General features: G+C 61.2%; 127 protein-coding genes and 2 tRNA genes (1 of these 129 cut by a window edge). 75 read left to right on the top strand and 54 right to left on the bottom strand.

The window, feature by feature from the left end:
• Positions 1 to 688: the 5' portion of a radical SAM protein gene (locus FKB36_RS08665; RefSeq protein ID WP_261597663.1), read on the bottom strand. The gene continues 239 nt to the left of window position 1, outside the view; only the first 688 of its 927 coding nucleotides appear in the window; its start codon is at positions 686 to 688; the stop codon falls past the left edge of the window.
• A 56-nt stretch (positions 689 to 744) separates the two neighbouring features.
• Positions 745 to 1920, bottom strand: coding sequence for a hypothetical protein (locus FKB36_RS08660; protein ID WP_261597662.1), 1176 nt, complete (start codon positions 1918 to 1920; stop codon positions 745 to 747).
• A gap of 144 nt (positions 1921 to 2064) precedes the next feature.
• On the opposite strand from FKB36_RS08660, the gene FKB36_RS08655 reads away from it, so the two are divergent.
• Both FKB36_RS08655 and FKB36_RS08650 read left to right on the top strand, forming a co-directional pair.
• On the top strand, positions 2065 to 2796 hold the full coding sequence (locus FKB36_RS08655; protein ID WP_261597661.1) for a sugar phosphate isomerase/epimerase family protein: 732 nt from the start codon (positions 2065 to 2067) through the stop codon (positions 2794 to 2796).
• Between the two features lie 79 nt (positions 2797 to 2875).
• Positions 2876 to 2948 (top strand) — tRNA-Thr (locus tag FKB36_RS08650).
• Positions 2949 to 3136: 188 nt separating this feature from the next.
• On the opposite strand, the gene FKB36_RS08645 is transcribed toward FKB36_RS08650, so the two are convergent.
• Positions 3137 to 3310, bottom strand: coding sequence for a restriction endonuclease subunit S (locus FKB36_RS08645; RefSeq protein WP_261597660.1), 174 nt, complete (start codon positions 3308 to 3310; stop codon positions 3137 to 3139).
• Between the two features lie 502 nt (positions 3311 to 3812).
• Between FKB36_RS08645 and FKB36_RS08640 the strand changes: the two genes are divergently transcribed.
• Entirely contained in the window at positions 3813 to 4250 is a 438-nt protein-coding gene (locus FKB36_RS08640; RefSeq protein WP_261597659.1) for an FKBP-type peptidyl-prolyl cis-trans isomerase, read from the top strand.
• 75 nt (positions 4251 to 4325) lie between these two features.
• A complete protein-coding gene (locus tag FKB36_RS08635; RefSeq protein WP_261597658.1) occupies positions 4326 to 4994 on the top strand; it encodes a flavodoxin family protein in 669 nt (222 codons plus the stop codon).
• A gap of 110 nt (positions 4995 to 5104) precedes the next feature.
• Here the strand turns inward: FKB36_RS08635 and FKB36_RS08630 are convergent, their stop codons facing one another.
• Complete coding sequence (locus FKB36_RS08630) at positions 5105 to 5821, bottom strand: P-II family nitrogen regulator (protein WP_261597657.1); 717 nt, start codon at positions 5819 to 5821, stop codon at positions 5105 to 5107.
• 12 nt (positions 5822 to 5833) lie between these two features.
• Positions 5834 to 7357: a DUF1538 domain-containing protein gene (locus FKB36_RS08625; protein WP_261597656.1), complete on the bottom strand. Its 1524-nt coding sequence runs from the start codon at positions 7355 to 7357 to the stop codon at positions 5834 to 5836.
• 171 nt (positions 7358 to 7528) lie between these two features.
• On the opposite strand from FKB36_RS08625, the gene FKB36_RS08620 reads away from it, so the two are divergent.
• The 4 genes from FKB36_RS08620 (at position 7529) to FKB36_RS08605 (ending at position 10663) form a co-directional block, all read left to right on the top strand.
• On the top strand, positions 7529 to 9217 hold the full coding sequence (locus FKB36_RS08620; RefSeq protein WP_261597655.1) for a bifunctional metallophosphatase/5'-nucleotidase: 1689 nt from the start codon (positions 7529 to 7531) through the stop codon (positions 9215 to 9217).
• Positions 9218 to 9446: 229 nt separating this feature from the next.
• Positions 9447 to 9761: a ferritin family protein gene (locus FKB36_RS08615; RefSeq protein WP_261597654.1), complete on the top strand. Its 315-nt coding sequence runs from the start codon at positions 9447 to 9449 to the stop codon at positions 9759 to 9761.
• Positions 9762 to 9869: 108 nt separating this feature from the next.
• The gene (hepT, locus tag FKB36_RS08610) at positions 9870 to 10292 is read left to right on the top strand and encodes a type VII toxin-antitoxin system HepT family RNase toxin (protein WP_261597653.1); all 423 of its coding nucleotides are present in this window, start codon (positions 9870 to 9872) and stop codon (positions 10290 to 10292) included.
• On the top strand, positions 10277 to 10663 hold the full coding sequence (locus tag FKB36_RS08605) for a nucleotidyltransferase domain-containing protein (RefSeq protein WP_261597652.1): 387 nt from the start codon (positions 10277 to 10279) through the stop codon (positions 10661 to 10663). Before hepT ends, FKB36_RS08605 begins: the two co-directional genes overlap by 16 nt.
• A 15-nt stretch (positions 10664 to 10678) precedes the next feature.
• Here FKB36_RS08605 and FKB36_RS08600 read toward each other — a convergent pair whose 3' ends face one another.
• Both FKB36_RS08600 and FKB36_RS08595 read right to left on the bottom strand, forming a co-directional pair.
• Positions 10679 to 10855: a hypothetical protein gene (locus tag FKB36_RS08600; RefSeq protein WP_261597651.1), complete on the bottom strand. Its 177-nt coding sequence runs from the start codon at positions 10853 to 10855 to the stop codon at positions 10679 to 10681.
• Positions 10856 to 10888: 33 nt separating this feature from the next.
• On the bottom strand, positions 10889 to 11737 hold the full coding sequence (locus FKB36_RS08595; protein ID WP_261597650.1) for an SDR family NAD(P)-dependent oxidoreductase: 849 nt from the start codon (positions 11735 to 11737) through the stop codon (positions 10889 to 10891).
• Between the two features lie 163 nt (positions 11738 to 11900).
• On the opposite strand from FKB36_RS08595, the gene FKB36_RS08590 reads away from it, so the two are divergent.
• Positions 11901 to 13739 (top strand): AMP-binding protein, encoded by a 1839-nt coding sequence (locus FKB36_RS08590; protein WP_261597649.1) that lies wholly within the window; start codon positions 11901 to 11903, stop codon positions 13737 to 13739.
• 678 nt (positions 13740 to 14417) lie between these two features.
• Here the strand turns inward: FKB36_RS08590 and hisH are convergent.
• Together hisH and FKB36_RS08580 are read right to left on the bottom strand one after the other, a co-directional pair.
• Entirely contained in the window at positions 14418 to 15026 is a 609-nt protein-coding gene (gene hisH, locus FKB36_RS08585; protein ID WP_261597648.1) for an imidazole glycerol phosphate synthase subunit HisH, read from the bottom strand.
• The gene (locus tag FKB36_RS08580; RefSeq protein ID WP_261597647.1) at positions 15001 to 16410 is read right to left on the bottom strand and encodes a phosphoadenosine phosphosulfate reductase domain-containing protein; all 1410 of its coding nucleotides are present in this window, start codon (positions 16408 to 16410) and stop codon (positions 15001 to 15003) included. Before FKB36_RS08580 ends, hisH begins: the two co-directional genes overlap by 26 nt.
• Before the next feature lie 391 nt (positions 16411 to 16801).
• Between FKB36_RS08580 and FKB36_RS08575 the strand changes: the two genes are divergently transcribed.
• On the top strand, positions 16802 to 17110 hold the full coding sequence (locus FKB36_RS08575; protein WP_261597646.1) for a hypothetical protein: 309 nt from the start codon (positions 16802 to 16804) through the stop codon (positions 17108 to 17110).
• 334 nt (positions 17111 to 17444) lie between these two features.
• Here FKB36_RS08575 and FKB36_RS08570 read toward each other — a convergent pair whose 3' ends face one another.
• Positions 17445 to 18962: a TrkH family potassium uptake protein gene (locus FKB36_RS08570; protein WP_261597645.1), complete on the bottom strand. Its 1518-nt coding sequence runs from the start codon at positions 18960 to 18962 to the stop codon at positions 17445 to 17447.
• A gap of 293 nt (positions 18963 to 19255) precedes the next feature.
• Here FKB36_RS08570 and FKB36_RS08565 point away from each other — a divergent pair, with 293 nt between their 5' ends.
• The 10 genes from FKB36_RS08565 to FKB36_RS08520 all read left to right on the top strand — a co-directional run bounded on the left by FKB36_RS08565 (position 19256) and on the right by FKB36_RS08520 (position 29139).
• The gene (locus FKB36_RS08565) at positions 19256 to 21517 is read left to right on the top strand and encodes a PAS domain S-box protein (RefSeq protein ID WP_261597644.1); all 2262 of its coding nucleotides are present in this window, start codon (positions 19256 to 19258) and stop codon (positions 21515 to 21517) included.
• Positions 21518 to 21653: 136 nt separating this feature from the next.
• The gene (locus FKB36_RS08560; RefSeq protein ID WP_261597643.1) at positions 21654 to 22328 is read left to right on the top strand and encodes a cobalamin B12-binding domain-containing protein; all 675 of its coding nucleotides are present in this window, start codon (positions 21654 to 21656) and stop codon (positions 22326 to 22328) included.
• Positions 22325 to 23362 carry a uroporphyrinogen decarboxylase family protein gene (locus tag FKB36_RS08555; RefSeq protein WP_261597642.1) on the top strand — a complete coding sequence of 346 codons (1038 nt, stop codon included), beginning with the start codon at positions 22325 to 22327 and terminating at the stop codon, positions 23360 to 23362. The genes FKB36_RS08560 and FKB36_RS08555 overlap by 4 nt, the downstream gene beginning before the upstream one ends.
• Positions 23359 to 25122 carry a sensor histidine kinase gene (locus FKB36_RS08550; RefSeq protein ID WP_261597641.1) on the top strand — a complete coding sequence of 588 codons (1764 nt, stop codon included), beginning with the start codon at positions 23359 to 23361 and terminating at the stop codon, positions 25120 to 25122. The genes FKB36_RS08555 and FKB36_RS08550 overlap by 4 nt, the downstream gene beginning before the upstream one ends.
• 60 nt (positions 25123 to 25182) lie before the next feature.
• The gene (locus tag FKB36_RS08545; protein ID WP_261597640.1) at positions 25183 to 25644 is read left to right on the top strand and encodes an OsmC family protein; all 462 of its coding nucleotides are present in this window, start codon (positions 25183 to 25185) and stop codon (positions 25642 to 25644) included.
• Between the two features lie 318 nt (positions 25645 to 25962).
• A complete protein-coding gene (locus FKB36_RS08540) occupies positions 25963 to 26988 on the top strand; it encodes a Panacea domain-containing protein (RefSeq protein WP_261597639.1) in 1026 nt (341 codons plus the stop codon).
• Positions 26989 to 27202: 214 nt separating this feature from the next.
• Positions 27203 to 27649, top strand: a complete 447-nt coding sequence (locus tag FKB36_RS08535) for a hypothetical protein (RefSeq protein ID WP_261597638.1) — start codon at positions 27203 to 27205, stop codon at positions 27647 to 27649.
• Positions 27650 to 28005: 356 nt separating this feature from the next.
• Positions 28006 to 28284 carry a hypothetical protein gene (locus FKB36_RS08530; protein ID WP_261597637.1) on the top strand — a complete coding sequence of 93 codons (279 nt, stop codon included), beginning with the start codon at positions 28006 to 28008 and terminating at the stop codon, positions 28282 to 28284.
• Between the two features lie 160 nt (positions 28285 to 28444).
• Positions 28445 to 28630 carry a hypothetical protein gene (locus tag FKB36_RS08525; RefSeq protein WP_261597636.1) on the top strand — a complete coding sequence of 62 codons (186 nt, stop codon included), beginning with the start codon at positions 28445 to 28447 and terminating at the stop codon, positions 28628 to 28630.
• Entirely contained in the window at positions 28630 to 29139 is a 510-nt protein-coding gene (locus tag FKB36_RS08520) for a type II toxin-antitoxin system VapC family toxin (RefSeq protein ID WP_261597635.1), read from the top strand. Before FKB36_RS08525 ends, FKB36_RS08520 begins: the two co-directional genes overlap by 1 nt.
• Before the next feature lie 155 nt (positions 29140 to 29294).
• Here the strand turns inward: FKB36_RS08520 and FKB36_RS08515 are convergent, their stop codons facing one another.
• Positions 29295 to 30155, bottom strand: a complete 861-nt coding sequence (locus FKB36_RS08515) for an HFX_2341 family transcriptional regulator domain-containing protein (protein WP_261597634.1) — start codon at positions 30153 to 30155, stop codon at positions 29295 to 29297.
• A gap of 101 nt (positions 30156 to 30256) precedes the next feature.
• On the opposite strand from FKB36_RS08515, the gene FKB36_RS08510 reads away from it, so the two are divergent.
• Positions 30257 to 30985, top strand: a complete 729-nt coding sequence (locus FKB36_RS08510; protein ID WP_261597633.1) for a hypothetical protein — start codon at positions 30257 to 30259, stop codon at positions 30983 to 30985.
• Position 30986: 1 nt separating this feature from the next.
• Positions 30987 to 32297 (top strand): DUF7017 domain-containing protein, encoded by a 1311-nt coding sequence (locus tag FKB36_RS08505; protein WP_261597632.1) that lies wholly within the window; start codon positions 30987 to 30989, stop codon positions 32295 to 32297.
• Positions 32298 to 32403: 106 nt separating this feature from the next.
• Here the strand turns inward: FKB36_RS08505 and FKB36_RS08500 are convergent.
• A tRNA-Leu gene (locus FKB36_RS08500) sits at positions 32404 to 32488 on the bottom strand.
• Positions 32489 to 32832: 344 nt separating this feature from the next.
• On the opposite strand from FKB36_RS08500, the gene FKB36_RS08495 reads away from it, so the two are divergent.
• From FKB36_RS08495 to FKB36_RS08410, 18 genes are read left to right on the top strand one after another with little or no spacing between them, the layout of a single operon-like run.
• Positions 32833 to 33318 carry a hypothetical protein gene (locus tag FKB36_RS08495; protein WP_261597631.1) on the top strand — a complete coding sequence of 162 codons (486 nt, stop codon included), beginning with the start codon at positions 32833 to 32835 and terminating at the stop codon, positions 33316 to 33318.
• Positions 33315 to 33557 carry a DUF2109 domain-containing protein gene (locus FKB36_RS08490; protein ID WP_261597630.1) on the top strand — a complete coding sequence of 81 codons (243 nt, stop codon included), beginning with the start codon at positions 33315 to 33317 and terminating at the stop codon, positions 33555 to 33557. Before FKB36_RS08495 ends, FKB36_RS08490 begins: the two co-directional genes overlap by 4 nt.
• Positions 33550 to 33786, top strand: a complete 237-nt coding sequence (locus FKB36_RS08485; protein ID WP_261597629.1) for an EhaD family protein — start codon at positions 33550 to 33552, stop codon at positions 33784 to 33786. The genes FKB36_RS08490 and FKB36_RS08485 overlap by 8 nt, the downstream gene beginning before the upstream one ends.
• The gene (locus FKB36_RS08480) at positions 33776 to 34015 is read left to right on the top strand and encodes an EhaE family protein (RefSeq protein ID WP_261597628.1); all 240 of its coding nucleotides are present in this window, start codon (positions 33776 to 33778) and stop codon (positions 34013 to 34015) included. Before FKB36_RS08485 ends, FKB36_RS08480 begins: the two co-directional genes overlap by 11 nt.
• Positions 34012 to 34476 carry an EhaF family protein gene (locus tag FKB36_RS08475; protein WP_261597627.1) on the top strand — a complete coding sequence of 155 codons (465 nt, stop codon included), beginning with the start codon at positions 34012 to 34014 and terminating at the stop codon, positions 34474 to 34476. The genes FKB36_RS08480 and FKB36_RS08475 overlap by 4 nt, the downstream gene beginning before the upstream one ends.
• Complete coding sequence (locus FKB36_RS08470; protein WP_261597626.1) at positions 34476 to 35078, top strand: EhaG family protein; 603 nt, start codon at positions 34476 to 34478, stop codon at positions 35076 to 35078. Before FKB36_RS08475 ends, FKB36_RS08470 begins: the two co-directional genes overlap by 1 nt.
• Positions 35071 to 35739: a hypothetical protein gene (locus tag FKB36_RS08465; RefSeq protein ID WP_261597625.1), complete on the top strand. Its 669-nt coding sequence runs from the start codon at positions 35071 to 35073 to the stop codon at positions 35737 to 35739. Before FKB36_RS08470 ends, FKB36_RS08465 begins: the two co-directional genes overlap by 8 nt.
• 5 nt (positions 35740 to 35744) lie before the next feature.
• The gene (locus tag FKB36_RS08460; RefSeq protein ID WP_261597624.1) at positions 35745 to 35948 is read left to right on the top strand and encodes a hypothetical protein; all 204 of its coding nucleotides are present in this window, start codon (positions 35745 to 35747) and stop codon (positions 35946 to 35948) included.
• Position 35949: 1 nt separating this feature from the next.
• The gene (locus FKB36_RS08455; protein WP_261597623.1) at positions 35950 to 36795 is read left to right on the top strand and encodes a respiratory chain complex I subunit 1 family protein; all 846 of its coding nucleotides are present in this window, start codon (positions 35950 to 35952) and stop codon (positions 36793 to 36795) included.
• Positions 36792 to 37043, top strand: coding sequence for a hypothetical protein (locus FKB36_RS08450; RefSeq protein WP_261597622.1), 252 nt, complete (start codon positions 36792 to 36794; stop codon positions 37041 to 37043). The genes FKB36_RS08455 and FKB36_RS08450 overlap by 4 nt, the downstream gene beginning before the upstream one ends.
• On the top strand, positions 37040 to 37423 hold the full coding sequence (locus FKB36_RS08445) for a DUF1959 domain-containing protein (protein ID WP_261597621.1): 384 nt from the start codon (positions 37040 to 37042) through the stop codon (positions 37421 to 37423). Before FKB36_RS08450 ends, FKB36_RS08445 begins: the two co-directional genes overlap by 4 nt.
• Positions 37420 to 37875, top strand: coding sequence for an NADH-quinone oxidoreductase subunit B family protein (locus FKB36_RS08440; protein ID WP_261597620.1), 456 nt, complete (start codon positions 37420 to 37422; stop codon positions 37873 to 37875). The genes FKB36_RS08445 and FKB36_RS08440 overlap by 4 nt, the downstream gene beginning before the upstream one ends.
• The gene (locus FKB36_RS08435; protein ID WP_261597619.1) at positions 37872 to 38960 is read left to right on the top strand and encodes a hydrogenase large subunit; all 1089 of its coding nucleotides are present in this window, start codon (positions 37872 to 37874) and stop codon (positions 38958 to 38960) included. The genes FKB36_RS08440 and FKB36_RS08435 overlap by 4 nt, the downstream gene beginning before the upstream one ends.
• Before the next feature lie 4 nt (positions 38961 to 38964).
• The gene (locus tag FKB36_RS08430; RefSeq protein ID WP_261597618.1) at positions 38965 to 39573 is read left to right on the top strand and encodes a 4Fe-4S binding protein; all 609 of its coding nucleotides are present in this window, start codon (positions 38965 to 38967) and stop codon (positions 39571 to 39573) included.
• Complete coding sequence (locus FKB36_RS08425; protein ID WP_261597617.1) at positions 39570 to 39959, top strand: molybdopterin dinucleotide binding domain-containing protein; 390 nt, start codon at positions 39570 to 39572, stop codon at positions 39957 to 39959. Before FKB36_RS08430 ends, FKB36_RS08425 begins: the two co-directional genes overlap by 4 nt.
• Positions 39949 to 41232 carry a formylmethanofuran dehydrogenase subunit B gene (locus tag FKB36_RS08420; protein ID WP_261597616.1) on the top strand — a complete coding sequence of 428 codons (1284 nt, stop codon included), beginning with the start codon at positions 39949 to 39951 and terminating at the stop codon, positions 41230 to 41232. The genes FKB36_RS08425 and FKB36_RS08420 overlap by 11 nt, the downstream gene beginning before the upstream one ends.
• Positions 41233 to 41234: 2 nt before the next feature.
• On the top strand, positions 41235 to 42935 hold the full coding sequence (locus FKB36_RS08415; RefSeq protein ID WP_261597615.1) for a formylmethanofuran dehydrogenase subunit A: 1701 nt from the start codon (positions 41235 to 41237) through the stop codon (positions 42933 to 42935).
• Complete coding sequence (locus tag FKB36_RS08410; RefSeq protein WP_261597614.1) at positions 42932 to 43699, top strand: formylmethanofuran dehydrogenase subunit C; 768 nt, start codon at positions 42932 to 42934, stop codon at positions 43697 to 43699. Before FKB36_RS08415 ends, FKB36_RS08410 begins: the two co-directional genes overlap by 4 nt.
• Before the next feature lie 149 nt (positions 43700 to 43848).
• On the opposite strand, the gene FKB36_RS08405 is transcribed toward FKB36_RS08410, so the two are convergent.
• The 3 genes from FKB36_RS08405 to FKB36_RS08395 all read right to left on the bottom strand — a co-directional run bounded on the left by FKB36_RS08405 (position 43849) and on the right by FKB36_RS08395 (position 47747).
• Positions 43849 to 44115 (bottom strand): DUF1922 domain-containing protein, encoded by a 267-nt coding sequence (locus tag FKB36_RS08405; RefSeq protein WP_261597613.1) that lies wholly within the window; start codon positions 44113 to 44115, stop codon positions 43849 to 43851.
• Between the two features lie 456 nt (positions 44116 to 44571).
• The gene (locus FKB36_RS08400) at positions 44572 to 46113 is read right to left on the bottom strand and encodes an FAD-dependent oxidoreductase (protein ID WP_261597612.1); all 1542 of its coding nucleotides are present in this window, start codon (positions 46111 to 46113) and stop codon (positions 44572 to 44574) included.
• An 86-nt stretch (positions 46114 to 46199) separates the two neighbouring features.
• The gene (locus tag FKB36_RS08395; protein ID WP_261597611.1) at positions 46200 to 47747 is read right to left on the bottom strand and encodes an FAD-dependent oxidoreductase; all 1548 of its coding nucleotides are present in this window, start codon (positions 47745 to 47747) and stop codon (positions 46200 to 46202) included.
• A gap of 81 nt (positions 47748 to 47828) precedes the next feature.
• On the opposite strand from FKB36_RS08395, the gene FKB36_RS08390 reads away from it, so the two are divergent.
• Positions 47829 to 49100: a glycosyltransferase gene (locus FKB36_RS08390; protein WP_261597610.1), complete on the top strand. Its 1272-nt coding sequence runs from the start codon at positions 47829 to 47831 to the stop codon at positions 49098 to 49100.
• Between the two features lie 542 nt (positions 49101 to 49642).
• Complete coding sequence (locus FKB36_RS08385) at positions 49643 to 50392, top strand: coenzyme F420-0:L-glutamate ligase (RefSeq protein ID WP_261597609.1); 750 nt, start codon at positions 49643 to 49645, stop codon at positions 50390 to 50392.
• Here the strand turns inward: FKB36_RS08385 and FKB36_RS08380 are convergent.
• Positions 50389 to 50547 carry a preprotein translocase subunit Sec61beta gene (locus tag FKB36_RS08380; RefSeq protein ID WP_261597608.1) on the bottom strand — a complete coding sequence of 53 codons (159 nt, stop codon included), beginning with the start codon at positions 50545 to 50547 and terminating at the stop codon, positions 50389 to 50391. The genes FKB36_RS08385 and FKB36_RS08380 overlap by 4 nt on opposite strands.
• 44 nt (positions 50548 to 50591) lie before the next feature.
• Between FKB36_RS08380 and FKB36_RS08375 the strand changes: the two genes are divergently transcribed.
• The 9 genes from FKB36_RS08375 (at position 50592) to FKB36_RS08335 (ending at position 61944) form a co-directional block, all read left to right on the top strand.
• Positions 50592 to 51638 carry an amidohydrolase family protein gene (locus tag FKB36_RS08375; RefSeq protein WP_261597607.1) on the top strand — a complete coding sequence of 349 codons (1047 nt, stop codon included), beginning with the start codon at positions 50592 to 50594 and terminating at the stop codon, positions 51636 to 51638.
• 36 nt (positions 51639 to 51674) lie between these two features.
• Positions 51675 to 52103 carry a universal stress protein gene (locus tag FKB36_RS08370; RefSeq protein WP_261597606.1) on the top strand — a complete coding sequence of 143 codons (429 nt, stop codon included), beginning with the start codon at positions 51675 to 51677 and terminating at the stop codon, positions 52101 to 52103.
• 14 nt (positions 52104 to 52117) lie between these two features.
• The gene (locus FKB36_RS08365) at positions 52118 to 52981 is read left to right on the top strand and encodes a CBS domain-containing protein (protein ID WP_261597605.1); all 864 of its coding nucleotides are present in this window, start codon (positions 52118 to 52120) and stop codon (positions 52979 to 52981) included.
• A 145-nt stretch (positions 52982 to 53126) separates the two neighbouring features.
• Positions 53127 to 53771, top strand: coding sequence for an archaeal proteasome endopeptidase complex subunit beta (gene psmB / locus FKB36_RS08360; protein WP_261597604.1), 645 nt, complete (start codon positions 53127 to 53129; stop codon positions 53769 to 53771).
• Positions 53772 to 53792: 21 nt separating this feature from the next.
• Complete coding sequence (locus FKB36_RS08355; RefSeq protein ID WP_261597603.1) at positions 53793 to 55685, top strand: beta-CASP ribonuclease aCPSF1; 1893 nt, start codon at positions 53793 to 53795, stop codon at positions 55683 to 55685.
• Between the two features lie 2 nt (positions 55686 to 55687).
• Positions 55688 to 56755 carry an MFS transporter gene (locus FKB36_RS08350; protein WP_261597602.1) on the top strand — a complete coding sequence of 356 codons (1068 nt, stop codon included), beginning with the start codon at positions 55688 to 55690 and terminating at the stop codon, positions 56753 to 56755.
• A gap of 38 nt (positions 56756 to 56793) precedes the next feature.
• Positions 56794 to 58224, top strand: a complete 1431-nt coding sequence (locus FKB36_RS08345) for an aldehyde dehydrogenase family protein (protein WP_261597601.1) — start codon at positions 56794 to 56796, stop codon at positions 58222 to 58224.
• A 193-nt stretch (positions 58225 to 58417) separates the two neighbouring features.
• Positions 58418 to 59149, top strand: coding sequence for a fasciclin domain-containing protein (locus tag FKB36_RS08340; protein WP_261597600.1), 732 nt, complete (start codon positions 58418 to 58420; stop codon positions 59147 to 59149).
• Positions 59150 to 59781: 632 nt separating this feature from the next.
• The gene (locus tag FKB36_RS08335) at positions 59782 to 61944 is read left to right on the top strand and encodes a fasciclin domain-containing protein (RefSeq protein WP_261597599.1); all 2163 of its coding nucleotides are present in this window, start codon (positions 59782 to 59784) and stop codon (positions 61942 to 61944) included.
• Between the two features lie 87 nt (positions 61945 to 62031).
• Here FKB36_RS08335 and FKB36_RS08330 read toward each other — a convergent pair whose 3' ends face one another.
• Genes FKB36_RS08330 through FKB36_RS08310 form a run of 5 tightly spaced genes read right to left on the bottom strand, consistent with a single transcriptional unit; the run spans position 62032 to position 64621 of the window.
• A complete protein-coding gene (locus FKB36_RS08330) occupies positions 62032 to 62307 on the bottom strand; it encodes an NAC family transcription factor (RefSeq protein WP_261597598.1) in 276 nt (91 codons plus the stop codon).
• A 5-nt stretch (positions 62308 to 62312) separates the two neighbouring features.
• Positions 62313 to 62648: a cupin domain-containing protein gene (locus FKB36_RS08325; RefSeq protein WP_261597597.1), complete on the bottom strand. Its 336-nt coding sequence runs from the start codon at positions 62646 to 62648 to the stop codon at positions 62313 to 62315.
• 50 nt (positions 62649 to 62698) lie between these two features.
• A complete protein-coding gene (locus FKB36_RS08320) occupies positions 62699 to 63472 on the bottom strand; it encodes a 4Fe-4S binding protein (protein WP_261597596.1) in 774 nt (257 codons plus the stop codon).
• Positions 63473 to 63478: 6 nt separating this feature from the next.
• Positions 63479 to 63817, bottom strand: a complete 339-nt coding sequence (locus tag FKB36_RS08315; RefSeq protein ID WP_261597595.1) for a cupin domain-containing protein — start codon at positions 63815 to 63817, stop codon at positions 63479 to 63481.
• Between the two features lie 30 nt (positions 63818 to 63847).
• Positions 63848 to 64621: a DUF2115 domain-containing protein gene (locus FKB36_RS08310; RefSeq protein WP_261597594.1), complete on the bottom strand. Its 774-nt coding sequence runs from the start codon at positions 64619 to 64621 to the stop codon at positions 63848 to 63850.
• 75 nt (positions 64622 to 64696) lie between these two features.
• Between FKB36_RS08310 and FKB36_RS08305 the strand changes: the two genes are divergently transcribed.
• Positions 64697 to 65527: a TrmB family transcriptional regulator gene (locus FKB36_RS08305; protein WP_261597593.1), complete on the top strand. Its 831-nt coding sequence runs from the start codon at positions 64697 to 64699 to the stop codon at positions 65525 to 65527.
• Positions 65528 to 65530: 3 nt separating this feature from the next.
• On the opposite strand, the gene FKB36_RS08300 is transcribed toward FKB36_RS08305, so the two are convergent.
• From FKB36_RS08300 to FKB36_RS08285, 4 genes are all read right to left on the bottom strand, one after another.
• Positions 65531 to 66220 carry an NAD(P)/FAD-dependent oxidoreductase gene (locus tag FKB36_RS08300; RefSeq protein ID WP_261597592.1) on the bottom strand — a complete coding sequence of 230 codons (690 nt, stop codon included), beginning with the start codon at positions 66218 to 66220 and terminating at the stop codon, positions 65531 to 65533.
• A 101-nt stretch (positions 66221 to 66321) separates the two neighbouring features.
• On the bottom strand, positions 66322 to 66828 hold the full coding sequence (locus tag FKB36_RS08295) for a hypothetical protein (RefSeq protein WP_261597591.1): 507 nt from the start codon (positions 66826 to 66828) through the stop codon (positions 66322 to 66324).
• A gap of 195 nt (positions 66829 to 67023) precedes the next feature.
• Positions 67024 to 68934: an anaerobic carbon-monoxide dehydrogenase catalytic subunit gene (gene cooS / locus FKB36_RS08290; RefSeq protein WP_261597590.1), complete on the bottom strand. Its 1911-nt coding sequence runs from the start codon at positions 68932 to 68934 to the stop codon at positions 67024 to 67026.
• 44 nt (positions 68935 to 68978) lie between these two features.
• Positions 68979 to 69323, bottom strand: coding sequence for a DUF488 domain-containing protein (locus FKB36_RS08285; protein ID WP_261597589.1), 345 nt, complete (start codon positions 69321 to 69323; stop codon positions 68979 to 68981).
• Positions 69324 to 69705: 382 nt separating this feature from the next.
• On the opposite strand from FKB36_RS08285, the gene FKB36_RS08280 reads away from it, so the two are divergent.
• Both FKB36_RS08280 and FKB36_RS08275 read left to right on the top strand, forming a co-directional pair.
• Positions 69706 to 70194 (top strand): cupredoxin domain-containing protein, encoded by a 489-nt coding sequence (locus tag FKB36_RS08280; RefSeq protein WP_261597588.1) that lies wholly within the window; start codon positions 69706 to 69708, stop codon positions 70192 to 70194.
• 155 nt (positions 70195 to 70349) lie between these two features.
• On the top strand, positions 70350 to 72524 hold the full coding sequence (locus tag FKB36_RS08275) for a PQQ-dependent sugar dehydrogenase (RefSeq protein ID WP_261597587.1): 2175 nt from the start codon (positions 70350 to 70352) through the stop codon (positions 72522 to 72524).
• A 634-nt stretch (positions 72525 to 73158) separates the two neighbouring features.
• Here the strand turns inward: FKB36_RS08275 and FKB36_RS08270 are convergent.
• Positions 73159 to 76746: an Ig-like domain-containing protein gene (locus tag FKB36_RS08270; protein WP_261597586.1), complete on the bottom strand. Its 3588-nt coding sequence runs from the start codon at positions 76744 to 76746 to the stop codon at positions 73159 to 73161.
• A gap of 537 nt (positions 76747 to 77283) precedes the next feature.
• Complete coding sequence (locus tag FKB36_RS08265; RefSeq protein ID WP_261597585.1) at positions 77284 to 81366, bottom strand: Ig-like domain-containing protein; 4083 nt, start codon at positions 81364 to 81366, stop codon at positions 77284 to 77286.
• Between the two features lie 498 nt (positions 81367 to 81864).
• On the opposite strand from FKB36_RS08265, the gene FKB36_RS08260 reads away from it, so the two are divergent.
• Positions 81865 to 82266: a type IV pilin N-terminal domain-containing protein gene (locus tag FKB36_RS08260; protein ID WP_261597584.1), complete on the top strand. Its 402-nt coding sequence runs from the start codon at positions 81865 to 81867 to the stop codon at positions 82264 to 82266.
• Between the two features lie 497 nt (positions 82267 to 82763).
• Here the strand turns inward: FKB36_RS08260 and FKB36_RS08255 are convergent, their stop codons facing one another.
• From FKB36_RS08255 to FKB36_RS08245, 3 genes are all read right to left on the bottom strand, one after another.
• Positions 82764 to 83015: a hypothetical protein gene (locus tag FKB36_RS08255; RefSeq protein WP_261597583.1), complete on the bottom strand. Its 252-nt coding sequence runs from the start codon at positions 83013 to 83015 to the stop codon at positions 82764 to 82766.
• 115 nt (positions 83016 to 83130) lie between these two features.
• On the bottom strand, positions 83131 to 83328 hold the full coding sequence (locus FKB36_RS08250; RefSeq protein WP_261597582.1) for a hypothetical protein: 198 nt from the start codon (positions 83326 to 83328) through the stop codon (positions 83131 to 83133).
• A 272-nt stretch (positions 83329 to 83600) separates the two neighbouring features.
• Positions 83601 to 83834 carry a hypothetical protein gene (locus tag FKB36_RS08245; RefSeq protein WP_261597581.1) on the bottom strand — a complete coding sequence of 78 codons (234 nt, stop codon included), beginning with the start codon at positions 83832 to 83834 and terminating at the stop codon, positions 83601 to 83603.
• 14 nt (positions 83835 to 83848) lie between these two features.
• Between FKB36_RS08245 and FKB36_RS08240 the strand changes: the two genes are divergently transcribed.
• The 4 genes from FKB36_RS08240 (at position 83849) to FKB36_RS13425 (ending at position 84996) form a co-directional block, all read left to right on the top strand.
• On the top strand, positions 83849 to 84076 hold the full coding sequence (locus FKB36_RS08240) for a hypothetical protein (RefSeq protein ID WP_261597580.1): 228 nt from the start codon (positions 83849 to 83851) through the stop codon (positions 84074 to 84076).
• 55 nt (positions 84077 to 84131) lie between these two features.
• Complete coding sequence (locus tag FKB36_RS08235; RefSeq protein WP_261597579.1) at positions 84132 to 84344, top strand: hypothetical protein; 213 nt, start codon at positions 84132 to 84134, stop codon at positions 84342 to 84344.
• A gap of 216 nt (positions 84345 to 84560) precedes the next feature.
• On the top strand, positions 84561 to 84785 hold the full coding sequence (locus tag FKB36_RS08230; RefSeq protein ID WP_261597578.1) for a type II toxin-antitoxin system HicB family antitoxin: 225 nt from the start codon (positions 84561 to 84563) through the stop codon (positions 84783 to 84785).
• A gap of 88 nt (positions 84786 to 84873) precedes the next feature.
• The gene (locus FKB36_RS13425) at positions 84874 to 84996 is read left to right on the top strand and encodes a type II toxin-antitoxin system HicA family toxin (RefSeq protein WP_390895702.1); all 123 of its coding nucleotides are present in this window, start codon (positions 84874 to 84876) and stop codon (positions 84994 to 84996) included.
• A 201-nt stretch (positions 84997 to 85197) separates the two neighbouring features.
• Here FKB36_RS13425 and FKB36_RS08225 read toward each other — a convergent pair whose 3' ends face one another.
• The 8 genes from FKB36_RS08225 to FKB36_RS08190 all read right to left on the bottom strand — a co-directional run bounded on the left by FKB36_RS08225 (position 85198) and on the right by FKB36_RS08190 (position 92278).
• Positions 85198 to 86625 carry an AlbA family DNA-binding domain-containing protein gene (locus FKB36_RS08225; protein WP_261597577.1) on the bottom strand — a complete coding sequence of 476 codons (1428 nt, stop codon included), beginning with the start codon at positions 86623 to 86625 and terminating at the stop codon, positions 85198 to 85200.
• A gap of 220 nt (positions 86626 to 86845) precedes the next feature.
• Complete coding sequence (locus FKB36_RS08220) at positions 86846 to 86986, bottom strand: hypothetical protein (RefSeq protein ID WP_261597576.1); 141 nt, start codon at positions 86984 to 86986, stop codon at positions 86846 to 86848.
• Positions 86987 to 87037: 51 nt separating this feature from the next.
• Positions 87038 to 87172 carry a hypothetical protein gene (locus tag FKB36_RS08215; RefSeq protein WP_261597575.1) on the bottom strand — a complete coding sequence of 45 codons (135 nt, stop codon included), beginning with the start codon at positions 87170 to 87172 and terminating at the stop codon, positions 87038 to 87040.
• 258 nt (positions 87173 to 87430) lie between these two features.
• A complete protein-coding gene (locus FKB36_RS08210) occupies positions 87431 to 87898 on the bottom strand; it encodes a HEPN domain-containing protein (RefSeq protein ID WP_261597574.1) in 468 nt (155 codons plus the stop codon).
• The gene (locus FKB36_RS08205) at positions 87891 to 88928 is read right to left on the bottom strand and encodes a nucleotidyltransferase domain-containing protein (protein ID WP_261597573.1); all 1038 of its coding nucleotides are present in this window, start codon (positions 88926 to 88928) and stop codon (positions 87891 to 87893) included. The genes FKB36_RS08210 and FKB36_RS08205 overlap by 8 nt, the downstream gene beginning before the upstream one ends.
• 177 nt (positions 88929 to 89105) lie before the next feature.
• Positions 89106 to 90794 carry an RNA-binding domain-containing protein gene (locus FKB36_RS08200; protein WP_074370362.1) on the bottom strand — a complete coding sequence of 563 codons (1689 nt, stop codon included), beginning with the start codon at positions 90792 to 90794 and terminating at the stop codon, positions 89106 to 89108.
• 431 nt (positions 90795 to 91225) lie between these two features.
• Positions 91226 to 91450 (bottom strand): hypothetical protein, encoded by a 225-nt coding sequence (locus tag FKB36_RS08195; protein WP_261597572.1) that lies wholly within the window; start codon positions 91448 to 91450, stop codon positions 91226 to 91228.
• A gap of 624 nt (positions 91451 to 92074) precedes the next feature.
• Positions 92075 to 92278 (bottom strand): hypothetical protein, encoded by a 204-nt coding sequence (locus FKB36_RS08190; RefSeq protein WP_074370363.1) that lies wholly within the window; start codon positions 92276 to 92278, stop codon positions 92075 to 92077.
• Between the two features lie 419 nt (positions 92279 to 92697).
• On the opposite strand from FKB36_RS08190, the gene FKB36_RS08185 reads away from it, so the two are divergent.
• The 3 genes from FKB36_RS08185 to FKB36_RS08175 all read left to right on the top strand — a co-directional run bounded on the left by FKB36_RS08185 (position 92698) and on the right by FKB36_RS08175 (position 94371).
• Positions 92698 to 92964 carry an AbrB/MazE/SpoVT family DNA-binding domain-containing protein gene (locus FKB36_RS08185; RefSeq protein WP_074370364.1) on the top strand — a complete coding sequence of 89 codons (267 nt, stop codon included), beginning with the start codon at positions 92698 to 92700 and terminating at the stop codon, positions 92962 to 92964.
• A complete protein-coding gene (locus tag FKB36_RS08180) occupies positions 92958 to 93161 on the top strand; it encodes a hypothetical protein (protein ID WP_074370365.1) in 204 nt (67 codons plus the stop codon). The genes FKB36_RS08185 and FKB36_RS08180 overlap by 7 nt, the downstream gene beginning before the upstream one ends.
• Before the next feature lie 91 nt (positions 93162 to 93252).
• Entirely contained in the window at positions 93253 to 94371 is a 1119-nt protein-coding gene (locus FKB36_RS08175) for a PDDEXK nuclease domain-containing protein (RefSeq protein ID WP_218600643.1), read from the top strand.
• A 70-nt stretch (positions 94372 to 94441) separates the two neighbouring features.
• Here the strand turns inward: FKB36_RS08175 and FKB36_RS08170 are convergent, their stop codons facing one another.
• The 6 genes from FKB36_RS08170 to FKB36_RS08150 all read right to left on the bottom strand — a co-directional run bounded on the left by FKB36_RS08170 (position 94442) and on the right by FKB36_RS08150 (position 96873).
• Positions 94442 to 94750: a hypothetical protein gene (locus FKB36_RS08170; RefSeq protein ID WP_256713007.1), complete on the bottom strand. Its 309-nt coding sequence runs from the start codon at positions 94748 to 94750 to the stop codon at positions 94442 to 94444.
• Between the two features lie 300 nt (positions 94751 to 95050).
• Positions 95051 to 95359, bottom strand: coding sequence for a hypothetical protein (locus FKB36_RS08165; RefSeq protein WP_261597571.1), 309 nt, complete (start codon positions 95357 to 95359; stop codon positions 95051 to 95053).
• The gene (locus tag FKB36_RS08160; protein ID WP_261597570.1) at positions 95356 to 95901 is read right to left on the bottom strand and encodes a nucleotidyltransferase domain-containing protein; all 546 of its coding nucleotides are present in this window, start codon (positions 95899 to 95901) and stop codon (positions 95356 to 95358) included. Before FKB36_RS08160 ends, FKB36_RS08165 begins: the two co-directional genes overlap by 4 nt.
• Positions 95902 to 96154: 253 nt before the next feature.
• Positions 96155 to 96271 carry a hypothetical protein gene (locus tag FKB36_RS13420; RefSeq protein WP_390895705.1) on the bottom strand — a complete coding sequence of 39 codons (117 nt, stop codon included), beginning with the start codon at positions 96269 to 96271 and terminating at the stop codon, positions 96155 to 96157.
• Positions 96272 to 96373: 102 nt separating this feature from the next.
• The gene (locus tag FKB36_RS08155; RefSeq protein WP_261597569.1) at positions 96374 to 96637 is read right to left on the bottom strand and encodes a type II toxin-antitoxin system RelE family toxin; all 264 of its coding nucleotides are present in this window, start codon (positions 96635 to 96637) and stop codon (positions 96374 to 96376) included.
• The gene (locus tag FKB36_RS08150; protein WP_261597568.1) at positions 96634 to 96873 is read right to left on the bottom strand and encodes a hypothetical protein; all 240 of its coding nucleotides are present in this window, start codon (positions 96871 to 96873) and stop codon (positions 96634 to 96636) included. Before FKB36_RS08150 ends, FKB36_RS08155 begins: the two co-directional genes overlap by 4 nt.
• Before the next feature lie 33 nt (positions 96874 to 96906).
• On the opposite strand from FKB36_RS08150, the gene FKB36_RS08145 reads away from it, so the two are divergent.
• A complete protein-coding gene (locus FKB36_RS08145) occupies positions 96907 to 97077 on the top strand; it encodes a hypothetical protein (RefSeq protein WP_261597567.1) in 171 nt (56 codons plus the stop codon).
• Positions 97078 to 97303: 226 nt separating this feature from the next.
• Here FKB36_RS08145 and FKB36_RS08140 read toward each other — a convergent pair whose 3' ends face one another.
• Positions 97304 to 97504, bottom strand: coding sequence for a hypothetical protein (locus tag FKB36_RS08140; protein WP_261597566.1), 201 nt, complete (start codon positions 97502 to 97504; stop codon positions 97304 to 97306).
• A 179-nt stretch (positions 97505 to 97683) separates the two neighbouring features.
• Between FKB36_RS08140 and FKB36_RS08135 the strand changes: the two genes are divergently transcribed.
• Positions 97684 to 98442 (top strand): DUF3800 domain-containing protein, encoded by a 759-nt coding sequence (locus FKB36_RS08135; protein WP_261597565.1) that lies wholly within the window; start codon positions 97684 to 97686, stop codon positions 98440 to 98442.
• A 200-nt stretch (positions 98443 to 98642) separates the two neighbouring features.
• Here FKB36_RS08135 and FKB36_RS08130 read toward each other — a convergent pair whose 3' ends face one another.
• The 3 genes from FKB36_RS08130 to FKB36_RS08120 all read right to left on the bottom strand — a co-directional run bounded on the left by FKB36_RS08130 (position 98643) and on the right by FKB36_RS08120 (position 100719).
• Positions 98643 to 99140: a hypothetical protein gene (locus FKB36_RS08130; RefSeq protein WP_261597564.1), complete on the bottom strand. Its 498-nt coding sequence runs from the start codon at positions 99138 to 99140 to the stop codon at positions 98643 to 98645.
• Positions 99141 to 99821: 681 nt separating this feature from the next.
• The gene (locus tag FKB36_RS08125) at positions 99822 to 100133 is read right to left on the bottom strand and encodes a hypothetical protein (protein WP_261597563.1); all 312 of its coding nucleotides are present in this window, start codon (positions 100131 to 100133) and stop codon (positions 99822 to 99824) included.
• A gap of 154 nt (positions 100134 to 100287) precedes the next feature.
• Positions 100288 to 100719 (bottom strand): type IV pilin N-terminal domain-containing protein, encoded by a 432-nt coding sequence (locus FKB36_RS08120; protein ID WP_261597562.1) that lies wholly within the window; start codon positions 100717 to 100719, stop codon positions 100288 to 100290.
• Positions 100720 to 101677: 958 nt separating this feature from the next.
• On the opposite strand from FKB36_RS08120, the gene FKB36_RS08115 reads away from it, so the two are divergent.
• Positions 101678 to 101983 (top strand): type II toxin-antitoxin system RelE family toxin, encoded by a 306-nt coding sequence (locus FKB36_RS08115; RefSeq protein ID WP_261597561.1) that lies wholly within the window; start codon positions 101678 to 101680, stop codon positions 101981 to 101983.
• Here FKB36_RS08115 and FKB36_RS08110 read toward each other — a convergent pair whose 3' ends face one another.
• Positions 101984 to 102211, bottom strand: coding sequence for a hypothetical protein (locus FKB36_RS08110; protein ID WP_261597560.1), 228 nt, complete (start codon positions 102209 to 102211; stop codon positions 101984 to 101986).
• Between the two features lie 273 nt (positions 102212 to 102484).
• Between FKB36_RS08110 and FKB36_RS08105 the strand changes: the two genes are divergently transcribed.
• The 5 genes from FKB36_RS08105 to FKB36_RS08085 all read left to right on the top strand — a co-directional run bounded on the left by FKB36_RS08105 (position 102485) and on the right by FKB36_RS08085 (position 104799).
• Positions 102485 to 102697, top strand: coding sequence for a type II toxin-antitoxin system HicB family antitoxin (locus FKB36_RS08105; RefSeq protein WP_261597559.1), 213 nt, complete (start codon positions 102485 to 102487; stop codon positions 102695 to 102697).
• A 550-nt stretch (positions 102698 to 103247) separates the two neighbouring features.
• Complete coding sequence (locus FKB36_RS08100; RefSeq protein WP_261597558.1) at positions 103248 to 103478, top strand: DUF7557 family protein; 231 nt, start codon at positions 103248 to 103250, stop codon at positions 103476 to 103478.
• 168 nt (positions 103479 to 103646) lie between these two features.
• On the top strand, positions 103647 to 103745 hold the full coding sequence (locus tag FKB36_RS13415) for a type II toxin-antitoxin system RelE family toxin (protein WP_390895701.1): 99 nt from the start codon (positions 103647 to 103649) through the stop codon (positions 103743 to 103745).
• Between the two features lie 213 nt (positions 103746 to 103958).
• The gene (locus tag FKB36_RS08090) at positions 103959 to 104171 is read left to right on the top strand and encodes a hypothetical protein (RefSeq protein ID WP_261597557.1); all 213 of its coding nucleotides are present in this window, start codon (positions 103959 to 103961) and stop codon (positions 104169 to 104171) included.
• A 19-nt stretch (positions 104172 to 104190) separates the two neighbouring features.
• Positions 104191 to 104799, top strand: a complete 609-nt coding sequence (locus FKB36_RS08085; RefSeq protein ID WP_261597556.1) for a hypothetical protein — start codon at positions 104191 to 104193, stop codon at positions 104797 to 104799.
• A gap of 82 nt (positions 104800 to 104881) precedes the next feature.
• On the opposite strand, the gene FKB36_RS08080 is transcribed toward FKB36_RS08085, so the two are convergent.
• Positions 104882 to 105079, bottom strand: coding sequence for a nucleotidyltransferase family protein (locus FKB36_RS08080; RefSeq protein ID WP_315901829.1), 198 nt, complete (start codon positions 105077 to 105079; stop codon positions 104882 to 104884).
• A gap of 37 nt (positions 105080 to 105116) precedes the next feature.
• Between FKB36_RS08080 and FKB36_RS08075 the strand changes: the two genes are divergently transcribed.
• The 4 genes from FKB36_RS08075 to FKB36_RS08060 all read left to right on the top strand — a co-directional run bounded on the left by FKB36_RS08075 (position 105117) and on the right by FKB36_RS08060 (position 107220).
• Positions 105117 to 105416, top strand: a complete 300-nt coding sequence (locus FKB36_RS08075; RefSeq protein ID WP_261597763.1) for a hypothetical protein — start codon at positions 105117 to 105119, stop codon at positions 105414 to 105416.
• 602 nt (positions 105417 to 106018) lie between these two features.
• Complete coding sequence (locus FKB36_RS08070) at positions 106019 to 106483, top strand: HEPN domain-containing protein (RefSeq protein ID WP_261597555.1); 465 nt, start codon at positions 106019 to 106021, stop codon at positions 106481 to 106483.
• Between the two features lie 186 nt (positions 106484 to 106669).
• On the top strand, positions 106670 to 106891 hold the full coding sequence (locus FKB36_RS08065) for a hypothetical protein (protein WP_261597554.1): 222 nt from the start codon (positions 106670 to 106672) through the stop codon (positions 106889 to 106891).
• Positions 106888 to 107220 carry a hypothetical protein gene (locus FKB36_RS08060; RefSeq protein WP_261597553.1) on the top strand — a complete coding sequence of 111 codons (333 nt, stop codon included), beginning with the start codon at positions 106888 to 106890 and terminating at the stop codon, positions 107218 to 107220. Before FKB36_RS08065 ends, FKB36_RS08060 begins: the two co-directional genes overlap by 4 nt.
• Positions 107221 to 107462: 242 nt before the next feature.
• Here FKB36_RS08060 and FKB36_RS08055 read toward each other — a convergent pair whose 3' ends face one another.
• Both FKB36_RS08055 and FKB36_RS08050 read right to left on the bottom strand, forming a co-directional pair.
• Positions 107463 to 107663 (bottom strand): type II toxin-antitoxin system HicB family antitoxin, encoded by a 201-nt coding sequence (locus FKB36_RS08055; RefSeq protein WP_261597761.1) that lies wholly within the window; start codon positions 107661 to 107663, stop codon positions 107463 to 107465.
• A 192-nt stretch (positions 107664 to 107855) separates the two neighbouring features.
• Positions 107856 to 108146 carry a nucleotidyltransferase family protein gene (locus tag FKB36_RS08050; RefSeq protein WP_261597552.1) on the bottom strand — a complete coding sequence of 97 codons (291 nt, stop codon included), beginning with the start codon at positions 108144 to 108146 and terminating at the stop codon, positions 107856 to 107858.
• A 567-nt stretch (positions 108147 to 108713) separates the two neighbouring features.
• Between FKB36_RS08050 and FKB36_RS08045 the strand changes: the two genes are divergently transcribed.
• The gene (locus FKB36_RS08045) at positions 108714 to 108941 is read left to right on the top strand and encodes a type II toxin-antitoxin system HicB family antitoxin (RefSeq protein ID WP_067073362.1); all 228 of its coding nucleotides are present in this window, start codon (positions 108714 to 108716) and stop codon (positions 108939 to 108941) included.
• A 174-nt stretch (positions 108942 to 109115) separates the two neighbouring features.
• On the opposite strand, the gene FKB36_RS08040 is transcribed toward FKB36_RS08045, so the two are convergent.
• On the bottom strand, positions 109116 to 109640 hold the full coding sequence (locus FKB36_RS08040; protein WP_261597551.1) for a zinc ribbon domain-containing protein: 525 nt from the start codon (positions 109638 to 109640) through the stop codon (positions 109116 to 109118).
• 117 nt (positions 109641 to 109757) lie between these two features.
• Positions 109758 to 109919 carry a hypothetical protein gene (locus FKB36_RS08035; RefSeq protein WP_261597550.1) on the bottom strand — a complete coding sequence of 54 codons (162 nt, stop codon included), beginning with the start codon at positions 109917 to 109919 and terminating at the stop codon, positions 109758 to 109760.
• Positions 109920 to 110080: the final 161 nt, after the last annotated feature.

Here is a 110080-nt window from a genome sequence, read left to right as displayed (position 1 = left end):
CCGCCGCGATCCGCTCAAGCCTCCCCGGCGCCGCCGGCCTCACCCTGATATCGGTGCCGGGCCGGTCAAGGGTGTTCACCTGGACACGGTGAGGCTTGATCGACGCTATGGCGTCTTTGAGGAGCCCGATCTCCTCGTCTGCATCATTCACGCTCGGGACGATGAAGACCTCGAGCCGGACCTCGCCGGGGAACTCCCGGGCGAAGTCGAGCAGCCCCGCGAGCACCCCCTCTGCGGTGAGCCCCGGGTAGGGGCGGTTGATCCGCAAAAAGACCCCTTCCGAGACGGCGTCGAGCGACGGCACGACGAGGTCCGCCCGCATGAGGGCGCTCCTGACCTCCGGGTCCGCGAGGAGCGCGCTCCCCGTCAGGACCGCGACCCGGTAACTTGGGTAGCGGTCTTTGATGAAGGCGATGATCTCGCCGATCCCGGCGTGAAGCGTCGGTTCCCCCGAACCGGCGAACGTAATATAGTCGAGGTCCGGCCCCTTCGCGAGAAAGTCGTCGAGTTCCGCGATGACCCGATCGGTCGGGACGTACTCCCGCCGTTCGCAGGTGAGATTGGTCGTCCGCCCGCACTCGCAGTAGACGCAGTTATGGGTGCAGGTCTTCTGCGGCACCAGGTCTACCCCGAGCGAGATGCCCAGCCGCCGGGAGGGGACCGGGCCGAAGAGATGACGGTATGCCATGTTGTCCTCACCAGTATCCGGCGCGAGAGACTATCAGGCTGCTTATCGCGGCACCCTCAGGTGTCGCCGATCTTGAGCATCCTCTTGCAGAAATGGTCGACCGAAGTGAAGACCGCCGCGTTGACGCCCTTCTCGGTCGGGGGGATATCGGCGGTGACGAACCGGAGCATGTCGGAGTAGTAGTTCAGCGAGGGGTATTTCCTCTGGAACTCGTCGAGACAGAGGGTCGCCTGCCCCCGTCTTCCCCTGAGGAAGGCATACGCGTAGTCTATGAGATAGAGGACATGGCCCGGCATCTTCAGCCGTTCGGCAGCTTTCCGGTAGGTGTTGAACTCCTCCCCCGGGAGGTAGAGTGTGGTCCGGAGGCCGTAGTAGACCGGTTCGAGGTCCTCGGGGAACCTCTGGACCAGGTCGTGGATGAGGCCCATGGCGTCGGCGAGGTCGCCCTGCTCGAACTTGAGGTGGTAGGCTTCCCGGTAGAAGAAGATCTCGTCGGGGAACCGGATGAGGCCGATCTGGAGCATCTTGACCAGGGCTGCGTCGTTCTTCTCCTTTTTGCTCCGCGCGATCCCGGTCTCCAGGAACCAGCGGTTCTCGGGAATCCACTCGGTCGCAAGGAAGATCATCACCCAGAACGGCTCGGCAAGCCATCTGTCCTGTTCGAGTTCGCCCCGGACCAGCCGCTGCATTCCCGGCCGCAATTGCCCGAGTTCCTCCATGTACTGGCGCGCGGCCTTGAGGTAGTTCCATCGTTCCGCGGCCGAGTAGCCGGGTTCGGTTGATCCCTCTTTGTAGAGGACGTAGTAGCAGTAGGCGTACCAGCACCCGACGGCGGCGTCGTGCTTGCGGTAGGGCTGGAGGAAGAGGGTCGCCGCCAGCGGCATCCCCATCTTCATCAGTTTGACGGCGGCGGCAAGGTGGACGCCCGCTTTGCGCTCTTTTTTGCGCTTCATCCCGCAGGCGATCTCGCAGGCGCGGTTGAGGAACTTCAGGTCCTCGGCGCGTTTGCTGGCCTCAAAGACCCGGTACACGATCGCGTCGATGAACTCGTCGTAGCTCGCGTCGGCGATGGGGACGCCCGCACGGTCGAGGAGCATGACGACGTTCCCGAAGAAGACGGGGAAGTTCTCGTCGATGGCTTCGGCATTGGATTCTATGTAGGAGAAGATCTCGGCCTTGGCTTTATCAAGCCGGTTCGAGACAACAACCTCCGGGACGAAGCCGTCAGCCATACTATTCATTTGTGGTGTCGATAGTATAAACCATGCGGATTGGTCCTTTTTGCCGCGAAAGGCTTTCCCGTGCCAGGCGGGGCGGCACTACACCGGGAGGTGCCCGTTCCGAACCTATTTATCGTTCCCGCCGGAACATTCTGTATGTTCGGCGTCTCCACCTACTGTCTTCATCGCGAGCCGCTCGCCGTAGCGCTCGAGAGACTCGCTCCCATCACCGACTGCGTGGAGGTGATGGACGACGGGCTGCACTACCTTACCGGTGCGGAACCGCTCGAGAGCTATTCGTACCGTTACTTCATCCACGCACCGTCCCGGGGGGTCAACATCGCAAGCCTCCTTGAGCCGATCCGGCGGGCGAGCGTCGAGGTCCTGACGCAGGCCTTCGCCGTTGCCGCTGAGGTCGGGGCGGATGTGGTCATCCACCCGGGCTACTACGCGTGGACTGCGGAGCGGGAGCAGGCGGTGGCGAGGTTCCGGCAGTCGCTCTCCGAACTGACCGGAGCAGCCGAGGAACTCTCGGTCACGTTCTTCGTCGAGAACATGGGGAACTGGGAGTACTTCTTCCTGCGCACCTGCGACGATCTGCCGCTCATCGACGGGATCGGGCTTGCGCTCGATGTCGGCCACGCGAACCAGAACGGGTGCCTGGACTGTTTCCTCACCCACCCGGCGGCGCACTTCCACCTGCACGACAACGACGGCACCGAAGATACGCATTCGCCGGTCGGGGACGGGACGATCGACTTTTCGGCCGTGATGAAGGCTGTGCGGAGGAGCGGGGTGACGCCGATCATCGAGGTGGAGACCTTCGACGGGGTGACCGCAAGCATATCCGCGCTCACTGCGATCGACGCCGCGGATGAGGGGGAGTAGGGAGATCCTGCCCGGTTCTCACCCCGGTTTCAGCCGTAACCTTTTATAAGGTAAACCTCCAATATAATTGGTGCGTCACGCCTCAGTGGCTCAGCCGGTAGAGCGCGTCCTTGGTAAGGACGAGGTCGCGAGTTCGAATCTCGCCTGAGGCTTACAGGAGAGCATGTTCGTAAGCCCTCCACCCGTTTTTCGTCCGAATTTACTGTGTATAGTTAATACGCGCACATTGCTGTATGACCATTGACCCGTATCCGGTGCGGTGCCGCACGGACACGATTTGCTCGTCTTCCGGCGGGGGATGGAGTAGGGAGTCCCGAATGGGACAAATATCCTGCCGAGACTATGCCTGTATGGCCATTTCAGCGATGACGGACTCAAGCAACTTTGTCTGAACTTCCTGTCGCTTTCTGATCCGTGCTTCAAGGTCGTCGCAGAGCGCCATGAGGACGTTGACCTTTGCGACGATGCGATGCTGTTCGGCAAGTGGGGGGAGAGGGATGGGCCAATTTTTCAAAGTTGGAGGCTCCCGACGATAACGGCTATCTGGTATCGGCGCATGACCCGTAATCATCCAGCGTGCGCATAAATCTAACTCCGGTGTTCTCCTGCCCGGGATGCGCTCGCGCCTGACACAACCGGCCCGACATCGTGGAGGTGGAACCCCACTCCACCCGTGCCGTCCGTGACCGGCGAAAAACCCTGCACTTCGCCGGCACCCGCCCTGATCGTCGTGCGTCACCGGCGTCGCACTATTGGTTTTGTGCGACACTGAACTACGATCCGTGTCGCACAAACATTGTTGTGGGTCATGGGCGTCGCACAATCATTTTTGTGGGGCCATATACCCCGGTTTGTGATCCACAAGAATCTCGTCTGCAGGTAAGCCTTCCCAGGCCGGTTCGCCCGTGACGGCCGGGTACACCGCCCTGTCCCGGGCGCGGGCGTGGCCGCGCCTGACCCATCCAGCCCGACATCGTGAGGGTTAAACCCCTGCCCGACAAACCGATCAGCCACTCATGCCACCCGTAACCGACGGCGACACCCTCCTCCTGCACTTCACCAGCACCCGCCCCGACGGCGAGGTCTTCGAGGATACCCGCTCGGGCGAGCCCGTCAGGGTCACCCTTGGGGCGAACCAGATCAACCCTCTCTTCGAGGAGGCGCTGATGGGAAGAGTTCCGGGCGAGACGGTGACCGTGGTGCTCCCCCCGGAGAAGGCCTACGGGAAGTTCAACCGAAAACTCGTGGTCACGGTGAAACGGACGAAACTGACCCTCGACCACGAACCGGTTGTCGGCGAGTTTGTCCGCGTCGAAGTCATGGGCAAACCCTGTCTGGTGACTGTCCTCGACGTGGACGAGAAACGTATCACCGTCGACGCCAACCACCCCCTTGCGGGAGAGACGATCACCTACGCGATCACCGTCGAGGAGATCCTGCCGCGGGACGGCTAGAGCCCGGCGAATCTCCCGGCAACAACCTTCATAACCGGGTACGATCGATAGGCGCCGCTGTCTGGAGCGGTCATCATGAAGGTAATCGGAATTAACGGGAGCCCCCGGGGCGAAAGAAGCGCCACCCTGCGTCTCATCATCGCGGTCCTCGACGGCGCGAAAGAAGAAGGAGCAGATATCGATCTCGTGAACCTCATAGACCTCGATATCAAATTTCGGAACGCTTGCAGCGCCTGTTTCCAGGAGGGCAGATGCGTTGAGGAAGACGATTTTCCGGGGTTGTACGCGAAGATCAAGGCTGCCGACGGGCTTGTGCTCGGGTCGCCCGTGTACATCGACCATGTCACCGGCCAGATGAAACTGTTCATCGACCGTATGGCCGATGGAATCCAGTGTCAGGCATTCTCGGGAAAGTATGGATGCTCGGTCTCCACCTCGGGCGACCATGCCGAGCAGGAGGTTGCTAAATACCTGAACCACTTCCTCCAGATGCTCGGTGCGACACCGGTCGGCAGCGTGGGGGTCGCGATCCGAAAAGACCGGGATACCCTGACCCGGTCGGAAGAGAGTGCACGTGAACTCGGCAAGACACTCGCTGAAGCGATCCGGACCCGACGGCAGTACCCGGAGATCGAAGCGTTCCACGAACGGTATCAGAAAAAGTTCGAAGCGGTCATCACCGGGGAAAAACCCGAATGGCCGGGTGATTACGAGCGCTGGGTCGACCAGGCCTGGGTCTGGTGAACCCGCGGCCTGATCGTTCACAGATCACCCGGATAAGCTCCTTCCGGCCAGATACGAACCTTGAGCCGAAAGAGAAGATCCGGTCTGGGAGTGAAGAGCCGTCGCCGCCTCTACGACGGCTGCGGTTCTCTCCCCGGAGCCGTGGACAACCCGGCAACGCCGTTCACCGGGATGGAGAAGACGATAGCCCGGGCATCGGTCTGGGGGCCTGCCTCGGCGACGATCGCCTCCATGATACTGCATCTCGCCTCCCCCTTCGCGACGATCAGGATCAGGTCCTTCTCGGGCAGGATGGTCACGCCGAAGAACTTCTCCATCTCCTTTGCGCCGGTGCCCCGAGCGTGGACGACGGTTCCTCCCGTAGCTCCCGCACCCTTGGCCGTCTCCATGACGACATCGGCAAACCCCCGGTTTGCAATAACCACGATCAGATCGTGCTCTCCTCTCTCTTCCATAGGTTGTTCTCCCCTCTTTATCTCCGATATGCCGAGCAGGTCTTTCACTGCCTGAGCTCCGCAGACGCTGCGGACGGGCAGCGTGAAAGCGATGCCGCGATTGGGTTTATCCGGGCCCACCACCTCGCCGACCCGCCCGAGCAGGACGTCTGACGCATCTGATGACATCGTGCTGAAGAGTAGCGTCTTCTCCGTCTCCCCGAGCCCCAGGAAACCCAGGATCTGAGAGTTTGCCGTGCCTCTTCCGTGGGTCAGCAGGTTGAACGTCACACCCTCGCGGGTGAACAGGTCCATGACCCGTTCATCCTGCCCGCGGTCGAATATCGTGACCATCAGGACAAGCGGTGTGCCGGGGGATCTCTCGTGCAGCATTCTTCTTCCTCGTTACAGATCAATGATCTCGGTATTCTCCTTCTCAAAGGTTTCCCTGGCCTGCTTCCTATCCGCGGCCTCTGCCCTCCGCATCTTGATCTGGTAAACCAGCCCGATGACCTGCACGGTTATCAGCGGCATCATGGCCACGAGACCGATGATGCCGAACGCATCCAGCAGCAAGGGGCCGCCCACGGCATCGGTGGCTCCGAGAGCGAACGGGAGCAGGAATGCCGCCGCCATGGTGCCCGCGGCCACACCGCCGGAGTCGAACGCGATCGCGGTGAAGATCTGGGGCACACAGAACGTCAGCAGGAGGGCGATAGCGTAGCCCGGCAGGAGGAAGTACCAGATCTCGATGCTCGTAAGGATCCGGATCATGCCAAGAACAAGGGCAATCCCGACACCGATCGAGAGGGCCAGCATCATGACCCGCCGTGAGACGGCGCCGTGCGTGAGGTCCTCGATCTGCTTGTTGAGGATATGCACGGCGGGCTCCGCGGCGACGATGAAGGAACCGATGACCAGACCTAACGGGACCAGGATCCAGTTGTTGGACAGCGACGCGATGGCATGGCCGAGGTAGGTCCCGGCGGGCATGAACCCGATGTACACCCCGGTCAGGAAGATCGTGAGCCCGAGGAGGATGTAGACGAGCCCCACGCCGATCCGGATCAACTGGCCCCGGGGCAGTTTCAGGTTTACGACCTGGAACGCCCCGAAGAAGACGAGGATGGGCACCAGGATGAGGCAGACCTCCAGGAAGAACCCGACCATCCCCCCGGCATACAGAGCCGCAAGTTCCCCGATGCTGTTTGCCGTGGCGGGGGTATCAAAGGCGTAGCCGGTGCTGGTGGGGTCGAAGAAGACCCCCATGATCAGGACCGCCAGGATCGGCCCTATCGAGCAGAGGGCGCACAACCCGAAACTGTCCTCCTCGGTACTCTTCCCTGCACGAACCGCCGAAGCGCCGGCGCCCAGTGCGAGGATGAAGGGCACGGTGATGGGGCCGGTGGTGACGCCGCCCGCATCGAACCCCACGCCCATGTACTCCGGCGCGGTGAACGCGGCGACGATGAAGACCAGGGCGTAGGTGAGGATGAAGATGTGGGAGATCCTGACCTGGAAGAGGATCCGCAGCATGGCGATCACAAGGAAGATACCCACGCCGAAGGCGACCGTGCCTGCGAGAACAAAGTCCGGCACGGCGGGGACCTGCCGGGTCAGCACCTGCAGGTCGGGCTCCGCCAACGTCAACGCCAGGCCCAGCAGAAAACTGACCAGGATCATCAGCCAGAGGTTCCGCGACTCGGTCAGTTTCGCGCCGATCAGTTCGCCCATCGGCATCACGGCCATGTCGGCGCCGAGGGTGATGGCACCCATGCCCAGGATGAGCAGGACGATCGCCGGGAGGAAGAGCACCAGCGTGCCGGACGGCAGGGGGGCTAGAGTGAAGTGAAGCAGAAGGACAATAGCTGCAATTGGCAGAACGGACTGTGCCGACTCTTTAAATTTATCTACCAGCGCTCTCTGCATGCCCTGCGTCCCTCATATAGTTCAATACCTGGCGGATATATTTCTTCGCGATACATCTCGTCGGAACGGCTGAGCGGCCGCAATGAGAGGACGCCATAATCGCCCGGCCCCCTCGTTTTCGCCCGGATCTATTCCAGCGGATATTTATACCGCCCAGAATGACCTCTTCTCATGAAACCCGGTTTGTCCGGAGACGGAAGGCCCCCCTGGCGGCAGGTGATCGCCGGCCTGCTCGCACTCCTGTTCGTCGTTCTCGCCCCCATCGCACTCTCGGGCTACCCCTCCCCGGACACTGAGCCGGTGCACGTCAGGATCCTCGCGGTCAACGACTTCCACGGGCAGCTCCCCGACGGGCAGAAAATCAACGGCGAACCGGCCGGGAGCGCCCCGGTGCTTGCGTCATACCTCAGATCCGCGGCGGCGAACGGCACAACCACGTTCATCGCGCTCCCGGGGGATATCGTCGGGGCGTCGCCGCCCGAGTCCGGGCTGCTGCTGGACGAGCCTGCCCTGCTCTTCTTCAACGGCCTCGCGGACGGCTCGCCGGGGACGATCGCGACCTTCGGCAACCACGAGTTCGACCGGGGCACGGACGAACTGCTACGGCTGGTCCACGGCGGGAACGGGGCGACAGCCCTCACCCGCCCGGTAGACCCCTACCCGGGCGCGGCAGCGGAGTACGTCTCCTCGAACGTGGTCTGGAAGACGAACGGCACCCTCCTTGCTGCTCCCTACACCATCCACGACGCCGGCGGTGCAAAGATAGCGTTCATCGGCGCCACGACCGTCGAGGCGCCCTCGATAGTGAAGGCGGCGAATATCGAGGAGGTCCGCTTCGAAGACGAGGTTGAGTCGATCAACCGCTATGTCCCGGAGATCCAGCAGCAGGGGGTGCACGCAATCGTCGTCCTCCTCCACGAGGGCGGAGAGCAGGAGTCCTACGACGGCCCGACCCGGGAGGGGGAGAACGTCACCGGCAGGGTCGCCGGGATCGTCGCCGGCCTTGACGGGGACGTGGACGTTGTCCTCTCGGGCCACACCCACGCGTTCACCAACGCCTACCTGGAGAACGCCGGTGGAAACCCGGTGCTGGTGACGCAGGCGTACAGTTACGGCAGGGCGTTTGCCGACGTCGATATCGTCATCGATCCCCTCACCGGCGATGTCGTCCATGCGTCGGCACGGGTCGTCCCGGCGCACAAAAACGGCACCAGTCCCGACCCGGAGGCCCTGGCCCTGCTTGAGGCCTGCGAAGCGGCGGTCGAGCCGCTGACGGCCCGTGTCGTAACGACAACATCCGCTGATCTCACGCGGCTGCAGACCGATGCCGGCGAATCCGCGCTCGGCAACCTCGTCGCCGACGGCCAGCGGGCGGCGATGGGCGCCGATATCGCGTTTGCCACCACCGGCTCGCTCCGGGCAGAGATCGCGATGGGGAGCGTCACCTGGGGCGACCTGTATGCGGTGCAGCCGTTCTCGTCGACCGTCCTCTCGATGACGCTCACGGGCGAACAGGTCCGGGAAGTCCTGGAACGGCAGTGGGAGACCCCGCTCCCGCCCCATAACCTTGCCGTATCCGGGCTGACGTATACCTTCGACGAGAGAAAGCCTGCTGGGGATAGGATCGTCGATATCCGGGTGAACGGCACCCCGCTCGACCCGAACGGGAGTTACACGGCGGCGATGGTCGATTTCCTCGCAACCGGCGGCGATAAGTACACCGTCTTCAGGGAAGGGACGGATATCGTCAACGGCCCGTACGACGTCGATGCCCTGGTCGCGTATATGGAGTCCCTCCCGGAGCCGGTGGACGCGAAGCCGGAGGGGAGGATCGCGAAGGCGGGGCAGGGCGTTATTTGACCGATACCGTCCACGTCTCCCTCCGGTCGGGATTCTTCCCTTACCCTTTAGTATCCGTCTTTTGAGATCCAGAATATTTTCTACCATACTTTCGTCGATGAGGTTGGAGCCCATCCGTTCGTGAAATTCGTTTCGGGGTGAGGATATCACCGTTCCATGATCATGGGGCGGCAACTGGCCTAACGTATATATAACGCCGCTTCCCATGAGCCGCCGGAGGTCATCTGATATGCCTGAATTTGCACAACCGTTCTCCGGGAACCGTATGGAGCGCAGACTGGACCGGGGAGAACTCATCAGGACGATCCGGTTCTCGATCGCCGCCGAGTACGAGGCGATCCAGTTCTACAACCAGATCGCCGAGTCGACCGACGATCCGCTGGTCCAGAAGGTGATGCGCGATATCGCGGACGAGGAGAAAGAGCATGCGGGAGAGTTTCTGCGGCTTCTCCGTGAGATTGAGCCCGGCGAAGAGGAGTTCTACCGGCACGGCTACGAAGAAGTCGAGGAGATGATCGAGGAACTCAAGAAAGGCGGGAAGTGATCCCGGCGGGTCTACCGGCGCCGGAGACCCGGCCCGCCGGATCCGGTTGTTACGATGCTTCCCGTAAATGCATACACTCAAATATGACTTCGCGTGAAACATCAGGCAATGGCAACTCACACCCAGACGATCGCGGAGAGGGTGGTGCAGAAATGCGAGATGCTGATCGACCGGGTGGAGTTCATCGATCGGCATCTCTCCGAAGAGATCCTCACCGACAGGATACTCAGGAAGGCGATGTACAAGGAGTTCCAGGAAGCGGTCGAAGCCGCGGCCGACATCTGTGCCCTCACGAGGCGCAGCCTGGACTCTTCGGCGCAGGACGACTACAGCAACGTCGACTACCTGGTCGAACGGGGGATCGTTCCGGCGGGTCTCGGCCAGTCCCTGAAAGAGGCAAACGGTCTCCGGAACCGGCTGGTCCATGAATACGACGGCATCAACGACCGGATAGCGTATGCCTCGATCGCACGGCTCACCGAAGCCCTGCGCGAATTCTCCGGGGTGATACTCACGTGGCTGCAGAGATGACCGAACTTATCGAGCACTTCCGTGAGGTGCTGCCGTCCATCAGGGGTATCCTCATCTACGGATCGCACGTCAAGGGCTACGCAGACGAGCGCTCAGACATCGACACCTGCCTCATCCTGCACGAGGACGTCGACCGCGCTCCGGTCTACAGGCGGATGCTCACGGCGGGGGGGCGCTACGATATCGTCATCTTCGACGAGATCCCCTGGTACCTCAGGGGCGCGGTCCTTGAGGCGCACACGGTGCTCTACGCCGACGATCCGGACGACCTGGACTACTGGCTTTACCGGCATCTTGCCGTCTGGCGCGACATGAAGCACCGGCAGATGCCGGTCTCATCAGGGGATCTGCTCCGCCGCGTCCGATCGTGAAGTTTCTCCCGCCCGTCACCTGATCCTGCAGGACTCCTCGTAGGACTTTTTGCAGTCAGGGCAGAGCGTCCTCGCCTTCTCGAGGTCCGGGTAGTTCTCTTCGGTGATCTCGTCGCAGGCCGCCCCGCAGATCTCGCACCAGTGCTCCTTCGTCTCTGCCTTCTCTTCGCCTTTCAACTTGCGTTTTGCCATGCTGCTCTCCCTCCGGGTGGTGCTCGCTCGTCCTCATCGTGCATATGCTTTCGGGTCGGCCCACCGCACCGCCCCGGTGAGGCTGCTCCCCATCTCCCAGAACTGTTCCTGCACCCCCGCATCGAGGGCGAGGGACGACGGCCGCTTCCACCGGTTCTCCTCGAAGTAGCCGCCGCTCGTCTCCCCGGCATCCGGGGAGAGGGCGAGGTGCACCTCGACCTCCGCCCCCTTCTCCGGCGGTGCACCGCCGTCCCTCCCGCCGGTGTAGGCCCGGAGGAGTTTCGTATCGATCACCCCCGGGTGGAGGCTGTTTGCCGTCACCCCCGTCCCCTCGAGCGTCCGGGCGAGCCGGGCGGTGAAGGCGACGACCCCTAACTTGGAGACCGCGTAGGCGTCGTAGGCGTCGTAGTCCGGAAAACCCGGAAGGTTCCCCCAGTCGACCGACCTCGCGCTCCGGTGAGCGATCGACGCGACGTTGACGATCCGCGCCGGAGCGCTCCGCTCAAGGAGCCCGAGGAGTTCGTGGGCGAGCAGGACCTGCGAGAGGAAGTTCACGGCGAACGTCATCTCGATCCCTCCGGGAGCAACCGCCCGCTCCGGCATGAAGACCCCGGCGTTGTTGATGAGGACGTCGAGCCGGTCGTACGCCCCGGCGACTTCCTCCGCCAGCCTCATGACCTGTTCCTGCACCGAGAGGTCGGCGATGAAGAGATCGAGCCGGTCGGCGCCGGTGTTCTCCTCCAGTTCCGCAAGGACCTTCCTGCCCTTCTCCGGGTTCCTGCCATGGAGCAGCACGCGATGACCCTGCCGGGAGAGCTCGCGTGCGGTCGCCTCTCCGATACCGTCCGTCGAGCCCGTGACGAGGATGGTTCGCTCCGCCATGGGCGGCCCGGGTGCATGCCTGCTATTTGAACGTGGCGGTGCAGCGATTCGGTGCGCTCCGCGGCACATATCCCGCAGCGGTGCACCATAAGTGGGTTGATCGCCCGGTGGTGGTGCTGATGGAATCAAAAGGGTGATATACTGCACCACAAACCTGTACTGTATGGTGCGATACTCGGTCACGATGGATGACGACCTCGTGGAAGCGATCGACAGGATGCGCGAATACCGGGGTGTGTCCCGGTCGGAATGGCTCAATGACCTCTGCACGAAGTACCTCAACGGTGCGTCCGCAAAAGGCGTGCAGACCGCGGTTCCTGCGGGGGTACAGCCTGCAAACGCCCGGGAGCCGAACATGACCGACTACGAGGCCGCCTGCGCCAACTTCAGGATCGACGTCCCCGAGCAGTTCAATTTCGGCTACGACGTGATCGACCGGTGGGCCGAGACCGACCGGAACAAACTGGCGATGATCTGGGTCGACCAGGAGGGAAACGAGAAGAAATACACCTTCCGCGATCTGCGGTACCTCTCGAACGGCGCCGCGAACATCCTCCTCAAGTTCGGCATCAAGAAGGGCGACCGGGTGATGCTGATGCTCCCGCGTGTCCCGGAATGGTGGATCTTCGTCATCGCGCTCATCAAACTCGGCGCGGTCTTCTGCCCCTGCCCGACGATGCTGACCCCGAAAGATATCAAATACCGCATCAAGGCCGGGAAGTTCCGGATGATCATCACGAACCTGGAGAACGCCGAGAAGATCGACGAGGTCGCCGACTCCTGCTCGCTGCTCGACACCCTCTTCCTGGTGGACGGAGAGCGGGAGGGCTGGGCGAGTTACCTGCACGAACTCGAGTATCCCGCGCCGGTATCGCACCACAAGGTCAGCATGCCGGTCGCGAAGAGGGCGAGGGCGACCGACCCGATGCTGATCTACTTCACCTCGGGCACCACCGGCGAGGCCAAGATGGTGCTGCACAACAACTCTTATCCGCTCGGGCACATCATCACCGCCTCGCTCTGGCAGGACGTCACGGAGAACGACCTGCACCTGACCTTCTCCGATACCGGGTGGGCGAAGTGCGCCTGGGGTAAGATCTTCGGCCAGTGGATCGCCGGGGCCTGCATCTTCGTCTACGATATCCGGGGGAAGTTCGGCGCGACCGAGCTCCTTCCGCTGATCGAGAAGTACGAGGTGACCACGTTCTGTGCACCGCCGACGGTCTACCGGATGCTGATCCTGGCCGACCTCGAGAAGTTCGACTTCCGCGACCTGCGGCACTGCTGCAGCGCCGGGGAGCCGCTCAACCCCGAGGTGATCCGCGTCTGGGAGGACGGCACAGGAGAGGCCATCTACGAGGGATACGGCCAGACGGAGACCGTCTGCTGCATCGCGACGTTCCCCTGCATGAAGCATAAGCCCGGCTCCATGGGGCGGCCCGCCCCCGGCTGGCATATCGAGCTCCACGACGACGACGGCAAGGTGGTCGGCGCCGGGGAAGAGGGGCGGATCGCCGTCAAACTCAACCCCCGGCCGGTCGGGCTCTTCGTGGAGTACCTGGACAACCCCGAGGCGAACCGGGAGTCGTTCCAGAACGGATACTACTACACCGGCGACAAGGCACGCATGGACGAGGACGGCTACTTCTGGTTCATCGGACGTAGCGATGATGTCATCAAGTCGTCCGGGTACCGGATCGGGCCGTTCGAGGTCGAGAGCGCCCTCATGGAGCACCCGGCCGTGCAGGAGTCGGCGGTCGTCGGGTCGCCCGACCTCATCCGCGGGATGGTCGTCAAAGCCTTCATCGTCCTGAAGGCCGGTCACCAGCCGTCCGAATCGCTGGTCAAGGAACTCCAGGCGCACGTCAGGAACACCACCGCTCCCTACAAGTATCCGCGGCTGATCGAGTTCGTCCCGGAACTCCCGAAGACGATATCCGGCAAGATCCAGAGGAACGTCCTGCGGGACCAGGAACTGCACATGAGCAACAACGGGAACTGAGCGGGGTTTCCTCTATTTTTATGGGCTTGATGGTGCACAGGCTCGCATCGTATTGACTGTCTCAAGAGAGTTCGGAGACCTCGAAACATGGCAAGCAGAGCGGCTGAATTGAGGAACATATCACAGCGCAGTGAACCGTGGGGACTGCGCACCTTGCGGTGTTCGAGTTTCGCTCTTCGCTCACGCCTCGAACCCCTCTGGGCTTCTCAAACTCCTGTCCAATGGACAGTCGTTCTCCGGAACGTCGCCGGTCCAAGACTATCGTCTTCTCCAGCGACGTCCCATAGGACATCGCCTATCGCCACGCACTAGGAGGCCGGAGGCCGGGCGGGGTGGGGTTTGTACGTTTACAGGTAGAGGGTAGAGACAGGGGAGGGGGGATACTCCCCTCCCCGTCAGCCCCTCCCCCAATGGGGATATTCCCTCGGAATCCGTGTCCGGGGCGTACCCAAAGCGCACACATGAGTGCCCTCGGTGTGAGTTCTGTTGATCTATCCGAGCCGATACTCAATCACTATCACGTGCGATGCCAGTCTCTGCTGCACCACTCCCTCAAAAAACGCACCGCCCCAAAGGGCTAAGTAACCGGGAGCCAGGCTCCCCTCGCTCGAAGAATTTTGTTCTTCTCACGCTCCCGGCGCGAAGGCCTTCGGCCGGTCGCGTTCAGGAGGTCTCGGCTCAGCAGATCCGTTCAATAAAATTCTCAAGGATCTTCAGCCCCACCGCACCGCTCTTCTCCGGGTGGAACTGGACGCCGTAGGTGAGCCCGCTCTTGACCGCCGAGGAGAAGGGGTGGATGTAGGTGGTGCTCGCGATGGTGTAGTCCGGTGCGGCCGCCGCATAGTAGGAGTGGACGAAGTAGACGTACTCCTCCTCGCGGAGCCCGTCAAAGAGCGGGGTCGCCGGGTCGACGTGGATGGTGTTCCAGCCCATGTGGGGGACCTTCTCCCCGGCGGCAGGCACAAACCGTTTCACGTCGCCCGCAACAAGGCCGAGCCCCCGGTGGACGCCGTGCTCTTCGCTTGAGTCCATCAGCATCTGCATCCCGAGGCAGATCCCGAGGAGCGGTCTCTCGTTCGCGGCAGAGAGGACGGTCTGTGCGAGTCCGCCGAGCATCTCCATCCCCTCCCGGAACGCCCCGACGCCGGGGAGGACGATGCCGTCGGCGGCCGCTATCGCCTCCGGGTCGGCCGTGATCGTCGGCGCCGCCCCCGCCCGCTCGAGGCCCCGGAAGACGCTGTGCAGGTTGCCGAGACCGTAATCAATTATAACTATCCTCTTCTTCATCGGCATCTCCCCGTTTCCGCCAGAGCCCGCGCTCGATCCAGTCCCCCGGGAGGCCCTGCTTCTCCTGCCACCCGGTAAGTCTCTCTCTCCAGATCTCCAGGAGTTCGGGGTGGGACTCCTCGATGATTGCAAACGTCGCAAGATCGCTTGAGGGGCACATGAAACACCCGATGCGGTCGAGCCCCCGCTCGTAGAGGGTGTTGTAGGGCGCCTTCTCGCGGAAGATGTAGAGCCAGACGTGCATCGCCGTCCACTGCTGGATCGGGGCCGCCGAGAGCTGTTGCGGGACGTTGCCGTTCCGCCAGACCCGCCTGCTCTGCATCCGCTTCACCGACTCGTACTTCCGCTGCCCGATGAACGAGAGGCACTCTCCCCAGTTTTCGCTGATCAGGCGGCCGATGGGGTGGAGTTTGCAGACCTTACAGCACCAGCGGTGGTCCACGGCCGGCGGGCCGCTCTCCTCGAATTTCTTCCAGAACGTCTCCTCGTCGCAGACCCGGAGAACCGGAAGGCCATAGCGTTCCGCCACCGCGTCCACGTTCTCGCAGGTCTCGGGGAACTCGAGCCCCGTGTCCGCGAAGAGGAGCGGCACCGGGCCGAGCGCTTTTAAGACGACGAGCAGGGTCGCGAGGCTGTCCTTGCCGCCGGAGTAGGAGACCGTCGGCCTCTCCGGGTTCTGCTCCGCGACCTCGCGGACGAACCGGACGCTCCTTGCCTCGTACTCCGCGAGAGCCGGTTCGTTTGCTCTCACGGCGTCGTCCCACGTCGCCTCGCCCGGCACGCAGACCGAGGCGACGTTCTTCCTCGTCCTGACGATGACCCCCCGCTCCATCGTCCCGGCGGCTTCGGCGTCGACTCTTGATCTCCCGACGCCGATGCACTCGCCGGCCTTCGTCAGGATGAAGACCTCGTCGCCCTCGCGGACGGCAGGGTCGATCGAGACGAGGCCCGGTGCGAGAACGCTTGCCCCGGAGTCACGGATGGACGGGATCGCGCCGTCGTCGATGACCACGTAGCGCTTCGTCGGCCGCATGTAATTCGCGGCGGCCGGGCGCGGCAGGGGTTCGTAGCGGCGCTCGTCGGGGATGTAGCGGACCGCGCCCACGACCGCCCCGCCGAGGACGATCTCATCCATGCGGTCCTCAGCGGGAACCTTGTTCAGGAGTGCTATATGGCCCTCCGGTATCAGCGGTGCTCCGAAATGTTCGCTGAATATGCGGTTGATCCGCTCGATGTCGTCGGGGAACGCGGGCCGGGCGTCTCCCGGCGGCGTGACGGCCACCGGACGGGTGGGGGCGCCGCAGGCGCAGACCCCGGAGAGCACAGGAGTATGGCATGCGTCGCACCAGCAAAGCAGGATCTTACCGAGATAGATACGGGGCATTCGCATATCCGTTGGGGTGAAGCGAATAAAAGGCTTGGTGTATTCCACACCGTTCCCGCCGTGCTCTCTCCGGCGGCGGTTTTGCCCCGCGAGAGGGCCGGCGATCCGGCTCGCCGCACCGGCGGTCGGGATCCGGGCCGAGCATCTCGATTTGCGGGGACCGGGCTCTCTGGACGCAGTGGAGAGGGGGATAACCATTAAATACAACCCCTGCGTCATAGTATTATCATGGTCAATCATGTAGAATTATGCTCGCCGGCTGTCAGCCGCCGCTTCAGCAATTCTACGCCGATAGATAGGGAGAACTCGAACGTACCAGGATCTCCCGTCATGATGATCGAGCGTATGCCCCCGTCCGGAACCGCCGGACGGGGGATGCGGGGTGAAGACGATGCATGAGAGCAGGGGTGCAAAGATGGCGCCGATGCGGGTTGCAGGAAGACCGCTACGAACGACCGAGATACTCGGGCTGTTCATCTTCATACTTATGGCGGTCGTCATGCTTGCGGTCGGTGCAGCACTCTTCTGCGCCTGGCTCGCCGAGCCTGGCTCGGCACCTGTAGGGACGCCGGCCGATACCGGCCCGATACCCGGAAGTTTCACGATCCCGGCCGTGCCTCTTGTGATAGGCGTCCAGGTGCTGGGGGCGCTCGCTCTCGTCGTACTCTACATGATCTCCAGTGCCGGACGCAGGGCATAGGGCGCTCCGGTGCGCCCTCCTCTTCCGTAGCGGGCCGGATACCGGGAAAACCTTTCTTATTTTGGCCTGATTCTGCTTATGGTGGCGGACTGTCCGTAAAATTTATATCTAGCCCGGCTAACATCAGAATTATCCCACCTCGGGAGGGAGGTGTGTCATTTATGGCAAAGGACATGAAGCCCCAGGGCAAGAAGCAGGAGAAGAAGGCGGAGAAGGTTCAGGACAAGGCTAAGAAGAACTGAGCCTCCAACCTTCACACTCTCTTTTTCCGGCCGGATCTCCGGTCTGATATACCCTTTCTCCCCCACGTCGTATTCCCGACGACCGGGCGTCTTTACCGGAATCGCCGCGCCGCCCCCTCGATCAGGACGATGACCGGCACGATCTCGAGCCGTCCTGCCCACATAACCAGGATGAAGAGCCACTTCGCCGCCGGGCTCATGCCGGGGTTCACAAACCCGGTGGTGATCCCGACGCTGGATGCGGCGGAGACGACCTCGAAGATGATGTCGGCGGAGTCGAACCCTCCCTGCGGCGCGAGATGGAGCAGGAGGAGGGTGGCGACCGCGACCATCAGAGCGAAGAGCAGGACGACCAGCATGCTCTTCGAGACCTCGTACTCCGGGAGGTGCGCGAGGATCGACCGCCCGTCGTGCCGGAGCGCCGTGATCGCCCGCCCGCCGGCGTGAAGCCGCCGGAACCACCATACGAGCACATTGAGGCCGAGGATGACCCTGCCGAGTTTGATGCCGCCGGCGGTACTCCCCGCCGACCCGCCGATGAACATTAGCGCGGCAAGGACCAGCACCGTCGAGCCGTACCAACTCCGGGGGTCCGCGTTCTGGAACCCGGTACAGGTGATGCCGCTTACCGTCATGAAGATACCCTGCCGGAGCGCCTCGGGGAGGGCGAGGAAGGAGATGGTCGCGAGGTCGAAGGTGACGGCGGCGCACCCGGCAAGGATGAGTGCGAAGAGGAGGAGTGCCTGCCGGTCGGTGAAGAACCCGAACGTCTTTTTGTAGTAGAGGAGGAAGTAGAGTTTGAACGGCAGCGCTCCGGCGATCATGACCGGGACGACGAGCATCTCGAGCAGCGGACTCTCGTAGTAGAGGATACCGGCCGTATGCACCGAGAACCCGCCGGTCGATATCGCTGTCATGACGATGTTCACGGCGTCCCAGAGGGGTATGCCCGAGAGGAGGACGAGCCCGATGCCGAGGGCCGTGAGCACCAGGTATATCCGCCACATCTCGATGGCCGTGGTCACGACGCCCGGCATGAGCGCCTCAGACCGCCCTTCCGAGCGGTAGAGCCGGAACCGGGTCACACCCGACCTGCCTGCGAGAGCGATGGTGAACGCGACGATCCCGAGGCCGCCCATCCACTGGGTCAGCGATCGCCAGAAGAGGATCGTCTTCGGCGCGGCGTCGACCGATGGGAGAAGGGAGAACCCCGTGCCCGTCCAGCCCGACATCGCTTCGAAGACGCTGTCGGTATAGGGGAGGTCGAGGCCGAACGTGTAGGGCAGCGCGCCGATCAGGGCGGCAATGAGCCAGATCAGAGCGACTGCAGAGAGTGCAACGGAGAGGCGGGCCTCTCCCTCCGCCTTCGGGATGCCGGCAAGCCAGAAACCGAGGATGCCGAACCCCGCCGGCGCCGAGGCCATCGGGAGGAGGTACCCGGCCTCGCCGTACCAGAGACCGACCAGGAACGGGGTGCAGGATACCAGCGCTATGAAGAGGAAGATGAGCCCGAGGTCGGGAGCGATGACCGCGAACTGACTGGTTGCCGTCGGCAGCATCTTTCTGCCGGGGAGGTCCGGAACGAGGCGATCTTTTTTTTGGGCCACCATGCACCCGATGCGGTTCGACGGGATCTCCGGCCGCACTACGGAGATACGCGTATCGGTTATCTAGATTTTGGTCACCTGTGCATCACCAGTCCCGGGTGCCGATCGTTTTTATCCTATCAAAATTATACTAATGCCAGAACTGTTTGTCCCGGCAGATGACGGTTCGTGCCCGCGCCGTGCTCGTCGACCTCGCGGGAAACGCCGTCCGCCGGAGAATCCGATGGGGCGATACACCTGCCGGACGATCGCGGAGACCGGGAGCATATCCGGCTACCGGAACTGTTTGGTGAACTATGGAGAACCCACAAGACGGATCACCGGCCGACCTTCTTGAGATTCTGGAGGACGCCGCTTCAGCCCTTGACCGCCGGTCGCGGGAGAGGCTGGCGGCGGGCATCGAGGCCCTGCTCGATGAAAACCGTGGCCTTAGCGCCCGTGCCGCTCGCGCAGAACTGGAACGCGATGCGATTCTTGCCGCCGCCGGCAGGCAGGGGATCGTTTACGATGCCGGCGGCGGGGTGATCACGGCAGGCCCGGGCGAGGAGGACCGGATAGCCCGGGCGCTACTCGGGAGGAACGGCGTATCGCTCAGGGACTCCGGCGGCGAACCGGTTCCCCCCGACGACCTCCCGGGGCGCCGGGCGCTCAGGGGAGAGCGGCTCTCCTCCTGCCGGTACGCCGTCCACGACCCGGACGGCGAGGAACTCCACGTCGTCGTATCCGCTTCGCCGGTCGTCATGAATGGCGCCGTCTCCGGCGCCGTCGTAACCTGGCAGGACGTCACCGACGCGGAGCAAACCCGTCGCCGCCTCGCGGATGCGAACACCCTGCTCGAGGGGCTCTTTGAGAACCTCGGCGACATCGTCGGCGTCCAGCTGCCGGACAGGACGATCCTGCGCTACAACCGCGCCGGCTACGAGATGCTCGGGATGACGCCGGAGGAGGTGGAGGGGCGGAAGTGCTACGACCTCATCGGGAGGACGGGGCCCTGCTCGGTCTGCGCGACGGAGCTTGCGGTCGCGAGCAAGAAGCGGGAGGTCGTGGAGAAGTTCGTGCCCGAACTCGGGCGGTACCTGGAGTGCCGCTCAAGCCCGATCCTCGACGAGAAGGGCGAGGTGGCGTTCATCGTCGAGCAGCTCTACGACGTCACCGACCGGAGGCGTGCCGAGGACGAACTCCGGGAGAGCGAGGCGACGGCCCGGGCGCTCCTGAACGCCCCGAGCGAGATCATCGCTCTCCTCGACAGGGAAGGCCGGCTCATCGAGATCAACGAGACGACGACACAGCGATTTGCGCGCAGCCGGGAGGATCTCCTCGGCCGGAGCTTGTTCCAGCTCTTCCCGGCGGATGAGGCGGCGGCGTACGCGGCACACCTCAAGGAGGCCGTCGCGTCGGGCCGACCGGCACGGTTCGAGGATGCATGGAAGGGGCGGCTGTATGACATCGTCCTCTACCCGGCCGCCGACGAGCGGGGCAACGTCATCCGGGTTGCGGCGATTGCGCGGGACGTCACCGGGAAGAAGCGGGGGGAGGACGCCCTGCGGAAGCGGACGCACGACCTGAACGAGCGGGTGAAGGAACTCTCGATCCTGTATGAGATATCCCGGATCATCGAACGGCGATCGGAGACCTCACTCGATGAGGTCTTCCTTGAAGTCGCCCGGGTTCTCTCCACCGGCTGGCAGTATCCGGAGGATACCGTTGCGAGGATCACGGTGCACGGGTGTCGGTTTGCAACGGAACGCTTCGCGGAGACGCCCTGGCGGCAGGCATCACCTATCGTCGTCCTCGGGGAGACGGTCGGGATGGTGGAGATCTGTTACCTCCACGAGAGGCCGGAGAGGGACGAAGGGCCGTTCCTTGCCGAAGAGCGGGCGCTGCTCGATACCGTCGCCAGGCGGCTCGGAAGCATGATGGAGCGGTTCCAGGCGTGGGACTCCCTCGAGAAGAGCGAGTCACAGTTCCGGGAGATCATGCAGCAGAGTTTCGATATGATCTACACCTGCTACCACGAGGGCGGGATCGCCTACATCTCCCCGGCGGTGACCCGCGTCCTCGGCTACGCTCCCGATGAGATCATCGGCAGGAGGTGCCGGGACTTCGTCGTCCCCTCGTCGCTCCCGGCATGGGAGGAGGGGCGAGCGAAGATCTCCTGTGGCGAGCCGGTCGAAGGGCTCGAGATCGAGTTCCGCCGCAAAGACGGGTCGGTGACCTGCCTCGAACTGAACGAGTCGCCGATCGTTCGCGACCGGTCGGTGATCGGTGTTCACGTCGTCGGCAGGGACATCACCGACCGGAAACAGAACGAGCATCTCCGGCAGCAGGCGTTCGAGCAGATCGAGCGGAACATCGAGCAGTTCGCGGTCCTCGGCGACCATATCCGCCAGCCGCTCCAGGTGATCCTCGGCATGACCGAGCTGATCGACGATGGAGCGGCTACGGGGAGGATCCGGGAGCAGGTCGACCGGATCAACAGTTATATCCTGCAGCTGGACCGGGGCTGGGTCGAGTCAAGACAGGTCAGGGAGTTCCTGCGGCGGCACGAACTGGCGTAAGGGATGGAGGCGCGTGCCGCCGGTCCGTCTCATTCTGCCGTAAGACGGCTGATCTTTCACGGGTTATCGGATATATCCCATATTCTTGGTGTTTTCCTTACGATCAGTTTATCCGTTCTGCGGAGCATCAATCATCATGGGATCGGATATCCAGGATTCGCCGGAGAGTGTTCCGCCCCCGGAGACCCCGGCGAGCGACTTGAAAGACGCATTGCTGGGCGTCGACCGGATACGGGCAGGGAGGATCCTCCGAGACGCCTCTGCTGCAAGTTCCCCCATATCCTGCATCGAAACCCTGGTTGTCCCTGTTCTTGAGGAGATCGGGAGGGACTGGGAGCAGGGGCAGGCCGCCCTTTCGCAGGTCTACATGAGCGGGCGGGTCTGCGAGGAGATCGTCAGCACGATGCTCCCGCCGGGCAGCCCCGAACGGATCTCTCAACCCCGGATCGCGGTCTCGGTCCTCGAAGACCACCATACCCTGGGCAAACAGATCCTCCTTGCCGTGCTCCGGTCGGGCGGCTACGAGGTGATCGATTACGGTTCGGGGGTGACGGTCGACGGGCTCGTGGAGAGGGCGATCCGGGACCGCGTTGAGATCCTGCTCGTATCCACGCTTATGCTCCCCGCGGCGCTCAGGGTGAAGGAGGCGGTCGCCCGCATCAGAGAGGCGATGCCGGAGATCCGGGTGATCGTCGGGGGAGCGCCGTTCAGGTTCGACCCCCGCCTCGGGCAGGAAACCGGGGCTGATGCTGTAGGGTATACGGCATCGGATACCCTTGCAATCGTGCGGGCGATGACGGGGGCCATATGACGCGTGAGATGACGCCGGCGGAGAGGACGGCCGTGACGATGGGGTTTGAAGAGCCCGATCGCGTCCCGCTCTTCCTGCTCTTCACCATCTACGGGGCGAAGGAACTCGGGCTCTCTATCAAGGAGTATTTCTCAAAGCCGGAATACGTCGCCCGGGGCCAGACGCGTCTCCTCGCGAAGTTCGGCGGCGACTGCGTCACTCCCTTCTGTCACTCGGCCTCCGAGATCGAGGCGTGGGGTGGAGAGGTAATCTTCCGTGACGACGGCCCGCCCAACGCCGGCCGCCCGCCGATCCGGCGGCCCGAGGATATCGAGAGCATCGCGGTACCGGCCGTCGAGGAGAGCCCCTCCCTCCTCTTCGGCCTTGAGACGATCGAATTGCTGAAACGGGAGGTCGGCGACGACGTGCCTATCGTAGGCTCGGTGCTCTCTCCCTTCTCGCTCCCGATCCTCCAGATGGGGTTTGGTGCCTACATCGAACTCCTCTACGAAGAACCGGATCTCTTCCGGACGCTGATGGCGAAAAACGAGGAGTTCTGCGTTGAATGGGCGAACGCCCAGATCGATGCGGGCGCCGCCGCCATCTCGTATGCCGACCCGCTTGCCTCGCCGGACATGATCCCCCGGGACCTCTACCTCCGGACAGGGCATATCGTGGCCGGACGGACCATCTCCCGGATACGGGGCGGGGTTGCAACCAGCCTTGCCTCGGCGAGAGTGCTCCCGGTCCTCGAAGACCTGGCCGGGACCGGCAGTATCGGCGTCGGCGTCAGCGCCTTCGACGATCTCGCCGCCGTGAAGCGGCAATGTGCCGGCAGGCTCACGGTGCTCGGCAACCTCAACGCGATCGAGATGCGCCGGTGGACGCCTGCGCAGGCGGAGGCGGAGGTGAAGAAGGCGATCGCCGCCGCCGGGCCGGGCGGGGGGTTCATCCTCTCCGACAACCACGGCGAGATCCCCTGGCAGGTTCCCGAGAGCGTTCTCCTGGCGATATCGGCCGCCGTGCGGAAGTGGGGGGAGTACCCGATAGAATGATGAAGAAGTTCGGGGTTCTCTGCTGCGAGAACCTGGGCCGGGAGGTTGCGGCGATCGCTGCTCCCGGAGAGTTCCCGGACGTCGTCGCGGAGACCTTTTCCCTTGCCTGCTGCGGGAGAAGGGTGCCGTGGGGGGACGATATTGAGGTCCCTTTCCTGAACCTGCGGGAGACCTGCGATCGGATCTGCATCCTCGGGTGCGGGATCGAACCCCCGGCCCTGCCGGGCCCTGCCCCTGCCGTGCTGGTTCCCGACCTCATGCGGGAAGTCCTCCTGCCGGAACCTCTCTTCGATGCCTGCGTCCGGGAGAGGGCGCTCATGCTCGTTCCGGGTATGCTGTCGCGGTGGAAGGAAGATGCCGCAGCCCCCGGGTTTGTGGGGGAAGCGACGGAGGCTATCCGGTGCGGTTCGGTCAGGAAGATCGTGCTCGTCGATACGGGCGTCGACCCGGAGAGTCCCCGGCTCCTTGCAGCCGCCGGCGAGGAGTTTGGGGTACCCACGGAGCGAATTTTCGTCGGTATCGAGCCGCTCCGGCGGTATATCGAGATCCAGTACCTCCAGTGGCGCCTGGATGCCGAGAGAAAGGTTTTCCGGGACTCTTCGGCCGTGGTGAACCGGAGATCCGCCGACTACGCGATGACTATCGATATCCTCGGCAGGATTGCGGCGATCCAGAGCGAGGGGACGGTGGTGGAGGAGATGCTCAACCTCTTTACTATCCTCTTCGGCCCTGCCCGGATCGCGTTTGTGCTCGTCGACGAGGGGAAGACAGGCAGGATCGTCAGCCGCCCGCCCGGTTACTACGATATCCCGGAGCATCGGGAGCGGTTCTTTACGGAAAGGGGGTGGTCCCCCGGGCGGCACGGGGAGGACGGATTCCTGATCGAGATCCGGCACGAGGCGACCTGTTCCGGGCTCCTCCTGCTCGAGGATCTCCCCGTGCCGGAGCGGATCGATGACTACCTCGACATCAGCCGGTTCGTGGCGGAGGTCTGCGGGCTCGCCATCGATAACGCCCGGACGTACCGGAAGATCCGGGAACTCCTGGCGGAGCGCGATGTGGAGATCGCAGAACGGATGCGGGCGGAGAAGGCGCTCCGCGAGGCCAACAGGAAACTCAACACCCTCTCGTCCATCACCCGGCACGACATCCTGAACCAGCTCGCGGCGCTGCTCGGGTACCTGGAGATTACGCAGATGGATCTTGAGGCGGGACGCCTGCCCGCGGACCCGACTCTTGTCCGCTACGTGGCGAACGAGTTGCAGGCCGCGAGAACGATCCAGCGGCAGGTCGAGTTCACCCGGTTCTACCAGGATATCGGCGTGAAGGAGGCCGAGTGGCACGATGCAGGTATGCTGATCCGGCAGGCGGCCGGAGAGCTCCCGCTTGACGGGATCACGGTGGATGCCGGGGTTGCGGGGCTCCGGGTCTATGCCGATCCCCTGATCGGGAAGGTCTTTTACAATCTCATGGAGAACTCGGTCCGGCACGGTGGAGGCATATCACGGATGTCTTTCTCCGCCGCCGGGGCTCCGGGCGGTCTTACGATCATCTACACCGACGATGGCGTGGGTATCCCGGCCGCGGAGAAGGAGAAGATCTTCCGCAAGGGGTTCGGGAAGAACACGGGGCTCGGGTTGTTCCTGACCCGGGAGATCCTTGCGATCACCGGGATCGCCATCCGGGAGACCGGCGTCGAGGGAGAGGGCGCCCGGTTCGAGATCTTCGTCCCGGAGGGGGAGTACCGGTTTGTGGGGTGACGCCGGTTCTCTTCCTCGCTGTCCCAACAGAATAAGTGGAAACGGTCCAATAGTGATATAATGGAGACTGAGATCCCCTGGGATAGATCCCGGATGGAGTTCAAGCCGGTCGATATGACGGTGTCGCACGACGGGGGGATGCGGTTCTCCGCCGCCCTCCCGTCCGGGGAGAGCATTCGGATGGAGGCGCACCGCCACCTGGGCGGGGGTGGGCAGACGCCCAATCCCATCGACTACCTCATCGCCTCGCTCGGGGGGTGCGTCGGCATCAAGATCCTTCTGGCTCTCTCGGACCACGGGGTCGTCCCCGACGGGATGACCATCGCGATCCACGCGACCCGGAGAGAGACGATGCCAGCGCTCTTCGACCGCGTCCACCTGACGATCACCCTTCGCGCCGACCTGGACGACGAACTGATCGCGGGGATTATCGATCAGACGATAAAGCGGTTCTGCCCGATCGCCGCGATGTTTGCGGAGGTCGGGGAAGTGACTGCTGAATGTCGGGTTGTTCGGCGGTGAGCCGGTACGGTTTTTGTGCCACCTCTTTGCAGAACGGAGTTTGTGCATCATCGAAGGGGGACAAAACTCACTTGATCTCGGATCTGTCCGGGAAGCATCGAGGAAGGATTCCTGGCCTTTGATGGCCTGCCCGATCTGTACATGTACCTCTGGTACCCGCGCCCCGAACTCGCCGAAGTGTCACACCCTTCGGCCCGTCGTCAATCGCGTTCGTATTCCTGTGTTCAGAAAGGGTTATCTTTTAGTACCCGTAATACGCAGGTATACAGACTTGTTTTCCCGGGTTATAGCGAAAGCTTCAAGGTCGAGGTGAGAGGGATGCAGAAACAGAGGTTGATCAATGCGTTGCTGTATGCGGTGGAGCACGACAGCCGCATCGGCCGGACGAAACTCCTGAAGTTCATCTTCTTCGTCGACCTCATCTACTACAACCAGCGAGGAACAACTCTCTGCGGGACGACCTACATACGTATGCCGAAAGGGCCTGCCGAGGCTGCGGCGTTCCAGTTGACGTCCGAATCGAACGCATACTTCGACGTGAAGGCGCCAACAGCAAATGCCCATACGGGAAGGAGAGTGTCGGGCAGTTCTTTCCGAATAAACCCCTACGAATCATACGAATACAGGCCCAAGAACAAGGCAGATCTCACGATCTTTACACCTTACGAGCGAGTTCTCCTGTGGTCGGTGCTCCAGTGGATGAAGTTCAAGAAAACGGATCTCATCAGTGAGATTTCCCACTACTTCCGCCTCTGGAAGGAGTTTTCAGACGGAGAAGATATCCCTCTCGAGTACTTCCAGTTGAACCGCAGCGAGAGAATGTATCTGGAACAGTCCGGCCTGCACGCCGACGGCTTCGAGCGCACATTCTGCACGAGCATCCTCCCGCTCTCGACTGAGGTTAGCAATGTGCTCCATCCCCTGAACGCGGAGCGGATCGCCGCCATCGAGGAGGTTTTAGACAGTTTCATCGCGGCGTACCCCCTGCCCGCGCTTGAGGTCTTCTACGACGCATACCTGGCGTGGGACGATGCATACCGCTCGATACTTCTCCACAACCCCTCGCACGCTCCCGATCTCGCGAAGGAGGCCTGCGATGCCCTCTGCTTCGTCTCGCACATCGTCGCGACGCATATGGTCCCGGCTGTGTGGAGAGTGGAGCAGGTGCAGGAGTTCTGCGATATCACGGAACGGCGCTTCAACGCCGAGCGGGATGCGATCCTGCGCGATAACCTGCCCTCGCATCCCCCGGACTCCGACGGCGAGGTCTCGGCGCTCGTCGATATGGCGATGCGCATCTCTCGCGATCTCGCGTGCAGCGAGTCTCCGGCAGGGAGGAGGTAACCTGCCCTATTTCCTCGACAGCAACGTCCTCATCGGGTACTATTTTCACGTCGCCGACACCTGGGGCACCGAGGCCGCGGACGTCTTTGATGACCCGGAGCCGAACCACTCCAGCACAGGGGTCTGGGCCGAGTGTTTCGGCGACGGAACAGGGGGAAGGTGCCACACCATCCAGCAGAGTCTCGTCCGCGAGTTCCGGCGGGCGGTTGCGCACTTGAAGCGGGCCGGGTCGGCGGAGTCCCTCCTCGCCGAGGCCGAGGGGCGTGAATGGCGAACCGTCCCGCTTCTCCGGCATGTTGCCGAACTCTGTCGCAAGCAGCCTGAAGCGGCTCTGAAGACGATTCTCGCGGTGAAGGAGCAGTATGAAGCGCTCTGCCGGCAGCGGCGCTGTGTTCTCGAAGACCGGAAGGCGCTGGCGCTCCACAGGCGAGTGGAACCCTACCGCGAGCTCTGGGACCGGTTCAGCGCGGTCATCGAGGACTACGACGACTGTGAGGTGCTCCTCGATGCCCACCATGTCGCCATAGCAATCGACGGCATGGTGCTCTACACCGGGGACTACCGCCACATCGTTGCTAACCGGGACCTGATTCTCTCGGAGACCCGTATTTATGATGTCCGGTACCTGGGCGATCGGGTGGGCGGGCAGCCGCCGGTGTGAGGATCTGTGGGGGAGGGGTGGCGGCCTGGGGGACGCCGGGGAGGACCTCCCCCGAAGTGCCGTATCACCATCGCCTCTCTCGGTAACGTCTATCAATGCGGATTGCCCAAGGAAGTGCGCTGCAGCCCTCTCCCTGGTTAGTAGTATGTCATTGAAGGCTCCCGAAGGGATAGAAGCGTTCAAAAAGATCTTTACCCGATGTGAACGCTATCAAGGCTCACTCCTTGAGTTAATCCGCCTGGCGTCAAGGCCCGGGGGATTCTGGGATGAGCCCGCAGGAGTTACAGTTCTCGGCGCTACCCTTTTGAACCTTGAAGTGCCTTCGCCTTCATGACCGGGCGTGAGTTGAGCGCATCGTGAAACGCGTTCCGGCGGCCCGTGTCCCCCCATCTAGTGATCCTACTTCTGCATCCCGCACCATCGACCCCGCCGACGTCGCCCGCCACGACCGGATCGTCGCCCTCGTGGTGCAGATGCTCGACCTGAACAGGCGCCTCGTGGAGGCGAAGGCCGCACACGAGAAGGAAGTGCTCGCCGGGATGATCGACGCAACCGACCGGCAGATTGACCGGCTGGTGTATGAGTTGTACGGGCTGACGGAGGAGGAGATCGCGGTTGTGGAGGGGGCGGCCTGATACAGGAGCCGATATCCCTGCATGGAGGAGCCGGCGCAGGGCTGCACCACGGTCGCCACGCATCCATCCATCACCCGTACCGGCCGCATCAATCCCCGCACACAGGAGCGAAGAACCTTTAATTTTCCCGGCGGCAATAGTGATCCATGGAGTGGGGACAATGCCGGTAGAAGTCGACGGAAGACTGATCGACGACACGACAATCCAGCTCGACCGACCCCTGAAACCCGGGGAAGAGCGAGTGGTAGTCAGGTTGAGGAAACATCCGAAGAAGATGACAAAACTCCATGCTCCCGAAGAATACATCCTGAAACTGGCCGAGAAAGACCTTGAAGAGCTGTACTGATGAACATAGCTGATCTGGAAGAGGGAACGGTGTTTCTTGACACCAACATCCTCCTCTACGCCTATACCACTACGCGGTTCTCTCTATCGTGTGAGAGGCTTCTTGAAAAGATACAGGCAGGGGATATTACGGGATATATCAACGCCACTGTCCTGGACGAATTCTTCCACAAAGCCCTCCTTACGGAGTTATTTACGGAGAAGCATCTCTCGCCACGGGAAGCGATTGCTTACATCAAGAAATACCCTGAGATCTTACTCGATCTGAACACTCCATACGTCATGGCCAGAGAGATACTGGAAGAGTACAATCTCAGGGTCCTTGAAACCTCGAATCTTCCGGGCGATGCGCTCCTTATCTCGCAACAGTATGGACTGCTCTTCTCTGATGCTCTCCATGCTGCGTCTGCACGCAAGTACCACATCGACTATTTCGCCACGAATGACCGGGATTTCGACCGGGTAGATTTTCTCACCCTGGCGCGTCCTTCTGCTGAACCGATGTCCTGACCGCCCGCGCCGGTCACACCCATCTCGTAAAAGAGAGACTCATCTCCGGCAAGAGGGGACGGCCGAGGAGGAACGCGTTCTTCACCCTCCGCCGGGCACCTCCATCAACGGGCCACACAAAATACAGAGGGAGCCGCAATCCATCTATCTCCAGTTTATTCAGCATCACCCCCAAGCAGACCGCTCACACAGGCAATATACCTCCCTGCATCGGTGATGTGAACAGAAAAACGCCTGCCGCTCCAGATGCGCGTGATGTAGCCTGCGGCTTCCAGTTTATGCAGGTATTTTCGGTTCGTCCTGTTGAGGAGTTCCCGGTTCTTCGAGCCCGATTTGTACTCCCCAGATCTGTTTTTCTTTTTGACCGGCAATTCGTCATACCCTTCAAGCCCTTTCTTGTGAAAAAAGTCGAAGAGGTCCTCGCTGGTCATCCCCTGCCCCCGCCGGTAGAGCTCGCACAGCAGCAACTGGCACTCGGCGTCCGGCATCATGATGGAGAAGTTGTACAGGGGTTCGACCCGCCCGGTCTCCACGATGCTCAGACCATGGTCCACCTCGAGCGAAGCATCGTCGCCCGTTGCATAGCGGTCCGCATGCACATAGTATGCCGTTACCCCATGCACCATCGCCGCCATGGTGACGGCCACCGACGTCATCCTGCCGCAGGCCGACATATTGATGAGGACGTCGTTCCCCTGCCGCTTCTCTCTCACAATCAGGGAGGAGACGACCCGGAGCACATCGAGGATATCGAACATATTGCAGTAGGTGACCTCGGGACGGACGCCCGCCGCCAGCAGCCCCTCACAGACTCTCTTCGTATAGTGCCGCTGCTTCTCCAGCATCTGCTTATCCAGGTCGGCGTTGTCCGGAACCACGATGACGTACGCACGCTCGGCCCGGTATGTATTGAACGGCTTTACCGCCCGGTCGATCTCGTGGCCGAGCGGGATCAGGTGAACCCGCTCGTTCAGGCCATCGGCTCTGGCAGGCCGGATCGGATCAGAAGCTTTCACAATATTCACAATAGTCACGTGAATTTTTTAATTGTTTCCCTGTGCGTATACAACAATGGGACAGGGCGACGGGGGAGCCCTGCTCGCACGAGGAACCAGAAATGAATGACCGGAATCTCAAACCATCGGTAAAAGACTGTATCGACAACCTGACCGAGACCTGCAACTTCCCGGAGCTCTACCGCACGTATGCGTGGAAGCGGGACCGGTGGCAGAACGGATTCCCTGACATCTGCCGGCTTGAGCGTGAGATCGGTGATGCTGCAAGAGCCGGAACGCTCTCCGAGGAACACCTGAAAGCGATCGCGCGGTGGGGCGGGCTGCCGGGCATCGAGCGGATCCAGGCGCCTGCTCCGATCCGGATCGCCCTCTTTGAGGACGGAGACGTTGCCCGATGGGTGCGGGGGAACCCGGAGAACGCCATCCATGTACTTGGCGGCCAGATACGGGGGTTTGGCCCCACCTATACCAGCAAGATCCTGCGGTTCGCAGCGCCGGAACTTTTTGGAGCGATCGACACCCGGATCGTCCGGGTCTTCGGTGCGGGGGACACCGCCCACCTACACCTCCTCGACCTGACCGCGACACCCGTCGATGGGCGCTGGGCGATCCTCTCCGGCCAACAGGGATGGCCGGAAGAATACGGCACATGGACCGCCATCCTGACCTACGCAGCAGCGCAGCTCAATGCAACAGGCCAACCGTGCCCGCACCCGGAAGCGCTCATCAATGCAGGACTTCGCGAGCGCGGGATCTGGCTGAACGCCGATGTGGAGATGGCATTCTTTAATTATGCCTCGGGGAAAATCCAGAACATAAGGAGGGAGTGAAATGGATACCCCTGAAGACCGCTCACGGGAAGCAAACAAACTGAGAAAGAACGGAATGTATAAGGATGCCCTGGAGATCTATCGTGAGCTCTGGGACGGCCAGCATCACGATGGATTTACTGCTGCAGGCCTGCTGCACTGTCTCCGGAAACTGCGCCCCATCAACGAGGCGATGACCTTTGCCGACGATATCGCCGCGCATTACCCCGATCATAACTGGGTAAACCTTGAGGTCGCGTGGACATACGCCGACTACGTCAAGGGGATGGCAGAGAACGGGGCATCTGTCCCGGTGCTCCATGCCTGCGGAGAGAAGGCCCTCTCCAGAAACCCGCCCCCACAGGCGGTGAGCCATATCGCCTTCGCCATCATGAGGCCGGCAAAGGAGGCCAAAGACTGGAATACACTGGCAGCATGGACGTCCCGGGTCGATCCGTCGCTGCTCAGCCCGGCAGGGATGAAACTTCCCGACGGAAAAGAAGGCTGGAGTTACCTTGCCCGCTGGTATCACTACCGGAACATGGGGCTCATCGGCACCGGGCGCGCACAAGAAGCCCTTCCCCTCTGCCGTGATGCGATCGAGAAGTTCCCCAACCAGTACAAATTCTTTGCATACGACCTCGCCACAGCATATGCAGGCATCGGCGAGTACGAAAAAGCGGCAGAAACGTTTGATGAACTCTGCCGGAACGTCCGGCCGGACTTCTACCATCTCTTTGAGTACGGGAAGGTCGTTCACCAGCTCGGGCGCCCGGAAGAGGCGCTGGCACTGATGGCCCGGGCCGTGAAGGCAGGGCAGCGCCCGGAGTTCATGGTCGGATACTTCATGGAGATGGGCGACATCTTCAAGCAGGTCGGTCGCCTGGACGCGGCCCGCGACCACTATACGCTGGCAACGGCCATCCGGATGCGAAACTCATGGTCCGTCCCTGCCGAGCTGCAGCAGCGCCTCAATGAGAACGGCATCTCTTCGATCGAGGACTCCGTCGAGGAACTCACCTATCGGTGCAGCCGCCACTGGAGCAGCTGCGAAACCGAGCAGGGTTCCATGACGGCGCAGTATGAGCGGGAAAAGCCGCTTGCAGAGGGGGTAGTTGGCAGGATCTATCTCGGGCATCCGGAGCGCGAGTACTTCTTCATCAACCCGCCGGACGCTGACGGATACATCGGATTCAAGAACGAGCTCACCTGGGCCCCGGAAGACCGGAGCCTGGTTGTATTCGATGTTGTTCCGTCGTTTAACCGGAAGAAGAACGAGTGGGCTGCAAAGGCGGTGAACGTCCGACCGATGGATGATACTGCAGCAAGATAGGGTGAGCCGAAAACGGCACAGGAACGAGAGCGCGTGAAGAGAGGCGCGGCCGGCAGACATCCGGGGGCATCGCCTGCCGGCGTGATGCCTACACAAAAATCGGTAATGCGGGGGAAGGGATTCGAACCCTTGAACTTCTTCAAGACTGGACCCTAAATCCAGCGCCTTTGACCTGGCTCGGCAACCCCCGCGTGGCATATATGTCGGCGCCGCGAGCATTATATTTGTTCCCGGCGCATGGGCCTTGCGACCGGTGAGAAAGTCCGCCCGGCGCCCCCTCGCGGCACCCCTGAACCTGCTCCGGCAAACTCTGCCCCGGACCCTGAATCCAACAATGACGGCGGGACCCAGCCCCGTAACGATGCGCGGAAAGATATATTGTTTATAAAGACCCATTACATTACATACAATAGTTACCCGGGGCCGTCGTACCGGAGACGCGCCTCCGGTGTATTTGGGCAAAATCGCGCCCGGAATGGTAACAACAAAACCTTTATTGGATTGATCGACCGTAGTTTCCTGTAGTTGAACTGAAATGCTGGGCGAGTTCCTCCACATCCTGGCAGCGGCGATTGTCAGCTGGATCCTCTTCGTAGCCGTCGATATTTTCTTCAAGCTGCCGGAGACGGGAGGCGTCGTCGGAGCCACCGCCATTGCCCGGGATATCGAAGCCGGCGGCGGCGATCTCGCCGGCGGCACCATGATGGGGAACATCGTCTGCTCCCCCGACGCCTCGGCCGGGACGCTCCTCGCCGCCTGCGGCGTCTACGTCGCCGGCATCCCCGGCGGGCTCGCGGCGGCCGCGCTCGTCTTCATCGGCAACCGCATCTGTTACGATCCCGGCTACGCCGGAACCACCGGAGCGGTCCTCGCCACGTTCGTCATCTACGGCTTCACCCAGGTCGGGTTCGCCGCGACGGACTTCATCGCAGGGATGGTCATCGCCATCCTCACTGTCCAGGGGCTCTCCCATGCCCACGCGAGCCGGCTCCTTGGCCGGCTCTGGAGGGTGAGAGAGTGATCGCGCTCTATATCGTCGCCGTAATAGCGGTCTTTGCCGTCATCAGGGCGACGCTTGAGAAGAACACGGGGAGAAAGCTTCCTTACGTGAACGTCATGAACTTCGCCGTCGCGGGAGCAATCGTCCTGCTGCTCGACCACCCGCTCGCCCTCGCCGCGGCCGCGGCCTACTTCGTCGGCTCGACGCTCGAGGCGAACGCCCTGGCGAGCACCTACGCGGGGGGTGAACGGCGTGGATGACGTCGTCGTCCTCCTCTTCGCCGCCGTGGCGCTCATCGGCGCGGTGAGCGTTTACTTCCAGCGCGACCGCTTCGACAAACTGATCGCCCTCGGAATCATCTACGGCGGCGTCGTGCCGTTCATCGCCGTCCGTGGCTACCTGGACGTCCTCATCGCCGTCAGCCTGATCGTCCCGATCACGACGATCATCGTGCTGCCGCTCACGAGGAGGGATACCCGTGACTCCTGAGTTCATCCTCGGGTGCATCATCCTCATCATCGGGGTGATCGCCGCCGGGTTCCCGCGCGAGAAGACCTACCTCGCCCGGCTGATCCACCTTGAGATCCCCGGGTTCGGCCTCCTCCTCATCATGCTCGCCTACGACGAGATGCTCGCCCTGCTGACGTTCATCGGGGTCACGGCGATCTCGACCTTCGTCCTCGTCCGGGTCATCGAGCGCAAGGAGGCGGCAGAATGACGCCGGACCGGTCGATCATCACCCGGATATCCGCGACGATCTCACGGGTCGAGAACCTCACCGCTCTCTACGCGCTTCTTGTGGTCGTCGTCGCCGTGCTCGGCCTCGTCACCCTGCCGTTCATCGCCTACCACGACGACCAGCTCTACCCGAAGATGCTCAACCCGGCAAGTTCCCTCGACCCCTACGACCGGGGCGGCGTGCCGTTCGGCACGACCCCGGTGAAGTCGCAGTACCCGGAGAACTCTCCTTACGCCGGCTACGTGACCACCTACCTGACCCCGTTCAGCCAGTGGCTCGCCGATACCACGCACCATATGGGGACGACGATCGTCGCCCACCCGGGCGGCATCATCGACGAGATCCTCTACAACACCCGGGGCTTCGACACCGTCGTCGAGACGAGCATCCTCTTCGTGGCGTTCGCGATCGCGAGTTATCTCTTCAGGAGGGATGACTGATGGAGATCGCCTACCCGGTCGGCCTCGTCGTCGTCGCTGCCGCGATCATCATCGGGTTTACCGCTCTCGTCCGGGAGAAGGACGACCTGCAGCGGATCCTCCTCGTCGACCTCGCGGAAGTCCTCGGCCTCGTCCTGATCGCGCTCGTCGCCACCGACCTTGCCGAGGCGCTCATCCTCCCGGGGCTCGTCGTCGGGATATCGGAGCTGCTGGCGGTCTCGGAGGTCTACATCGCGAGAGAGGGGCTCAAAGAGCCGACAGGGCCGGCGTTCCGGCTTGAGGTGATGGAGAGTGCCCCGGGCATCCTCGCCCTCATCCTGGTCGCCCACGGCATCATCCTCTCGGGATTCACCGGCGGAGCCATCGCCGCGGTCGGTGCGGTCTTCTACTTCATGTGCCGGGGGCACAACGAGCAGTTCGAACTGATCGAGACCGTGAGCGGCTACGCCTGGGCGATCTGGATCGCGGCGTTCTTGATCTTCATGTTCCTCCCCCAGTACTGGTTCTTCGGGGTGATGATGGCGGGAGGCGCGATCCTCGTCAAGGTGATGGCGAAGATGTCCCTCGTGGGGACGATGCGGCGGGGTGGTCCGGATGTTTAATCTCCCGACGCCGCACATCGGCGGGCCGGAACTCTTCGTGCTGGAGTTCGGCGACATCGTCGCCTATTTCAGCCCCTACACGGCGCTTCTCTTCGCCTTCGCCGTCCTCTTCACGGTCCTCGTCATCGTGAGCCGCCCCGAGCGGCAGGTGGACATCGCGTTCGGCGGCGACGCCTACTACACGAAGGAGGTCGATCCGGACCTCCTGCGGTTCCAGCGGTTCATGGCGATCGCATGCGGCCTTGCCACGCTCGGGGCGATGGTGACCGGGGACGTCTTCAACTTCACCCTCTTCGCCTCGATGATAGGGATCACGAACATCGGTATCGTCGCGGCCTACCGGAACCGGCACGTCTTAAACGCCGCGTTCCAGTACGGCATCGTCGCGATGCTCGCCACCGTCCCGCTCTTCGGCGGCGCGGCGATCATCCTTTCCAGCACCGGCACGCTGAGCATGTGGGAACTCTTCGGCGGCGCGGTGGCGGTCCCCCTCATCGCGAAGGCGTTCCTGGTTCTCGGCGTCATGGGAGAGGGGATGGCGCCGTTCTACATAGCAAAGGCGGAGATCACGAGAGCGCAGGGAGCGCCGTTCATCCTGATGGTGCACGTCAGCTCGCTCCTCCTCTTCCTGCGCGTAATGGAGATCGTCATATCGATGTGATTGCCATGAAGAAACGGACTGCACTGATTGTCGGGCTCGCCGCAGGCGTGATCGCGGCGGCGGCGAGTCTCTCTGCCGCTCTCGGCTACCTCCCGGTTCTGGCCGCGGAGCTCGTCGCGGTCGTCGCGTTCCCGGTCTTCGTCATCTTCATCGCACTGTGGTGGAGCGCAAAATCCGGAGAAGAAGATATCCCGTTCATAGGATACTGACATGATCGAATACCTGCTCTTTGCCACCTTCATCGGCCTGCTCTTCCACGGCATCCACCGGAAAGTCATCGCGAGAGTCCAGGGACGGCCCGGACCGCCGATCTGGCAGGAGATCCTGCATGCCCTGAAGTTCTCCTTCAAGGAGACCTGGATACCGAAGACGGCCAGCCGGGCGCTCTTTGTCGGGATCGTCTTCGTCGCCATCGCCATCTGGAGCGGAGCCCTCTTCATCCTCCTCACCGGCGGGAGCATCCTGCTCCTCTTTGCGATCTACCTCCTCCACAAGATCGTGGAGCACGGGATGGGGCTCTCGACGGGCTCCCCGTACACGAAGTTCGGGGCCATCCGGTCAGTCATATCGGCGGCGTCGGAGCTGCCGCTCCTCGTCACCGTCGTCGCGATCTACTTCTTCACCGGCTCGCTCTCGATCGCGGAGATCACGGCCTACCAGGAGATGAACGGCCCGCTCCTCATCGTCGCGTTCCCGGCGGCCGTCGCGATGTACCTGGTGATCCTCTCCAAGATGCACTACGGCCCCTTCTCGATCATCGAGGCGAAGGAGATCGTGAGCGGGAACATGACCGAGCACTTCGGTGTCTGGCGCGCCGCGCTCGAGGTGGCGTACGCCCTCAAGACCTACGTGCTCCTCTACGCGTTCGTCCTCATCTTCATCGGGGCGCTGCCGCTCTGGCTGACCCTCATCCTGATGCTTCTGCTCTTGATCTCGCTCTCGTTCGTCTGCGCGGTCACCCCCATGCTCTCGCCCTACGACACCGTGACGATACAGAGCCTGGTGACGGGTGCGCTCGTCATATACATCGTTATTCTCGCGGTGGTGATGGGATGAGCGCCCTGAGGCTCCTGTTCGTCGCGGCAGCGGCATTCTACGTCGTGGTATTCATCGCCCAGGCCGCCCGGAACTGGAGCGTGGCCGACCAGGCGCTGGTGGGGACCGTCCTGCTCGTCGCCGTCACGGCCCTCACCTGGGTGCGCGACGAACTCACCCTGAAACGCGCCGAGATGGTGCTGCTCTGGGTGATGGTGCTCGGGTTCCTCGTCTACGCGACGGCGCACGCACTGGGGATGATCGCGTGAAGTACCTCTACGAAAAAGACCTCCGGCAGATGAAGTACAACATCCTGACGAGTACAAGACACGACGAGACCGTCCACGCGATCGCAGAGCGGCTCGGTATGGGTGAAGCGAAACTCCGGCGGACGATACTTCGGCGGTTCGACATGTCGCTCCTCGAGAACCTGGAGTCCCGGTGGCAGATGGGGCAGGAGCACGCCGATAACGGCGATGCGGTAGCGGAAGAACTCGGTTGCGAACTCTTCACCCGGTTCATACCCCTCTTGGATACGGAAACAATGCAGACGATCTACAGCGAAACGACAGCAATGACACAAGAGATACCCTTTGAAGAGGCGATCGCGAGAGGAAGAGAACGGATCCGGGAGGCGGTCCTCTCATGAGCATCCTCCAGAAGATCAAGAACACCGTCCGCTCGCGGTCGATCCACGTGAGTTACGTCGACGTCGGGTCGTGCAACGGCTGCGATATCGAGGTGCTCGCCTGCCTCGCGCCGCGCTACGACATCGAGCAGTACGGCATCTACGTCCACAACAACCCCCGGGAGGCCGACGTCCTCCTGGTGATCGGTTCCGTCACCCCGCAGTGGGTGGACAAACTCCACGATATATGGGAGAAGATCCCGGAGCCGAAAGTGGCCGTCGCCATCGGGAACTGCCCCATATCGGGGTGCGTCTATAACAGGAGGGGTACCTTGACGAGCCCTCCCGTCGAGAAGTACATACCTATAGCTGCACAGGTGCCGGGCTGCCCGCCCCGCCCTACGGAGATATTGAACGCCATACTCTCGGTCGCACCGTTGATATTCAAGGACTACGAGGAGAAACAGCCATGAAGAAGACTGTCGACGTATCCATCCCGCTCGGCCCGATGCATCCCTGCTGGAAGGAGCCCGTCCGCATCAAGTGCGAGACGGCGGGCGAGCGGGTGCTCCGCGCCGAGGTCGAGCTCGGTTACATGAAGAAGGGGATCGAGCGGATCATGCGCGGCCGCCCCTGGCAGGAGGTGATGTTCCTTGCGGAACGTGTCTGCGGCATCTGCTCGGTCATCCACAACATGGTCTTCATCGAGGCGATGGAGGAGATCAGCGATATAACCGTCCCGCCGCGGGCGGCCTACCTCCGGGTCATCGCGAACGAACTCGACCGGATGGCAAGCCACATCCTCGCGAACTTCTCCTACTGCTACACGATCGAGCACGAGACGCTCGCGATGTACCTCTTAAACACCCGGGAGACGGTGCTCGACAATCTGGAGCGGCTCACGGGCTCCCGGATCAACACCGCCTACATGATTCCCGGCGGTGTCCGGTTCGATCTCCTTCCCGAGGACGCTACGGCGATGCTCGTCGACCTCATGAAGGTGGAGGAGGAGATGAAGCGGCACACCCGGATCTTCGAGACCGGCCCGCTGATCGCGCTCAGGAGCAAGGGGATCGGGTACATGAGCCGGGAAGACGCGATCCGGGCCCACACCGTTGGCCCCACCGCCCGGGCGAGCGGGGTCGAGGACTGCGATCTCCGCCTCCGCCACCCGACCTACCGGGCGCTCGGGTTTACCCAGATAACCCGGACGGAGGGCGACAACTTCGCCCGGGTGATGGTCAGGTTCCAGGAGGTCTTCCAGAGCATCGACCTGATACGAAAGTGCATCGAGACGCTCCCCGACGGCCCCATCCGGGGCGGCGGGTTCTGCAAGGCGGGCGAGACGTCGTATGCCGGCGAAGCCCCCCGGGGCGAGCTGACCTACGCCATCAAGACCGACGACTACGGCAGGGTGATCGATATTGCGATCCGGACGCCCTCGGTCATGAACATCGAGGCCTGCGCCCACGAGATGATCAAGGACGCCTCGTCGATCGCCGACGTGACGTCGACGTTCATCAGCAGCGACCCCTGCATCGCGTGCAACGAGAGGTGAAGAGATGCGATCGATCGTCTACTACCTGCGAGAGTTCCTCCGGCCGGAATGGATCCGGAAGTTCTTCTTCGCGAAGACCGCGCCGCTCGAGACCCCCTCCTACTTCAAGGACTATCCGTCCCTGACGGGGAACGAGTGCGTGGCATGCCTCTCCTGCATGATGATCTGCCCCGCGCCCGATGCGATCGCTGTTCTCCGCACGAGGGACGGGTGGGAGCCGGAGATCTACCCCGGCCACTGCATCCGGTGCGGCCTCTGCGTCGAGGCGTGCCCCGAGGCCGTCCTTGCGAGCGGCCGGATCCTCGACGTCACGGCCCGCGACGGGACGGCGCTCTGGTCGTGGTACCGCCTGGAGATCGACGACAAGATCTGCATGCGGTGCGGGAACTGTTGCGTCTCCTGCCCGGTCAACCGGGAGATCGATCCGCAGCTTGCAGGGTCCGGGACATCCTCAAGCGACGAGGTGATCATGCGGGTCGAGGCCGGCCGGGTGCGGATCCTCCACGAGGAGAAGTGCACGGGGTGCAAGACCTGCGAACTCAACTGCCCGAACCGTGCGATCCGGGTCGCCCGGATGGTGGAAGGGGTGCAGATCGGGGAGGCGGAGGCATGAAATTCCTCATGATCACCGGCAGAACGGTGAACCAGGGCGTGACCGTCGAGAACAAGACGTCGCCCGAATACGCAGCAGAGACCTCGACCTGCTTCATGCACGAGTTCGATATGATGGAACTCGGCCTCGACGACGGGGATACCGTCCGGGTGACCGGGCCGTGCGGCGATGTCGTGATGCGGGTCTCCGCATCGGTCGAGGTGGAGATGGGCACTGTCTTCGTCCCCTACGGGCCGTACGCCAACCACATCGTCGCCGCCGGCACCCGCTCCACCGGGATGCCGGACTTCAAGTCCCACATGGTGGAGATCGAGCCGACCGACGAAGCACCGAAACTGGTTCACGAACTGATGGAAGACCTGGGAGGCCTTGCCTATGATAGTTAAGGACGCGGTCTGCCCGTTCTGCGGATGCCTCTGCGACGACATCGAGGTGGAGGTCGAAGGGAACCGGGTGGTCGCCGTCACGAACGCCTGCGAACTCGGGATGACGAAGTTCATGGGCGAGAAGAGGATGAAGAACCCGATCCTGCGCGACGGGAACCGCTGGAAGGATATCACCTACGATGAGGCGATCCGGTACGCCGCCGATATGCTTCTATCTGCCGAACGCCCGCTCCTGTATGGGTGGAGCGGCACCCACGGGGAGGCACAGTGCGTGGGGGTGCATATGGCCGAACTCATCCACGGGGTCATCGACAACACTTCCTCGGTCTGCCACGGCCCCTCGATCCTCGCTATCCAGGAGGTCGGGCACCCGGGATGCACCCTCGGTGTGGTGAAGAACCGGGCGGATCTCGTCATATACTGGGGGTCGAACCCGATCGACGCCCATCCCCGGCACCTTTCGCGTTACACGCGGTACGCGGAAGGGTTCTTCCTTGAGAACGCCTTCCGCGACCGGAAGGTGATCGTCGTCGACGTCAGGAAGACCGAGACCGCGAACATAGCCGATGAGTTCATCCAGATCAAGCCCGGCGGGGACTATGCGGTCCTCTCGGCGCTCCGGGCGATCGTCCAGGGGAAGGTGGACACCATCCCGCGGACGGTCGCGGGCGTCACCCGCGCTCAGCTCGTCCGGGTGGCGAACCTCTGTAAATCCGCGAAGTTCGGGGCGGTCTACTTCGGCCTCGGTCTCACGATGACGCAGGGGAAGTACAAGAACATCAGGAACGCCATCGAACTCATATCGGAGCTGAACCGGCACACGAAGTTCACCATCTCGGCGATGCGCGGCCACTACAACGTCTACGGGTCGAACGAAGTGAACACCTGGATGACCGGGTATCCCTTCGGGATCGACTTCTCCCGGGGGATCGCCTTCTACAACCCGGGAGAGACGACGGCGGTGGACATCCTCGCCCGCAAAGAGTGCGACGCGGCGCTGATCGTCGGGAGCGATCCGGCCGCCCACTTCCCGCGAAGGTGCCTGGAGCACCTCGCCGATATCCCGGTCGTCCAGCTCGACCCCTACCCGAACGCCACCACCGCGTTCTGCAACGTCCAGATCCCGGTCGCGGTGACCGGGATCGACGCGGAGGGAACGGCCTACCGGATGGACGGGGTGCCGATCCGGACGCGGCGGGTCCTCTCGACTGACTACCTCTCCGACGAGGAGGTTCTCTCCCGGATGTACGCCCTGATGCAGGAGGCTTCCTGACCATGACCGAACTCCTGGTGAAGAACGCCTGCGTGATCGACCCCCTCCGGGGTATCAACGGCGAGGTGATGGACATCGCCATCCGCAATGGGAAGATCGTCGAGGAGGTGAGCGATGCCGCGGAGGTGGTCGACGCTCGCGGGATGCTCACGATGCCGGGCGGGATCGACTCGCACACCCATATCTGCGGGACGAAGGTGAACTTCGGGCGCTACATGAGCCCGGAGGATATGCGGGCGGGGAGGACGCCACGCCAGGGGGCGATGCACGCCACGTCCGGCTACAGCGTCCCGACGACCTACGGCAACAGTTACCGCTACAGCGTGATGGGCTACACCACCCTGCTCGAGGGCGCGATGGCGCCGCTGGAGGCACGGCACACCCACGAGGAGTTCTCCTACACGCCGCTGCAGGACACGATGGCGAACACCCTCTTCGACGGGAACTGGGGGATCCTGGAGGCGATCCGCGACGGCGATACGAAACGGGTCGCCGCCATCATCGCCTGGACGCTTTCGGCCGTAAAAGGGTTCGGCGTCAAACTCACGAACCCCGGCGGCACCGAGGCCTGGCAGTGGGGCAAGAACGTCACCTGCATCCGCGACCCGGTGCCCTACTTCGAGGTGACGCCGGCCGAGATCATCCGGTCGGTCGTGGAGGCGAACGAACTCCTGCACCTCCCGCACTCGGTGCACCTCCACTGCAATAACCTCGGCACCCCGGGGAACTACACCTGTACGCTCGGGTCGTTCGGCCTCATCCCGGACCTGAACAAGAAGCGGCAGACGCTGTACGCGACCCATGTCCAGTTCCACGCCTACGGCGGGTCGGGGTGGAAGGACTTCTGCTCGAAGAGCGAGCCGATCGCGAACTACGTCAACATGCGCCCGCAGATCGTCATCGATATGGGGCAGGTGATGTTCGGCCGGACGACGACGATGACCGCCGACGGGCCGATGGAGTTCAACCTCTACCGCCTCCACCACGACAAGTGGAGCAACCACGATGTGGAACTCGAGACGGGCTCGGGGATCATCCCGGTCATCTATCGGCGCAAGAACCTGGTCAACTCGATCATGTGGGCGATCGGCCTCGAGCTCGCGCTCCTCACGAAGAGCCCCTGGCAGTGCCTGCTCACGACGGACAACCCGAACGGGGCGCCGTTCGTCAAATACCCGGAGATCATCGCCCTCCTGATGAGCAAGAGGTATCGCGACGCTGAGTTCGCGACGGTTCACCCCGATACCGAATCACGGGTGCCCCTGCCGGCGATCGAGCGCGAACTCGACTGGCACGAGATCGCGGTGATGACCCGGGCGGGTGGCGCGAGGGCGCTCGGGATCCAGGATCTCGGGAAAGGACACCTCGCTCCCGGCGCCGATGCGGACGTCGCCATCTATCCGCTCAGGATCGACGAGGTGGACCCCGCAGCCGAGTACCAGAAGGTGATCGACGGGTTCAGCCAGACCGAGTACACGATCAAGCGGGGCAGGGTCGTCGCCCGGCGGGGCGAGTGCCTGGTGCACGGGAGCAACGCCACGTTCTGGGTCAGACCAAAGGTTCCGGAGAACTACGATATGGGGAAGGATCCAGACTTCATCGAGAAGTTCGACCGCTACTACACCGTCCGCATGAGGAACTACCCGGTGCAGGATGAGTACCTGACCCGGAGCCGGTGCATCGAGACGGAGGCCGACCTATGAAGGTCACGCTCGCGATGAAACCCATGACGAAGGGGTTCATCCCCATCGAGGCGGAGTCGATCGTCCCGAAGAACTTCCTCTCCGGCACCGACCTCTCGGTCTGGCGGGGAAACCGTGAGCTCCGGCTCGATGAGGCCTTCTCGGTCTCGGTGGAGGGGAGCGCCGACCGGGCGGAAGATGTCGAGGTCGTCTTATCGGGCGACACCTGCCGGTTGAAGAGGGTCGGCGAGTACATGGATGCCGGCAGGATCACAGTCCTCGGCGGCATCGGGATGCACTGCGGTAACTTCATGAGCGGCGGGACGATCGAGGTCCACGGGAACGCCGACGGCTGGCTCGGGCGGGAGATGGCGGGCGGGACCATCGTCTGCCGGGGCGACGTCGCCGACTACTGCGCCTCGGGATACCGCGGCGGCCGGAAAGGGATGAAGGGAGGCACCGTGGAGGTCTTCGGCCGCGCCGGGGATTTCCTCGCGGAGAGTCTCGCCGGCGGCACGGTGGTCGTGCACGGCGATGCCGGGGATATGGCCGGAGCGGAGATACACAGCGGCACGCTCGTCGTCCACGGGAACTGCAGCCGTCCGGCCGCGAACATGAAGGGAGGCTCCTGCTACGTCTACGGGACTGCGCGGGGGATGATCCCCACGTTCAGGAAGGTCGGGACGGTGCAGCACGAAGGGCGCACGCTTATCCAGTTTACCGGCGATCTTGCAAACCGCGGGAAAGGAAACCTTTTTGTGAAGGACTACGAATATCTGGACTGATGGTCAGGCACGAGTGTGGGTTCGAGGCCCCGATCCACTGCAAGCGGTGTGGGCGACCGCTGGAAAGCAACGAGCGCACGGGTCTTTACTGCCCGCACTGTGGAAGAAGAGTGAGCATGCTCTGCCCGGGCTGCGGGCGTCTCTGGTGATCAGGCCCGGTTCTTCACCCACCGGGCATACTGCGCCCTTAGCTGGCGGATGTCCTGTTCGGTGAGATCTTTTTTCCCGGTCTGGTGCAGGTAGGACTCGAGCTGCTCCACCACCCGTTCTGCATCCAGGAAGTCGTCGGCGTCCAGGTAGACCGGTGCACGGCCGACGTTGATCACCTCGCCGCACATCGGGCAGAGCCTCCAGCGCTGATAGCGGTCCACATAGTTGAAGGTCTTGCAGCCCGGACAGCGAATGACGAGATACATGATTACTGGGAGTTGTGCGGGCGGGCGGATTTATAGTTATCCATCCTGTTTTTGCTTGGGGAGGGTGTCTGTTCTCCGGGTGGGGATAGTCCCGAGAATACATCTTTCCCGAGCGGGGGTTAGAATACCCGAGGGCAGTGAGGTGCGACTGCCGAAAATGTGATGCTTGAAGGGGAGACCTCGGTCACCTTTTTAACACGGCTTTCCATCGGATATCGCCATTGGGGGAGGCGGCTCGCGGGGAGGGGGGAGCATCCCCCCTCCCCTGTCTCCACTTTAGAAACTTGCCTGTAACCCCCCACCGCCCGCGCTGCGCGCTCCTCCCGCCCCCCCTGGGGGGGCGGGCAGTGCATGGCGATAGCCTCTCGGAATCCGTGCATGGGAGAGCAAGCGACAAATCGTGACAAGTCTGAGCGCCTGAAATCTACATGGCATCGCTCTCCCTCGGGCAGAAATTCACCCCTCCCGCGGCGCAAGATCCTTCACCGCCGGCCCGTGGATCACCCTTCCGTCGGCATCGTAGCGCGAGCCGTGGCAGGGGCAGTCCCAGGTCTCTTCGGCGCTGTTCCACGCAGCGACGCATCCGAGGTGGGTGCAGGTGGGGTTGACCGCGTGGACCCGCCCTTTCTCGTCCCGGAAGACGCCGGCCTTCTTCCCCTCGATCATCAGGATCCTCCCCTCGCCGGGCGCGACGTCCGCGAGGTCCCCGGCCGGCCGGGATATCGCGCCGCCGATGTACTTCTCGGCGACCTCGATGTTGTGCGCGAGGAACCGCCGGGCAGATGCCGCCGGTTTGAACCGGTTGGGGGCGTAGACCTCCGCCCAGGGGTTCTCGCGCCCCCGGATCATGTCGGTGATGATCGTTGCGGCCGCGGTGCCGTTGGTCATCCCCCACTTCCGCAGTCCGGTCGCGATGTAGACGTTCTCGTGGCCGTCGGCGAGTCGGCCGATGTAAGGGACGCCGTCGATGGTGATGTAGTCCTGCGCCGACCACCGGTAGTCGACGGACGTTACCGGGTAGACCGACCTGGCGTAGGCCTCGAGGTCGCGGTAGTGCCTCCGCGTGTCCACGCCCTCGCCGGTCCGGTGCTCCATGCCGCCGACGATGACGAGTTCGCCGCCGTCGGCCGTGGGCTGCGACCGCCAGGAGTGGGTGGGATTGCTCGCGTTGATGAAGAGGCCGTCCGGGAACGGCTCGTCGATCCGGACACCGAGCGCGTAGGAGCGCGACGGCTCCATCCGGGCGAAGTAGAACCCGGGCGCATCGTAGAAGGGGTAATGGGTCGCGAGGATCACGCTCTCTGCCGTGACGGTTCCCGACGTCGTCCTGACCGTGCAGCGGCCTCCCCCGTCCTGCACCTCGAACGCCCGGGTCTTCTCGTAGATCCCGCTCCCGTCGCCAGGGATCAGCGACGCCAGGTGCAGGAGGTACTTTACCGGGTGGAACTGCGCCTGGTTCTCCATGACCACCGCGCCGTAACTCCGGGCGGGGAGCGGGATCTCCTCGACGAACGTGGCCGGTAGCCCGAGACTCCGTGCCGCATCCGCCTCGGCCGCGACCTTCTCCCGCTCCTCTTCCGTCTCCGCGTAGGTATAGGCCGGTTTTCGGACAAAGTCGCAGGCGATGGTGTGCTCCCGGGCGATCGATGCTATCGCCTCGATCGCCGCCTGGTTCGCTTCGGCATACTGCTGTGCCAGCCTGCCCCCGAACCGGTCGATGAGTTCGGTGTAGATCAACCGGTGGAGCGCCGTGACCTTCGCCGTCGTATGCCCGGTCACCCCTCCTGCGACCCGGTCACCGTCGATCAGGGCGACCGCGTAGCCCGCCTGCTTGAGCAGGACGGCGGCGGTGATCCCGACGATACCCCCGCCCACGACCGCCACGTCGGTCTCCAGGTTCCCCGGTAGCGAGGGATGCGGCGTCTCCGCCGCGGTAGTCTCCATCCAGTACGACTCCGCCTTTCCCGGCAGGCCATATGCTCCCGGCCAATGCTCCATGCCCGCCCCCTTCCGCCGGGAGCATATATAGTCTGGGTATGGGGCCGGAGTACGGTGCAGCGCACCGCCCCCCTCCCGCCCCGGAGTTACCGCCGCACGACCTCTTTCCTCCGCAGGTTCCTCACTGTCGGGCTCTCGATCACCCTCCCGTCGGCGGCGTAGCGGGAACCGTGGCAGGGGCAGTCCCAGGACTTCTCCGCGTTGTTCCACGCGACGGTGCAGCCCATGTGCATGCAGGTCGGGTCCAGCGGGCGGACCCCGCCGCGGTCGTCGCGGAAGACCGCGACTCGCTGCCCTCCCACCTCGACGACCTTCCCCTCCCCGGGCGGTATCGCCGCGACCTCCCGGTCGAAACCGGCCGCATCGACCTCGATCGCCCCTCCCGCGGCCTCGATCTTCTTTTGCACCCGGTCGGGGAACTCCGGCTGCTCCCGGAACCGGGAGGGGTCGAAGACCTCCGCCCAGGGGTTCTCGCGCCCCCGGATCAGGTCGGTGAGGATCATCCCCGCCGCGGTGCCGGCGGCCATCCCCCATTTGCAAAACCCCGTTGCGACATAGATCCGGTCGTGCCCCCCGGCAAGGCGGCCGATGTAGGGGACGCGGTCGGCCGTTATGTAGTCCTGCGCCGACCAGTGGTAGTCGACCGATCTCACCGGGTAGACCGACCGGGCGTAGGCCTCGAGGTCGCGGTAATGCGCCCGGGTATCGGTCACCTGCCCGGTGCCGTGCGCCGCGCCGGTGACGATGACGAGGTCGCCGTCGGCCGCGGGCTGTGACCGCCACGAGTGAACGGGGTCGCTCGCGTTGATGAAGATCCCGTTTGGGAACGGCTCGTCGATCCGGACGCCGAGCGCGTAAGACCGCGACGGTTGCATCCGGGCGTAGTATGCACCGGGACGGTCATAGATGGGGTAGTGGGTCGCGAGAACCGCGTGACCGGAGTGGAGTGTGCCGCGGTCGGTCTTCACCGCGACGCCGTCCGCCCGCTCCTCGATGCCTACGGCTCTCGTCATCTCAAAGACGTAACTCCCCTCCCCGGGGAGGTGTCCGGCGAGGAGCAGGAGGTAGTTACGCGGGTGAAACTGCGCCTGGCCTTCGAGGACCACCGCCCCGTGGCTCTCTCCCGGCAGCGGGACGTCCTCCGTGAACGCCGCAGGAAGCCCGAGGTGCCGTGCCGCGTCAACCTCGGCCATGACCTTCTCCCGCTCCTCTTCCGACTCCGCGTAGGTGTAGGCAGGTTTCCGCTCGAAACTGCACGGGATGTCGTACTCCCGGACGAGGGACGCGACCGTCTCGACCCCCGCCCGGTTCGCAGCGGCATACTGCCGGGCCAATCTACCCCCAAACCGGTCGATCAGGTCGGCGTAGATCAGCCGGTGGAGCACCGTGACCTTCGCCGTTGTATGGCCGGTGGCGCCTGTTACAATCCGGTAGGCGTCGATGAGGGCGACGGTCAGCCTCGCCTTCTTCAGCAGAAACGCCGTGGTGATGCCCGCTATCCCGCCGCCGATCACCGTGACGTCCACGCGCCCGTCCCCGTCGAGCGGCGGAAACCCCGTCTCCGGCGAGGTGGCCATCCAGTACGACTCTGCCCTTCCCGGCAGACTCTCGTCTCGTTCCGGTGCCTCTTCCATGCTTCTTCCTCTCTTCGCTGGTGGGTGCCGCGGCACCTATATATCGTTATGCAGGACCGTCATCTGCCGGGACCCACCGGTATGCATAAGAGCGAACGCTTCGATGCAGGGGCGATCGGGATGAGCGTGATTCACACCATCGGGGACTACGAACAGTACGTCGGAAAAGAGGTCGTACGCCGCATCGAGGCGAAGGCACGGCCGCTCCACGACATGCACGTCCTGCACATGAACTCCACCTACTACGGCGGAGGAGTCTCCCAGATCCTCTCATCCCTGACGCTCCTGACAAACAGCCTCGGCATAGAGACCGGGTGGCGCGTCATCCACGGCCCCCCGGACTTCTTCAGCGTGACAAAGAAGTTTCATAACGCCCTCCAGGGGGCAGAGATCAACCTCTCCGGCCGGAAGAAGGAGATCTACGAGGACGTCATCCACGAGAACGCCGTGAGGAACCATATCGACCACGACATGGTCTTCGTCCACGACCCACAGCCGCTCCCGCTGATCACCCATTACCGGAAGAAATGCCCCTGGGTGTGGCGCTGCCACCTCGACCTCACCGCACCGAATCGTGAGGTCTGGGACTACCTCGTCCCGTTCATCGAGCGGTACGACGCCGTCATCCTCTCCTGCGGGGAGTACCTGCGGGATCTCAGGAGGCCGCAGGTCTTCTTCACGCCCGGGATCGATCCCTTCTCCATCGTGAACCGGGAACTTTCCGAGAGCGCCATCGATGAGCGCCTCGAGCACTACGGCATCCCGACCGACCTCCCCCTGGTCGTTCAGGTCTCCCGGTTCGACCGCTGGAAGGACCCCCTGGGCGTCATCCGGGCGTTTGAGAAGGCGAGGAAGGAGGAGGAGTGCACCCTGGTCCTCGTCGGGAACGTCGCAACCGACGACCCGGAGGGCGCCGAGGTCTACCGGTCGCTCCTCACTCACCGTAACGAGCGGATCATTGTAAAAAGCGTTCAGGACGGGGCGCTGGTGAACGCCCTCCAGCGGCGGGCGGCGGTCGTCCTGCAGAAGTCCCTCCGGGAGGGGTTCGGGCTGACGGTATCGGAGGCGATGTGGAAGGGCGCGGCGGTGATCGGCGGGAACGTCGGCGGCATCCGCCATCAGATCGAGGATGGGGAGAGCGGGTTTCTGGTCTCATCCGTCGATGAGGCGGCGGAGCGGATCGTCCGGCTCCTCCGCGACCCCGATCTCGCAGAGCAGCTCGGACGTGCAGCGCGCGAGAGGGTGCGGGAGCGCTTCCTCTTCACCCGCACCGTCGAGCAGTACCTCGACCTGATCGCCGCGTTCGAGCCGGAGTTCCGGCTGAGGGAGGGCGTGGGGTTGTCATGCGGGTGAGCGGTGGGCGGTGGGGGAGTGGATTATCGGCGATCCCGGGCGCGGGCTCCCCTGCCTCACGCCTAACGGTGCTCGCACCAGCGGCGTTCATACGTGGCATCTGGATTGCTTCCCCGGCACGGATTCCGTGGGAATATCGCCATTGGGGGAGGGGCTGACGGGGAGGGGGGAGCATTCCCCCTCCCCTGTCTCTACTTCTACCCCGTAAAGCTAATCTGTGACCCCACCCCACCCGGCCTTCGGCCTCCTCCCCCGCCCCAAGGGGCGGGGGCAGTGCGTGGCGATAGCCACCACGGTCCACTATACCGGGCTTGTTTCTCGCTTCGGCTGTTTAGTCTGTCGCACAGCGAAGGTCATCGGCCTTCTCGAACTCCTGTCATCCCATCCTTCGCAACCCACGCCTATCGGTGCTCATGCCCGGGCCTCCCCGTCCGCCGCGCCCGGCCGGAACCAGAAATAATCCCCACAATTCGGCAGAGGCCCTTGCGAGAGAAACCCGAGCCTTTTTCTGCATGCGGAGACGACCACTATCCGTGAGTCCAATGGATATTCAGGTAATCGGTGTTCAAGACCTTCCCCTGATCCAGCGAGGAGACGACCTTCCCGCCCTGATCTGTGAGAGGGTCGCGTTCGAGGACGGGGACATCCTCACCGTCGCCTCGTCTGTCTACTCGAAGGCAAAAGGTTTCACCCGCGAACTCGCCGCCATCGTCCCGGGTGCAGAAGCCATGCGGATCGCGGCAAAGACGAAGGAAGACCCGCGCTTCGTCCAGGCGGTGCTGGACTCGTCCACCGATATCCTGCTCGAATACCCGTTCATCCTCTCAGAACTGCCGTCCGGCCACATCGGTGTCCGGGCGGGCGTCGACCACAGCAACATCGAAGACGGCCGGCTGATCGTCCTTCCGCCCGACCCCATGGGTGCCGCCGCCGAACTCCGGGACGCCATCCACCGCATCACCGGAAAGGACGTCCGGGTGATCGTCACCGACACCTGCGGGCGGGCGTTCCGCCGCGGCCAGACCGGCATCGCCATCGGCTGGGCAGGGATGACGGCCATCGACGACTACCGGGGCGACACCGACCTCTTCGGCCACGTCCTCGAGATCACCGAAGAAGCGGTCGTCGACGAGATCGCGGCCTTCGCGAACTTCGTCATGGGCGAGAGCCACCAGGGCGTGCCTGCGGTGGTCTTCCGGAATTGCCGGACGTGGAACGGGCACGACAACGTTTACTTCACACGGGAGGAGGACGTCGTCAGGGCCGCCCTGAAGGAGAACAAAAAGGATTAGAAGAGAGCATTGAGGACAAAAATTGCCGCTCCGGTCACGATGGTCAGGACGATAACGACTTTCGGGTCGATGTGGATGGCCCGGTGATCGTCGCTGTCATAGTAATTGACCAGGCCGGCAGAGGATACCAGTCTTCCGCCAGATTTCTTCGCCATACTGAAATATTCTCCTTTACGATATATAAAACAGAGGTTCGACCATGCAGGAAGTCTCACCCTACATCGTCACCGGCCGGGCGCTCCTCGGCGAAGACCTCCGGGAAGAGGATGTCACCATCACCGTCTCGGAGGGGATCGTCACCTCGATAGAGCCTGTCTCCCGGATACCCGAGAGGTGGATCGTGCCCGCCTTCTTTAACGCCCACACGCATCTCGGCGACACCGTCGCGATGGATCTCCCCGCCCGGGGCAGCCTCGCCGACCTCGTCAAACCCCCGAACGGGTTGAAGCACCGGATCCTCGCAAAGACCCCGCGGGCTGAACTCGTCCGGGGGATGCGGTCGAGCATCAGCGCGATGATCGCCACCGGGACGACCGGGTTTGCCGACTTCCGCGAAGGAGGTGCCGACGGGGTTGCGGCGCTCCGCGAGGCGGCGTCCGGTCTCGACTGCCGCCCGGTCATCCTCGGCCGCGAAGGCGGCGAGGAGGTGAGCGACGGGGCGGGCATCAGCAGCGTTCACGACGTAGCGAACGCCGAAGAGATCGTCAGGAACGCGCGGGCCGGAGGAAAACTCGTCGCCTTCCACGCCGCCGAGAGGAGACCCGGCGATCTCGACGACGCGCTCGCGTTCGAGCCCGACCTGCTCGTTCACTGCACTCACGCGACGGATGCCCAGCTCCGCCGGATCGTCGATATGGGGATCCCCATCGTCGTCTGCCCGCGATCGAACTGGCTGCTGGGGGTCGCGGCGTCGTCTGCCCACCCGCCCGTTGCGCGCATACTTGAACTCGGGGGAACGCTCCACCTCGGGACGGACAACGTGATGTTCGTCCAGCCCGATATGCTCCGGGAGATGGCGTTTGCCGCGACGGTATACCGCGCGCCCCCCGACGAGATCCTCCGGGCCGCGATCTCCGGTGCCGGGATAGTGGGCGCATCCGGATACCTTGAGGAAGGGCAGAAAGCGAATTTCCTGGTCATAAATCCGCTGGAAAAGAATATCTCCTTCAGCCGGGATGTTCGTGCGACCATCGTAAAACGGCTGGATTCCTCATCTATTTGCCAAACAGTTTTAACCCTGCAATAGAAACCAGATGAAGAGTACCTATTCTGCGTGGTGTGTATGTTCCGTAAGATACTTGTCGCTATAGACGGCTCTGAACCGGCCGACCGGGCATTCGAGATGGCGCTCGGTGAGGCCGCCATGTGGAAAGCCGAAGTTCACGTTGTGTATGTGGTCGAATCCGGGCTATTTACTTCCCTCCCCATGGACAACACACTCGAGATCATCTACAGTGTTTTGCAGAAGGAGGGCGAGGATATCCTTGGAAAGGCCCGGAATAAGGCGGATGCAGCGGGCGTCTCGCTCGTCACGCACCTCCAGCAGGGGCACGCAGGTTCCCAGATCGTCGCTCTCGCCGAAGAGCTGGGGGCCGATCTCATCGTCCTCGGCTCATACGGGAAGAGCGGTGTCGACCGGCTCCTGCTCGGGAGCGTGACCGACTACGTGGTGCAGAACAGTCCCATCACGACAACGGTGGTGAGATCATAACCTCTCCGGAGCAGATGTTCGTCCGGGACTTCATGATAACCGACGTCGTCTGCGTCGAGATCCCCGGTAACCGGGACGATGTCCTGCGTATCCTGAAACGGACCGGCATCAGCGGCGTCCCCGTCCTCAAAGACGGCGAGCTTGTCGGCATCATCACCCGAAAAGATCTCCTCCGAAAAGCGGAAGAGACCCAGCTCGGGCTCCTGATGACGCCTGACCCGGTCGTCATCCGGCCGGACGCCCCCATCTCGGAGGCGGCTCAGTTGATGGTGCACCACAACATCCGGAGGCTTCCCGTCATGGAGGACGGGAAGATGATCGGGCTCATCAGCGTGGCCGACCTCATCGGCGCCATCGCCCAGCTGCGTGTCACCCTCCCTATCAGGGATAACTACACCAGCAAGACCTACGCCCTCTGGGAGGAGACGCCCCTCTCGCTTGTGGGAAGGATCCTCGAGATCTCGGGCTACGACGCCATCCCCATCCTGATGGAGGACGGCACGCTCATCGGCATCATATCGGAGCGGGACCTCATCAGGCATTCCCGCATCGAGGACGGCGTCGAGGTCAGCGACTTCTCGAACGGCACGGACGACGACGAGTGGACGTGGGAGAGCATCCGGGACATGCATACCATCAGTTATGGTATCTCCCGGATCCAACTCCTTCCGATCCCCGTGAAGAACGCGATGGTGAAGAATGTCCTCGCTGTCCCCTTGAATGCGGAGGTCGGCGAATGCGCACTGAAGATGCGGCGGGCCCGGGTCGACCAGCTCCCGGTGGTCAACGGGAACAAGCGGCTTGTCGCCATGCTCTTCGACCGTGAGTTGATCAAGGTGCTGCTGCCTGACCAGCAGCAGGCCCTGCGAAAGAATTAAGGGGCAATGTTCATATAATATAGAGATGTCTATCCATGTCGTGCCGTGACCCGGTACGGCGATAAATTTATGTTTTATGATATCGCTATACGCTTAACCGCTTTTGTGCGAGATAAAGCGTTTTAATGGTTTTAGGGGTGCTTCAATGCTTGATACTTCCCAAGAGATTATGAAAGGTACAACCACGGTCGGGCTGATCTTTAACGGCGGCGTGGTTCTTGCAACCGAGATGCGAGCGACGATGGGGAACATGATCGCGAGCAAGCGTGCGAAGAAGATCTACCAGATCACGCCGAGGATCGGCCTCACGACCGCCGGCGGCGTCGGCGACGCACAGCAGCTCGTGCGGATCCTGCAGGTCGAGTGCAACCTCTTCGAGATGCGGCGCGGCAAGACCATGTCTGTCGGTGCTGCATCGACCCTGCTCTCGAACTACCTGAACCAGAACCGCTACTATCCCTACTACGTCCAGCTCCTGATGGGCGGGTTCGACGACGAGGGGCCGAGCGTCTACTCCGTCGATGCCATGGGCGGGGCGACCCGGGAAGAGGATATCGTCGCAACCGGTTCGGGATCACCGTTCGCCTACGGCGTGCTCGAAGACCAGTACCGCCCCGATATGAAGGAGGACGAGGCGAAGGACCTCGCTGTCCGTGCCGTACGATCGGCGATGCGCCGCGACTCCGCGTCCGGCGAGGAGATCATGGTGGTCGTGATCACGAAGGACAAATACGAAGAACAGATCGAGAGCGGTCTGCAAAGACCATCTGCAGCCCGCTCAACCCCTTGAAATTTTTTTAGGACGATTTTAATGGTTATCGAAGACAAACTCCAGGAGTTGAAGGAGCAGATCGAGAAGATCGTTCCCGCTGGAATAACAATCTCGAACGTCGAGTTCGAAGGCCCCGAGCTCGTCATCTACACTGACGATCCGAAACAGTTTGCCGACCAGGCAGACCTGATAAAGATACTGGCACGCGACCTCCGAAAGCGGATCGTCGTGCGCCCGAATATCCTTGAAGACCCTGAGCGGGCTGCCCAGGAGATCCGGGCGGTCGTGCCGGAGAACGCAGGGATCACCGACCTCTTCTTCGACCCGGAGACCGGCGAAGTCCTGATCGAGGCGGAGAAGCCCGGCGTCGTCATCGGCAAGAACGGGGTGACCCTCCGCGAGATCACGAAGCAGATCGGCTGGACGCCGAAGGTTGTCCGGACGCCGCCCATCGAGAGCTCGACGGTGAAGCAGATCCGCACCTACCTTCGATCGGTGAAGGATGAGCGCAAGGCGTTTCTACGCACGATCGGCCGCCGTATCCACCGCGAAGTCACGAGCAAGGACCAGTGGCTGCGGGTCACGACGCTCGGATGCTGCCGCGAGGTCGGTCGCGCCGCGTTCCTGATATCGACGCCGGAGAGCAAGATCCTGGTCGACTGCGGCGAGAAGCCGGGCAACATCGCGAACGGGACGCCCTACCTCTACGTCCCCGAGATCTACCCCCTCGACTCGCTCGATGCGGTGGTGCTCACCCATGCTCACCTCGACCACTGCGCTCTCGTCCCCCTCCTCTACAAATACGGCTACGAGGGTCCGGTCTACTCGACCGCGCCGACGCGGGACCTCTCGACGATGCTCCAGCTCGACTACCTGGACGTTGTTCGGAAGGAGACGGACAAGATCCCCTACACCTCGAACGAGGTGCGGACCTACATGAAGCACTCGATCACGCTCAACTACGGGAGCGTGACCGATATCGCCCCCGACGTTAAACTTACCTTCCATAACGCGGGGCACATCCTCGGCTCGGCGATCGCGCACTTCCACATCGGCGAAGGGCTCTACAACATCGCGTTCACCGGGGATTTCAACTACCAGAAGACGCGGCTCTTCTCCCCCGCGGTATCCTCCTTCCCCCGGCTCGAGGCACTCTTCATGGAGAGCACCTACGGCGGGGCGAACGACAACCAGCCCCAGAGGAAAGACGCCGAGGATAAACTCTACGAGACGGTCTCGGCGACGATCCAGCGCGGCGGCAAGGTGATCATCCCCGCGTTCGCCGTTGGCCGGTCGCAGGAGGTCATGCTCGCCCTCGAGGAGGGGATCCGGAGACAGAAGATCCCGCCGGTGAAGATCTACCTCGACGGTATGATCAAAGAGGCAACGGCGATCCACACGACCTACCCGGAGTACCTCAACAGCGATCTCCGGAACCAGATCTTCCGCGAAGGGCTGAACCCCTTCCTCTCCGAGGCCTTCGTCCAGGTGGACTCGCCGGCCATCCGGGAGAAGGTGATAACGGGCGATCCCTGCGTCATCATCACGACGAGCGGTATGCTGAACGGCGGACCGGTGATGGAGTACCTCAAGGCCCTCGGCCCGGACGAGCGCAACACGCTCGTCTTCGTCGGCTACCAGGCGGACGGGACGCTCGGGCGGCGCATCCAGAAGGGATGGCGCGAGATCCCGCTCGGCTGGCGCGAGACGATCGTGATCAACCTCGAGATCGCGACGAGCGACGGGTTCTCCGGTCACTCTGACCGCAAACAGTTGATGAACTACGTCGCCCACCTCCAGCCGCGCCCGGAGAAGATCTTCACCATCCACGGCGACGAGAACAAGACGATCGACCTTGCAAGTTCTATCTACAAGCGGCATCGCATCGAGACGCACTCCCCCATGAACCTCGAGACTTACCGCATGATCTAGGGATGCCGCGAAAATTCCCCATTCTTTTTGGGATATTCGTGGTGATGGCGCTCTCGAACGCCGTCGTCCCGGTGCTTCCCGATTTCGCCGAGGGGGCGGCGCTGCAGGGCGTGGTCTACTCTGCATACTTTTTGGGCGCGTTTCTTACGGTACTCCCTGCAGGGGTTGCAAGCGACCGGATAGGGAGCGCGCCCCTCATCCGCGCCGGGCTTCTCCTGACCCTTGCAAGCGGCATTCTCATCCTGCTCTTCCCGTCAGGCCTGCCCCTCCTCGTCTTCCGGGTGGTCGAGGGGATCGGGGCCGGGCTCTTTCTCTCGGCGGCGCTTGCGTGGGCGAACTCGCACCCGTCCCCCGGGCGGATCAGCGGCTACGTCATCGCGGCCCAGAACCTCGGCCTGGTCGTGGGGCTGCTCGCGACGGGCTGGCTCGATGCCGCCCTCGATACCCATCTTGCGGGGATCGCCCTCTTTACGGTGCTTGCCGTTCCCGCGGCCGTGATGGGGTTCGTCGTCCGGGAGAGCGAGCGCACGGGTTTCGCGAAGGCGAATTTCGCGGAGATCGTGCGTAACTACTTCTGGTTCTTCGTCGCGGCGGTCGTTCTGGTGGGGATGACCGGGGCGGTGGCGGCCATCTACCCCGGATACACCGGGAGCGATCCGTCGGTGCTCGCCCTGCAACTGGCGACGATCAACATCGCAACCGTCGTTGCCGTTCTCGTCGCCCCCCGGTTCACCTTCCGTCCCGCCCCGACCATCCGGGTTACCTCGCTCCTGATGGCAGCGGCGGTTCTGGCGAGTTACGTTACGCCGTACGCTTTTCCCGTCATCGGGGCGCTTTCAGGCGTGATCATCGTCGCGGCTCTCGCGTTCCTCGCGGAGACGGGGATCGAACAGGGCGCGATGACCGGGCTCTTCAACACCGCAACCTATGCCGGGTTCACGTTCCTCTCCGCCCTTGCCGGGCTGGCCGCAGGGGGAGCCGGGTTCCTGGCTGCGTTCCTCCTGCTGGCCGGGATGGCGGCGGCGGTGGCCGTCCCCATCGGCAGGTGCCGGTGCGAGCACCGCGGGTGACGGAGCGCATATTACCGCCCCCGGTTATAGGATCACCTATGAAGATGCTGATCAACGGCGAGTGGCGCGATTCGATCTCCGGCAGGATCTTTCCGGTGCATAACCCTGCAACGGGCGATCTGGTCGGTGAAGCGCCGCTCGGCGGCGAGGATGATGTCGTATCCGCCATTGAGGCCGCCGGGGAAGCGTTCTCCGACTGGGCCGCAAAGAGCCCGAGGGATCGCTCAAAGATCCTCTTCTTCGCCGCCGCGGAGGTCCGGCGCAGGAACACCGATCTTGCGGCGCTCCTGACCGCGGAACAGGGGAAACCCATCCGCGAGGCGGTCGATGAGATCAACGGGTTCGCAAACATCCTCGAGTACTACCACGGTCTCTCGGCGGTGCCGCAAGGCGAGTTCGCGAACCTCAAGGGCTACGGCCGCGCCACTGTAGAGAGACGGCCGCTCGGCATCTGCGGCGCGATCATCCCGTGGAACATGCCGGCGATCATCATGGGCTGGAAGATAGGAGCGGCTCTCGCGGCGGGGAACACGATGGTCTTAAAACCCGCCCGGACCGCGCCGCTGACCTGCCTGAGGCTCGCGGAGATCCTCGGAGAGGCGGGCCTCCCGCCGGGCGTCTTGAACGTCGTCACCGGGCCGGGGGAGACGGTCGGCCGGGAGATCGCGAGGAACCCGTCCATCCGGAAGGTCTCATTCACCGGCGAGGTCGAGACCGGGAGGCAGGTCGCTCTCGACGCCGCCCCGGCGATGAAACGGCTGACGCTGGAACTCGGGGGGAGCGACCCGATGATCGTCTGTGCCGACGCCGATATCGGAGCGGCCATCGAGGGGGTCGTCAGGGGACGGTTCTACAACTGCGGCCAGGTCTGCACGGCGGTGAAGAGGCTCTACGTTGACGAGTCGATCGCAGACGAGTTCGTCCGGCGGCTGACGGCGAGGGTCGAGGGGATCGTGGTCGGGAACGGCATGGATCGCGGTGTCGGGATGGGCCCGCTGAACAACCGTGCGGGCCTTGAGCGGGTCGCCAGTGTCGTCGATGCCGCCCGGGAACGGGACGAGGGGGAGATCGTCGCCGGGGGACGGGCGCCGGAGGGGGAAGAGTACAAACGCGGCCTTTTCTTCCTGCCGACGCTCGTTGCCGGTGTTCCGCATGACTCCGTCCTCTTCTCCGAGGAGGTCTTCGGCCCGGTGCTGCCGGTCGCCGCCGTCTCTGGCCTCGACGAAGCGCTTACTCTTGCGAACAACTCCCGTTACGGGCTCGGGGCCTCGGTCTGGACCCACGATGCGAACGTGATAGCCCGGGCGACGGAGGAACTCGATGCGGGGATCGTCTGGGTCAACCAGCACCTGAAGATCCCCCCGGAGGTGCCGTTCGGGGGGACGAAGGGGAGCGGCATCGGCAGGGAAAACGGCAGCAGAGCGCTCGATGAGTATTCGGAGGAGAAGGCCGTCCTGGTGCGGTTGTAGTACTCGAAATAGCCGGGATCGGGGGTGGCGGTGCTTTCCGGCCCGCACCCCGCCGGGCGGTCGAGTTCGGGATACCCCGTGTATCGGGAAGTGACTCGGGGTGCCTGTTTAGCAATCCGAGTTTTCATCCGATGTATCGTAATATTTATATAATTCCAAACGCATCCTCGTCCTCTCCCAAGGGGGGATGGTAATGAGACGATGGATAATGCTATGCGCATGCATTCTTGCTCTTCTTGCGATGCCGTTTGCCGTAACGGCGGCGGTGATCGGGGACGAGAATGCAACGGAGACGCCCATGGGCGAGATCGAAAATCAGACCGCGAACATGACGATCGCCGCCTACATCGGTGAGGACGAGAACCTGACGAGGCTGGCGGAAGCGATTGCCGTGTCGGGGCTCTATGATACCCTGAACGGCGAGGGGCCGTACACGGTCTTTGCCCCGAGCAACGAGGCGTTCGACGCCCTCGGGAACGAGACCGTGACCCAGCTCATGGCCGAGCCCGATAACCTGACGATGGTTCTCCAATATCACGTTGTCGACGGTGAGTACACCGCGGCGAGCATCACCGAGATGGCCGGGAACCAGACCGGAGATCAGAACCAGACTGCCGGAAACGAGTCAGAAGGCGGGGTGCTCGATATCTTCAGCGGGCTCCTCGGCATGGATAATGAGAGCGAGAACATGAGCACCCTCACGACGCTCGCCGGTGAGGACCTGAACGTCTCCGCCACCAACGGCGAGGTCATGGTCGAGGAGGCCGCCGTCACCGTGGCGGATATCAATGCGACGAACGGCGTGATCCACATCATCGACCAGGTTCTGATACCTCCGGGCGTGAACTTGACGGTGACTGAAAACGAGACCGTGACTCCGGAAACGGCCGAGAACGAGACCGGCATGGTTGGCGTCGTGCAGTGATGCAGGGCGGCAGGCGCCGCCGGCCTGCCCCCTCCGGACCGGCCGTCGGGCTTCGTCCGGGCTGCAACACCTCTTCATTTTTACCGGCAAAGACTGCCGGATTGTTTTTCCTGACCGGCCGATATGCCGGGCGCTGGAGCGCTCCGAGCACGAATCGAAGCCCTCAGCGTGAATCGTTTCCGTCTCCGTTCGGCGACGGGATGACGCCGCCATATGACGGGGTGGTAAGAGCATTCGCCCCGATGCAGGACGTTATTTTCTCAGAATGGCGGCCGAGCGCTATTATAGCAATATTTTTATATTACCCTGTTCATTCCCCTTGCTCGTAAGGGGGGATATGTATGAGACGACCTGTATTGTTCAGTTTGTGCATCGTCCTTATCCTGTCGCTCTCCGCTGCAAGTGTAGCGGTCACGATTGGAATAGGCCCTGTCGAACTGGATCCTGATGTGACTGTGAACATTACACCGCTAAACAGCACCGAAACGTACGAGGTGCCGCAGGCGACAGTGCTTGGAGCACTCGATGACGCCTCGAACCGCGGAGCCTTTGAGTATCAGGTTGCTGAAGACCTGCCTCTGGAAGAGGGAAATCTCAGTATTTTATCGATTGCGGGTATCGAAAACGAGATTTTGAATGAAACGCCGAACAACTGGACCTACTGGGTGAACGGCGAGCAGGGCACGACCGGACCTGCGGTGACGAACGTGACCGACGGGGACAACCTGACCTTCTCCTACGGGCCACCGGAACACACCATTGAGGATGCTGCGTACACGGTGATACTCAACGTGACCGTTCTTGAGGCGGTTGTAACACCCGAGCCGACCCCGACGGTGAACGTGACTCCAACGCCGACGGTGAACGTCACCCCGACACCGACGGTGAACGTCACCCCGACACCGACGGTGAACGTTACTCCGACTCCGACGGTGAACGTCACCCCGACACCGACTGCCGAAGCGAACGTCACCATTGTCGAGCCCATGGATGGCGCGACCCTCCCGGCCGGGAACGTGACGGTTGAAGTGAACCTGACGAACTTTACGCTGGTGGAGCCGACCGGGCAGGAGAACGCGCCGGGCGAGGGGCACCTGCACTACTACCTTGACGCCGTGGTGCCGACGAATGAGAGCGAACCCGCGGTTCCGGAGTTCGGTGGTTATGTCATCTCCACGAACCTCTCCCACACATGGGAGAACGTGACGGAGGGTGAGCACAACCTCTCGGTCCAGGTGGTCAACAACGACCACACGCCGCTCATCCCGCTCGTCTTCGAGACGGTGAACGTCACCGTCGGCGGCGAAAATGTGACGCCGACGCCGACGGTGAACGTCACGCCGACTCCGACGGTGAACGTCACCCCGACGCCAACGGTGAACGTCACCCCGACGCCAACGGTGAATGTCACGCCGACTCCGACGGTGAACGTCACGCCGACTCCGACAGTGAACGTCACCCCGACTCCGACAGTGAACGTCACCCCGACTCCGACAGTGAACGTCACCCCGACTCCGACAGTGAACGTCACCCCGACTCCGACAGTGAACGTCACCCCGACTCCGACAGTGAACGTCACCCCGACGCCGACGGTGACACCGCCTGGAGATGAGATCACCCGTGAGATCGTTGAAGGGCTCTCGGAAGAGGAGAACCTGACAACGTTCGTTGAGGCTCTGAACAACTCGACTATCGGCGAGCGTCTTGAAGAGAACGCGAGTTACGTCATATGTGCTCCGACCGATGACGCGTTTGACGGACTCGGTAACGAGACGCTCTCGGTTATCCTGGGCGACACGACGCTCCTCAACAGCATCCTTGAGTATCATGTCATCCAGGGAGACTACACGATCGAAGAACTTGTGATGCTCTGCGAGAACTCGACCGACGGCCAGATCTCCCTGCCGACCGTGGGTGGATCGACTGTCAACGCATCGTTTAACAACGGCCAGTTGACCATCAACAACATCATCGTCATAACCCAGATCCAGATCACGAACAACATCATCGTCTACGTGATCGACGGTGTCCTGATCCCACCGGACTCCCCGATCCCAACACCTTCTCCAACTCCGACGACGAACGTCACCCCGACGCCGACGATGAACGTCACTCCAACGCCGACGGTGAACGTCACTCCGACCCCGACGATGAACGTTACTCCGACCCCGACGATGAACGTTACTCCGACCCCGACGATGAACGTTACTCCGACCCCGACGATGAACGTTACTCCGACCCCGACGATGAACGTTACTCCGACCCCGACGACCCCGCCGGTGCAGGAGGAGACTATGGATCTCCAACTCTATGAAGGCTGGAACTTCGTCTCTATCCCGAGACCTCTCTCTCCGGGCAACGACACGGCAGCGTCGGTCTTTGCGGATGTCGAGACCGACGGGCGGCCAATCTACACCTACACCCCGGCCGGCGGCTTCGAGCCCCTGGGAGAGAATGAGACCCTGAGTGTCCTTGAAGGATACTGGGTCTACTCGACCGAGGAGACCACCGTGCAGTTGAACCTCAGCACCAATCCGGTGCGGGCACCCGCACTGAAGACGCTCAGCCCGGGCTGGAACGCCATCGGCCACTCCGACCTGGTGGAGCGCAGCGCGGATGAGACGCTCAGGTCGGTGGAAGATATCTGGGTCTACGTCGTCGGCTACGATGCGGGTGACCAGACTTACCGGCCGGCGATCGTCAACAACCAGACCGACGATCAAGGACTCTCCCCGACCGAGGGCTACTGGCTGTTCGTGCGCGAAGACGGCAGGCTGGCTGCCATCAGCGCCTGAACATTTTCTAGCACCTCGCGTGACGAGACCTTGAAAAAAAGCAACTCTCAGGGGTGCGGCGCCGGAGACCGTTCCGGCGCCGACCGCTCACTCCTGCGTTTCCTTGTACTCCTTCATCAGGGCGTCGCCATACGCCGGTTTCTTCTTCGTCGGGATGTAGTTGAACTCGCACGCCCACTTGAGGAGTTCTTCGCGGATGGCGGCGTCGTTTGGGAGGTTCAGGTCCCGCACACCGGCGACGATAAACTCGAGCTGGTTGATGCCGGTCGCTTTCCCATCCACGAGGACGGTCTTGATCTTGATCTTGTCCGGCGGGACCCCGCCGCAGACGTTGCAGTAGTCACCGTCTTTACTGTTCGTCATACCCTTCACTCCCGGATCATCGTCAGCGACATCTTGAACCGGGTTATGCCCGAGAGGGCGTGGGGGACATTTGCCGGGAAGATGATCGTCTCCCCCGTCTTCATCTGGTGCGTCGCTCCCGCGATCCAGACCTCGCACTCCCCGTCGAGGATCGTCACCACCGCGTCGTAGGGCGCGGTGTGTTCCGAGAGCCCCTCGTCCTCGTCGAACGAGAAGAGGGTTATGCTCCCCGCCCGGTTGTTGATGATCATCCTGCTCGCTACGGTTCCGTCCTGGTAGGCGACGAGTTCCTCTAACTGGAGGACCTTCCCCTGCAACTCTGCACGACTCTCTTTAGCCATGGTATACCAACCTCTTCTTTACTCTGATATCCTTCGCATATGTAATCTTCTCATCTTCCCCGTCCATACACGAGCGCCCCTTCCACCGGGCAGGCGTCCGTGCACCGGCCGCAGAGGTAGCACTCCCCGAGCCGGTGATCGGGGCTCGCCGCTCCGGTCGGGCACGCCCGCTCGCACTTCCGGCAGTTGATGCAGGCGTCCGTCCGCCGGAGCCGGTAGACGCCCCTCGACGCCGCGGGGGCGAGGAGGGTGCCGTAGGGGCAGATGTAGCGGCAGAATGGCCGGTAGACGACGGCGGAGAGGAGGACGATCCCGAGGAAGACGAAGAACGACACGCTTGCGACCGTGAGGTTGAAGAAGTCCGCGAGGCCCAGGAGCCCGAGGACGCTTATCCCGAGCCCGAGGCCGGCGGCGAGGAAGACGACGAAGATGCCTGCCCTGACCGCCACCGGGACCCGGCTCTCGGCGCTGCTGTATTTCTTCACCGGCACGAGGTGCATGACCTCCTGGACGGCGCCCGCCGGGCAGATCTGCCCGCAGATGATCCGGCCGAAGACGAAGGCGAGGACGATGAAGGCAAGCGTCCCGATGAGCGCCATGGGGAGCGGCGCCCCGAGCAACGCCGCGTCCCGGAGGACGAGACCCTGCAGCTGGTAGGGGAAGACCGGTGCAAAGACCAGGAACCCGAGGAGCACCGAGATTATGAGGAACGGCACTGCTCGCCGCCGGGTGAACCGGCCCGAGTGCCAGAGCCAGACAAGGGCGGCAAAAGCGAGGAGGGCATAGATGGAGCCCACGGCAGGCGGGATTGACTCAACGACCATCGTAGCTCACAGCAGTCTCGTCCCGGTCGTCGGCCGCGGGACCTTTACCACGAGCACCCGGAAGGTGCCGTCGCTCTCGTTCATCCAGCGGTGCGGTATTTTTGCCGGGCTGTCGACCAGGTGGTCCTTGCCGACCTCCGCGCGCTCGTCGCCGATCTCGACGATCCCCGTCCCCTCGAGGACGTAGAAGAAGACGTCCACCGGGGTGATGTGCTTCTTGAGCGACTCTCCCGGCGCAAGGGTGATCACAACCGCGTTCGCGTGCTCGGTGTCGTAGATCTTCCGGGCGTCGACATGGTGCGGGGTTTCGCTGATCGGTACCTCTGCTACATCAACAATCTTCATATCGTTCATCTCCAGTCACTCTTATCGCATTCATCCCTTATAATTCGTCCAGTAGTTCTCAAGGCTCTCCCGCCGCCGCCGTTCATATCGACGGGCCCGCATCTCCGGGAAGGTCGGCTCCGTGCTCTGGACCGCCGGGCAGAAGGGGCAGAGGGCGAACGCCACGTCGTCGGCCTTGTCCCTGACCGGGCAGAGGTAGGCCCCCTCCCACTCGTCGACGATCTGCCCGCCGGGAAACGGTGTGCCGACGGGGTGAGCGGGCTCGGCGAGGACAAACATCGTGAACCCGGAGAGGAGATACTTCAGGTAGAGGTACTTCGGGTCCTTCTCCCGAGCCTTCTCGGTGCAGGCCTCCGCCACCATGGCGGCGTAGGCGGAAAGCGCCGGGTCCGGGGGGTCGTCGGATCCGCCGCCGTTCCGGGAGAGGAGGACCAGGCGGTGGTGTGCTCCGAAGATCTCCTCCCGGACGCTTTCAAGGAGCCGGTCGCGGTAGTCCTCCGGGAGGTTGGCGACCTTCCGCTCGAACCGGGCGTGCATCATCTCCAGGTCGTGGAGGTCAAACGCCTTCATCTCGTCGGCGATCACGCGGAGGAGGTCCTTCTTTGTCGCTGCCTCGTGCATCCGCCGGCACGCTCTCCTGATCGCCGCGACCGATACCGTCTGCCCGTCCCCCGCATCCCCCTCGTCGTCGGCGAAGGGGTCGATGATGAAGGAGCAGGCCTCGCCGGGACCGGCCCCGGGCGTCTCGCGGCCTTCCCGGCCGATGAGCCGCAGGATACCGTTCAGGATCGTCTCCAGCCGCATGGTATCACCAGGGTTTACCTACGATCATGAGACGCGGAGAGGTTTAATTATGGTGTAACTTTCATAGTAACAACAATGGACGGCCTTGTCCGGAACCTGACGACCCTCGGATTGACAGAGTACGAAGCGCGGGTCTATGCGGCTCTCGTCGGGATCGGCGAGGGGAGCGCCCGCCAGATCCACGAGGCGAGCGGCGTCCCCCGGCCGAGGGTCTACGACATCGCCGAAGGTCTTGCCGCACGGGGTTTCATCACCGTCCGGCGGGGGAATCCCTATCTCTACATCCCGGCCGAACCCGCCGTCGTCATCCGCCACCTGAAGAGCGCGGCCGATGCCGCAGCGACGGCGGCGGTGCAGGAACTGAAAGCCCTCTCGCTCGACGCCCGATCGAAGAACTCGCCGATCTGGTACGTGCAGGGGGAGTGGAGCATCCGGAGCCACGCGGAGTCGCTTGCCGCGGGCGTCACCCGCGACCTCGCGGTCGTCTGCCTGGACTACGGCGAGATCGGCGAGTTCGCCCGGGTGATCGCCGATGCATCGAGAGACCACCCGGTGAACATCCTTCTCCCGAACGGGAAACACGGGATCACAAAACCGCTCGGGGGTGCGTCGCTCTACGCCCCGAAACCGTTCTGCTCCTTCTTCCAGGAGAACGTCTTTGAGAAGGTCTACCGTGCCCCGCTCTCGGTGGACGGGGCGGCGTTCCTGCTCGATTACATCTTCATCGCCGACGACCGGGTCTGCATGATCGTCTACCGCGAGGACGGGGTCAGGAACGCCGTGGTGATCACCCTGCCGTTCATCACCTGCGTCCAGCGGCAGTTCGTTAACCGGATGATCGCAACCGCGGAGCGGATCGAGGGGCCGGCGCGGGGAGAGGCAGGGGTGCGGCCCCCTTCCGCGTAACCCCTACCGGACGGAGTCGAGCGGTATGTAGGGGGCGAAGGTCAGGACGTCCTTTTTGATGGCGTCAAAGCCGACCCGTTCGACGAACCGTGCGGTCCGCTCTCCCGGTTTTGCGTTCTTCCGATAGTATTCGAGCAGCCGGCGGACCAGGTCGAGTGCCTGATCTTTTTGGAGGTCTTTTGCGACGACATCGCCGATCCGGGGACGGCCGGCGGAGTTGCCCCCGAAGATGACCGTCCATCCTTTTGCGCTCCCAAACAACCCGATGTCGCGGAGGTAACTCTCGCCGCAGCACCGGAAACACCCGGAGACTCCCATCTTGAGTTTTGCCGGCAGGTTCATCTCCTGGTAGATCTCCTCGACCTCGATCCCGAGGCCCAGGGAGTCCTGCATGCCGTATCTGCACGTCGCCGTCCCCGCACATGCCTGGACGTAGTGGACGCAGGGCGCGGTCGCCTGCCCGACGGTCATCCCGAGTTCGTTCCAGATGTTCTCGATATCCTCTTCTTTGATCCCGACGAGCACCATCCGCTGCCCCGATGTCATCTTGATGATGGGGATCTCGTAGCGCCTGACGACCTTGACGATGCTCTCCAGGTGCTCCGGGCTGACGATTCCCGCGGGTGTTCTCGGCACGATCGCATAGGACGTTCTGTCTCTCTGGAGGATTGCTCCTCTGGGTCCGTTTACCATACTACCCCCTCACCTCCCGGCAGGATCGATTCTGCCGGATACGATTCAGTCGTCGTTCTTCTGAGGGAAAAGGATGCCGTCACCCCGGGAGATACACTCCCTCAGCCACTCTCGTAGCCCCGCGAGCGCAGGCGCCAGAGCAGCACGACTGCCGCCAGGAGCACGACATTCACCGCGAGAAAGGGAAGATTTTCGAGATTCCAGGCGTAGGCGAGGAGGCCGGCCGGCAGGAGTGTCAGCGAGATGACGGCGGTCAGCACGGAGGCGGCAAGGAAGACCAGGAAGGTCTGTTCGTAGCCCGGCGCTCTGAAGCCTTCAAAGAGGGGCTGCTGCAGGAGGTAGGATGCATAGGCGACGGCGAGAACCAGGGCGATGTAGGCCGCCGTTATCGGGAGGAACCGCCTGCCGAGCGATTCGCTCCTGATGAGGAGGTAGAGGACGGCGAGGGGAGAGACGCCGACGAACGCGGCCATCCAGGTGGTGGCGTTCACCGCGAGACCGAACGGCGGGTCGAATCCGGCCAGGACGAGTGCGCCGGGCTGGGTGAGAACGAGAAGGAGGAGGTTGATCAGGAGAAAGTCTGCTCCTGTGCGCTGTGCGGAGCTCATTCAAATCTCTCTTTGCCACCACACCTTAAACGCTTTCTGTTCCGCCCGGGTGTATCGGTAGCGCCCTCCGCAATAATGGGTAATCCGGGACCTCGCCCCGGGTGTTCCCGCTTGCATGCCGGTCTGGAGTACGGTTTTCCCCCGGTATCGCCATGACTGCCCCCGCCCCCTCCGGCAAAAATAGGATGTGGAGCCCTATAGCCCCAGTTTCTTCCGCTTCGCCTCGATGTGCCCGAGCATCCCCTCCGCCGCCTCTCTTGCGTCCGTCTCGACGTGGAGCACCCCGCCCGTGACGCCGGGGAGGTCCTCGGTGAGGAGTTTCACCAGATCCGGCCCGCCGGTCACGGTCGGGACCGGGTTGACGTAGGTGTAGGCGCCGAGCGCTAGCGCGAAGAGGGCGTCGATCGTCGCTTTCTGCTCCATGTACTCGGGAGCCGCGACGGCGACCGGGAGGTCCGGGATCGGCACCCCGCCGAGGGCGTCGGAGACCGAGAAGAGGAGGTCGGCGCACCTGCCGGTGTCGGTGCAGGTCCCGAACCCGAGCACCGGCGGCACCCCGAGCGCCGTGCAGAGCCCTTTGAGCCCCGGCCCGGCTTTCTCCTTCGCCTCCGGTGAGCAGAGCCCGGCGACCTGGAGCGCGGCGACGCCGCAGCCCATCCCGAGGACCAGGATGTCGCGGGCGATCAGGTTCTGTGCGACCGCGACGGTGTGGATGTCCTGCCCGGAGTCGCGCAGCGTGGTGCAGGAGACGAGCCCGACGATGCCCCGGATGGTGCCGTCCTTGATCGCCCCGAGCAGCGCATCAAGGCTCCCGCCGAGCGCCGCGACGATGCTCTCGGGGGCGAACCCGACCACCGCCTCCCGCACGGGAAGGCCGCGGATCGGTTCGATCTTCGCATGCCGCTCCTTGAAGTTCTCGATCCCCATCTGGAGGAGGGCCGCCGCCTGCTCCTTTGCCTCCTCGGGGGCGTACTCGAGCCGGTCCGTCCCGCCCTCGAAGACCACGACTTCGCTGACCGGGATCAGTTTGAAGTGGTACTTCTCGGCGTAGAGGGGGTCGAGCGGGAGGGAGCAGTTCATATCGGCGGCAAAGACGTCCACTGCCCCGGTGGCGAGGACCGCCTCCTGCATGATCCAGTTTCCCGTGTAGCCGTAGAAGACGTTGTCCATCTTCCGGCGCTGGATCAGTTCCTGCCCGGTCTCGATGTTCGCGATGACCCGGAGCCCCTTCGCCCCCGCTGCCTTTGCCTTTTGCTGCCACTCGTCGGCGTGGGCGAGGTCGATGAGGGCGAACCCGAGGAAGGGTTCGTGGCCGTTCGGGAGGATGTTGACGTAGTCGGGGTCGAGCACCCCGAGGTCGACCCGCATGGGGTGCGGTTGCGGGATACCGTAGAGGATGTCCTGGATGTACTCGAGGACGATCTGGCTCTGGTAGGCCATCGCGACCCCGAGGCGCATCGCCCGCATGGCGTGGCTCGCGTACCACCCATCCACGTTGGTCAGGCTGGCCGCGGTAACGACGATCGTCTCCCCGTAGATCCCGCCCGGGAAGAGCCCCAGGCGTTTCCAGACCTCTTTTCGCTCCGGCGGTGCGAGTTGCTCGACGATCCGGCTCGGTTCGTAGGTGAACCGGTGAAAGTCCTCCTCGACGAAGTCGCAGAGCCGGAGTGCGACATCGGCGTCGCTTCCGGTCGCATCGATACCGAGCCGCCCGGCAAACGTCCGGAGTTTCTCCGGCTCGGCGATCGAGAACGGGGTCTTTCCCTCCGCGGTCGCCCGGAGGGTCCGGACCGCCTGCTGGGCGTGGAAGTGGTAGTTCGACGCGCCCATGACGTTCCGGAGGAGCATCATCCGCATCGCCATGCCGTCGGCGTTGATCCCGCAGACCCCCCGGTGGTTCCGGCTTGCGTCGGCCCGGCAGGGGCCGTTCGAACAGAAGTCGCACCGGGCGCCCGCCTGGCAGAAGCCGCACCGCTTGTCGGGGTCGTTCCCGAAGCCCTGGGCCTCGTAGCGGTCCCAGACGTTGGACATGCCGTCCTTCTTGAGCCGTTCGTAGACGGTCCGGACTGAGTCGTGGTAGGATATCCTGTCGCTCTCCATGGTCATGGGGGAGTGACCGCATCTGAGTTGTAAAAAAGTATCGGTGCCGCCTATTTCTCTTCGATATACCGCTTCAGCGCCACGGCGTTGTTGTGCTCCTCGTCCTTTGCGGCGTAGAGGAGCGTGACCGTCCCCGCGGTCGCCTCCTTCTGGAGTTCGGCGAGGAGTTCTTCCTTCCCCTCGACCTCGACCCGGTAACGCCGGAGAAACTCCTCCCACTTCGCCGGGTCGTGCCCGAACCACTTCCGCAGTTCATTCGTCGGTGCAAGGTCCTTCTCCCACCGGTCGAGGTTCGCCCTCTCCTTCGAGACGCCCCGGGGCCAGAGCCGGTCGACGAGGACCCGGAGCCCGTCGGTCTCCGAGGGTTCTTCGTAGACCCGTTTCGTGCGTATCATACGACGGGATACGGCGCCTCCTCACTTAACCCTGTCGAGGAAACCGGCCCCACTCGACGGAGGATTGTGCCCGATGAGGAACACCCCCCCGTGCTCCCTCCCCCGCTCCCAGTAGGGGTCGATGAGTTGACCTCTTGAAGATTACCTCACCGTTTTAGTGAAGTACTGGCTCCGCATGCCGGGTCACCTACCTTCACGGCTGCGTCCGAATCCGGGACATACTTCTAGTGCGACGCCCACCCCCAGGAATCTCATCGCGGAGTGATGCAGGAGCAAACCAGCGTGAAGAGAACGGGGCTGCCCCGCACTCCTCACCTCTTATCTCCCTTCATCCGGCCCGGGAGGACAACGTATAAATAGATGGTCAGGGGTGGTCTCCCGCATGAAACCTGTTCTCCTCCTTGCACTCGTCGTCGCCGCTGCCAGCATCCTGGCCGCAGGGTGTGTCTCGCCGGGTGACAACGCCACCCAGCCGACGACGATACCGACCGAAACCGGGACCCCCGTGGCAACGACACCGATTGAAACCGATACAGCGACAATGAGCGTTACAACGGCAGCGACCACCGCGACCGGCGGCGAGGCCGTGACCATCGATCTCACCGCCGACATCATGGCGTTCGATACGGAGACGATCACGGTCCCGGCAGGGGCGGAGGTGACGGTGAACTTCGACAACCAGGACGACGGCATCCCGCACAACCTCGCGGTCTACACCGACTCCTCGGCGGCCACGGCCATCTTCGTGGGCGACACCGTCACCGGGCCGGTCGAGACCACCTACACCTTCACGGCTCCCTCCGAGCCGGGGACTTACTACTTCCGGTGCGACGTCCACCCCGAGATGAACGGTGACTTCGTCGTGGAGTAACCCGGCCTCCATCTTCAACCCTTTCCGCATACGGCTGATGCGGAGATCTCTACCGGGATGGATAAGTTTCTTGAATCTCTGGCTGTAAACAGCTAAAACCCGGCCGGAAGATCCGCCACAACCCTTATCTGTTCCGGTGTCATGCTCCGGGTCGCATGACAAAAGTTACCCTTGTCATAGCATCCTTCCTCCTGGTTCTCGCGCTCATCGCGGGTGCGGGTGCACAGGTGGTGGGATCGAGCAACACCAGTGATGGCAACGAGAGTTCAAACCAGACGATGGAAAGCATGCAGAACATGAGCGGCAACGCGACGGACCTGACGAACACGGGTTCCCCGCTTGCTGCGGAACTCCAGGACAACGCGACCCGGACGACGGTCTCGAACGTTACGGCCGAGATCGGTCTTGAACTCGTCGCGGAGAACTTCACTTCGCCCCTCGCGCTCACGGCGCCCGACGACGGGACCGGGCGACTCTTCGTCGTCGACCAGATCGGCGTGGTCTGGGCCGTCGACGCGAACGGGACCACGCTCTCCGAGCCGTTCCTGGACCTCCGGGAGAACCTGGTCGACCTCAACCCGACCTACGACGAGCGCGGCCTGCTCTCGGTCGCGTTCCACCCGAACTTCTCGGAGAACGGCAAAGTCTACGCCTTTTACAGCGCACCCCTGCGCCAGGGGGCTCCCGAGGAGTGGAACTGCACGAACCACATCTCCGAGTTCCAGGTCGACCCCGATGACCCGAACCGGGTGAACCTGACCTCTGAGAAGGTGCTGATGTACATCGACAAGCCCTACCATAACCACAACGGCGGCCAGCTCGCCTTCAGCCCGGCCGACGGCTACCTGTATGTATCGCTCGGCGATGCCGGGAGGGCGAACGACGTCGGGAACGGTCACACCCCGGGCATCGGGAACGCCCAAGACCTGACGAAGATCTACGGCAAGGTGCTCAGGATCGATGTGGACAACGTTACCGACGGGAATCAGACCGACAACATGACCGGGATGGTGAACCAGACCGATAACATGACCGGGATGGTGAACCAGACCGATAACATGACCGTCAACCGGACCGCGAACCCGCCCGAGCCGACGTGGACGACGTTTGCCGGCAGCCTCTACGGCATACCCGCCAGCAACCCGTTTGCGGAAAACCAGACCGAGATCCTCGATGCCTACGCTTACGACTCCATCCCGCCCGAGATCTACGCTTACGGATTCCGGAACCCGGCCTACATGTCCTTTGACTCCGGCGGCAACAACTCGCTCTTCGTCGCCGATGCGGGCCAGAATCTCTTCGAGGAGGTGGACGTCGTCTACCGCGGCGGAAACTACGGCTGGAACATCCGCGAGGGCACGCACTGTTTCGACCCGAACAACACCACGGCCCCGCCGGAGTCTTGCAACACCACCGGCTACCTGGGCGAGCCGCTGATCGGCCCCATCTTCGAGGGCGGCCGTGATCTCGGCATCGTCGTCGTCGGCGGCAACGTCTACCGCGGCACTGCCGCTCCGAATCTCGAAGGGAAGTACGTCTTCGGCTACTGGAGCGACAGCCGGACGGTGGGGAACGGCACCCTCCTCGCCGCGACGCCGCCGGAAGGGTGGACCGCACCGGAGTCCGCTGCAAACCTGACCGCTGAGGCAAACTCTATGTGGGAGGCCCAGTCGGTGAACATCACCGGCCAGGAGAACGAGACCCTGGGGATGTTCCTGCGCGGGTTCGGCGAGGACGCCAACCAGGACCTCTACGTGCTGACGAACGATGTGGGCGGTCCGGACAACTCTACCAGCACCGGCCGGGTCTGGCGGGTCGTGGCGCCCACCGGCAACGGCCCCGCTCCGACGGAGAACGTGACCCCGATGGTAACGGAGAATGTCACGCCGACACCAACGGAGAATGTCACGCCGACACCAACGGAGAATGTCACGCCGACACCAACGGAGAATGTCACGCCGCCAGCAACGATGAACGTCACGCCGACCACCATGCCCCCGGTCGGGGGTCAGACCGGGAACGAGACCCCGGCGGCCGGGGGTGCCGTGACGGTGAACATCGCCGCCGACAATCTCGCGTTCGACACGAACACCATCACGGTGCCGGCGGGGGCGGAGGTGACGATGGTCTTTGACAACCAGGACCAGGGTATCCCCCACAACGTCGCGGTCTACGACAGTCCCCTCCGGTCGGAGCAGATCTTCGTGGGCGATGTCATCACCGGGCCGGCCGAGATCACCTACACCTTCACGGCTCCCTCCGAGCCGGGGACTTATTACTTCCAGTGCGACGTCCACCCCGACATGAACGGCGACTTCGTCGTGGAGTGATACGAGGACGGGACTCTTCCCCTCCTCTTCTTCTCCTGAGATCCCCTCTCGGTGAAGTTGTCCCAAAACACCGTTACCGGGAGGGGGACACCCCCTGCCGGACCCTCCCCCGCGTGGCGATACCCAATGGGAAGTCGTTTCATCCCCCTGGCTCAGGATGTGGCTCAGATGGTGGATACCTGGGAATTAAGGGCTCCGGTTAGGGTATACCGAAGGTTCGGAGATCTTTTTGGGATGACCTCGGTGTTTCATGCTGATCCGATTCGGAGTGACCAACCTCATAACGTGGGGGAGTTTCGCCGGGTGTTAGGACCAATGCCCGGGCACGGATTCCCATGGGGTATCGCCATGACTGCCCCCGCTCCTTGGGGGGAGGAGGCCGGAGGCCGGGTGGGGTGGGGATCGTGCGGAGCGCTATGCCCTGGGTGGGGAGGGGGAGACCCCCTCCCCGGTCCCCACCCCCAACGGCGATATCCATCACGGTCCAGTGTCCGGGGAGATACCCGGGGCAGATCCTGATCCAGCCCCATTGTGATCCCCCACGGCCCACAGGCAGCTGGAATAGGGCGTTACCAGAGCCCGATACGAGAAATCTATCGGGTATACACCGGGGCATTACCAAAAAAAAAGAGGGTTAGTTCTTCCTTCTTCCCCAGAGGAGGAAGGCCAGCGGTGCGAGGAAGGGCGCGTAGACGAGCGGTGCCGCAGGCGTCGTCGTCGCCGGGACGGCCTCGGTCGGCTCCGTCGTCACCTCTCCGGTTTCTTCAGGCGTCTCAGTGACCTCCGGCGTGACATCTATCTCCTCGGCCGATGCCGCCAGGCTCGACGGCGACGCGGCGATGGCGAAGGTGGAGAACCCGGGGGTGATCGCCCGGAAGCGGTACAAACCACTCTCTTCACCGACGACCTCGGTCTCCAGGGATTCCCAGGCGCCGTTGGCGTAGCGCATCAGCCTGACGTCCTCCGGGGTCATGTTGCGGGCTCCGAGCCAGTCGGTCGGAACGCTGAAGAATACTGTTGCGTTGCCGATCAGGCTCGGGTTCACCCATGAGGAGGTGATAGCGACGTACTCGTAGACGTCGTCGGCAGGAGATTCTGCCGCAGATGGCGCGTTCGTCTTCTTCACGGTCAGCATCATCTGCGGAATGTTACCCGCCGCGGTGATGTTGACACTGCTCACCGATGAGGTGGTCAGATCCGAGAACGTGAAGGTCTGGCCGCTCGCGAGATTCTCGCACGTCCTTGCGCAGAACGTGGGTTCGCTGCTGCCGCCGCCGCCATCGCTGTAGGCTACCGACCCGCCGCCGCCTCCGGGGTTGACCGGGGTGGGCTCAGGCACGACGGTCGTCGAGACGGTGATGGCCGCTGTTCCCGCCGCTTCGCCTGCCGATGCTGTTATCTCCGTCGATCCCTCGGCGAAGGCCCCAAAGAGGCCGGCGCGGTCGATCGTGCCGACGTCCGGGTTGGAGGACGACCAGGTGACCCTGATCCAGTCCATCTCGCTATCGCGCTGGTCAAAGACGGTCGCGGTGAACGCCCGGGTCTCTCCGGGCTGAATGGTGGCCGTGGCCGGTTCGATCTCGATGCGGGTTGCGACCGGCGACGATGCGACGGTCACGGTCGCGGTTCCGGTCTCGTTCTCTGCCGTTGCGGTGATGGTCGCTATACCGTCGGCAACCGCGTTGAAGAGCCCGTTGGTATCGATGGTGCCGACGGCTTCGTCATCGCACGACCAGTCCACAGCAGAACCTGCGTTGTCCTGCAGGCCGTGTACGGTGAACTGCCGGGACTCCCCGGCACCCAGGGTGATCGTCGACGGGGAGACCACGACGCCTGAGGACGCCGTGGCGACCGTGACGGTCGCTTCTCCGGTTATGTTCTCTGCCGTTGCGGTGATGGTCGTCGTGCCGTCGGCAACCGCGTTGAAGAGCCCGTCCGCATCGATGGTTCCGACGGCCGGATCACTGCTCGTCCAGGCGATCTCAATGCCGGAGAACTCGTTGCCGAACTGGTCGAGAGCGGTCGCGGTGAATGCTGCCGTGTCATTGGAAACGAGAGTGATCTCCGACGGTGTGACGGCGATGCTGGCAAGAGCGGGCTCGTTGTTGATGACCGTGACGGTCGCCGTCGCGGTTACGTTCTCTGCCGTTGCGGCGACGGTCGCCGTGCCTTCGGCAAGCGCGACGAAGAGACCGGCCTCGTCGATGGTTCCGACGTCCTCATCGCTGCTCGTCCAGTTGACCGAGACGTTGGTCATGGCGTTGCCGTCCTGGTCGCTGGCGGTCACGACGAATCGCTGGGTATCGCCGATCGCGAGGGTGGCCCCGGACGGGGTGATATAAAGATTGTCCAGAATCGGTTCGGGCAGTGCTTCTACGGTGACGAGCGCCGAGGCGGATGCGTTGCCTGCCGTTGCCGTGACGTTCGCTGTACCTTCGCCAATCGCGGTGAAGAGACCGGTCTCGTTGATGGTTCCGACGGCCGGATCGCTACTTGTCCAGTTGACCGTGACATCCGGCAATTCGATGTCATTCAGGTCATAGACCGTTGCAGAGAAGGTCACTGTCTCGTTGACCACGGCGGTGGTTCTATCCGATGTGAGCGTGATACGCGCTGCGACCGGGTCGGGCGGCGCTTCAGCGCTGACGGTGACGGTCGCTTCTCCGGTGATCTCGCCGACAGTCGCGGTGACGGTCGTCGTGCCTTCGGCAAGGGCGGTAAAGAGGCCGGTGGAATTATCGATGGTGCCGATGGTCTTGTTGCTGCTCGCCCAGGTGACGTTGACGCCGGTCATGGCACGGTCGAACTGGTCGCGGACGGTTGCCTCGAACTGTTGTGTGCCACCGATCTGCAGGGTGGTCGTGGGCGGTTTGACTGTGATGCTCGCCACTTCAGGCGGTTCTACCGGCGGTTCTACCGGCGCCTCGACGGTGACGAGCGCCGAGGCAGATGCGTTGCCTGCTGTTGCGGTGACGGTCGTTAAACCCACGGCAACCCCGGTGAAGAGGCCGGTGGAATTATCGATGGTGCCGATGGTTTTGTTGCTGCTCGTCCAGTTGATCTCGACGCCGGTCATGGTGGCGTTGAATTGATCGCGGACGGTTGGCGTGAACTTCACCGTGCTGTTGACTGTGACGGTGGTTATTTCCGGGTCGATCTCGATGGTCGTTACGACCGGTTCGATCGGCGCCCCGGGTTCATAGACGAAGATGTAGAGGTTCGAGTTGGGGGTTGCGCGTCTCTGCCAGACGATCGAGTTGCCGCTGACGGCAGGGTAGAGTTGTTCATCATTGGGCTCCGGGGAGAGATACACGGACATCTCTTCGTCGGTGGCGAGGTCGTACATGTAGATGCTCCGGTTTCCGTCCCGCATATCCTCCCAGGCGATGATACTCCCGCTGAGTGCCGGCGAGACCTGATCGCCGGGGGCGTTGGTTATCCTCTTCTCTCCGCCGGACGGGTTGTCGAGATCGGTCATGTAGATCTCGCCGCCGAAGTCTCCATGGCGATAATCCTCCCAGGCGATGGCGCTCCCGGAGAGCGAGGGCCAGGACTGAATAGACGTGCTCGTGGACACCGGGCCTGCGATTGTTTCGGCTGCGATGTCGTAATAATAGACATTCTGGTCTGCTTCTTCCACCCAGGCGACGTAGTTCTCCGAGAGTGCGGGCTTGAACTCGGTCGCTCCGCCGGGGATCGTCGTCTTTGCGTCGGAGTCGATGACGTCCTTCACCTCTCCGGCGGCGATGTCGTAGAGGACGATGTTGGTTCTGCCGCTGCTATCGTCGTACCAGGCGACGTGGTTCCCGCTGACGGCCGGCAGCCACTGCTTGCCCGTGTCGTTGGTGAGCTGCGTCGTCGTCTCCGTAGAGCGCTCGTAGAGGTAGATGTCCGGGTTCCCGTTCCGGTCGTCCTGCCAGGCGATGTAGTCTCCCGAGATGGACGGTCTCTCCTGCGAGTTCGGATCGGTGGTTATCCTCTCGCCGGTGTAACCGGAACTCGCCCGAAAGGCGTCTATCGTTCCGAAATAGATGTCCTTCTGACCGTTCCGGTCGTCTTCCCAGACGATCATGTCGCCGTCGATATCAGGGTGATCCTGCGCGTAGTCGAAGGGGTGATAGAGAGGCTCCCCCGCTGCAGGATCTACCGCCGTAACCGGCGATATCAACAGTCCGATGATGGCGACTGCACAAAACAGTGCCATATGCATTTTTTTGGTCATTCATTTCCCCCTTGTTAACTCTGCTCTCCGCTCGCGGGACCGTGGTGCATACCTGCCGGTAGGCACAAACAGACCGGCTAAAGCAGGTGCTCCGGCGAGCTCCCGGCGGGAGTACTGCGAATCTCGATTCAAGATCCGGTCATAGGGTTGCCGGTGAGGGGGGATCGCGGTATAAATATATATCTTTTACGGTGTTTTATTCTAAAAATTTTATAATAAAATTTGGAATACCTCCTCACCCCTCATCGGTGCAGGGATAGCCGGACGGCCCCTTTTTCCCACCACTGATGAGTGCCTTGGATAGAAGAGTCCCCGCCCTTATCGCCCCGGTGGCATTTTTACGCGTCGGTTTTGTGTTGAAATGCCCAGCGGCCGGCCGGAATACGGGAGCCGCCTGAATGCTCCCGGAGTGGGGGCTGAAACCCGGTTCCTGCAATCGTATCGGGGGCGATTGCCGCAGATGAAGGTGACGACGCACGGGTTGTAAACTCACGCCCTCGCGGGAACCGCATCATGAAAGCGCCAAAAAAGGTGGGGTTAGTTCTTCCTTCTTCCCCAGAGGAGGAAGGCCAGCGGTGCGAGGAAGGGAGCATAGACGAGCGGTGCCGCAGGCGTCGTCGTTGGGATGGCCTCGGTCGGCTCCGTCGTCACCTCTTCGGTCTCCCCGGGCGTCTCAGTGACCTCCGGCGTGACGTCTATCTCCTCGGCCGATGCCGCCAGGCTCGACGGCGCCGCGGCGATGGCGAAGGTGGAGAACCCGGGGGTGGTCGCCCGGAAGGTATACTTGCCGTTCTCTTCATCGACGACCTCGGTCTCCAGGATCTGCCAACCACCGTTGACGTAGCGCATGAGCCTGACGTCCTCCGGGGCCATGCCGTGCTCATCGAGCCACTTTGCCGGGAGGGTGAAGGTCAACGTCGCGCCACCAATCTGGTTCGGGTTCACCCACGAGAGGGTGATCTCGACGTACTTGTAGGTGCTGCCGGGAGGCTCCGCCGGGTTGGGGCACCCCGTCTCCTTCACGGTCATCAGCAGTCTCGGGATGTTGTCGGCCGCCGTGATGGCGATGCTGCCGACCGACGTGACGTCGATACCCGAGAACGTGTGCGTCTCGCCGCTCTTTAGGTCCTCGCAGATCCCTGCAAAGAAACTGGGGCCGGGGTCTCCGCCGCCGTCACTATAGGCGCGGCTATTCGATCCGGGGTTAGTCGGAGTCTGTGTGGGATCGGGTGTAGGGTCGGGCGTTGACGCCGCCGTGACGGTGACCGACGCCGTTCTCTCAACGCTGCCGGCCCGGGCCGTTATCTCTGTTGAGCCCTGTGAGACTCCCGAGAAGAGGCCTGAGCGGTCGATCGTGCCGACATCGTCGTCGAGGCATGACCATTTTATCTTGACCCAACCCATCTCGTTATCGCTCGGGTCAAAGACCGTGGCTGTGAACACTCGGGTTTCTCCGGGCGCGAGTGTGGCTTCAGACGGGTCGATCTCGACGCGGGCCGGGAACGGGAGCCGGGGGGCGACGGTCACGCAGGCAGAGCCTGAGACCCCGTCCATCGATGCAGTGATGGTCACCTCACCTTCCTCGCCGGCGGCGAAGAGACCGCACCCACCGACGGCGCCGATGTTCGGGTCGCTGCTCTCCCAGACCACCACGGCCTCCGGCATCTCGCAACCGTACTGGTCGTAGACGGTCTCGGTGAGTTGGAGGCCGTTCGCGCTGGCGATGGTGAAGTCGGACGGGCTGACCACGATCCGCGCCGGGACCGGGCACACCGACCGGACCATCACCGTCGCAGGCCCGACCTCGTCGACTCCGTCGATCATCGCGGTGACGGACGCGGTGCCTTCACAGATTGCGGTGAAACAGCCGTCTGCGGTGATCTCACCGACACCCGGGTCGCTGCACGACCAGTCCACAGTAGAGCCAGCATTGTCCTGCAGGCCATACACGGTGAACGGCCACTCGTCCCCGGGGTCCAGGACGATCGCCGACGGGGATATCCCTACCCCCGAGCAACTGGTGACCTCTACGTCCGCAGTCCCGGTGATACCACCGGCCGTTGCGGTGACGGTCGTCGTGCCGCAGTCTTCGGCGAGGAAGACGCCGCTGCAGAGATCGATGGTGCCGACGCACGGGTCGCCGCACTCCCAGTCGATTACGTTCTCGGACATTTCACAGCCGAACTGATCGAGCGCGGTCGCGGTGAAGGTCGCGGTCTCGTCATTAGCGAGCGTGATCGCCGACGGGGTGACGACGATGCTGGTGAGGACGGGCTCGTCACAGGATACCGTGACGGTCGTGGTTCCGGTGGCGCCGTCGCCCGACGCCGTGAGGGTCGTCGTGCCTGCACAGATGGCGGTAAAGAGGCCGCCCTCGTCGATGGTGCCGATGGTTTCGTTGCTGCTCGTCCAGACGATCGCAGCATCCGGCACGATGTTGCCGTAGCAGTTGAGCCCGACGGCCTCAAACTGCAGGGAGTCCCCGGGGTACAGGGTGACCGCGGACGGGAAGAAGACGATCTTCGCGAGCGCAGACTCTTCTGCGTTGACGGTGACGGTCACCTCCGCAGAGCAGGAGCCTGCTGTTGCGGTGATGGTCGCCGTACCCACGGTGAGAGCGGTGAAGAATCCGTCCCCGTCGATGGTCCCGACGGCTCCGTCGTTGCAGGCCCACTCGATCTCACCGGCGGGCATAACGTTGCCGTTCTGGTCGTAGCCCGTCACCATGAATCTCTGGACATCCTCGATGTCAAGTGTGGCTCCGGGCGGCGTGAGCGCGATCCTTGTCAGGACCGGCTCTTCCGGCCCTACCGGGTCTTCTGCGTTGACCGTGACGGTTGCGGTCCCGGTGACGCTTCCAGCGGTTGCGGTGACGGTCGCCGTGCCCGCGGCAAGGGCGGTGAAGAGGCCGGTGGAGTTATCGATGGTCCCGACGGTCGTGTTGCTGCACGACCAGTTGACCGCAATTCCGGTCATGGCGTTGCCGAACTGGTCGCGGACTATTGCTTCGAACTGCTCAGTGGCGTCGATCGCGAGTGCGGGCGCGGTCGGTGTGACCGTGATGTTTTTCGCGACCGGTTCTTCAGCGGTGACCGTGACGGTTGCGGTCCCGGAGACGCTTCCAGCGGTTGCGGTGACGGTCGTCGTGCCTTCGGCAAGGGCGGTGAAGAGGCCGGTGGAATTATCGATGGTGCCGATGGTCTCGTTGCTGCTTGCCCAGGTGACGTTGACGCCGGTCATGGCACGGTCGAACTGGTCGCGGACGGTTGCCGCGAACGCCACCGTATTGTTGACCGTGACGGTGGGCGTGAGCGGTGTGATTGCAACCTCTGTTGCGACCGGGCCGGCGGGCTCTCCTGCGTTGACGGTGACGGTCGCGGTTCCGGGTATGCCGCCTGCCGTCGCGGTGACGGTCGCCGTACCCACTTCGTAAGCGAGGAAGTAGCCACCGGAGTCGATGTATCCAACGGTTCCGTTGCTGCACGACCAGGAGACCTTCAGGTCGGGCATGGCGTCATTGTTCTCGTCGTAACAGGTGGCGTTGAACTTCACCTCATCGCCGATATCCAGCGTAGCCGTGGGAGGTTCAACCTCGATCCTGGTGACCTCGCCCGGTTCTCCTTCGGGATCGTATATGAACGCGTAGAGATCCGAGTAGGAACCGCGGGCTTTCTGCCAGACGATCATGTTACCGCTGGCGGCGGGGTAGAGCTGTTCGCCGCCGGCGGTGGGCACAGCCATCTCTTCACCGTTGTTGCGGTCGTACATGTAGATGCTCCTCGGCGGATCCCGCTTGTCCTCCCATGCGAGGATCTGACCGGTGAGCGCCGGCGAAACCTGGTCGGAGCCGTCGGAGGTGATCCTCTGCTCCCCGCCGGACGGGTTGTCGAGATTGGTCATGTAGATGTCGGGGCTCGCGTGCCGGTTATCCTCCCAGGCTACGACGCTCCCGTAGAGCGAGGGCCAGGACTGAGCGGCGGTGCTCGTGGATACCGGCCCTTTTATCTCGCCGTCCTCGATGGAGTAGTACCGGATCCTCTCGTCGATCTCTTCGATCCAGGCGACGTACTTCTCCGAGAGTGCGGGCTTGAACTCGGTGCTCCCGCCGGGGATCGTCGTCTTTGCGTCGCACTCGATGATGTCTTTGCTGCCGGCGGCGATGTCGTAGAGGACGACGTTTGTATCGCCGCTGCTGCTATCATACCAGGCAACGTAATTTCCGCGGACGATCGGCAGCCACTGCTTGCCCGTGTCATTGGTGAGCTGGGTTGTCTCGCCTGTCGAGCGCTTATAGAGGTAGATATCCCAGTTCCCATTTCGATAGTCCTGCCAGGCGATGTAGTCTCCCGAGATGGACGGCTTCTCCTGTGAGGCAGGATCGTTCGTTATCCTGGTGCCGGAGGTGCCCGGACTGTTTGAGAAGTAGATCTCTTTGTTTCCGTTCCGGCCGTCTTCCCAGACGACCATATCTCCGTCAACGTCGGGGTTCTCCTGCGACCCGGGGAAGACCGCAAACGGTACCAGATCTCCCGGAGCAATCTCTGCCGCCGCAACCGGCGGCGCCAGCAGCCCGACGATGACGACTGCACATAACAGTGTCAGATACGTGAGTTTTTTCATTTTTTCCCCCTTGACAATCGCTCCCTGTCCGCAGGACGACGGCGCAGACCTTTCGGTAGCACAATCTGGCTGGCTAAAGCAGGTGCTCGTCGGGGAGTCCGACAGGCGGAGAGCGAAATCCGATTTAAGACCCGGTCATATGGTAGCCGGTGAGTGGGTGGATAGCAGTATAAATATATAACCTTTACGGATATTTATTCTCAAAATTTTATAATAAAAACAGGGAACTCTTATGCGCCCGTAAGGGCAGAGGGGGATCGGGAAGGGTCTTTTTCAAGTCGCTTCCTGTCAGCGGAGGAGGAGGGCGGTGGCCGAGTATATTCTCCAGTGGGCCATTACGGCCGCGAATTTTTCATTGAACCTGTTGCAGAAGGACCGGATGACCGACGGGGGAATCCTCCTGCTCCCGAGACGCGTGAAAAGCGAGGAGCTTGTTAGTAAACCGCACCGGGAACAAGCGCGGCAATACCCACGACCCAACAGGGCTATGAGGAATATATGGAGGACGTTCGCCGCCCGGGAGGGTGGGTGCATCCCGAGGGCGGGGTCTCGGAGGTGCTGAGCGCGATCCTGATGGTGGCGGTCGCGGTCATCCTCGCGGCAATCGTGGCATCGCTGGTCTTCGGGATAGGTATGCCGGAGGAACCGAAGACCGTCGCGGTGACGGCGACACGGTCCGGGGGGAACGTCACATTCATGGTGCACGGAGGGATGAACATGGACCGGGTCACGGAGATCCGGTGCTGGATCGGCGGGGTCGGGGAGGGGAACCCGAACTTCACGCTCGATGCCCGGGCGGGGGCGACCAATACATCCAGCGTTCCGGATGCGACGCGGGTTGTTATCGTCGGGACGTCTGGTGATAACAAGTCGTGGATACTGCTCGATAAGACCCTCTAATGCGCCTGGCGGTCTGCCTCTACAGGCAGAGTCGCCGGTCTCCGGGGCGGTCTTCCGCCTTCCGGTACGGGTTCGCGACCGTGCTCACGTTTGCCCTGGCAGAGATCGCGGATATCTCTAACACCGAAGTTGTCCCAAAACGCTGTTACCGGGAGGGGGTGTCCCCCTCCCGGACCCTCCCCCGCCCGGGCGCATATCCAGTGGAAAGCCGTTTCATTCCACTGGCTCAGGATGTGGCTCAGATGGCGGATACCTGAGAATTAAGGGCTCCGATCAGGGTATGCCGGGGGTTCGGAGATCTTTTTGGGATGACCTCGGAACGAACGTGGGCTCGAAAACGCCAGGATCGAAAAAGGATCTTGTCGCGGTGAAGAGGGAGCGTAACATGGATGAGTCTGGGGAAGAAGGGATTGATAAAGGCGGGCCGTGCGCGGGCTGAACGTGAAGGGGTGCGGAGGCAAAAACTGCGGGATCCCGGCAGACGTTGGGGCAGGAAGTTACTCTGCCTGCAGGATCTCGATGATCCCATCGATAACCGACGTGACGGTCTGGTCGTTGAGATGGCCGGCGCGATAAAGAATCAGGTCGAAACTGGCCGTAAAGAGCCGATTTGGCCGGATATTGCTCGGCTTGTGGAGTGTTCCCTCTGTAAAGTCAAGTTCGGTAATACCAACGGCGTAGCGGTCCCGGATCTGCTGGCTCATGAAGTCGCACCTTGTGGTGCTCCCGCTCAGGTTCTGATGAACCATCGCGTCTGACAGAGGATGACATCATCTCCTCCGGGTGCCGCAACGACAAGGGCCGGTCGCCGCTTCCCCGTCGACAGATCCGAGAAAGGAAACGGTACAACGACAACATCGCCCTTTATAAGTCGCTCCACGCCTCGTCCTCCTCGGGCCGGAGCCAGTCTTTGCGGAGTGCGGGCTCGCTCGCAAGGGCGGTGTCCGGTGCGGCCTTCCGGCGCCGGAATTTGAGGTACCGAATGAAATCGAGCACCTCACCATACGTCCAGGGCGGGAGGTCGTTCAGTTCACTGATGATCTCCTCTTTCACCTGGGTCATGGTCGTCTCACCTCTGGGTATATCGATCTTCTGGTGTTTCAATCTACATATCTCTGTCTGAAGAGGGTGTGTTTATCGGGGCGATCTGTGCCCCGGCACTTGAGAACATTGCGTGGGAGATGGAAGTCCTCCTCATGCCGGGGCAGGAGCGTGAGCACCACCAGGTGTGGGGGATGGGGCGCGACCAACCATTCAGTTGCGAGTGGAGGCCAGGCGGTTTGACCTTCAGGAAGGCTTCCCTGAACGTTGGCGATGTGATACGACCGTTCCCCTCACAGCGGGAAGATCGTGTACTGGATGTACCAGATGTACTGCACCACCGGTATCCAGAAGTGATACCCCTCCCAGCAGGCCGTCGCGAACCGGAAGTCGACGATGAGTTCCCAGGCGAGCGGGAAGAGCATCAGCACCGGGACGGCATAGGCGAGAAGGCGGGCATAGAGCACCGCGGCTCCGGCGAGGAAGAGGTAGGTGAGGGTCGTGATGAACGCCAGGAGAGTCTTCACCAACCATTGTAAATATGGTCAGCACTTACAGTATTATCATGGTTGCAACCAAGCGGATACCGGTCTCAGAAGGTGTATGGGAGGAGATCTCCGATCTCAAGCGCCCGGGACAGACGTTCGATGATCTCCTCTCCCACATGGTGGAACTGGAGAAAAAGCGCCGGTTCATTGAGGATATGGATCGTATCGAGGCGGAGGGAGATTTTGTGGAGCTGAATTTTGACGTTCCGGATACTGCTTAACCGCAAGGTCCTTGAGAGTATCCAGAGTTTCCGCCCGAAGAGCCGGCGGATCGTCATGGAGAAACTGAAGACGCTTCAAGAAGATCCGTTCCCCGGTGGCGGAAGCGATAAGGAACGTCTGTATGTTCAGGGACGGGAGGACACTTATCGCCTTCACATAAGCCATACCTTCACGGCATTCTATCGCATCCATGAGGCAGAACAAGAGGTTCATGTTCTCGCCGTGATGCCGATCGAGCGAGCGCACAAGTGGTATGGGCGTTTCTAACCCCCCCGGGGTCAACTGTTAACTCTATCGTGCAACTATTCGGCCCGAGTGAATCAGTCGCTTTCCGGCATACGGATCGTTCCGGGGGACGAGGCCAAACCCCGGGGACGTGTAATCAAACACCGGAAAACACTGTTCATCCCGATCGCCGCCCACTGAGTAGCCTGAACCGCTACCCAAAAAACTTGTATAATCCACGTGACCAATGGTAGGATCATGAGATATACGGTAGTACTCGAGCCGCAGGAAGAGGGCGGGTTCACCGTCCAGTGCGTTGAAATCCCGGGAGCGATCAGCCAGGGCGAGACCCGGGAAGAAGCACTTGCCAACATCAAAGAAGCGATAGAACTTGTTCTTGAGGTGCAGTGGGAAGAGGTGCGTCGGCAGGCATCAACTGTACGTCACGAAATATCGAAGATTGACGTAGCGGATGTCGCATAAACTGCCGGTTGTCTCCGGGGAAGAGCTGGTGAAGTATCTTGCCCGACATGGCTTTGTCCCGCAACGGTAAACCTCATCCCATGTTGTCGTGCAGAAGGGGTGGCGGGTCTTTTCTGTACCTCTGCACCGGGAATTGAAGAGAGGCACCCTGAATGGCATCCTCAAACAGGCCGGGATTGATGGGGAAGAGTCCAGGCGCACCTTCAGGTGATCGCATCTTGGGAAAGCCTGATGTGCCAAGAGTATCCCCTCTAAGGTAACGGGCATGTGTTGAAGATCCACTGACAGCAGGGGGCTTCCCCGGGAGAAAGTGAGAGGCCGCCTCGGGGCGAGGGATTACGAGGGAGCCTTGAGCCCTACCGCCCGAGACTTGCAGAACCGTGAACGTCCGCCGCCGCTCCCGTCCAGCGTATCAGCCCCTTCTTTCCAGGCATCTCCTTCCCTTTTCAGTCAGGCGGTATTTCTGGGTTGGGCTTTTGGGTGAATCCGGTTGCGTCATTTGAACAAATCTCGCCTGAATCGCCGGCCTCAGGTAATCGTACAGAAATGTGGGGCGGTGACTGAGCCCCAGGCATTGCATCGCATCTTTTGTCCCGGATGGCCTCTCCTTCAAACAGATCAGAAGACGCTTTACTTGTTCGGTTACAGGTTCCTCGGTCTCTTCTACGACTTCGTGCTTAATTGGTGAGATATTCTCCGCAAGAAAAACAGTAAACCGAACTTTCATCCCGATCTCTTCGAGCACAGGCTCAGGCAGGTTCTGCTTCTCTGCCTCATCCAGAATACGGCGAAACCCGCTACCCCATTGCTCGATCAGACCCAGTTCCCGAAACACACGGGCGATGACGCGGTTGCGGATTTTGGATACGCCCTGCCTCACATCCTCGATGGTCATGCCCGGAAGTAGAATGCCCGGATTTTCTATCTCCACCCGGTCGTCATAGATAGCAACCCGCAGAGGCGCACCGATCTGCGAATAATCAGCATGCACTATGGCGTTGATGACTGCTTCGCGCACAATAGTCATGGGAACGCTCCAGACATCGCGACGACGGATCTCCGATAAGTCCGCCCCTCTCATCGCATGCTTTTTGATAAACTCAATAACGCGCTCGACGGCGATAGGCAGGTGCTCATGAATCTCAGTATGGTCGAAGATGACATTCTTTGTCGTTCCTGCAAAACGCCCGCACTGTATCCAGGCATCAGGAAAATGCCCCTCGCGATCTCTTCCGAAGAGCAGCACCCCGCCGACGGTCGGAACAAGCCTCCCCTGTACCGGTGCGAGCAGTTTCAGGGTGAGCAGTTCCTTCTCGCTCAACTCTCGCTGCCCTGTAAAGAGCGCCCGGGCGGCTGCCAGATCCAGCGCATCTCCGGTCAGTTCAGGCAGGGGCAGCTCATCAAAGGCCGTTCCTGCCGCGCTCCGTTCCAGTTCTGCAATAAGTTCCTTATTGGCTTTCCTGTTTGTTGAACCAAGGCGGACATACACTCCATCGGCAGGGCCTTCTTTCTTTATCCAATGAGGTCGGGTGCCACTGGGGTACACCTCTGCCAGGAGCAGGGTTTTGTCCTCAACAGCGATCAGTTCCACATTGGGCACGAGCCGCGGCTCGATGTTGTCAGCAATAAGGCTGCACAGCCGTTCTTCCTCATCCAGCGGGTTTGCAACCCCCGGAATCTCTTTTGAACCGTCTTCCACTCCGATAAACAGACGTCCCCCGGCTGTGTTGGCAAATGCAACCAGTGTTTTGAGGATGTTTCTGGGAGATGAGAGGTCTCGCTTGAACTCCAGCGTTTTGCCTTCATGCATTGAGAGCAGCTGAGTGACAGGGAGACTCATTGGACCTCCTTCCCGGTAATGATGCCCGGTTTCAGTTTTCCATCCGCAGGGTGAGACGGTCTCATCATCTGAACGGTTGAGACTACACACTCATTAAACTGAGGGGTGTGAAATGAAAGTAATTGGAACTGATAGGCGACCGCCCCTCCAGGGGGGCGGGGCAACGATGGTGGGAAGCGTTCTTTGTGTTGAGGGTTTTGAGGGATTCCCTTACCCCTTCTCAGTCGAGACCTGCGTGCTTCAGGCCGTAGAGCCCGATGACGAGCATCGGGAGGTAGGCCGGGAAGAGGTAGCGCATGTCGGGGATGATCCCGGGGCTTGCCGGCATCCCGGGGATGGACCGGGCGTAGGTGAGCACCACCAGGACGGCGGCGAGGGCGAAGAAGGCGAGGAGCCGTGGGCCTGCCGGAGTTTATCGATGGTCAGCGACGGCGGGAGGGTGCCCGGGTTCCAGATTGCGAGGCCGGTCTGAGAAGAGCATCACCTGGACACTGCCGTTGCTCGTGTAGTCACCGTGGACGACGGTGTTGACGATCGCCTCCGCCACCACCCCGCTGCCCCGCCAGCGCTAACCGTCGAAACCCTCCACTCCTCGCCACCCTTCGAGCGCCCGCAACCATGCCTCAAACACCTCGTCCTCTGCCTCCATTCGTGCAGGCGCCGGCAACATGGTCCCGTAAGATAGGGCTCCCCGGGGGCCTTCTCGCCGGTCATCCCCGTAACCCTTCCGGAGTATGATGGGACGGGGAAGAGAAAAAGTCTGACTATAAGGGTTATGCCGGGCGCAGAAAATAGCCTGTTACTCTCATCCCGGTGACCCTTCCAGGAGCCGCGCTGCTTCCTCCCTGAGGCGTGAGATATCGCCCTGGTGCAACCGCTCCATGTAATCAAGCAGGTCTGCATAGAACGCCTCCGTCTCTTCTATGGAGTCGCGGACATCTTCTACCGTGATCGCGAAATCTACGTAGTACTGTTTATCGATGCGTTCTCGTTTGGCGGCAGCAATCCGGGTGTTGTCGATACCATACAGGTTCTCAAGGAGGATTATTGCGCCGGAGTGGTTCTCGCATTTTATGCCCGTCGCAAAGAGGAGGGCCAGCACCATGTAGTACATGCTGTAGTATGCCATCGATACGGTCTCCTCAAGCCGCCCGTTCTCGAACAGGATCTTTGCCGAGGCGAGGTAACTTTCCGACTTTTTCCGGTATGCCTCCTGGACCTGAACGCAGGGCTCAACAATCCGGATCTTTCCCTCATGGTGGAGTTTATTCAAAAAACCCTGTTTTCTCATAAAATCGCTCGACTCCTTTCACGATGACATGGTTCTTTACGATCTCCTGGATCAATAGATTCTCCGGATCCCAGAGCCCGATCTTCACGCTGAGCTTTGAATGGCACCGCTCCAGCTCCCGTTTCATCTCCCTATCCTCCGTCTCGATATAGAGATCGATATCGCTCTTTTTATCTGCGGTCCCCTTCGCATAACTGCCGAAGAGTACGGCGAGCGGGAAATCCTCTCGCTCCTGAACCGCCTTGATGATGGATCGCAGATGCGGGGCCTCCTGTATCAGGTTTTCGAGCGCGTACCATTCTGCCACATAGACGTGCACCCGTGCTTCAAGGGTTTTCTTCAGGAAATAGGTCTTATTCTTCCCCTCCATCCTGAAGTCGACGATATTTCCATCTAATAGGCCCCTAAGTTTCCGGAGCACAGTGGTATGCGAGAGGCCCAGATCCTGTGCAAGTTTGCGGGGATGAGAGTCGCTCCTGAGCAGGAGAGCAACGATCTGAATGGACACATTCTGTTCCACATGGTTCATATTTGAACCAATGGGTGAAAAAGGTTCTGGAGCAACGATATGCCAGCCTCCCGGACATCCTCTGTCCCCGGGGTGTCTGATATCCGGTGTTGAGGGGATACTCTGGTTCGTGGAGGGCTGCAACGCCACGAGTTCGTCGCACTCCCCCATCGCGTTCCACTCCCGGACCAGCCAGGCGTAGCATCCTTCGCAAACCTTCGCCTGCGCCTCCTGTGACCGATACACCGCCTTTCCCATCCCGTAGACGTCGCACCGGCCGAGTTCAACCTTCGTCCGGGTAAACGTCCGGTGGTCGAGGACCCCGGGGAGCGACTGCACCTTTGCCGGCCGCTTTGCCGTGATAAGACAGTCGTAGCAGAGGTAGACCCCTCCACCGCCCCGCCTCACCGATGATGTCGGCCGGCGGCCGCAGAGGTGGCAGGGCTCGTCCTTTGCCGCCGGGAGAGGGATGTAGTCGGCGGGGTTGACCGCAGTTGCCATCATTCTGCTGAAAATCGCTGTCATTGCCGTCACTCGTCGGGTCGTCATCCAGCCAGACTGAGGTTCCTCCGCTTCGCCACTTCAACCCCGCGAGATAAAAGTGCAGATATGAACGCGATATGAACGCGTTCATAATGTCACTTCATCGTTATGAACGCGTTCATAACTATGTACACACGTTCATACCTCAGGTTCTCTCCAGACATAGCGAGTTCCTCGTCGTACTCCGATCTGCTCAAACCGGGGATACTTCCCGGCAATCCGGCGAAGCAGACGGGTTGCCTGCGGTCCACTGATGCGGCAGAGGTCAGCAGCTTCCGATCGCCGGATCGACCCGTGCTCCCGAACGTACCCGATAACCATCTGTTCCTGCTGGAGAGGCTCGAATCCTTTAGCCCTGACGTATTCAGCCTCCATATGGAACCGCCGGTACACTGATGTGGAAAGGTGGTAGACGCGTCCCCGGCCTTCCCCCCGCCCCTCCACGAGGCCACGCTCATGCAACCGCTCCAGCACGCGTCGGGCCGCTGTCTGGTTCTTCTGAATCAGGCCTGCGGCGGCACGGGCCGTGATGCGCCGGTCAAAGAATAGCGCATTCATGATGAGCAATTCGTCAAGCGAGAGCGACTTGCCGTCTCGGTCCTGCTCGAAGACAAATGCCGCGAAATTCAGGGACGACTCTCCTCCCGGCAGTTCGACCCTGACCGTCGCACCATCACTGGCATGATAATCCGGTGGAGGTCGCCCGTACCTGAGTTGTCCCATGTAGATCTTATCGACACCACGACCGGTCTGCTCGGTGATGCCTACCCGCTTAAACGCCTCTGCGAGACGGGGATTCCTGGGTTTCGGTTCGTGGACAAGAATGTTGTCCGCCGTAATCCCTTCTAGGAACCCACCGGGGTTGGTGATGTAGAGGTGGTCGTGGTGCCACTGGATATACACGGCATCCGGCCGGGAATAATCCCGATGAAGCACCGCATTATTGACTGCCTCGCGGAAAGCCTCAAGCGAATAGTCCGGGATCGGTACCCTGAACAGTCCGACAAGGACTTCTCGCTCTTCATTCCTGGCTAAAAACCGTGACCCGACCTCCTGTATTATTCGGATGAGCGGAAAATGAAACGTGTCGTTGACCCGCACGTTGCCCTGATCATCAAGCACCTGAAAGTGGACCTCGTGGGTTGGGAGTTGTTCGCGGAGAACCGACTCCCTCCCAAGCAGAAGCAGTCCGGCAATCGTCGGCACTAATTGGCCGTTCTTCGTCTCCACTAGCCGCAGGGCTTTTGCGAGTTCCTCATTTGGAAGATCGAGAAGGCTTCGATCACCTCCGGGTTGGGTCACCGTCTGCCGCAGGCGCTCAAACTCAAGAGGGTCGAGACACTCAAAGGAGAGATGCCCCAGAGGTTGAGCCGTAAAATCAAACAGCCCGAGATCGATCCGGCGTGACCGCTGATCCCGGGGATAAAAGGGAGCCGATGCAGGTTTCCCATCCCCTCCGATGACCCGCCGGAGCGCTTTCCCCTGTGCGGTCGCACAGACCTCCGGGTACGGCTCGACCTCAATGACAATGACTTCGCCATTTGAGTGATCGGCGACCGAAACACGCGCGAGGATGTTCGGAACCGTATTGTGGAAGATCGCAGACCTTACCTTCATCGGATCGGTAACCCTGCCATGCCGGTGATGTGCGCCGGTCACCCGCCCGTCATCCTCGACACCGATGAGGATGGTGCCCCCGTCGGTGTTTGCCATGGCAACGACTTCTTCATAAATTTCTTTGTCTGAAAACGCCCGCCTATCTGATTTGAACTCCACATCGAGCCGTTCACCTTTTGCGATGAGTCCTTGCAATCCGCTCAGATCCATTCCTTCGATGCCTCCAGTATCGCATTCGCCCTGATGTGATAGCGCTCAACCCGGACCAGGGGTTCCCACCCGGGCCTCGATTGGTCCCGGGGAGAATGGGCCGGTAACGGTGGTATCAGGCACAATTTTTGAGATCTTCTCTCCCGGTTCCATGTAACAGCACCCACAGACACCGCCCTTCACACGAGAAGAACACGGTATATCCAGTATAAGTGATACATGAGATTCAAGCAAAAGCGTTACCATTCTCAACGGCGGATAATATGGCACTGTTTTACGATCAGATAATTTTCGGGCTTTGATCTGCCCTGAGGCGGCACCTTTCTGCGATTCACAGCTCACAAATCCCGCAGCCCCTCCATTAAGAGGAGAGAGATCACATCACCCCCGCCCGCCCGTTCCACTCCCGGACCATTCTTGCATAACACCCTTCACAGGTCTTCACGTGCGGTCTCCCGCGATCGATACACCGCTTTCCCATGGTCACGGATATCGCACCGGCCGGGCTCGACCTCCACCTGCTCGAACTCGTGGCGATCGGGTATGTTGGCCGGGGGTGATCCCGGAGCGTTTTCTTCCGGGTTCCCGTCATTCCGATTCTTAACCCGGAGAAACTCCTGGTGGTCGAGGGTTCCCGATAGAAGTTTTTGCATCATGGCCCCTCATCTCACATCACTTTTCAGCGCCTTACAGCCGGCGATGTCATCCAAATGGCGATTATATGGCGTTTTATTGAAGTTTCCGCCCCATAATGTTGGTATCCGGGGATCGGTTCCGGCATTCTGGGTTTCACACACGCACACATGCACACACACACCACGGAGCCGGTATCGGTGACTGTGTGTATGTTCTGCTGTACTTCAGTACTAAGAGGGAGACGCCTCTCTCTATCTGTACAAACATCGGCCAATTCAACATCGTTTTGGGTCGATTGGCTGTTGCACTCAGTGCTGAAATCCTGCTGTAAACCTGCTGTAATGCTGCAACATGCCATGCTCCCGCTCCGGTCCCGCCCGGCCGCGACCCGCAGTATCAGGTAGGGCGGGATGGCGCCGGCGCATCGCTCCCCGGCAACCCCTCGTATCACCCTGGAGGGAGAAGGGTTGCCGGCCGCCCCGTGTGAATCGATGCTGGCGCATGTTTCATCCCGTGGGCTGCCGCCTGTTCTGTCTCTGCGTTGCACCTGTTCCCTCGCTCTGGAACGTTATCAATCTGACTTTACCGCTGGCGGGCCGGGCCCGTGTGCAAGAGGGGGTCCGGCGCGGAGACCTTCCCGCCCTTCAGAGCGGGAAGATCGCGTACTGGATGTACCAGATGTACTGCACCACCGGTAGCCAGAAGTGATACCCCTCCCAGCAGGCCGTCGCGAACCGGAAGTCGACGACGAGTTCCCAGGCGAGCGGGAAGAGCATCAGCACCGGGACGGCGTAGGCGAGGAGGCGGGGGGAGGCGCGGCGGGCGAGGACGGCGACATAGAGCACCACTGTCCCGGCGAGGAAGAGGTAGGTGAGGGTCGTGACGAACGTGACCTGCCCGGCGAGGCTCCGGCCGGCGATGACCTGGAGGACGACGAAGATGAGCGGGAGGTCGATGACCGCGAGCCAGGAGAGGGCGCACCCGGCCGCTGGGGTGAGGAGGAAGGCGTTGTCGGGCGAAGGTCCGCGTCCTGACCCCGGCTATGGTCCTGGTGGCGGAAGCCCCATATGGTAACCGGAAATTCGCAAACTGTTTTGGGCGAACTTGTGATGACCGCCGACTTCGGGGCGGGCAGCCTCTAGATGGAAGAACACGCCTGCTTCTCCAACCCTGCGAGCGGGCGGCCGCTCACGAGTTCCTGAAGGGTGTGCCTGGTGCCATGCAAAACCTCATATGGGATCGAGTAAGACATATCTTACGAGGATCTATGGATATCGGTATCACCAGACTGAGTTCAAAGGGGCAGATTGTCATTCCGGCATTCATGCGGAGGGGGTTTCCTGAGGGTACACAACTGCTCATCGTCAGGGAGGGGGACCGCTTTATCGTAAAACCGCTTGATGAACTGGAGCCGGAGCTGAAAGAGGATATCCTCTTTGCAGAAAGGACAGAACGAGCGCTCCAGGAATTTAAAGAGGGCAAATTTGTCAAGAAGGACCATGCCGATTTTGTTCGTGATCTTGAATCATGGTGACCGTTGCCTACGGCGCGTCCTTTGAGAGGACGATCAAGAAGATCCGTGACGGCAGGATAACCGCATCCGTCATCGGGAACAGAGGGTATCTCACCGCCACGTTTATCGGTTCTCCTCCCGATCTCCTATTCATGGGGCGAGACCGGCGATGCCAGTGGGAGGAACTGTTCGGGGCAAGATCCCCCGGCATACGCTGATGAGGACCTCGAACGAGACAATCCCGGGGCCTGGCCCCGATGGAGCCTCAACCGCCTGTCTTGAACGGGAACGGATAGAGGAGGAGATACATTGGAAAAGCCAGCAGGAAGAACGGCCGGAAGAGAGCTGGAAATAGTCATCTCTCCTCTCATCAGGGAGATCCGGGATATCGTCCAGAAAGCCCGCCTGGCCGTAGCACAGAACGTCAACTCGATACAGGTCGTCACCAACTTCGAGATCGGCAGGCGGATCGTCGAACATGAGCAGCAAGGGAAGCCGAAGGCGGGGTATGGGAAACAGACCATGCAGGAGCTTTCACGCCAGCTGACCGAAGAGTTTGGGAGAGGGTTTTCCAAAAGAAATCTTGAGTATATGCGCCGATTTTACCTTGAATACCGTGAGTTGACTCCTCAGACAGTGCCCGACGGGTCCGATACGGCCGTTTCTGCCGGGCAACCAATTGCGCAAACACTGTCTGCGCAATTCACCCCCTGGGTTGCTCTCAGCTGGTCTCACTACGTCTTCCTGATGAACATCGGCCACCGGGAAGAGCGCCGGTTCTACGAGATCGAGGCTCAACAGAACCGCTGGTCGCTCTCGGAACTCAAACGGCAGTTCAACACCGGCCTGTATGAGCGGCTTGCGCTCAGCCGGGACAGGAGCGGTGTGAGAGCCCTCGCCCGCACCGGCCACGTCATTGAGAAGCCACAGGATATGCTCAAAGACCCATATGTTCTTGAATTTCTCGGCCTTGACGAGAAGGTCAGCTACAGAGAGATCGATCTCGAATCGGCCATCATCGACAAACTGGAGACGTTTCTCCTTGAGCTAGGCAAAGGGTTCCTCTTCGAAGCGCGACAGAAGCGGCTTACCTTCGATGCCGACCACTACTTCGTAGACCTCGTCTTCTACAATCGTATCCTCCGGTGTTACGTCCTGATCGACCTCAAAATTGGAAAGATTTCCCACAGCGACCTCGGCCAGATGCAAATGTATGTCAACTACTATGACAGGGAAGTCAAACTCGATGACGAAAACCCGACCGTCGGGATCATCCTGTGCAAAATCAAGAACGACGCACTGGTAGAGCTCACTCTCCCGAAAGACGCCAATGTCTACGCTTCCCGGTATCAGGTCTATCTTCCCTCAAAAGAGGAACTCAAGAAAAGACTGATCGAATGGTCGAAAGACACGCCGGAGACAGAGTGATCGCATGATGATGCTGACCGGGTTCACCAGGGTCGCACGGGGCTGAGATCGAGAGGGGGCAAAAGCCCTCTCAGTCCAGCGCGGGGACGGCGTCGGCCCAGGTCTCGACCCTGCCTTTGATCGCGTCGTCCTGGTAGGACGAGAGCCGGACGGTCTTCCGGGTGAAGGTGACGTAGTAGTCGTCACTGGACGGGTCGTGGCACTTGAGCTGAGCGTAGTAGGACTCGCGGGCGTTGTCGCGCTCGGCCACTCCGCCCATCGCGGTTGCGAAGGTCGCGTTGGCGAGGGCCTCCGCGGCGTTCGCCTCATACGCAGCGATCGAGGGGGACTGCAGGGAGACGGTCCCGACCTTCTTGCCCTCGTCGTTGAGGAAGTTCACTCATCAAGGTGTAGTGCTCGCGGTTCCGGACGATCGGGGCGATGGTCTCGCTGGCTTAGGTCGTATACCCGACGCACCCGAAGGGGTTGTCGTTGATGACGGCCTGGATGAGGTTGGTGAACGCCGTTACGGTGGCAGATCGATGTCGTCATGAGGGACGTCCACAGCGGCAGGCTCTGCTGCCGGCCCCTTGCTGCAGGCGAGGTTGAGCTCACCGGGTGAGGGAAGAGGCTGGGAGGCGGGATGGTGGCGGTGATCGTGAAGGCACTCGGCGGGGGATAACGACAATCCCTTTACCCTTTATTCTTCTCTCTCTATCTCTTCGTCGTCGTCGGGTTCGTCTTCCGTATTCTCATCCTTTGCTTTCAGAACGCGATACAGGCGGCACGATAGGCGCCACCTCTGCCTCTCCTGCAAGGAGTGCGAATTTCCGTATAACGCATAGCCCTTCTGCCGTCTGGCGACAGAATAGATAACTGCAACGATGAGAAGGAGAGCACCACAGGCTCTGAGACCGCGGAGCATTGGAGACTCTTGCCGGAGAATACCGTCGGCGTTTTTAGGGTCGGCACGGATGAGGCCGCGGTCGACACAATCCTGCCACCTCATAGTGCGGTCCCCGTAACAAGCATGTGGTTTTGCAGGACGCTCGCGACAAACGGATCGCCCTCCTCTTTCATCTGTTCCCACCGGTAGTAGGGGACGATCGTCAACTGCACTTCTCGATCACTTTCCGCCTCCAGTGCCGGCACCCGGCCGTGATCGACCTGGCTCTCATCGCCGATGATCAGGATGTCGACGTCGCTCTGCTCATCATAGGTCCCCGCCGCAGTGCTCCCGTAGACCGCGACCGCGATGCTTTCGGGCGCGAGGTCCTCGATGCCGGCCCGGACGAGGAGGAGGGCCATGCAGGCCCGCTTCAACTCCCGGACAGCAAAGGAGTCGTTGTCGAGGGAGAGGAGCCTTGCGGTGCCGAGGCGCGTGGCGGTGATCAGACCGTCGCGCTCGAAGGCGTCGGCATACGATTTGACGCTTCCCGGGCTGACTCCGATCTCCCGGGCGAGTTTATTGATGTGGATCTCGCCGGTTGGGTGGGTGAGGAACCAGGCGAGGATCCGGAACCCGACGAACGTCTCGAACTCGCGGAGCATACAATATATTGAATGATTGTTCAATATACTAATGTATTGTGGAACACGCGATCATACAGAAATGTGGGGCGGTGACTGAGTCCCGGGCATTGCATCGCATCTTTTGTTCCTGATGGCCTCTCCTCCAAACAGATCATAAGACGCTTTACATGTTCGGTTACACGTTCGGTTACATATTTCTCAGCTTCCCCTATGGCTTCGGGTTTAATCCTGAGTGAGCTATCCTCCGTGAGAAAAGTAGTAAACCGAACTTTCATCCCGATCTCTTCGAGCACAGGCTCAGGCAGGTTCTGCTTCTCTCGTCCAGAATACGGCGAAACCCGCTACCCCATTGCTCGATCAAGCCCAGTTCACGAAACACACGGGCGATGAGTCCTGGGTGTTTTCTCCCGGGCGCTTGCTTATTCCGGTGGAGGGGCCTCGATTGTCCGGGTCCCGGTACGGGTTCGAGGGCATGAGCATCAGAGGTATCTCACAGGTTATCGTAGGCATTCTTTCGATGATCGAGATCGACTGCCATAATAACGAGTTGTTGGTGCTCGAACGCCAGGATCACCCGGTACACCCCTACCCGCAGGGAGAATAGCGGTGAGTTCGTCAGGCGCTTCACCTGCAGGTGTGGAGATTCCTCTTCAGCCAGCAGTTCAAGCGCCCCGATCATCCGGGCGGCAGTCTCCTTTGGGAGGCGCTTTAATTTATGCCGGGCTCTTTTCGAGTAAATGAGCGAGTATCTCACTCGATCCCCAGATCCCGCTTCAATTCTTCGTGTGTCACAAACTCGCCCCGCCTGATCTCATCAAGCGACGCCTGGATGTCGGCGATCGTCTCAGGGCTCAGGGGCTCGGGGTCCTCGCTCTGGTCCAGCAGCCGGCGGACTATGGTCCGGTATGGCTCTCTGGGGTAGCGGCGCAGGCTCTCCAGCCGGTCCCGGTCGGATCTGGTGATCTCGATCGTGGTTGTGTCCTCGGGCATAACGAGTTATGGGTCATTATATAATATAAAAGCGTGGCTATGGGGGAGTGGGGGGTCACGCTCCTCAGGTCCCGTTTCAGCGCCTCGTGCGTCACAGCCCCGCCGGATATCGTCGAGCGATGCCTGGATGCTGGTGAGTGCCCCCGGACTCCGGAGTTCGGGGTCGCCGCTCTGGTCCAGCAGTCGGCGAACGATAGCCGGTAGGGCTCATTCGGGTAACGGCAGAGTTCACCCAGACGGTTCCGGTCGGATTTGAGGATATTGATGGTAATTGGGGTCGTCTTGTCGGGCATACCGGATGATATGCCGCCGCCGAACCGCATACCCATCCACACCCCTGGTAACCATTATGCCGGGAGGCTGCCGCCGGGCGCCCTTCGAGGAGGCGGGGTGAGGCCACCGCCTCGTTCTTCGCCCTCCCGGCTGGCCCTCAGAGCGGGAAGATCGCGTACTGGATGTACCAGATATACTCCACTACAGGTATCCAGAAGTGGTAGCCTTCCCAGCAACTCGTGGCGAACCGGAAGTCGACGACGAGTTCCCAGGCGAGGGGGAAGAGCATTAGCACCGGGACGGCGTAGGCAAGGAGGCGGGGGGAGGTCCGGCGGGCGAGGACGGCGACATACAGCACCGCAGCACCGGACAGGAAAATAACGGTAGATACTACGGACCACAGCACTTCCAGAGGTTCGTGATCGGGAGCCCCCGTTGCAGGCAGACCTTCAGGATCTGCCTTTTGGTGACCTGAACTTCTGTTTTGTTCCGCATTTCAACCGTCCAGTCTGGAAACAATCGTAAAGAGTTTAATTGTTGAAACACCAGTATTTTTACAGAATTCGTATCTTCGGCAGCCCACGGCTGTTTTCTGAGGTGATAATTATACCAGAGATCATGCCCTCCCCCAGGGGAGTTAATATCTACATCGACGAATCCGGGGATCTTGGATTTACTGGAGAGCTCTCTCCCTACTTTATCATCGCAGCAATAATCGCACAGGGCCCGGAACAGGTTCAAAAATGTAGGACCTGTATGAAACGAACCATGAGAAAACTCCCAAAGAAGTACAAAAATATTGCAGAACTCAAATATCACAATACAGATGATACGTACAGGAGGCGTATTTTAGAGGATTTTTCAAAAACAGAGATTGAAATTGCATATGTGGTTCTCAGGAAAGAACAGGTTTACGATAATCTAAGGAATAACCGTCAGATACTGTATAATTATCTCACAGGCTCGCTTGTTGCAAATATAATCTCGAAGTACGGATTTTCCCATGAAATTAATGTGATCATAGATAAGTCTCTTGATGGAGTGAGCCGGGCAGAGTTCGACAAATACCTTATATATCGCTCTCTGGATCGAGACAATTCGTATCACACGGGAAACTATCAATTAGAAGTAACCCATGTTGATTCGAAGCAGAACCTCTGCGTACAGGCAGTTGATTTCATAGCAGGAGCAATCCATAGACATTATAGAGGACATGCGCCCATGGCAGATCACTATCACATCATCGAAGGAAATATAACGGTTGTCCTTGATTATTTCAAAGGCCGCCAAAAGTAGAAAATAGTGACCCCTTCCTTACTTTGTCCCACCCGCCTCAAGGCGGCCTCATCCTTTTCAGGAAGGATTTACTCACTACAGTGCATGGTATGTATGTATGATATATAAGCTTATCGAGGAGTTGCTTCTGTCCTTTCGGCGGGGTTTTCCAGAACGCCCCCAACGAAATGAGAGACAAACCTATTAGGGATTTTCATCCTTCACAGCGGGAAGATCGCGTACTGGATGTACCAGATATACTCCACTACAGGTATCCAGAAGTGGTAGCCTTCCCAGCAGCTCGTGGCGAACCGGAAGTCGACGATGAGTTCCCAGGCGAGGGGGAAGAGCATCAGCACCGGGACGGCGTAGGCGAGAAGGCGGGGGGAGGCGCGGCGGGCGAGGACGGCGACATAGAGCACCGCGGCCCCGGCGAGGAAGAGGTAGGTGAGGGTCGTGATGAACGTGACCTGCCCGCCGGGGTTTTGGCCGGCGATGACCTGGAGGATGACGAAGATGAGCGGGAGGTCGATGACCGCGAGCCAGAAGAGCGTTCTCAGTGCCTCTTGCGCCCCATTGGCATCCATCCCGGCGTGCTTCAGGGCATAGACTCCAATGACGAGCATGGGGAGGTAGGCCGGGGAGAGGTAGCGCATGTCGGGGATGATACCGGGGCTTGCCGACATCCCGGAGAGGGAGTTTGCGTAGGCGAGCACCACGAGGATGGCGGCGAGGGCGAAGAAGGCAAGGAGTCGTGCGTCTCTCTGATCGATCCCGGTCGATCTGCGGCGGATGAGGGCGCAGCCGATTACTCCGGCGAGGAGGAGGGCGAAGAACGAGACCGGCGAGACCTGGAAGAACGCGGCGGAGCCGGCTCGGGGTGTTTGAGGTGCGTGTCGTACCGGACGCGGCGCGGGTTGTGGTCGTGGGGAGGTTTGTCGATAACGAGCCGTGGATATTGGTTGATAGGGTGGTTTGAGAGCGGGTTCCCCGTGGTAACCCCCGGTGACTGGCGTTTTTTGATTTTTGAGTGTGGTTGTGCCGTTGCATGTGGGATTCTGCTCCATTAGCGGAATCGTTTAGGCATTTTAAATGAGGAAAAAGCCCGGTGCAGTGGACCGTGGGGGTATCGCCACGCACTGCCCCCGCCCCCAGGGGCGGGGGAGGAGGCCGGAGGCCGGGCGGGGTGGGGGGCACAGGTAGAGCCTTACGGAGTAGAGACAGAGGAGGGGGGATGCTCCCCCCTCCCCGTCAGCCCCACCCCCAATGGCGATATTCCCTCGAAAGCCGTGCACGGGTTGTGTGTGACTGAGGGATGCATGTCACACCGTTAGTGGAAACAATAGCAAGCGGATAGGGCGAACTAGAGATGTTCTCGTCAGAGGAAAAAGAAAGGAGTGTTACTCCTCCTCATCCGTCTCTTCCCCGTATTCCTCCTCTTCCCCGTATTCCTCCTCTTCCCCATCATCCTCCAATTCATCGTCGTCCTCCACCTTCATGACATACCATGCTACGGCAAGGATGAGGGGCACCCCGACCGGGACGGCAAACCCCGCCGGGCCGTGGAGGGTGGGGCTGTACTGGGCGATGCAGGAGAGGAGGTAAGCGGCGGCACCGCCGGCGGTGAGGAGGGCAAGGGGTTTTCTGAATGCCTCGTAGTAATCCTCCCGCCTGACGATGAGGTAGCTCCTATTCCCGGCGTGTATTGCCACGGTCTAGATAATTGTAGGGTTAATCTCATGGATATAGATCTCCTAGAGCAATAGATCACTCAATAGGAGAAAGATAACCTTTCGGCAGAGATCTGCTACCGGATTCCGCGCGTGAACTGGCTTGTGAAGGAAAAAGAGAGTATGTTTCGGAACATCACAGGTTGGTATCTAGAATAACCTGAGTTGTGCCGTCGTCAAAGATAGCTGCAGCAACAATGTGATCTTTACTTGTTGTGCCGTTGTCCACTAGTTTCATGGTTGCGCCGACGGTGGGTTTCACAGTGCTGTCGATGGCGGCTACTAGGTTGGTCGGGGGCTCATTGTCGTAGTAGTAAGTTACCCCATCCGAACCAATAACCGTTAAGTTCATCACAGCATTGTGATCGGGACCGCCCTGATAGGTGATAATAATGTCGTTACCAACCTGAGTTGCCGTTGCCGCAACGTTCTTCGTCGTACCGACATTCCCTGCCATTCCGAACACAAACGCCGCAATAACCGCAGCGAGGATCACCGTGATGGCGACCATCAGGATGACCCCGATGACCGGCGATACTGCTTCTTCATTCTGCTTGAAGTTCATCATACACACCTCTTGACTCCGTGCCCCGATGGGACAGGCAGTCGATAAAATAAACTGATTTTGCAAGATATATAAAGATATTGGAGTGATTCTTTCCAGAATAGTTTAATGCCCTCCGCCGCCAGCTGCATGAAAGAATCTTTCATGACATACATAATTTTCCGAAAAGAACCAACGGGCTCAAAACGCTGTTTCAAGGATAATACAAATCCATCGGCAGGCATATATAAAATAGCCCCCTCCGGCGCGCCGCCCTGGGGCGGTGGGTGGGTGCTCCGGCAGGCAGAGAAGGGCGGGGTCCGGCCGGCGCGCAGGTACAGACGCTATGGAGAGGGATGCCTGCGGGCCGCCGCCGGGGACTATAGGGCGAGGAAGGCACCGTGCCTGGCTAACCCCGCTCGCCGGCGAGGAAGGCGCCGGGTTCTCGGGTAGTGCTCCAGCATATAACTGATAATCAATCTCGGCGGATTCAACTGAAAATTTTCATTATTGGGCTTCGATAAAGCCCTGTTCCGGTTTTCGCTCTTCCTTGACGAGGTTGGTGCCGGATCCGGCCTGTCCTCGAGTTCGACCAATTCTTTCAAGCACATCCTTATGTCGTGGACCGTGGCGGCTCGCGAGGAGAGGAAGACCCCCCTCTCATCAACCCCACCCCACCCGCGCTTTCAGCGCTCCTCCCCCGCCCCTCAAGGGGCGGGGGCAGTCATGGCGATACCCTATGGAAAGCCGTGCCCCGGACCAGCATGCAAGCGGGAACACCTGGATAGGATCTCAGATGACCAGTTGTTGCGTAGGGCACTACCCCGGGTGCCCTGCGGGTACACCCACCGCTTGCCCGGCTGATCTCCGATCATGCATTGTCATCGTGGAGTTTCAAGGGGATTTTTCCGAATGCAAAACTGACGGTATTCTATGGCATCAGAGGAGTACATTGAGACGATACAAGAGATGAGATGGTAGAATGGGTCATGTGGAATACACACACACCGCAGAAAAATTCTTCAGAGAATTGAAGGGCAACAATGCAAAGTATATCAAAAAAATAATGGATAAGGTGGATTACTGCCTGGACAAACATCTTTTTGATTACGACCCGCAGTGCAACAAAAAAGCAATTAAGGGGTCGAAAACAGGTTCATGCAGGCTGCACATAGAAAGACGGTTCACTTTGATATACACTATTATTGGAGAGAAACCAGATAGATACGCAAAGATCCATGAGATTTTAACATACGAAAAGGCACACCAGATTTATGGCCAACTCTGATTAAACTCCGTATTTTGCGCGGAGCTCCTGGGACGTGTATGTTTTCTCTTTGTTGGTTCTTCGAACCATCTCATCGACCCCTTGAACGTTTACAGCCGTTTCACAGATCACCACGGTTTTTGATTTTGGCATTAATTCGCGCTCAAGGGTCTTGCTAATCGATTCCCTCCCCTTTCTGCGCGAAAGAATTTCCTGGTAAACCATATCGGATACTTCTATCGTCTGCATGGTACAATGGTCTCTGCCCTTCAAGAGGATATACTTTGTGAGGCAGGTACAAAGATCCCCATTCCGTGAAGCATTCGATCATTCCTGTGTGGTTCTGCCGGAAAACGATCCAGTAAACCCGTTCTGCGACGAATACTGACCGGGGGGTCACACCGCCCGCCATCTCCCCGCGTTGCTGGTATTCAGGGACACGACGATCGCCGGAAGAGCTCCGTGCTAGGGTTCGGTCAGTATTATCACCCTTCGAGATGATGATACTGTATCGGTGAGCGCATGAGAGTATTCACGGCCGTATTGTACAGGGAAGAAGACATTTACGTAGCTGAGTGCCCGGAGGTCGGTACCGTCAGCCAGGGCAGGACGGTAGAAAAGGCGGTGGCCAACCTCAAAGAAGCAACAGAACTGTACCTTGAAGAATTCCCGCTGGAAAGCGGACGAAGGCCGATCATTACAACATTCGAGGTGGCTGTGGGTGCCGGGGCTTAAACCGGCCTCCGGATGTGCGGCTCTCAAAGCAGACTCCCGAAGGGAAGGTTGGAACGGTTGTCCCGCTCCACAAAGAACTCAAGATCGGCACTCTTCGGGGTGTCCTGAGGCTGGCACGGATCGATCCTGAAGATTTCGCCCGGCACCTGTAGACACGATTGCAATTTTTCTTGAATGAGTCTCCTACGACGCCTACCCGCCTGCCAGAGCCATTTAACACTTTCCCCGGGCTAAAGCCCGGTAGACTCCTGGTTCGTTGACCGGGACGTGCGCCGCCCGGGTCAGTGGTATAGCGGTCCTGACTGCGAGCCGTGGCGCGGAGCAATGACGTGGATCACGCCGGGCGCTGCAGAACGATGAAGATCGGCAATGATAGGGATGCCCGGCTAACCCCGTTCACCGGAGAGGAACGTCTTGGATTCCCGGACGGTGATCCCGGAGAGGATCCCCTCATCCGGTCGCTCAGGATAGGAGTGGTGTCGGTGATAGCAGATCCCCTTCCCGGATCATACCCAAAATCCTTATACCCCTCATGAATCTATGGTTTATCATGTCCACGACGATCCAGCTTCAACCGGAGACCAAGTCCCGTCTGGACGCCTTGAAAGCTCACCCTCAGGAGAGTGACGACGAGACGCTCAACCGCATCATGGACATACTATTCGATCCGGAACCGCTCTCCGAAGAGACGCTACAGCGTATCGAAGAAGGGCTTGCAGACATGCGGGCCGGTCGCTGCCGCTCACTTGAGGAGATCGCTCAGGAACTGGGTCTGGAATGATCTGGCGAATCGAATTCACCCGCGGAGCGGAACGTGATCTGAAACATCTCCCGAAGTCTGATGGAAAACGGATCAAAGACGAATTAACCTCTCTCGCAGAAGAACCGTTTCCCCGTTTATGTCAAAAAACTGAAAGGACACCAGAGTAGCCCGCTGTATTCTCATCGTGTGGGGCCGTACCGGATCATTCTCGCCATCGAGAACGGGGTGATGACCATCACCGTGATCGAGGTCGGAGACCGGAGTAACGTCTATCGGAAGTATTGATGCGTCCCGAAAACTGCGGAGCGAATAGGTCACCCCGGAGAAAGCCTCTGCCGGGCCGTGGTAGTTCCTATCCGCTCGAACCCGCCGAACCTCGATGAATGTCGAAAAGTATATGCCCTCAGTAATTATACAAGGATGTAACCTGAACCAGAATTCACCATCAAGCAGGTTGGTGACTCCGGGTTCGATACTGTTACAGGGTTGGTCGTGTCCATGGTACGAAAAACAGTCTATTTTGAGGAGAAGTACGGGGTCAATATTGCCAGGCTTAGATCGATCGAGGAGGTGGACGCCTGCGTTGAGGAGAAGACCGGGGTGAAACTGAACGTGGTAGCCGCTTCCAGCAGCATAACGGATAGAGCTGGAAACGTTCTCAACGTGAAAAGTTACGACATCGACGGGCTTGTCGAGACGGCCCTCAGATAACCTTTCTGATCAGAATATCATGCCACCGAGAGATATCGCTGAGATCGTCTCCTTTTTTCACAATGAATTCATCCCGGCGTATTCGGATCTAACCGGTTTTATTGTCAATAAGCCTCAAGAAGTCCTAATAAGTATAGAGTACGCCTTCTCACACCTGATGCAGCATTTCAACGGAGATCTGGAGGATGAGTTAAGGGACAAAAATCTAGAAAAAGCATATCATCACCTTCAAAGGGCGACCCTGGACTGCTACAAATTACTCTGGGTCTATATGAATACAAACATAGCCAGATTGGTGGATAATCAGCACAAGCGGAAATTTTGCGTTAACATGGTAGAAGGCGATCTTCTGTCCGGATATCAGCAGTTTCGAGCAAAGGCACAGGAGGCGCGAACCATCGAAGGTAGGAATGTAGGGTTGGATGTCATGCCATCTATTGCTGCATATAAATCTGCATGCACCGAAGGCAAGAAAATCCTCATGAATATCGATGAGATCAAAGTGAACGACTTCGAAAAACTTGAAACAAAGGCCTATCGATTTATAACCGCAAAAGAGTTCATAGTGGGGTTGTTAACGGGGCTGATATCTTCTCTTGTTATTTATGCGATTCAAATTTTCATCTGAATTCCGGCAAAACTCATTACGCAAACGGCGGTTAATATGCCCGATTTCTTGCCCTGTGTGCCTTCCGCTCAAAGATCGTCTCTTACAGACCCCGCGCTTCCCGCAGGACCCTTGAGCGGATCCGTTCCCGGAGTCCCGCTTCGGTCACAACATCGACCGGACGGTCGAGCAGGAGGGAGAGGTCCATCGCAAGGCCCCCCACGTCGAGAAGACTCCGGTCGGGATCCAGATGGATCAGGATATCGATATCGCTGTCTTCCCGGGCTTCATTCCGCGCCACGGACCCGAAGACCCGAACGTTTTTTGCCCCCCCTTCGGTGCGCGAGGGTGAGGATTTCGTCCCGTCTCTGGATGAGAAGGGTATAGATGTCGGTTCCCGGGCTCATATCTCCAGTAGTAAATACATCGCCACCAGACCTATAAATCTTATCCCGGAGCACGCCCCCTACCGCACCGTTCCAGAGAAGGCAGAAGACCGGGAACGGCCATGGTTCTTCATCGTCTCCCTGTCGGGAGGTGCTGCTCCGGTGTCCTGCCTCCAGTACGAGAATCAGGAGGCGTTCATCCTCGATCGTGAGGATGACCCGGTACCGGCCCCCACCCGGATCCGGAGATAGGAGTCCTAGAAAAACCCGGCCGGGGTAGTTCCGGCCGTGAAGGTTCGATCAGTACTCATTATTGCCCTGCGTTCGCAACAACTCCATCATATGGTTTCGGCCAGGCGGCCGGTCGTCCACGAATTCGCGGCAAACGCACGAGAGACGTGCGGCGATGCAATAGAAGAGATGAGGTCATCCCAAAAAGATCTCCGAACCTTCGGTATACCCTAACCGGAGCCCATAATTCCCAGGTATCCGCCATCTGAGCCACATCCTGAGCCAGGGGGATGAAATGGCTTCCCATTGGGTATCGCCACTCGGGGGGGGGTCCGGGAGGGGGTGTCCCCCTCCCGGTAGCGGTGTTTTGGGACAACTTCGATCATACTCTTCAGTTCCGTGGCACGGGGGACGACCGGCCGGACTCCGATATTGATATCCTTGTGATTACATCCAGGGAGGACTAACGCCCTCGCGAATACCTCACGGGACTTGCTTTCGACCTGCTGATGCTCTCCGGGGAGCGGCTCTCGGTCAAGGTCATCTCCCGGGCCGATCTATGCAGGCGCACCGGCAGTACCCCTTTCATCAGGCATGTTCTTCATGACGGCGTGGTGGTTTAAGTGAACGACCAGTCTGTCATAACGGCGTTTTTTGTCAAATCGCACCAGCGCCTCGATGCAGCGCGTATCCTCTGTGATGAGGGGCATTACGAAGATTCAATCAATCGAGCCTACTATGAGATTGTATCTTGCAACCCTTGCTCTTCTGCATCGAAAAGGCGTAGAAAGACTCATGCCGGGCTGATCTCGGCGATCGGCTCGGAGTACGTCAAGACCGGTGAACTCGCTCGTGAGCACGGAAGGGCATTTAACCTGGTCGAAGAACTCCGGGAAGAGGTGGATTACACTATCTGCTGGAGCATCATGCGGGAAGAAGTGGTCTCCGTCATCGCCAGGGCAACGGATTTTGTCGTTTGTGCAGAGCGGATCTGTGCGGAAGATTATGATGTCTCAGGTGCATTATTTCCAGTTGAATGTTCCACACAGCGGATCGGGAAACACTGTTATCTGTCGCCGGAGGAGTAACCCGACCTCATATGGCGCGTATTCCACGGAGAGAGGGCTGAGATCTGTCCTGGTGGGGAGCATACTGCACGGCAGCATTTTTCTCGGCCGTCGAGATCTTATGGTTATATTTACTTATACAACTAAAAGTCACTCATGCCAGCGTGTAACCCGAGCACACACAGTCCCCAGCTCAACACGATCCAGATGGTTGAAGAGTTCATTCAGGAGCACAGTGGCGAATACAAACGGCGGGCCTTGTGGGAGAACCTGCCGAAGAAAATGATGTACCAGACGTTCAAGACGATCATCGAGTATCTTCTGGAGTCGGGGAAGATAGCAAGCGATTCGCGGGGGACCATCTGCTGGATTCACGACCCAGATATGGTCCGGAAGTATGCAATGCGCGAAGACTTGCGGTTCCGATGAAGTGTCGGATCTATTTTGCAGACGAGCAGGTGCGGGAGGCCTTCCTGGCTCTTCAGGCCTCCCAGGATCCCGAGGAACGTCGGCTAGCTGAACTGCTGGTCCGGGCTCTCGGCCGAATCGCGGCAGATGCCTTCTGCGGGATCCAGGTGCCAAAGAAGTTGATCCCGAAAGACTACCACAAGAAATACGGGCCGCTGAAGAATCTCTGGAAGTATAATCTCACCCGTTCGTGGCGGCTCATGTATACCGTAATCCGCGATGACGATGTAAGCGCGGTCATCATCGAGTGGCTGGACCACACCGGCTACGATCGCCGGTTCGGATACTGAGTGCAACCTCCCGGGCCGTCCTGGTGATTCGGGTTATAAGTGTCAAGTATGTCAACCGGGCTGCTCTTTTTTCTGTAAGGACGGGCTGCTTTCCCGGTGCCGGTGCCCTGATACGCGCCGGTAACAATCACGTCACGGTGTGCATGGTAAAAGTAAATGGTGGCTGCCCCGGATGCCGACCATTTCAAAACCGGCCGCTCGCAAGGCTTTGACTACCTTCTCGCCGGTGGTTCTCGGGAGTCTCAGACCCCCGCATGGCTCGTATTCAGGGGGACGGAAATCTCGACTGGAATGGGCTTACCGAGCTTCCTGGCCACCTCGATGTACCCCGAGATCGCCTCTTCGATCTCTGCCAGCGCCTCTTCCCAGGTAGCCCCTTCGCTGACGCACCCCGGGAGGGATGGCACCGTCACGGTGTATCCTCCATCCTCATTTTGCTCCACAAGGACCGTATAGCGGAGACGAGTATCTGACAAATCGATCCCTCCACCGGAGAATTGTCTACGGCATTATAGAGGAGTTCCGCGGATCATCATCCCCGATGCCGAATCATACGGGGCTCAAGGGCCTGACCCCGCGAGTCATCCGACCGCAGGCAAGGGCTATGATATCCAGCACCCGTTCACGATCGTCTCTCATAGAGCCCACGCCTCCCGTAAGACCCCTGAGCGGATCCGCTCCCGGAGTCCCGCTTCGGTCACCACGTCGACCTCGCGGCCGAGCAGGTCTTTCAAGTCTTGAGCGAGAGCAATGTGATCGAGGAGACTCCTCCCCGGCTCGAACTCGACGAGGAGATCGAGGTCGCTCTCCGGGGTCTCCTCGTCCCGGGCCACCGACCCGAAGACCCTGACCCTGCGGGCGCCGTGTCCGGCTGCGACTCTAAGGATCTCTTCCCGCCGCTCAAGCAGGTCGGCACACAAACTCAATCCGTCCCTCTCCTGTATCGATCTTATGGACCGGGGGATATAAGAGTTCTCCCGGGAGTTTGGTAACGACCAGAGATGCGCTGATCCGCCAGCAACGAAATGCATATCCTGCAGTGGGGCCACTACAGAATAGAGGATTGGCGTGAGCAGACTCCGGGGGATCAAAGGTCACGAGGCGGTGCGGGCCTTTGTGCGGGCAGGTGGGGTGATGCGGCAGGGAAAGGGCGATCATGTCAATGAAGTTGTCCCAAAACACCGTTACCGGGAGGGGGACATCCCCTCCCGGACCCTCCCCCGAGTGGCGATACCCAATGGGAAGCCGTTTCATCCCCCTGGCTCAGGATGTAGCTCAGATGGCGAATACCTGGGAATTAAGGGCTCCGGTTAGGGTATACCGAAGGTTCGGAGATCTTTTTGGGATGACCTCAATATAAAAATGCCCTCCGGGGCGATCATTACATTGCCCTGGTCGAAGGAGTTAAAGATCGGGCTTCTCATGGCGGCAATAAAGAAGGCCGGTTTAACTGAGAAAGAGTTTCTTGAACTACTTTAAAGTGGAGCGTTAAAATGGAGTTTACAGTTGTGATCCAGAAGGCTGAAGAAGGAGGGTTCTGGGCGGAAGTCCCGGCACTTCCTGGATGCTACTCCCAGGGAGAGACGGTCGAGGAGACGATGGAAAACATCAGAGAAGCGATCGAGGGGCACGTGGAAGCGTTGCGACAGGAGGGGCAGGGTGTTCCCCTGGAGGAAGACCTGATCATCGGCAGGGTCCGGGTCTCCAAAAGCGCGGCATGAGCAGGGCGTTCCGAAGCCTGTAGAGGTTCAGCGGCGGCCCGGCGAGGGTCTCAACAACCGCTCCCGGCACCAGCGCTACGCCTCAGAATTTCTGTATCTCTCGTAATTTATCCTATGGGAGTAAAATGGGACGGAATTTCCCCGCCCCGGTGAGCCTGGGGCAATTCGCCGGTCTTACTCCCGCCACCGCGGCAGCGTCGAGAGGTAGTAGCCCACCATCTCCTTCGCCTTCTCAAGCGGCATCCCGAGGTTCTCGGCCATCATCGGCGCGTACTGCTCGACCGCCTCCTCCCGCGTCAGACCGGGTTCCGTGAACCCCCCGTCGCGGTAACAGTAGGTGCAGTATCTCACCGAGAGCGACCCGTCCGCCTCCGTCCCGGCGTCTTCGTCGCGGGCAAGGGGCATCCCGCAGCTCTCGCAGAGGGGAATCTCCCTCCCCGCCCACCGCTTCAGGCACGAGATCTGGTCCTTCGTGAACGCCACCGCCTTCTCGGGAGGAATCGTGTACATCTGCGCCATCATCTCCCCGCCAACCTTCGCCATCTCATCGATGGTGATATCGGGCGCCGTGAACGCCCCGTCCCGGTAGCAGTAGGTGCAGTAGTCCTTCGAGAGTGCGCCGTCCGTTTCCGTCCCGAACTGCTCAACCGCGCTCATCGGCATCCCGCAGCTCTGGCATGTACGTATCCCGTCTGTCATTCTACAATCTCCTTTTAGCGATAAAATGCTGTCAATAAGCAAAACGGTTGCATAGGGGGTAAATATTCGCAAAAAAGACGCGGCGCACCCGTAAACGCTCGCGGAGCGGGCCGCCGTCTATCTCTTCCGGGGCGGGAATTGGATTGTCATCCTGCCGCCTGCGCCGTGCACGAGCACCGCGTCGCGCTGGAGCGCCCGGGCGTAGCCCTCAAGGTAGGGCTCGGCCACCCGAATATCCGCGAAGGTCTCCCGGACCGCCGTTGCCGCGCCGTCGATCACGATGGAAATGCTCCCGTCGGTATCGTCCGCAGACTCAGTACTTCGCTAATTTTCGAACCAGCATATTCTCTGCCGAACCCGGAAACCCGCACAAAAACGAAAGATTTATATCGTTTGCAGGCGTCCCCTCATGCCTTTTGCCAAAAGCAAGAAGACGACCT

The organism is Methanoculleus formosensis (assembly GCF_025384765.1).
Taxonomy (GTDB): Archaea; Halobacteriota; Methanomicrobia; order Methanomicrobiales; family Methanoculleaceae; genus Methanoculleus; species Methanoculleus formosensis.
The sequence above is the reverse complement of the archived record's forward strand: the minus strand, read 5'-3'. Positions and strand labels throughout refer to the sequence as shown.

Bases quoted from the DNA above. Each gene is read 5' to 3' on its own strand.
- FKB36_RS08660 (WP_261597662.1), bottom strand. From the start codon at position 1,920: ATGGCTGACGGCTTCGTCCCGGAGGTTGTTGTCTCGAACCGGCTTGAT.
- FKB36_RS08655 (WP_261597661.1), top strand. From the start codon at position 2,065: ATGTTCGGCGTCTCCACCTACTGTCTTCATCGCGAGCCGCTCGCCGTA.
- FKB36_RS08640 (WP_261597659.1), top strand. From the start codon at position 3,813: ATGCCACCCGTAACCGACGGCGACACCCTCCTCCTGCACTTCACCAGC.
- FKB36_RS08635 (WP_261597658.1), top strand. From the start codon at position 4,326: ATGAAGGTAATCGGAATTAACGGGAGCCCCCGGGGCGAAAGAAGCGCC.
- FKB36_RS08630 (WP_261597657.1), bottom strand. From the start codon at position 5,821: ATGCTGCACGAGAGATCCCCCGGCACACCGCTTGTCCTGATGGTCACG.
- FKB36_RS08625 (WP_261597656.1), bottom strand. From the start codon at position 7,357: ATGCAGAGAGCGCTGGTAGATAAATTTAAAGAGTCGGCACAGTCCGTT.
- FKB36_RS08620 (WP_261597655.1), top strand. From the start codon at position 7,529: ATGAAACCCGGTTTGTCCGGAGACGGAAGGCCCCCCTGGCGGCAGGTG.
- FKB36_RS08615 (WP_261597654.1), top strand. From the start codon at position 9,447: ATGCCTGAATTTGCACAACCGTTCTCCGGGAACCGTATGGAGCGCAGA.
- hepT (WP_261597653.1), top strand. From the start codon at position 9,870: ATGGCAACTCACACCCAGACGATCGCGGAGAGGGTGGTGCAGAAATGC.
- FKB36_RS08600 (WP_261597651.1), bottom strand. From the start codon at position 10,855: ATGGCAAAACGCAAGTTGAAAGGCGAAGAGAAGGCAGAGACGAAGGAG.
- FKB36_RS08595 (WP_261597650.1), bottom strand. From the start codon at position 11,737: ATGGCGGAGCGAACCATCCTCGTCACGGGCTCGACGGACGGTATCGGA.
- FKB36_RS08590 (WP_261597649.1), top strand. From the start codon at position 11,901: ATGGTGCGATACTCGGTCACGATGGATGACGACCTCGTGGAAGCGATC.
- hisH (WP_261597648.1), bottom strand. From the start codon at position 15,026: ATGAAGAAGAGGATAGTTATAATTGATTACGGTCTCGGCAACCTGCAC.
- FKB36_RS08580 (WP_261597647.1), bottom strand. From the start codon at position 16,410: ATGCCCCGTATCTATCTCGGTAAGATCCTGCTTTGCTGGTGCGACGCA.
- FKB36_RS08575 (WP_261597646.1), top strand. From the start codon at position 16,802: ATGCATGAGAGCAGGGGTGCAAAGATGGCGCCGATGCGGGTTGCAGGA.
- FKB36_RS08570 (WP_261597645.1), bottom strand. From the start codon at position 18,962: ATGGTGGCCCAAAAAAAAGATCGCCTCGTTCCGGACCTCCCCGGCAGA.
- FKB36_RS08565 (WP_261597644.1), top strand. From the start codon at position 19,256: ATGGAGAACCCACAAGACGGATCACCGGCCGACCTTCTTGAGATTCTG.
- FKB36_RS08560 (WP_261597643.1), top strand. From the start codon at position 21,654: ATGGGATCGGATATCCAGGATTCGCCGGAGAGTGTTCCGCCCCCGGAG.
- FKB36_RS08555 (WP_261597642.1), top strand. From the start codon at position 22,325: ATGACGCGTGAGATGACGCCGGCGGAGAGGACGGCCGTGACGATGGGG.
- FKB36_RS08550 (WP_261597641.1), top strand. From the start codon at position 23,359: ATGATGAAGAAGTTCGGGGTTCTCTGCTGCGAGAACCTGGGCCGGGAG.
- FKB36_RS08545 (WP_261597640.1), top strand. From the start codon at position 25,183: ATGGAGACTGAGATCCCCTGGGATAGATCCCGGATGGAGTTCAAGCCG.
- FKB36_RS08540 (WP_261597639.1), top strand. From the start codon at position 25,963: ATGCAGAAACAGAGGTTGATCAATGCGTTGCTGTATGCGGTGGAGCAC.
- FKB36_RS08525 (WP_261597636.1), top strand. From the start codon at position 28,445: ATGCCGGTAGAAGTCGACGGAAGACTGATCGACGACACGACAATCCAG.
- FKB36_RS08520 (WP_261597635.1), top strand. From the start codon at position 28,630: ATGAACATAGCTGATCTGGAAGAGGGAACGGTGTTTCTTGACACCAAC.
- FKB36_RS08510 (WP_261597633.1), top strand. From the start codon at position 30,257: ATGAATGACCGGAATCTCAAACCATCGGTAAAAGACTGTATCGACAAC.
- FKB36_RS08505 (WP_261597632.1), top strand. From the start codon at position 30,987: ATGGATACCCCTGAAGACCGCTCACGGGAAGCAAACAAACTGAGAAAG.
- FKB36_RS08495 (WP_261597631.1), top strand. From the start codon at position 32,833: ATGCTGGGCGAGTTCCTCCACATCCTGGCAGCGGCGATTGTCAGCTGG.
- FKB36_RS08475 (WP_261597627.1), top strand. From the start codon at position 34,012: ATGACGCCGGACCGGTCGATCATCACCCGGATATCCGCGACGATCTCA.
- FKB36_RS08470 (WP_261597626.1), top strand. From the start codon at position 34,476: ATGGAGATCGCCTACCCGGTCGGCCTCGTCGTCGTCGCTGCCGCGATC.
- FKB36_RS08465 (WP_261597625.1), top strand. From the start codon at position 35,071: ATGTTTAATCTCCCGACGCCGCACATCGGCGGGCCGGAACTCTTCGTG.
- FKB36_RS08460 (WP_261597624.1), top strand. From the start codon at position 35,745: ATGAAGAAACGGACTGCACTGATTGTCGGGCTCGCCGCAGGCGTGATC.
- FKB36_RS08455 (WP_261597623.1), top strand. From the start codon at position 35,950: ATGATCGAATACCTGCTCTTTGCCACCTTCATCGGCCTGCTCTTCCAC.
- FKB36_RS08450 (WP_261597622.1), top strand. From the start codon at position 36,792: ATGAGCGCCCTGAGGCTCCTGTTCGTCGCGGCAGCGGCATTCTACGTC.
- FKB36_RS08440 (WP_261597620.1), top strand. From the start codon at position 37,420: ATGAGCATCCTCCAGAAGATCAAGAACACCGTCCGCTCGCGGTCGATC.
- FKB36_RS08435 (WP_261597619.1), top strand. From the start codon at position 37,872: ATGAAGAAGACTGTCGACGTATCCATCCCGCTCGGCCCGATGCATCCC.
- FKB36_RS08430 (WP_261597618.1), top strand. From the start codon at position 38,965: ATGCGATCGATCGTCTACTACCTGCGAGAGTTCCTCCGGCCGGAATGG.
- FKB36_RS08425 (WP_261597617.1), top strand. From the start codon at position 39,570: ATGAAATTCCTCATGATCACCGGCAGAACGGTGAACCAGGGCGTGACC.
- FKB36_RS08420 (WP_261597616.1), top strand. From the start codon at position 39,949: ATGATAGTTAAGGACGCGGTCTGCCCGTTCTGCGGATGCCTCTGCGAC.
- FKB36_RS08415 (WP_261597615.1), top strand. From the start codon at position 41,235: ATGACCGAACTCCTGGTGAAGAACGCCTGCGTGATCGACCCCCTCCGG.
- FKB36_RS08410 (WP_261597614.1), top strand. From the start codon at position 42,932: ATGAAGGTCACGCTCGCGATGAAACCCATGACGAAGGGGTTCATCCCC.
- FKB36_RS08405 (WP_261597613.1), bottom strand. From the start codon at position 44,115: ATGTATCTCGTCATTCGCTGTCCGGGCTGCAAGACCTTCAACTATGTG.
- FKB36_RS08400 (WP_261597612.1), bottom strand. From the start codon at position 46,113: ATGGAGCATTGGCCGGGAGCATATGGCCTGCCGGGAAAGGCGGAGTCG.
- FKB36_RS08395 (WP_261597611.1), bottom strand. From the start codon at position 47,747: ATGGAAGAGGCACCGGAACGAGACGAGAGTCTGCCGGGAAGGGCAGAG.
- FKB36_RS08390 (WP_261597610.1), top strand. From the start codon at position 47,829: ATGCATAAGAGCGAACGCTTCGATGCAGGGGCGATCGGGATGAGCGTG.
- FKB36_RS08385 (WP_261597609.1), top strand. From the start codon at position 49,643: ATGGATATTCAGGTAATCGGTGTTCAAGACCTTCCCCTGATCCAGCGA.
- FKB36_RS08380 (WP_261597608.1), bottom strand. From the start codon at position 50,547: ATGGCGAAGAAATCTGGCGGAAGACTGGTATCCTCTGCCGGCCTGGTC.
- FKB36_RS08375 (WP_261597607.1), top strand. From the start codon at position 50,592: ATGCAGGAAGTCTCACCCTACATCGTCACCGGCCGGGCGCTCCTCGGC.
- FKB36_RS08370 (WP_261597606.1), top strand. From the start codon at position 51,675: ATGTTCCGTAAGATACTTGTCGCTATAGACGGCTCTGAACCGGCCGAC.
- FKB36_RS08365 (WP_261597605.1), top strand. From the start codon at position 52,118: ATGTTCGTCCGGGACTTCATGATAACCGACGTCGTCTGCGTCGAGATC.
- psmB (WP_261597604.1), top strand. From the start codon at position 53,127: ATGCTTGATACTTCCCAAGAGATTATGAAAGGTACAACCACGGTCGGG.
- FKB36_RS08355 (WP_261597603.1), top strand. From the start codon at position 53,793: ATGGTTATCGAAGACAAACTCCAGGAGTTGAAGGAGCAGATCGAGAAG.
- FKB36_RS08350 (WP_261597602.1), top strand. From the start codon at position 55,688: ATGCCGCGAAAATTCCCCATTCTTTTTGGGATATTCGTGGTGATGGCG.
- FKB36_RS08345 (WP_261597601.1), top strand. From the start codon at position 56,794: ATGAAGATGCTGATCAACGGCGAGTGGCGCGATTCGATCTCCGGCAGG.
- FKB36_RS08340 (WP_261597600.1), top strand. From the start codon at position 58,418: ATGAGACGATGGATAATGCTATGCGCATGCATTCTTGCTCTTCTTGCG.
- FKB36_RS08330 (WP_261597598.1), bottom strand. From the start codon at position 62,307: ATGACGAACAGTAAAGACGGTGACTACTGCAACGTCTGCGGCGGGGTC.
- FKB36_RS08325 (WP_261597597.1), bottom strand. From the start codon at position 62,648: ATGGCTAAAGAGAGTCGTGCAGAGTTGCAGGGGAAGGTCCTCCAGTTA.
- FKB36_RS08320 (WP_261597596.1), bottom strand. From the start codon at position 63,472: ATGGTCGTTGAGTCAATCCCGCCTGCCGTGGGCTCCATCTATGCCCTC.
- FKB36_RS08315 (WP_261597595.1), bottom strand. From the start codon at position 63,817: ATGAAGATTGTTGATGTAGCAGAGGTACCGATCAGCGAAACCCCGCAC.
- FKB36_RS08310 (WP_261597594.1), bottom strand. From the start codon at position 64,621: ATGCGGCTGGAGACGATCCTGAACGGTATCCTGCGGCTCATCGGCCGG.
- FKB36_RS08305 (WP_261597593.1), top strand. From the start codon at position 64,697: ATGGACGGCCTTGTCCGGAACCTGACGACCCTCGGATTGACAGAGTAC.
- FKB36_RS08300 (WP_261597592.1), bottom strand. From the start codon at position 66,220: ATGGTAAACGGACCCAGAGGAGCAATCCTCCAGAGAGACAGAACGTCC.
- FKB36_RS08295 (WP_261597591.1), bottom strand. From the start codon at position 66,828: ATGAGCTCCGCACAGCGCACAGGAGCAGACTTTCTCCTGATCAACCTC.
- cooS (WP_261597590.1), bottom strand. From the start codon at position 68,934: ATGACCATGGAGAGCGACAGGATATCCTACCACGACTCAGTCCGGACC.
- FKB36_RS08285 (WP_261597589.1), bottom strand. From the start codon at position 69,323: ATGATACGCACGAAACGGGTCTACGAAGAACCCTCGGAGACCGACGGG.
- FKB36_RS08280 (WP_261597588.1), top strand. From the start codon at position 69,706: ATGAAACCTGTTCTCCTCCTTGCACTCGTCGTCGCCGCTGCCAGCATC.
- FKB36_RS08275 (WP_261597587.1), top strand. From the start codon at position 70,350: ATGACAAAAGTTACCCTTGTCATAGCATCCTTCCTCCTGGTTCTCGCG.
- FKB36_RS08270 (WP_261597586.1), bottom strand. From the start codon at position 76,746: ATGACCAAAAAAATGCATATGGCACTGTTTTGTGCAGTCGCCATCATC.
- FKB36_RS08265 (WP_261597585.1), bottom strand. From the start codon at position 81,366: ATGAAAAAACTCACGTATCTGACACTGTTATGTGCAGTCGTCATCGTC.
- FKB36_RS08260 (WP_261597584.1), top strand. From the start codon at position 81,865: ATGGAGGACGTTCGCCGCCCGGGAGGGTGGGTGCATCCCGAGGGCGGG.
- FKB36_RS08255 (WP_261597583.1), bottom strand. From the start codon at position 83,015: ATGGTTCATCAGAACCTGAGCGGGAGCACCACAAGGTGCGACTTCATG.
- FKB36_RS08250 (WP_261597582.1), bottom strand. From the start codon at position 83,328: ATGACCCAGGTGAAAGAGGAGATCATCAGTGAACTGAACGACCTCCCG.
- FKB36_RS08240 (WP_261597580.1), top strand. From the start codon at position 83,849: ATGGTCAGCACTTACAGTATTATCATGGTTGCAACCAAGCGGATACCG.
- FKB36_RS08235 (WP_261597579.1), top strand. From the start codon at position 84,132: ATGGAGAAACTGAAGACGCTTCAAGAAGATCCGTTCCCCGGTGGCGGA.
- FKB36_RS08230 (WP_261597578.1), top strand. From the start codon at position 84,561: ATGAGATATACGGTAGTACTCGAGCCGCAGGAAGAGGGCGGGTTCACC.
- FKB36_RS08225 (WP_261597577.1), bottom strand. From the start codon at position 86,625: ATGAGTCTCCCTGTCACTCAGCTGCTCTCAATGCATGAAGGCAAAACG.
- FKB36_RS08205 (WP_261597573.1), bottom strand. From the start codon at position 88,928: ATGATGGCAACTGCGGTCAACCCCGCCGACTACATCCCTCTCCCGGCG.
- FKB36_RS08200 (WP_074370362.1), bottom strand. From the start codon at position 90,794: ATGGATCTGAGCGGATTGCAAGGACTCATCGCAAAAGGTGAACGGCTC.
- FKB36_RS08195 (WP_261597572.1), bottom strand. From the start codon at position 91,450: ATGATGCAAAAACTTCTATCGGGAACCCTCGACCACCAGGAGTTTCTC.
- FKB36_RS08185 (WP_074370364.1), top strand. From the start codon at position 92,698: ATGGATATCGGTATCACCAGACTGAGTTCAAAGGGGCAGATTGTCATT.
- FKB36_RS08180 (WP_074370365.1), top strand. From the start codon at position 92,958: ATGGTGACCGTTGCCTACGGCGCGTCCTTTGAGAGGACGATCAAGAAG.
- FKB36_RS08165 (WP_261597571.1), bottom strand. From the start codon at position 95,359: ATGAGGTGGCAGGATTGTGTCGACCGCGGCCTCATCCGTGCCGACCCT.
- FKB36_RS08160 (WP_261597570.1), bottom strand. From the start codon at position 95,901: ATGCTCCGCGAGTTCGAGACGTTCGTCGGGTTCCGGATCCTCGCCTGG.
- FKB36_RS08150 (WP_261597568.1), bottom strand. From the start codon at position 96,873: ATGCCCGAGGACACAACCACGATCGAGATCACCAGATCCGACCGGGAC.
- FKB36_RS08120 (WP_261597562.1), bottom strand. From the start codon at position 100,719: ATGATGAACTTCAAGCAGAATGAAGAAGCAGTATCGCCGGTCATCGGG.
- FKB36_RS08115 (WP_261597561.1), top strand. From the start codon at position 101,678: ATGGGTCATGTGGAATACACACACACCGCAGAAAAATTCTTCAGAGAA.
- FKB36_RS08110 (WP_261597560.1), bottom strand. From the start codon at position 102,211: ATGCAGACGATAGAAGTATCCGATATGGTTTACCAGGAAATTCTTTCG.
- FKB36_RS08105 (WP_261597559.1), top strand. From the start codon at position 102,485: ATGAGAGTATTCACGGCCGTATTGTACAGGGAAGAAGACATTTACGTA.
- FKB36_RS08100 (WP_261597558.1), top strand. From the start codon at position 103,248: ATGTCCACGACGATCCAGCTTCAACCGGAGACCAAGTCCCGTCTGGAC.
- FKB36_RS08090 (WP_261597557.1), top strand. From the start codon at position 103,959: ATGGTACGAAAAACAGTCTATTTTGAGGAGAAGTACGGGGTCAATATT.
- FKB36_RS08085 (WP_261597556.1), top strand. From the start codon at position 104,191: ATGCCACCGAGAGATATCGCTGAGATCGTCTCCTTTTTTCACAATGAA.
- FKB36_RS08065 (WP_261597554.1), top strand. From the start codon at position 106,670: ATGGTTGAAGAGTTCATTCAGGAGCACAGTGGCGAATACAAACGGCGG.
- FKB36_RS08060 (WP_261597553.1), top strand. From the start codon at position 106,888: ATGAAGTGTCGGATCTATTTTGCAGACGAGCAGGTGCGGGAGGCCTTC.
- FKB36_RS08045 (WP_067073362.1), top strand. From the start codon at position 108,714: ATGGAGTTTACAGTTGTGATCCAGAAGGCTGAAGAAGGAGGGTTCTGG.
- FKB36_RS08040 (WP_261597551.1), bottom strand. From the start codon at position 109,640: ATGACAGACGGGATACGTACATGCCAGAGCTGCGGGATGCCGATGAGC.